Genomic DNA, 95,030 nt, shown 5'->3' with positions numbered 1-95,030 from the left:
ACTACCTGAAGCAACACCGCTTATATACCCGCACACTTGGAATTATTTGAGTCTCTAAAAATGAGGGGATCTCTGAGGGATCAAACAGGTTGCGGCCATCCACGATCAGCGGTTGCTTCAATGCCTGCTTGATGGTGGCAAAATTGGGTGCTTTGAAATGGTTCCACTCGGTGCAGATCACCAGGGCATCTGCCCCAAACACGGCGGCCTCCTTGGTCCCCATCAGCCTCAGGTTGTCACAATAGCCATAGAGCTGCTGGGTCTCCTGCATGGCTTCCGGATCATAGGCTTGCACTGTGGCGCCAGCACGCCAGAGGGCCTCCATCAGGGCACGACTCGGGGCCTCGCGCATGTCGTCGGTATTGGGTTTGAATGCCAGCCCCCACAGAGCGATCGTCTTGCCTGCCAGGGATTCCCCCTGGGCGCTGAAGAAGTCTGACAGTATCTCGTAGAGTCGCGATTTTTGCTGCTCGTTGATGCGCTCCACCGCCCGGATCAGCGGCGTGTCATATTGCAGTTCCTGGGCTGTTGCCAGCAAGGCTTTGACATCCTTGGGGAAACAGGAGCCGCCATAGCCACAGCCAGGGTAGATGAACTGATAACCGATGCGCTGATCCGACCCTATCCCCTGACGCACCATCTCGATGTCGGCCCCGACCCGCTCGGCCAGGCCAGCCATCTCGTTGATGAAACTTATCTTGGTGGCCAGCATGCAGTTGGCGGCGTACTTGGTCAGCTCGGCACTGCGCACATCCATGAACAGGATGCGGTCATGGTTGCGATTGAACGGCTCGTAAAGCTCGCGCATCAGCTGGCGGGACGCCTCGTTGCGAGTGCCGACCACGATGCGATCCGGCCGCAGACAGTCCTGGATGGCGGAGCCCTCCTTCAGAAATTCGGGGTTGGAAACCACATCGAAGGCAAATGACTTGTCCAGTTGCTGCTGAACCAGCTGCACCCTGGCTGTCACCTTGTCGGCTGTGCCCACCGGCACGGTCGACTTGTTGACTATGATGACGGGCTCATCACGATGACGAGCTATGGTGTCAGCCACCTCCAGCACGTGGCAAAGATCGGCAGAGCCATCTTCTCCCGGTGGGGTGCCCACCGCCAAAAACTGCACCTCACCGTGTTTGACGGCCAGGATTGCATCCGTGGTACACACCAGGGCACCACTCTTGATATTGCGCTGGAGCAGCGCCTCCAATCCGGGTTCATAGATGGGAACCTGACCAGCCATCAAGTCAGCCACCTTCTGTTCATCGACATCGACACAGATAACCTGATGACCAATATCGGCCAGTACAGTAGCCAACACCAGCCCCACGTAACCACTTCCAAATACAGTAATGTTCATATTGATACAACCAGAATGTCAGAGATGATGCAGTGTTGAAAAATGAGCATTTTTCGGATTTTAAATATTTACCACACCCCTATAAATGGTCGCAGCGTTTAATTGTTACCAGCTGTTTCTGCCCCCTTGCCACCCCGCTTTCATATGGATTTTGACAGTGAATTGTTACCAGCTGTTGCTGAGCCATTGCGGGGCCAATTTTATATACGCTATGTTGAAATTAATGTTTAAGGCCGCCTGTTCTGATGGGCACTGATTAATATTCATTGTTGGATCTCTTATGCAAGACTTTCTGCCATTTTCGAAGCCAGCCATCGGCGACGCCGAAATAAGTGCTGTCTGTGAGGTGCTGAAATCGGGATGGATCACCACGGGCCCGAAGAGTCACGAACTGGAACAGCAATTCTGTGACACATACGGCTGCCAGCATGCGGTCGCGCTCAACTCTGCCACCGCTGGCATGCACGTCACCCTGATGGCGCTGGGCATAGGCCCGGGGGATGAGGTGATTACCCCGTCACAGACCTGGGTGTCCACCATCAACCTCATCACACTGCTCGGCGCCGAACCCGTTTTCGTCGACGTGGACAGAGACACACTGATGACCAGCGCAGAGCTGGTCGCGCCGCTCATCACAGTCAACACCAAGGCCATCATTCCGGTTCACTACGCCGGCGCCCCCGTCGATCTGGACCCTATTCTCAAGCTGGCCAGACAATACGACATCCCCGTCATCGAAGACGCCGCCCATGCCATTGGCACCCGCTATCGGGATCGCTGGATTGGCGCCACCGGCACCGCCATCTTCTCCTTCCATGCAATCAAGAACCTGACCTGCGCCGAAGGGGGCATGCTGGTGACCGATGACAAGGCGCTGGCGGACAAGGTACGCATGCTCAAGTTTCATGGTCTCGGGGTGGATGCCTTCGATCGCATGACGCTGGGCCGCAAACCGCAGGCGGAGGTAATAACGCCGGGCTTCAAGTACAACCTGACCGACATCAACGCCGCCATCGCCCTGGTCCAGCTGGCACGCCTGCCCGAACTCAATGCCAGGCGCGCCGGGCTGGTCGCCCGTTATCAGGAAAAACTGGCAGGGCTGCCGCTGGCGCCACTCGCCATCCCAACCTATCCCCATCTGCACGCCTGGCACCTCTTCATAGTGCGGGTCGACCCCGAGCGCTGCGGTCTCGACAGGGATCAACTGATGCAGGCGCTGCAGGAGCGCGGCATCGGCACCGGCCTGCACTTTCGTGCCGCCCATACCCAGAAATATTACCGCGAGCGCTACCCCGCCCTCAGCCTGCCTCATACCGAGTGGAACTCATCGCGCCTGTGCACACTGCCACTCTTCCCGGACATGACGCTGGCCGACGTTGACCGTGTGGTCGCGGCACTCACCGACATATTGGAGTAACGACACGTGAACAACACAGACATCAAGCTGGTTTCGGTGATCATCCCCGTTTACAACGAGGAGGCCAGTCTGCCCGTGCTGCTGAGCCGGGTCACCGCCGCCTGTGAGCTCCTGCCTCAGGATTACGAGGTGATCCTGATCGACGACGGCAGCCACGACGGCTCCACCGAGATCATCAGCGAGGCCGCCGCCAACAGTGACGGCAAGCTGGTCGGCGTGTTGCTCAATCGCAACTATGGCCAGCATGCCGCCATCATGGCCGGCTTCGAAACCGCCAAGGGAGATCTGGTGATCACCCTGGATGCGGACCTGCAGAACCCGCCGGAGGAGATCCCCCGTCTGGTGGAGGCCGCCATGCAGGGCTATGACGTGGTGGGCACAGTGCGCCGCAACCGCCAGGATTCCTGGTTTCGCAAGACGGCCTCCCGCCTCATCAACAAGTCGGTGCAAAAGGCGACCGGCGTCCACATGAGCGACTACGGCTGCATGCTGCGGGCCTACCGACGCCACATCATAGACGCCATGCTCTGCTGCCAGGAACGCAGTACCTTCATCCCCATCCTGGCCAATAGCTTCGCCCGGCGCACCATAGAGCTGGAAGTCGGCCATGCCGAGCGGGCCCACGGTGAATCCAAATACGGCCTGATGCACCTCATCAACCTGATGTATGACCTGGTCACCTGCATGACCACCACACCGCTGCGCCTGCTCAGCATCGTCGGCAGCCTGGTGGCGGGGCTCGGCTTCACCTTCTCCATACTGCTGGTCCTGATGCGCCTCGTCATGGGTGCCGACTGGGCCGCCGATGGCGTCTTCACCCTCTTTGCCATTCTCTTCACCTTCGTCGGCGTGCAACTGCTGGGCATGGGGCTGCTGGGGGAATACATAGGCCGCATGTACACAGATGTGCGCGCCCGCCCCCGTTACTTCATCCATCAGATAGTGCGCACCGCCACCCCTTCGCAACAGGAAACTGAACAATGAAAGCTGTCGTCTTTGCTTATCATGATATCGGCTGCACCGGTATCGAGGCCCTGCTCGAGGCAGGTTACGAGATCCAGGCCGTCTTCACCCATACCGACGACCCGGGCGAGAACCGCTTCTTCGGCTCCGTGGCCCAGCTCTGTGCCGAACACGGTCTGCCGGTCTACTCCCCCGAAGATGTCAACCATCCGCTCTGGGTAGAGCACATCAAGGGGTTGGCACCCCAGGCTCTCTTCTCTTTTTATTACCGCCACATGCTCAAGCAGGAGATCCTGGATATCCCCTCCGCTGGCGCCTTCAACCTCCATGGCTCCCTGTTGCCTGCCTATCGCGGCCGTGCCCCCATCAACTGGTGTCTGGTCAATGGTGAACAGCTGACCGGTATCACACTGCACCAGATGACGATGCGGCCCGATGCCGGCGCCATCGTCGCCCAGCAGGCCGTCGCCATCAAGGAGGCCGACACTGCGCTGACCCTGCATGGCAAAGTGCGCCTCGCCGCCAAAGCCTTGCTGGACGCCGAATTGCCCAAGTTGCGGACGGGCGACATCAGCCTCACCCCGCAGGATGAGTCCAGAGCCAGCTACTATGGTCGCCGCACCCCGGCCGATGGCGAGCTGCACTGGGATAAATCCGCCAGGGATCTCTACAACCTGGTGCGCGCCGTCACCCAGCCCTATCCGGGCGCCTTCAGCTTCGCCGGAGATCGCAAGCTGACGGTGTGGAAGGCAACCCACATAGCCCAGGATAGCGACATGCTGCCCGGCACCATCCTCAGCCAGGATCCGCTGCGCATTGCCTGCGGTGAAGGGGTACTGGAAATCGTGGCCGGTCAGGCGGAAGGGGGACTCTATGTGCGCGGTGCCCAGCTCGCCCGTGAACTGGGCCTGGTGGCAGGCATGCGCCTCGGCGCCAAAGCCAGCAGTACCCTGTGCAAGGAGCGATTGACCAGGGTACTGATCCTCGGGGTCAACGGCTTCATCGGCAACCACCTGACCGAGCGTCTGCTCAAGGATGGCCGTTACGAGGTCTATGGGCTGGATATCAGCGCCAGCGCGCTCGGACGCTTCATCGACCACCCCCATTTCCATTTCGTTGAAGGGGACATCAGTATCCACACAGAGTGGATCGAGTATCACATCAAGAAGTGCGACGTGATCCTGCCGCTGGTGGCCATCGCCACCCCCATCGAATACACCCGCAACCCGCTGCGCGTGTTCGAGCTCGATTTTGAAGAGAACCTCAAGATCGTCCGCTACTGCGTGAAGTACAACAAGCGCATCATATTTCCCTCCACCTCCGAGGTGTACGGGATGTGCGACGATCACAGCTTCGATGAAGACGAGTCCCGCCTCATCGTCGGCCCCATCCACAAGCAGCGCTGGATCTACTCCGTCTCCAAGCAGCTGCTGGATCGGGTGATCTGGGCCTATGGCAAGAAAGAGGGGCTCAATTTCACACTGTTCCGCCCCTTCAACTGGATGGGCCCGCGGCTGGACAGCCTGGACTCAGCCCGCATCGGCAGCTCCCGCGCCATCACCCAGCTGACCCTGAATCTGGTGGACGGCACCCCGATCCAGCTGGTGGATGGCGGCGCCCAGAAGCGCTGCTTCACCGACATAGAGGACGGCATCGAGGCCCTGTTCCGCATCATAGAGAACAAGGGCAACCGCTGTGATGGCCAGATCATCAACATCGGCAGCCCGGACAACGAGGCCAGCATCCTCCAGATGGCCGAAGTGCTGCTCGGCAAGTTCGAGGCTCACCCGCTGCGCCACCACTTCCCGCCGTTTGCCGGTTTCAAGCGAGTGGAGAGCAAGTCCTTCTACGGTGACGGCTATCAGGATGTCTCCCACCGCCGTCCCAGCATCAAGAATGCCCGCCGCCTGCTCGACTGGGAACCGACCATCGAAATGGAAGAGACCATCGGCAAGACCCTGGACTTCTTCCTGCAAGGGGCGGTCAGCACGGGAGTCGAGCATGATTGATGTGGGTCTGCGGATCGACGTTGATACCTTCAGGGGGACCCGTGACGGGGTTCCCCGCTTGCTGCAAACCCTCGACCGGCATCAGATCAAGGCCAGCTTCTTCTTCTCCGTGGGCCCCGACAACATGGGGCGCCACCTGTGGCGCCTGCTCAAACCCCGCTTCCTGCTCAAGATGCTGCGCTCCAACGCGGCATCCCTCTATGGGCTGGATATTCTGCTGGCCGGCACCGCCTGGCCCGGCAAGTCCATCGGCAAGCAGCTGGGCTCCCTGATGCGCGATACCGACAGCGCCCGCCACGAGGTGGGCTTGCACGCCTGGGATCACCACGGCTGGCAGGCCAATACGGGCCGCTGGGATGAAGCGACGCTTATTCACCAGACAAGGCTGGGGGTGGATGCCCTCAACCAGATCCTGGGGCGGGAGGTGGATTGCTCCGCCGCCGCTGGCTGGCGGGCAGACCCGCTCACCACCCAGGCCAAGGAGGCGTTCGGCTTTCGCTACAACAGCGATTGCCGTGGCAGCGGCCTGTTTCGACCCCTGCTGCAGGATGGCCGACCGGGTACGCCGCAGATCCCAGTCAACCTGCCCACCTTCGACGAGGTGGTCGGCACAGAGGTGACGACGGCGCAGTTCAACGCCTTCATGTTGGACCGGCTCAGCACGCCGCCGCAGGTGGCGCCTCACGTCTACACCATTCACGCCGAGGTGGAAGGGATCGTCATGGCGGATCAGTTCGATGCGCTGCTGGCCGAGGCTCGCGCTCGCGGCATCCGCTTTGTCCCGCTGGGGAGTCTGTTACCCCCGGATCCCGCTCAATTGGATGCCGGACGGCTGGTGCGCGGCACCCTGCCGGGGCGAGAGGGATGGCTTGGCTGCAAGGCCGATGTCTAGACTCTTACTCACATCGCGGACGTCATGATGCGCCATTGCGCTCACCATACAATGCTACAGAGGATGTCATGAAGTTGACCAAGTGGGCCCTGCCCCTGTTCTTTCTCTTGTTTTACCTGCTGCCCCTCGACCAGCGGCCGCTTTGGAGCCCCGACGAGAACCGTTACGCCGAGATAAGCCGGGAGATGGTGAGCACGGGGGATTGGGTCGTGCCCCACTTCCTGGGCTTGCGCTATTTCGAGAAGCCCATCGCCGGTTACTGGTTCAACAGCATCAGCCAGCAGCTGTTTGGTGACACCAACTTCGCCGTGCGCTTCGCCTCGGCCGCCGCCACAGGCCTGAGCGCCCTACTGATCGTCTGGTTCGCGCTGCAGCTTTGGCAGTGCCGGCGCAAGGCCTTCCTTGCCGGGCTCATCTACCTGTCGCTGTTGATCGTCTATGGCATAGGCACCTACAGCGTGCTCGATGCCATGGTCACCCTCTGGCTCAACGCGGCCATGGTCAGCTTCTATCTCATCCGGCAGGAGAGCCCGCTGCGAACCCGGGTCGCCGGCTACCTGCTGTTTGGCCTGGCCTGCGGCATGGGCTTTCTCACCAAGGGCTTCATCGCCCTGGCGGTGCCTGTCATCGTCATAGTGCCCTACGTCATTTATCAGCGCCGCCTGCTCGAACTGCTGCGCTTCGGCCCATTGGCAATGGTGAGTGCCGCCCTGCTGGCCGCCCCCTGGGCCATCGCCGTGCACCTGCGGGAGCCCGATTACTGGCACTACTTCTTCTGGGTCGAACACATACAGCGCTTCGCGGCGGATAACGCCCAGCACAAGGCGCCGTTCTGGTACTACCTGCCCATGGGGCTGCTCGGCACCCTGCCCTGGCTGGGCCTGCTACCCGGCGCACTTCGCAAGGGCTGGCAGGATCGCAAGATAAGTCCGGAGACCCTCTATCTGCTGGCCTGGGTGGTACTGCCATTGCTGTTCTTCAGCGTTGCCAAGGGCAAGCTGCTCACCTATATCCTGCCCTGCTTCGCTCCCCTGGCCATGCTGCTGGCCGCCAGCGCCATGGACAAACTCAAGGAGAGGAAAGCACAGCCATTCAGGCTCAACGCCTGGTTGAACGGCCTGTTCGGCCTGCTATGCATGGGTATCCTCGCCGTGCTGGCCTTCTCTCCCAGCCACGCCGTCTATGGCACCGAAGATAATGGCGCCCTGGCGGTGGCCATGGTCATCTTCGCCGGCTGGGCCCTGCTCGGTTTCATCCAGTTGAAGGATGCCAACCGCCGCTGGACCCTGAGCGCGCTCTGCCCCATGGTGCTGGCGGTGGGTCTGCCCTGGGCATTGCCGCAATCCTTGATCGATTCCAAGCTGCCGGAGCACTTCATCGAGGCCAACCAGACAGTACTGATGGACTCCAGCGCCCTGCTGGCCAACGATGTGGGGCTGGCCTCCTCCCTCGCCTGGGGCACCCGGCGCAGCGAAATAACGCTATTCGACAGCAAGGGGGAAGTGCATTACGGCTTGAGTTACCCGGATGCCAAGGAGCGCTACGTGACCCGGGCCGACTTCCCGGTCTGGCTGGCCGAGGCGCGTAAAAACGGCCAGGTTGCCCTGTTGCTGAAGACGGATAAAGACGGCAGCACGGGATCTATGCCACCGGCCGACGAGACGATAGTGAGCCACCGGCTGACCCTGCTTGTCTACCACGGGGCCCGCTGATGAACATGTTGCTGCTTCTGCTGGTGTGCCTGCTGACCTGCGGCGGCCAGATGCTGCAAAAACAGGCGGTCATCAACTGGCAGCGCCAGCCATGCAGCCACTGGCAGAAGCTGTTTTCACCCTGGCTCATCGCCAGCGTGGCGGCCCTCGGCAGCGGCATGCTGCTCTGGATCTACCTGCTGCAACGACTGCCGCTGAGCATGGCTTACCCCATGCTCAGTATCAATCTGATGCTGGTGCTGATTGGCTCGCGGCTGTTTTTTCACGAGCAGATCAGCTACCACAACTGGCTGGGGGCCGGCGCCATCATCGTTGGCGCCCTCTTGCTGGGAGGCTTGCTATGAAAGGTGACAATACCGGGGTTGGCAAAGAATCTGCGGTGACGGGGAGGCCCGCGATCAAGGGCTATCTCTATGTACTCGGCAGCATACTGCTGGTGACCCTGGCCCAGCTCGCCATGAAATGGGGAGTCATGCAGTTGCCAGCCTGGCAGGCCAGCCTCGATATCATGCTGGCTCACCCGGTGCCGCTGCTGGTCATCACAGCCGGAGTGGGCTGCTATGCCCTGTCGCTGCTCTGCTGGTTGGCGGCGCTGCACTTCACCCCGCTCAATATCGCCTACCCCCTGCTCAGCACCAGCTATGCGCTGGTCTACCTGCTGGCGGTCACCATACCGAGCTTTGCCGAACCGCTGGAGCCGGGCAAGGCGGTGGGAGTGATCTTCATCCTGCTGGGGGCCGTGCTGGTGGGGGTAAAACCGGTGGGCAGGAAGCGCAACGCCCATTAACCCATCACGGTTTGGCTCGCTATCCTCCCTGTGCAAGGGCTGCTTCGGCAGCCCTTTTCTTATGATGCGGATCCCTCTGCTCACCCGGCTCACCTCCCTTCGTCGCTGCGCGCCAGGGAACAAGTGTCACGCCAGTGAACCAGTCGGGCGGCGGTACTGACAAGCGGCGTACTTGACCGCACTCGGAACATGCCTTTATAACGGAACTCCCAAGGAAGAGAGAATTCTATGTCGGCCAAGCATCCCATCATTGCAGTCACCGGTTCGTCCGGTGCCGGCACCTCCACCTCCACCAACGCCTTTCGCTCCATGTTTCATCAGCTTGGTTACAAAGCGGCCGTGGTGGAAGGGGACAGTTTTCATCGCTACACCCGACCGGAAATGGACGTGGCGATCCGCAAGGCGCGCGAGCAGGGGCGCCACATCAGCTATTTCGGCCCCGAGGCCAACGACTTCGCGCTGCTGGAATCCTTCTTCCAGGAGTACGGCCAGAACGGCAGCGGCCAGTATCGGCGCTATCTGCACAGCTTTGACGAGGCGGTCCCCTTCAATCAGATGCCGGGTACCTTCACCCCCTGGCAAAATCTGCCGAGCGAGACAGATCTGCTGTTTTACGAGGGACTGCACGGCGGCGTGGTCACAGATGACCACAATGTGGCGCGTCACGTGGACTTTCTCATCGGCGTGGTGCCCATCGTCAACCTGGAGTGGATCCAGAAGCTCATCCGCGATACCTCGGAGCGCGGGCATTCGCGCGAGGCGGTCACCGACTCCATAGTCCGCTCCATGGATGACTACATCAACTTCATCACACCGCAGTTTTCCCGCACCCATATCAACTTCCAGCGGGTGCCGACCGTGGATACCTCCAACCCCTTCAGTGCCAAGGTGATCCCGAGTCTGGACGAGAGTATGCTGGTGATCCGGTTTCGTGGCATCAAGCAGGTGGACTTCCCTTACCTGTTGTCGATGATCGATGGCTCCTTCATCTCACGGATGAACACTATCGTGGTTCCGGGTGGCAAGATGGGCTTCGCGATGGAGCTGATCCTGCGCCCGCTGATCCAGCAACTGCTCGAAACTGGCAAGATCACTTAAGCCAAGGAGCTTATGATGCGGTTAGCGTTTATCTCTGTGGTATTGGCCGCCCTGCTGGGCGGTTGCAGCAGCGGTCCGGCCGCTCCGACCCTGGAGTCGGGCACCATGGTGGTGCGACCGGCTGCGAGCTGGCCGTTTGGTGCGACGCCGCGCTACGCGCTGGCCGAGCAGTTCCAGTATGCGGGTGAGAGTGCCGAGGGCTGGCTGGTGCCGGTTCAGCAGGCGGTCAATCAGGAGCTCGGCAGCAAGGGCTGGCAGAGCGTGCCCCTCGATGAAGCGGATCTCTGGGTTGCCATCGGTGTCGCAGGCAGCAAGGACTTGAGCGATGGCGAGATCTTCGCCCGCCTCGGCATGACCCCGGGGCTGCAAGCCAAAGTGGGGGCACGCAAGGGTACCCTGGCCATAGTGCTGCTCGACCGGCGTACCCAGCAGGCGGTGTGGAGCAGTGCCATCCAGCTCGCCAGTGACGTCGCCATCCCCGACGAGTCACGCCGCCAGCTGAGCCAGCAACTGGCCGGCCAGATGCTGGACTCCCTGCCCGCCCGCTAGCACGGGTCTTTTCCCCTTGAAACAAAACGGCCTGCGAGAGCAGGCCGTTGTGATCACACCATGACGATTACTTGCGCTGACAGGTCAGCAGGGTCACATCTTTCTGACTGAGGATGGCCTGTTTCTCCTGATTCCAGAAGGTGGTGACACCATCGGAATACTTGGCGCCAGACTCCGCTTCTACCCGGCCCAGCTTGTGATACACGCCGGCGTACGGGAACTGCACCATGTCGGCCTGAGCATCATAGGTAATGGCCAACAGCTCTTCCCCGCACTGGTACTGGCTGTACTGGTACTGGGTCGGCTGGGGCATGCTGCAGGCCGCCAGCCCCAGCAGGGGAAGTAACACTATCAAGTTTTTCATTGCACTTTCCTTATGTCATGGCGTTATCGACGGGACAAATCACAGCTATCAGGCTTCAAGAATTTGATAACTATGGGTAATTTCTACCGCTTTTTCCAACATCAGGGAGACGGAACAATACTTTTCCATCGACAGGTCCACCGCACGGGCCACCTGCTTCTCGGCCAGCCCCTTGCCGGTGACCACAAAGTTGAGGTGGATCTTCTCGAACACCCGCGGCACCGACTCCACCCGCTGCCCTTCCAGTTCCACATGGCAGGCGGTCACGGATTGACGTGCCTTCTCCAAAATGGAGACAACGTCGATCGAGCTGCAGCCGCCCACCGCCAGCAGGATCATCTCCATCGGGCTGGCACCTTCGCCGGGGTTGGCGCCGTCCAGGGTCACCTGATGACCGGACTCACTCTCGCCGACAAACTTCATGCCTTCCACCCAGCTGACCTTGGCTTTCATCTCACATTTCCTCTTAATGACGACATATCTGACTGACATAGCATACCCCAGACGGCGCCCAATCGGCATATGTGAGCCATTTTCGCGAACTTCGGTGCTAACTAGATCAAAATCAACATCTGATGCCCCCAAGTTCCCTAAAATGGCGCAGATAGCGCAGCAGGCATCAAGGGGATCTGGCAAAAGCCCTCAAAGCCTTGTCAGCACAGACAAAGGCTCTTATCCTACTGCGACTAATACAAGGAATGGCAAGGTTGGCAGCTTGCCCGGACGCACGAGTCCATAAAAAGACACTACAGAGGAATTCTCATGGTCATTGGCAAACCGCAAAGCGATCCCACCCTGGAATGGTTCTTGTCGCACTGCCACATTCATAAGTATCCCGCCAAGAGCACCCTGATCCATGCGGGTGAGAAAGCGGAGACCCTCTACTACATCGTCAAGGGCACTGTGGCCGTCTTGATCAAGGACGATGAAGGCAAGGAGATGATCCTCTCCTATCTGAACCAGGGCGACTTCCTGGGCGAGATGGGCATGTTCGAGGAGAGCGAGAATCCAGAGCGTTCCGCCTGGGTGCGCGCCAAAGGCTCCTGTGAAGTAGCCGAGATCTCTTACAAGAAGTTCCGTCAGCTGATCCAGGTCAACCCGGACATACTGATGCGTCTCTCCGGCCAGATGGCGACCCGACTGCAGCACACCAGTCAGAAAGTCGGCAACCTGGCCTTCCTGGACGTGACAGGTCGGATCGCCCAGACCCTGCTCAATCTGGCCAAACAGCCGGACGCCATGACCCACCCGGATGGCATGCAGATCAAGATCACCCGTCAGGAGATTGGCCAGATCGTCGGCTGCTCCCGTGAAACCGTTGGCCGGATCCTCAAGATGCTCGAAGAGCAGGAGCTGATCTCAGCCCACGGCAAGACCATAGTGGTGTTTGGTACCCGCTGACAGGGTTCCCTGACGGCTCAGCACAGAGCCGTTGGATAAAAAAGGCTGCCACGGCAGCCTTTTCTGATCGTCTCCCCTATAATCGCGAACGCCCTTCCCCAGCCTCAATCAAGCGAGTGTGTATGCATCTTCAATGTCCCGTTTGCCGCAGCCCCCTGCATCTTCACGAAGCATCCCGCGGGGTCTATTGCGACAACAAGCACCATTTCGATCCGGCCCCGGAAGGGTATCTGGATCTCATTCCCGGCAAGAAGAATCCCAAGGACAGCGACAGCCGCGCCCTGATGCGCGCCAAGCGCCACTTCCTTGAACAGGGCCATCAGGCGCCGCTGGTAGACGCCATGGCGGCGTTGCTCGCCCCCCTCGGTGCCCATGAACTGATCCACCTCGGCTGCGGCGAAGGTTACTACTGCCGAGCCCTGGCCGAGCGCCTGCCCGAATGGCAATTTGGCGGATTCGATCTGGCCAAGAACGCCATCTTCGCCGCCAACAAGGTACAGCCTGAAGCTCAGTTCATCATCGCCGATCCGGCTCGTGCCCCGCTGCAACCGGGCACGGCCCAGGTGCTGCTGGTCAATGATCTCAAGGTCAAGACAGAGCTGCTGGTCAGCTGGCTGGCACCGGGTGGTTACCTGCTTTACCTGCAGCCAGGCCCGCGCCACCAGTGGCAGCTGAGGGTCAGCCTCAATCCTGTCAGCATGGAGCACCCCCTCAGCTGGCCAGCCCTCGGCGGCCTCAACCCCGTGGGTCAGGAGCGTTGCCAGTTCACCATGACCATGGATCAGAGTCTGCGCAGCTTCATTCTGGAAACCAGCCGACTCGGCTGGCGGGCCAGCGCGGAGCAGCGTCACGCCTTTACCCAGCAGGGACCGGATGAGCTGGAGCAGGATCTGCTGCTGAGCCTGTGGCAAAAGCCGCTCTGATTGCGCTCATTCCCATGAAAAAAGGCCCTGACGGGCCTTTTTTATTGAACGAATACAGACGTCACAGCTTGATCCAGGCATCCCCCCAGGCCGTGCCCTTGCCAGGCTCATAGGCCCAGGCCGCGCCCGCACACCAGCCGGTATAGGGGTGGGGCTTGCACTGGTAGTTGCCTCCCAGATTGCTTACCTTGTCCCCCGCCTTGTAGGCCGTCCCTGCTTGGTAAGGAGGGTTGCCATCCGGCGGCGTAGTACCGCCACTGCCCTTGATCAGGATCTCGTGGGTCGCACTGCGACTGAGCCCCTTCTCGTCGGTCACCTTGAGCACGAAACCATAGCGAGTGTCGCTGAGCGGGGTAGCCGGCAGGGTAGCGCTCAGGGTGGACTGGGTCAGATCCGAGGCGCTGGCCCCGGCGGGCAGGGTCCAGGCATAGCCGAGTGGCTTGCCTTCCGGATCGCTCGAACCCTGGCCGGAGAGCAGCACTGTCGCACCGCCCAGCGCCTCGCTCGGGCCGCTGATGTTGGCCACCGGCGGCAGGTTGGTGCCGCCGTTGTCCTCGATCACCACCTCGGGGAAGAAGTGCTGCACGCACTGGCTGTAGTCCCGCGCCTTGAACGCGCTGAAGCGGGTCTGGTAACCCACCAGCTTGCAGGCGTAGCTCTTGCCGCCATTGGGATTGCCCGGCACATAGCTCCAGTCATTCTCCCAATAGATGGGCAGGGCGCCGGCGCCCGCCTCGTCAAAGTACTTCATGTTCTTGCAACCAAGCACCTCGTCTGCCGGCACAGGCACCCCCAGATACTGGGCCTGGGCCTGGTAGTAGGTGATGCGGTTCTGGGACTGGGCGTGCTCGGCCGTGCCACCGCACTCCACCCCGCCGTTGATGATCTGGGTGGTCACCCCGAAGCCCGGTACCAGACCATTCTGCCGGTCGTGGGCATTGGGCTGCCAGGTGCCGTCGATCACGTGCAGCATGGAGGGCTTGGGCGGCTGTGGATAGACGAAGAAGAAGACGGCGCTGGCAAGGTTGAGCCAGGTGTCCGCCACTTTCTCCGGATTGTCCAGCAGGGTACGCACTGTGCCGAACATGGCCTCGGAGAAGGGGCCGTAGTTGTAGTTGTAAGAGAGCTGCTTGGCGCCACGACCGAAGTAGCTCTTGAACTCGCCGTTCTCGAACTTGCCGCATGGCCACTGCTGACCCTGCCACACATCCGGCCGACATTCGGCGTTGTAGCCGCCGCGCATCTGCTCGGTCCAGCCCATCTCCCGCACCCAGACCAGGCCCTGACGCCACTCGGGCTCGGGTCGCCAGCTCTCGTGACCGCCGGTCTCCTGGGCGAAGTGGGCAAACATGGTGGCCAGCGACTTGCGGCAGATGGCCTCGGCATTGCGCCCGTCGCTGTAATCACCGCAAAAAGCCGGGAACTTGGCCACCGCCTGCAAAAAACCGCGATAGGTGTATTCCGGGGCCCGCAGCGGGAACAGGAAGTTGAACTGGGACTCGCTGAGCAATCCCTCGACCCGCTTGACGTTGGCAGGGTTGAGCGCAAGCCCGGGGGCCACCGCCTCGACCACGGCATTGTCGCGGGTCGCGATGGAGGCCTTGACTGCCGCCATGGCCGGGAAGTCGGTGAGCGCCTGCTCCCTGGCGTCCAGCTCGCTCTGGCTCAGGTAGACGGGCGTGCCTTCGGTGGCGCCGCTGCCACCCTCCACCGGAGGCGTGATGCCAGCGCCGCCATCGGGCGGGGTCGCTTCCCCATCCCCCATCAGGGCCCACGGAGAGTCCCATTCATTGGCCACTTGTACCCCCGGGCTCTGGCCCGGATTAGCGTACCATTTGGCTTCATAGATCTTGCCGTTGAAACTGACCTGGCTGCCGCCACTGTAACCCTGATTGATGTCATACAGGGCGGCGGCCCACAGCTGACCGCTCAGACAGAGTCCGGCCAGCAGGCTGGCCACAGAGGACTTTCTCATCATCATCGTTACCTCTTGCTAGATAAAAGGCGGGGCTTGGCCCCCGCCTGTGGTACCTCGCATTGCGCGAGGAAAAAGCGTCTCAGCGCGTCAACGGCATGCCGTTGACCGTGTAGCCGAGACCGGCCGGTGCCGGCGTGAGCAGAGCGTCACTCTGCACCTGATTGCGGCACAGCACACTGGCGCTGCGCGGCTCGCTGGCAGTGGGCACGTTGACATGGAACTTGTTCATCACGCTGGCACTCAGGCGATGGTTGGCCAATCTGAAACGCAGCAGCCCATCACGGGTCTCCACCTGCAATTGGCAATCCCCCGTCCCGAGCCGCTCGCTGTCATCGCCATAGGTAAAGCCATAAGCACCGTGCAAGGCCGGATAGAGGTAACCGGGCAGCTGCCTCTGCGGATCGTAGTAACCGACCAGGGTCGTCACCGGCACCCCGAAAGCGTCAGGTTTGCGCTCCACCGCCAGGTCCGCCAGCGGCCCCTCGTTCCAGCGTGCACCGTCCGAGGTGTAACTCTTCTTGAAGCCACGGGAGACGGTGATCTGCTGGCCGTTGATGAAGAGGGTACTGTTGTAGCCAGCGTCGTGATCGACAGTGACGATGCGGCCACGATTGACCGCCGAGGCCAACGGCAGCTGGATGTTGCGGGTCCAGTTGCCATCCCACATGGCCACCTTGACCAGGTCGTACTCGGCCAGCAGGGCGGCCAGTTTCACTTCCCCCAGATCACTCACGGGTGCCGTGATCTGCTCGGAAAGGTCGACCTTGTGACGGTAGGGCTCCATTTTGGCGCGGCTCTCGTTCCACTTGCTGAAACCCGTGGCGGAACTGGCATCAAACACCGCCTTGCTCTCGAGGAAGCGCTGGATGATGGCCGCCGAGTTGGGGGTGTAGAGCGTAAAACGGTTGAAACCGGATAGCGGCGCACCGCCAGCCATGGCATCGAGACCAAAGGTGCGGCTGTGGAACGGCGCCTGACACTGGCCATCCAGACAGGTGCTCTGGCCGCTGCGGGTTGCGAAGAAGTTGGGAATGAAGCGGTTCTTGTCGCCATCCCAGCCCCAGGTGGCATTGATCTGGTCGGCGCTGCGATGCACAGAGCCGGCAAAGCCCCCCACGTAGTGACCAAGGCCGTAGTTGTGACCCACCTCGTGGCTGAACTCGTTGCCAAGGGACGCGTCCAGGGTGACTATGCCGCCCCCGCCGGAGCCGCCATGTACCTTCACCCCGTTGGCGTACTTGCCGCGACTGTTGTGGGCTGCCAGCTGGGCCACCACATAGGGGTGGCTGCTCTCCCCCTCACCCGCCGTGCTGTTGATACCGTAGTTGGCATTGTCGATGCCGTGGGAGATGAGCTCCTTGCCGATGCGCTGGCGCATGGTGCCGTCGTGCCAGCCTCCTTCGCTCGGATCAAAGTCGGTGAGCAGGGTGCCATCCGGCAGCATCACCTCGGGCAGCGACAGGGGGGCATATTGACTCACAATGAGACGGCTGGCAGGTATGGTCTGGAAGTACTCCCGATGCGCCTCGGGATCCTTGGCAAAGGCAAACTGGTTGCGCGGTGTAGTCAGCATGCCGATGTCGATGGTGTGGATCAGCAGCTCCCCCGGTGCCCCCACCTTGAGGCCCGTCAGCTCGCCGTGGAGCTGGTTATGACTGAACCACAAGCTGAGTCCAGGTACTATCCATTTGGAGGGCAATACCCCGCTCCAGGCATCGCTGGCGTAGGTGATGCCGTTATTTTCCAGCTCACCGTCACGGATCCACTGACCGCGCACAAATTTGAATTGCTGGCTCTGACCGCGGGAGAGGGTCACCTGACGGCCACTGAAAGTGACAGTCGAGTCGTAGCCGGCATTGGAAGCGAGGCGCACCATCTTGCCTTCCAGCGTCGCATCCGTCGGCAAATAAACGTTGCGCACCCAGCGCCCGTCTGCGGTCTGGATGGACACAAGCGCATGGACTCGCAACTTGCTCAGCAGGAAGGCGCCGGCCGGATCACCCAGCTTTGCCAGTTCGCTGCTGCTGTTGATGACGCCTGTGGTACCGGGGCCCGGGGTGAAATCGACCCCCTCTTCGGGGGAACCCTCCAGGTAGTAAGCGGTTTTGGGTAGTTTAGAGGGTGGGTTGAGTCCCATTGAGCCGAGCAACTTACCCGTCCCATCATAGGCCATCACCACCATGGGAGCTGTGCTGTCGGCTTGCATCGGCCTGACCAGCAACAGGCTCTTGCGCAGGGCGGTGAGACGGGGCTGATTGTCCCCCTCACGAGGATGGGCGGGCAGGATCTGGCTCTGGGCAAACTGCACCCTGGCCGCCAAGGATCCTTGCAAGTCATTCTGTGGGGTTGTGCCGTCGAATACCAGGGCAGGGACAGCCTGAGTAGCGGCCAGCAGAGAACCGCTTGCCAGCACTGCGGTGATCAGGCTGGCAATACGGGTAGTGTGTATGGTCATCATGACGCTCGCTGTTGTTGTGGGAAAAAGAAGGGGCATGCCAAGCATGCCCCGGTTGGTTCACAGAAAGGCTAGTTGACAAAAAAGTTAATTACAGGTGACGGCGCCCAGGTCTTGCCAGACGTCGTGCTTGCCGGGCTCATTGCCCTTGGTCCAGTACTGGGCCTTCCACTTGCGGCCGTTATGGGTGGTCAGGTCACCTGCGTTGTAGGCCACACCGGCATCCCAGCCCAGCTGTACCTGGCTTGTCAGCTTCCACTGATCGGCGCTGCGGCTCGGCTCATTGCCCTGGGTCCAGTACTTGGCCTGCCACACCAGCTGGTTGTGGCTCACCTTCTCGCCACCGTTGTAGGTGGTCGCGGCTTTCCAGGCCGGCCAGTTGGCCGCATCCGGATCGGTCGCCCCGCACTCGCCTCCCCCGCTGACCGGCGTCACGGTGAGACGGGTCTTGCCCTGGGCATCCAGCACACCGTCGGTCACTGTGACAGTGAGGTCGTAGCCGGTCGACTCGGTCACGTTGGGACCGGTCACCACCAAAGTGCTGCTGTTCTGACCGCTGGCCGTCAGGCCTGCCGGGACGCTCCACTGATAGCTGAGGGTGTCACCGTTGGGATCGGTGGCATTGGCAGTGATGCTCACCTGCTTGCCTGCCTGTACCGAGACCTTGTCCTGCACTGTCACCACAGGTGGCAGGTTGGGTTGCGGCGCCTTGTTGGTCACCACTACCTGATCCTTGGCACTGAGGTTGTGGTCGTCGGTCACCGTCAGCTCGAACACCAGATTCACGTCCTGGCTGACCGCATCGACGCTCACCTTGGCCTTGGCCTGGTTGGCATCGCTCAGGGTCGCCTTGGGACCCGAGACCTGAGTCCAGCTGTAGCCGAGCACGGCCCCTTCCGGATCGCGGGAAGAAGAACCATCCAGCACCAGCTCTGCCGGGCCGGTCACGGCAAGATCATTGCCAGCGTTGGCAACGGGCGGCTTGTTGGTGGGCGGCGTTGTGCCTTCCCCGTTGCCCAGCCCCTCGTGCATGGCGTTGAGAATGTCGCCGTTGTCGGCGTCGATTTCCCAGGCAAATAGCCCGCCGAGCTGGTTGGCCAGCACGTACTGTCCCTTGGCCTTGACCGAACGGTCGTCATCGAAGGTGATGAGCTCACCGGTGGATGCCTTGAACACATAGGGTGCCTCGGCCACTTCGTCATAGCTGTACTGCCAGTCACCGGCCATCTTGCCCTTGGCGATGCCACGGTAGTCGATGACCCCCTTCTCCCAGATCCCTTCCGCTTCGGTGCCCGCTATGGGGCCGGTGGCGGTGCCGGTGAAGGGGTTGTTGCCCTGATAACCACTGACGCCGGTCCAGCCACGGCCATACATGGCCGCGCCAACCACTACTTTGCCCGGTTCGACGCCCTGACCCAGCAGTGCCTTCACCCCCTTGTCCGTGGTGTAGCGGGTATCGGGATCCCAGCTAGCGTCATACAAGGCGGTCTGGTGACCCAGCTCAGTGTTGGTCCAGGCGCCGTTGAAGTCGTAGCTCATCAGGAAGATGTGATTCATGTATTGCTGGGCGGCGCGATAATCCACCTTGGCAATCTTGTCATCGCCAGCACTGATGGCGGAGGTGAGCTCGTAGGTGCGGCCCGTCTCTGCGCTCAGCTCGTCGAGCATGGCGCGCAGCTCCTTCATCAAGAGCACATAGGTCTCGCCATCGGAGGCATTGCCAAGATCCGGGTTGGCTCCCTGGCCACCCGGGAACTCCCAGTCGATGTCCACCCCGTCGAAGAATTTCCAGGTTTGCAGGTACTCTTTCACCGAGGCGACGAAGGTGTCGCGCTTGGTCTTGTCACCAAAGAAGAAGAAGGGGTCGGAGAGGGTCCAGCCGCCGATGGAGGGGAGAATCTTCAGGTCAGGATAGGCCTGTTTGAGCGCCATCAGGTTGCCGAAGTTGCCCTTGTACGGCTCGTCATAGGCGGTGAGATTGCCCTGCCCCATCTGGATGGCAGCCCAGGGATCGTGGATGGAGACCTTGAAGTCCTCCCGCCCTGCGCAGGAGCGTTGCAGCGCCTCGAAACTGCCGGAGATGGACTTGAGACTGTCGTTGATGCCATTGCCGCCACAGATGGGGGTAAAGCCGTAGAGGATGTGGGTCAGGTTCTGGGCCGGGACCTTGTCCACGGTGAACTTGCGGCCATAGACACCCCACTCCACATAGTAGGCCCCCACCACCTTGCCGGATTTGTTGGCGTAAGGTTTGTTGTTCTCCTGCAGCGGCGCCTTGAGCGGCACCAGATGGCTGCCATCTGTGTCGGCCACCAGAATTTCTTTCTTGTCGGAGAGAGTGCAACCATCGGCATTGCACAGGGCCACCTGCATCTGGTAGCGGCCCCCCTTGGTCACCTTGAAGTTGGCGGTGCCGGAGGCTGACGCGGCGCCGGACCACACCTCCTGGCCATCGAGCAGCACCTTGGCCGTCTGGCCGACATCACCGGACCAGAGGTTCCAGCTCACGCTGACCGGCGCGCCATCGGCATGTACCTTGACCAGTTTGTTGTAGGAGGTGGCGGCTTGATCGACTTCGACGATGGCGAACTTGGTTTCGCCCCAGCCGATGGTGGGTTTGCCGGGGGCGGCAGCGAAGGCGGAGGAGGCACACAGACCCCCGACCAACAACGCCAGTACTGAGGGTTTTGGACTTAACATAGTTGAATATCCTTATTTCGTTCTTGGAATTAACAACGAAAAAGGCAACGCCAACCAGACAGGTAACGCAGACAACATCGCGCCATGGCTTGGCCCATGGACGAAACAACCTGTGGTGGCCCCGCTATCTTAGGTACTGCTGACCCTTAGACCGGAAGCTTTGCGTCCCGGACTTTCGTCCGGTTTGCCTTTTGCACAACTTGATTTGCGACAAAAAATAATCGCCGGTTGAATATAAGGAGTTAAACGAGGAAGGGCAAACCCCTGACAGGTTATTAATAAGCCACTTTTTATCGGAAAATAGCCCCAAACGAGAAGAAAAGACGCTTTGCTGTGTAAGAAAGCGCCGATCTTGACGTCTCGGGGCTGAGATTAAAAATCAGACGAATTACTTGTTTCGTGATCATCATCAAGTTTGGCCGGCCGCAATATGCTGTTCATCAGCGCACGCAACTTGAGCGGTTTGACCGGTTTGCTGATGTAGCCGTAGCCGTGTTCACGGATCTGCGCCTGCAACTCGCTCTTGCGATCCGCACTGATGATGATGCCGCCAATGTCGTTGCCATGGGCGAGGCGCAGCATGTGCAGGGCCTGCAACCCTGTCTTGCCGTCATCCAGGTGGTAATCGGAGAGCACCAGCTGCGGCAGGAAACCGCCGGCGATGAGATCCTCCGCCTGAGCCTGGCTCTGGGCACACACCACCTCGCAGCCCCAGCGACCCAGCAGAGAGTGCATGGCGATGAGAATATCGCCCTCGTTGTCGATGCAGAGCACCCGAACGCCTTCCAGTTGGCTGTCCCGCAGTGCGGGCGCCGCCACTTGCGTCGTTGCGACAGGGCGGGTCGCCAGATTGAGGGTGATGGCAAATACGGATCCCGCCCCCGGCCAACTGCGCAGGGTCAGGTTGTGGCCCAGCACCAGGGCGATGCCGCGGGCGATGGCGAGCCCCAGCCCCAACCCCTGCTCCTTGGCGGTGCGGGAGTGATCGAGGCGGGAGAACTCGTCGAAGATGGCCTCCTGCTTGTCGAGCGGTATGCCAGGACCGTTGTCCCACACCTCGATGCGCACCTTGTCCCCCAGACGGCGACAACCGAGCAGCACACGGCCGCCCGGGTTGTAGCGAAACGCATTGGTGAGGAAGTTTTGCAGCACCCGTCGCAACAGACGCACGTCGCTGTACACGGCCAGCTTGCTCTCCACCACCGAGAACTGAATGCCCCCCGCCTGGGCCAGCACCCCGAATTCCGCCTTGAGGTTGTCGAACACGTCGTGCAGGGCGAAATCGAGCTTTTTGGCCTTGAACTTGCCCGCCTCGAGCCGCGAGATGTCGAGCAGATCCGTGATGAGATCCTCGGTCGCCCCCAGCGCATCGTCGATGTGACGGGCGATGCGGGCCGTCTCATCCCGGGGCGGCAGCATCTCCAGCAGGGAAGAGGTAAACAGCTTGGCGGCGTTGAGGGGCTGGGTCAGATCGTGGCTCACCGCCGCCAGGAAGCGGCTCTTGGAGTGGTTGGCCCGCTCCACCTGCTGGTTCACCAGCAGCAGTTGGCGGTTGAGCTCAGACAGCTCGTGGGTGCGTTCGGCCACCCGCGCCTCCAGATGTTCGTTGGCTTCCCGCAGCACCCGCTCGGCGTCGCGAAACGGGGTGATGTCGGTAAAGGTCATGACGAAACCGCCGGCCGGCATGGGGTTGCCCTGCATCTCTATCACTCGGCCATCGGGTCGCTCCCGTGCCGAAATATGGGGGCTGCCACGCTGCATGAAGGCCACCCGCCGCGCCACCTGGGCCTCGATATCTCCCGGGCCGCACAACCCCTGCTCGGCGTTGTAGCGGATGATCTCCTCGATGGATCGCCCCATCTGGATGAGGCCGGGCGGGTAGTGGAACAGCTCTATGTAGCGCCGGTTCCAGGCCACCAGCTTGAGCTCTCTGTCCACCACGGAAATCCCCTGCCCCATGTGCTCTATGGCCCCCTGCAGCAGGCCGCGGTTGAAGCGAAACACGTCGGAGGCCTCGTCCACTATGGTGGCGATCTCCTCGAGCTGCATGTTGCGCCCTTGCAGGGCCGAGGCCAGCACCAGCCGGGCGGACGAGGTGCCGAATACCCCGGCCAACAGCCGCTCCGTATGGGCGATCAGCTCAGCCGAAGCCTGCATCTGGGGCGCCAGGGTGCCGCCCCGCTCGCCGGCGAAACGACCGAAGGCCCGCTTGACCCGGCTCGAACCGACGAAGCGGGCCGCCAGCATCTCCAGCTCCTTGACCGAGACCCGCGCTTGATAAAGGGCCGCCGTATCCCGGCTCGGCTTGCCAACAAAGTTGGCCGCCTGCAGCCGCTCGCTCACCGCCGCCCGCGACAGCAGGGATCCCGCCACATAGCCGAGCAGGTTGAGCAAGAGGCTCAGGAAGATGCACCAGGCTCCCAGACTCAGATCGCGAAACGCGGGCCAGTCCGGCGGTGCCAGCAACGCCTCCAGCGGCGAGCCGGCCAGCAGGCCGCTCTCCGCCAGCAGGGTGACAAACCAGAGGCTGACCCCGAGGGCGAGGCCGAGATAGACCCCCTTGCGGTTGCCGTGCCGCCAGTAGAGGCCGAGCAGCAGAGCCGGCGCGAACTGGGCAACGGCGCCGAACGACAGATAGCCGATGCGCGACAGACTGGTGAGATCCCCAAGCCAGAGATAGAGCCCCCAGGCCGCCAGCAGGATCAACAGGATGGCGCCCCGGCGTACCTGCAGCAGCAGTCGCACCAGCCGCTCGTCCCGCCCCTGCTGCCAGAAGCGGCGCAGCAGCACAGGCAGCACCAGATCGTTGCTGACCATGATGGCCAGGGCGATGGTGGAGACGATCACCATACCGGTGGCAGCCGAAGTACCGCCGAGAAACGCCAGCATCGCCATGCCGTCGAAGCCGAGCGACATGGGCAGGCTGATCACATAGGTATCGGAGGCCATGCCGGCCCCCACCCACTGCTTGCCCGCCAGCGCCAGCGGCCAGATGAAGAGTCCCATCAGGAACAGGTAGAGCGGAAACAGCCAGCGCGCCCAGTGCAGATCCTGGCCCTGGTTGTTCTCCACCACTGTCACGTGAAACTGGCGCGGCAGGCAGATGACAGCGCACATGGCGACCAGGGTGTAGATGGCAAGCTCCAGCAGGCTGCCCGGCGTCACCGCCACCACGGCATCGAGAAAGTCGCTGGCCACCAGAGTGCGGGCCTGACTCGGCTTGCTGAGGATAAGCCAGAGCGCAAAGCCCCCCACCGCCATGAAGGCGAGCAGCTTGACCACGGATTCGAAGGCGATGGCCACCACCATGCCTCTGTGGTGCTCGGTGGCGTCCAGGTGGCGGGTACCGAACAGTATGCTGAACAGTGCCAGCAGTAGGGTGACCCCCAGTGCCAGCTCCGCCGTGTTGCCAGTCGGTCCCGCTGGCACCGAGTTGGCCATCAGCAGATCCAGCCCGGTGACGATCGCTTTGAGCTGCAATACCAGATAGGGCAGCACCCCTATGATGGCAACCAGACTTATCAACATGGCCAGACGCTGGGACTTGCCATAGCGGGCAGCGATGAAGTCGGCGATGGAGGTGATGTGCTCGCGCTTGGCCACCAGTATGAGGCGGGCCAGCAGGCGCCAGCCGAACAGGAACACCAGCATGGGGCCCAGATAGATGGGCACCGGCGACCAGGGGGATTCGCTGGCCTGACCGACGGTGCCGAAGAAGGTCCAGGAGGTGCAGTAGACCGCCAGCGACAGGCTGTAGAGCAGGGGTTGCCCCTTGAGACGGCGCCGCTTGCTCTTGTCAGCCACATAGGCGATAAGAAACAGCAGCCCCAGATAGGCGAGCGACAACCCGATCAGCAGCCATCCCTGGTGCATCTGTAACCTCTTGTCCATGTTGAATATTTAAGCGCGGCAGCTGCCAGTCTAGAGAGGTGCCCGGAAAATGTCATCTCCTTCTTGCCAGTCAATCCTTATCGTTTTTCAATAAAAAACCCTTGACGAAATATCGAAAAACGATAAACATTGGCGTCAGGTTATCGATAAACAATAAGCAAATGCCGCCTTGTGCGGCCCATGGCGTCTATCACGAGGTATAGGATGAAATACAACAAGCTCGAACACATGAGCAGCCTGATCGAATGGATCCTGCTGTTCGCCCTGCTGGCCACCCCGATAATGACGGTGACGGATACCTGGTCTCATCTGCTTGGCGGCAATGACAGCCTGCACGATGAACTGGTAAAGGCGCTCGGCCACAACGGTGACAAGGTGTTCAACGGCGTGCCACTAAAGACTCAGGAAGATCAGGCCCTAGGCACCTTGCTAACCCCGCCGGCACCTGTGCTTAGCGACTATCCGCTCACCTTCGGCACTCGCCTGCTGGCCACCCTTATCATGCTGCTCCCCGATCTGGTGTTCATGCTGATCCTTTGGCAACTGCACCAGCTGTTTCGCGGCTATCGGCACGCCATGCTGTTCACCTTCGGCCAGATCCGCCGCTATCGCTGGCTCGGCTTGCTGCTGTGTGCCAGCTTCGTCGCCGAAATCATCACAATGCCGCTCGTCGACATAGCCCTCACCATGCAGGGGCCTGAATTGCATGGCACCATCAGCATAGGCTCATCAGATTTCAGGCTGCTGCTGGCCGGCTTGATTGTCTCGGCACTGGCCCTGGTGATGCGCGAGGCCAAACAACTGGCCGACGAACAACAACTGACGGTGTGAGGATCCCATGCCCATCATAATCCGGCTCGACGCCCTGTTGGCCGAGCGCAAGATGACAGCCCGTGAACTGGCCCAGCGGGTCGACATCACAGAGGCCAACCTCTCCATCCTCAAGAACGGTCATGCCAAAGCGGTCCGCTTCTCCACCCTGGAAGCCATCTGCCGCGAGCTGGGCTGCCAGCCGGGCGACCTGCTGGGCTATGAGCAAGCGCGCTAACCCGCAGGAACGATGCCATGACCCTTCCACCCGTCATCCAGAGCCTGTTGCTGCTCCCCTTCTGGGGAGCAGCCGTTGAGGCCCCGCCCGGCCCAAGCTATCAGCTCATGGCCAGCGCCAAACCCGACACCCTGCAGATCCGCTTCACCCCGGAAGGGGCACAACCTTTCACTCTTCTGCCCGCCCGTACCTTGCGCGGCACACCGCAACAGGGGTTGCCTGCTCTTACCTGTCTGGAGAGCGGCGCCAGGGTCAAGCCGGGCCAGCCTATCCGGTGCCGCGAGCTGAGCTGGCAGGTGACGCTCAAACCAGTGCCGGCAACCGGGGCCGATGCCTCTGCCCAGCAGAACCTCTACTTTCCACAAGGCGGCTGGCTGGTCACCGAATGGGGGAATTTCCCGCGCCAGCAGGGTGCACAACCGGGCCGGGTCTGCCTGCCGGATGGCCAGTGCCACCCCATGCCCCGCATGGACGAGCCGCCACTGATCCTGCCCTTCGCCCTGCCAGCGACAACCCAGTCTCAGCAGGGAGCACGTCTGCAGATCCATTACGATGGGGTGGCCGGGGCGCTGAATATCGCCAGCCTGCAAAAGAAGCTGGAGGCCATCATCGATTACCTCGTCTTTCAGCTCGATGCCCCGCCCCCACGCCAGCCCTGGCAACTGGTGTGGCTGGCGCGCGACATCAGTACCCACTCGCTGGGAGGCGCCGCCGGGGTCGGAGCCTTTGTCGCCAACTATCCGGTCAGCGACAACCAGCACACTGCCGATGCCCCACTGCGCCTGCTGCGCACCAGTGCCCACGAAGCGGTGCACATGCTCGACACCCGGGCCAGACCGACCTGGGTCGCCGAGAGCCTGGCAGAGTACCTTGCCATCAAGTCGCTGCACCGCTTCCGTCTGGACACCACCACGGCCGCCGACGAGCTGGCGCAGCGCGGAGACCACCTGCCCCATGCCAAGACAGGCCTCTATCGGGCCAGTGATGCGGTCAAGGCGGGAGATCTCTCCTACTATCCCCTTTTCTACGTGAAAGGGAGCGCCTTCTGGGAGGCACTGGACCTGGCCCTGCAACGCCATCACCGTACCCTGTCGGCACTCTTGCCTCATCTATCCTGGCAAGAGGATGGTCGCTTCGATGCGGCCTCCAGCACCTTGCTGGCGGGCACCCTGGGTGCCGAGGTCTGGCATTCCCTGATCGGCCGCTATCTGAGCGAGCAAGCGTGAGGCGAGCGCCATGCAAAAAGGGGAGCACATGCTCCCCTTCACTTTGTCTGGCACCTTCATTTTCGGCCAGGACATTTTTGGCCAAGACATTGTCGGCCAAGATCAGGCAGAGGTCGCCTCGCCAGGGCGCAGCCGCAGGAAGAAAACGGGCAACACCACCAGCACCATGATGAAGAAGATGCCGCCACCGAGAGGCTCGAACAGCAGGCCAGAGAGTGTCATCAGGGCGGCCACCGTCATGCCGAGACCGAGCGCCGCGTAGAGTGCCTGGGTGGGGATCAGCTGCTCCGTTGGCAACTGACGGGTCATGAAGCGCACAGCACCGAGATGACTGACGCAGAAGGTGACCGCATGAAGCAACTGGCCCGCCACCAGCACCACCATATCGGTGGAAGCGCCGAGCAGACTCCAGCGCACCACGCACCCGATCGCTCCCACCAGAAACAGCGTCTGGGCACCGAAGCGGTTGAGAAAGCGCTTGTCGGCGGCGAACATGCCTATCTCCGCCACCACCCCCAGCGCCCACAGATAGCCTATGGTGGTACCGCTGTAACCTGCCGCCTTCCAGTGCATGGCACTGAAGCCGTAGTAGGCGGCATGGCTGCCCTGCAGCAGGGCCGAGATCAACAGAAAGCGGCGCACCGAAGGGGACTTGAGGGTATCGAGCAGGGAGGCTTTCGCCCGCTCTCCCTGAATGTCGCGGGGCGCCGGATGCAGCGGCAACCAGCTGAGCAACAGCATGAGCAGCAATCCCGCCACCATGGTATGCAGCACCCAGTCGCTGCCAAAATTCCCCACCAGCGATCCCACCAGAGTAGATGCAACGATGAAAGCGAACGAGCCACACAGCCGCACCTTGCCGTAGTCGAGATGGGCCTGCACCACCATGCGGGTAGCCAGTGCCTCCCCCACCGGCATCAGGGTCGGGTAGATGAAGTTCGCCACCAGGGTCAAGCCCACCAGCCACCAGAGGTTATGGCTCAGATAAAAGCCGAGGAAAGCCAGCAGACTCAGCAGACAGAGCAGCCGGGTGATGGGCAGCAGGTGCCCCGCCCCCTTGATCTGCCCCATCACCATCAGGTTGCCGGCGAAGCGGATCGCCATCCCGGCTCCCAGCAACAGGCCTATCATCTCGGCGCTCACGCCGATCCCCTCCAGCCAGAGCGACCAGAACGGCAGATAGGCACCATAGACGAAGTAGAAGGCGCCAAAGAACAGGGCTAACCAGGAGAAGGCGGGCATAGATCCTCGACAGCGGGAAGAAGGGGCACAAATGATAACCGATTTGCAAGGGAGGATCCTGCGATCCCGAGGGGAAGCAAAAATGAAAAACATCAATAAAATTGAACTATTGCCACAAGAGCGGAGTCTATTGAGTAACACCACCTCCTGGTTAGTGTTGCAATCTTTCCACCCGCTTCTGGCGGGTTTCTTTTTTTAGTGGTCATGGGCAGGTTTCAGCCCACAGAAAAGGGGCCTTGCGGCCCCTGAGTCATAAGATGTGCGTGCTGCTCACCGGCATTAGAAGACGTACTTGACCCGTGCGCTCAGGTTGCGGCCCGGCTCTGTCTTGTTGCTGGTGTTGGCGGTAGCGCTCTGCCCCGTGATGTTCTCGTAGCTGACATACTCCTTGTCAAACAGGTTGAAGACACCGACGTTGAGCTGCACATCCTGTATGGGCTTGAACTGGGCGTAGAGATCCACCACACCCCAGCCGGCGCTCTTGATGTTGTCGTTGCCCCTGGCATCCTTGCCCACCTTGTCCATGTCATCGGCAAAGCGCAGCGCCGTGTTGATGTTCCAGTTCGCCTGTTCCAGACGCACACCCACACTGCCGTTGAGCGGGCTCAGGCTGTTGATGTAGTTGCCATCCCCATCCTTGCCTTCGATGTAAGCCAGGTTGCCCCAGACGTTGACCAGGTCATTCAACCAGTAGTCAGCCTTGGCCTCGACCCCCTTGGTGGTCGCCTTGTCCAGGTTCTGGTACTGATAAAGCGCAGTGCGACCCTCGGTGCCGACCTGGGCCAACTCGATGAAATCGTCAAACTTGTTGTAGAAAGTCGCCACTTCGTAGCTGAAGCCGCCCGCATCGCCGCGTACCCCCAGATCGATGCCATCGCTGCTCTCGGGCTTGAGGTTGGCATTCGGCTCGATGCGATAGCCATACGCCTGGTGGTTCAGGGTCGAGAAGGCGTTGTCATACATGGGAGTCTTGTAGCCATGGCTGTACTGGGCGAACAGATTGGCCGCCTCGTGTGCCTTGAACACCAGCCCCAGCTTGGGTGAGAACTCCCCTTCGGAGAACTTCTTGAGGTTTTCGCCCGTGTAGGCGGGATCCTGATCCGGGTTCATACGGTAGTAGTCGTAGCGAACACCCGGCGTCAGTACCCAGCGCTCGCCAAACTTCAGCTCGTCGAAGGCCCACAGGGCACCGTGTTCCGTGGTAGTGGACGGGAAGCTCAGCTCGCTGTAGCCAACAAAGTCACCCGGCGTGGTCGGCGCCTTGAAACGGGTGCGCTCGTTGTCGGTATGCTCATACTCCAGGCCCCAGGCAAGGCGCTGACTGGCCAGTGCCTTGCTGAATTTCACCTGGGCCCCCAGGCTCTCTTGCTCGAAGCCATTGCTGTCCAGCGAGTTCTTGGTCACATAGGGGTTGCCCGGTCTGACCGGATACTTGGAAGAGGCGTACTGATCCAAGGTCTGCTTGGTGCGGGCATAGTAGACCTTGCTGTCGATGCGATCGACCCAGGGCGCGTTCAGGGCGATGCCGTGATCCAGCATCAGGGAGAGGTTGTCCGTGTCCTTGTCGGTGATCGGCTGATTGAAGACGGAGCCTGCCTTGGTGAGATCGACGGCATCCGGATCCTGCCCTTCGTTGAAGTAGTCGACGGTCAGTTTCAGGAACTGATCGTCGCTCAGGTTCCACTGGCTCTTGAACAGCACGGCCTGGCTGACGATGTCGAACTCCTTCTTGTCGCCATCGTAGTTCTGGGTCACGCCACCGTCACGCCAGGTGTAGCGCAGCAGGTTTTCGAACTCGCCGCTGCGCAGGGCCCCGGTAAAACCGGCCATGTTCTGATGGCTGCTGGAGGCGTAACCACTGGTCACGTCCAGATAGCTGTCGCGGCCCCGGAGGAAATCGCTGGCATCCTTGGTGGTGATGGCGATGACGCCGCCCAGGGCATCGGAGCCGTAGGCCGCCGACGCAGGCCCCTTGACCACTTCTATCTGCTTGATCATGTCGGTGTCGAAGTAGCTCTGGCCGACCCCGCCGTTCTTGTAAGCATCGTTCTGGCGCACACCGTCACGCACCATCTTGACCCGGTTTTCACCCATGCCACGGATGACGAAGGTCTGGGCATCACCAGCACCGCCTATCGCAGTCACGCCCGGCTCGTAACGGAACAGGTCGGCAACGTTGCTCACCGCCTGCTCTTCAATCTGCCTGGCCGTGATCACAGTGATGGGACCGGAAACATCTTCCAGTTTTTGCTCCATCCGTGAGCCGCTGACGACCATGACTTCATCTGCTTTCTTGTCCGCCGCAAAAACCGGGGAAGCGAGGCCAGCCGCCACGGCAAGGGCAACCAGCGAGAGGGTGTTGTTGTGCGCCACTGTGAATCCTTATTGAGAACTGTTATCAAACAGCTTGCATATTACTTAGCTCGCAACAAAGATCAACAATAAAAGGAATCATTCTCATTTTCTTTTGTCATACTTAGGTTCTACACTATTCCCCTCTGTTTTCCAGCTCGCCATGCTGTCATCGTATGGCCTCGGCTCTTCTTCGTTGTGAGATACCATGACCCGACTACTGCACCTGCTCACCCTTCCCCTGCTGCTGGCCGCCTGCGCCACACCGCCAAGTGACGATGCCGGCACCCTCTACCACTATCAGCTCAGCGCAGGCCAGTCCGATGCAGGCCAAGGTGAGCTGACGCTGACACAGGCGGTGGATCGGGTGGCGGACGCCGACATAGTGCTGGTGGGCGAGCTGCATACCCATACTGCCGTACACCTGCTGCAGGCCCGTCTGCTGGCGGGGCTGGAAGAAGCATCCCGGGCCGATGGTCGTGCCCTTGTGCTCTCCATGGAGCAGTTCAGCCGTGCCGATCAAGCCGTGGTGGATGCCTATCTGGCCGGGCGCATAGGTGAGGCAGCCCTCATTCGCGATGGCAACGCCTGGCCCAACTACCAGAGCGACTATCGCCCGCTGGTGGAGTTTGCCAAACAGCACCATCTGCCGGTCATCGCAGCCAACGCCCCCAAGCCGCTGGTGAGCTGTGTCGGTCAGGAGGGGCCACAGTGGCTCGACAAGCTCCCCGCCAACCGCCGCAGCCAGCTTGCCCGCGAGCTGACGCTCACCGACGATGGCTATCGCCAGAAATTCATGGCCTCGCTCCACCACGGTGATGCCGACGGCAATGCCCGCCGCTTCGCCGCCCAGACCAGCTGGGATGACACCATGGCCGAAAGCATGGTCGATTATCTCAAGCAGCATCCCGGCCGGCGCATCATGCACATCGCAGGCAACTTCCACGTCGAGGGGGGCCTGGGGCTCGCCAGCCGCATCGCCAGTCGCAACCCGGCACTCAAAGTCGCGTTGGTGGTGCCAGAGACTCTATCGCAGACGAATGCACAGATCCCAGCCGGGCAAGTTGCCGATATACGGGCCCGGATCACACCTCTGCCAGAACGCTGGCTAAATGCAGATGAAATGAAGCAAGATATGGGCGCACTGCATCAATCCCGAAGCCGTGACTGCAGCCAATGGCTGCAACCCTGAAAATCGCCTAAGGATTCCATATGGATGTGTTACTGGTCATCGACATGCAACAAGGGCTGTTTGCTCATCCCCGCCATCAGGACGCGCAGGTCATTGCCAATATCAATCGTCTGGCAGACAGCGTGCGGGCCAATCAGGGCCGTGTCATCTATGTGCAGCACGACGCACCGGGTTCTGAACTGGAACCCGGCAGTGCAGCCTGGCAGCTCCACGCCGATTTGATCCCGGCGCGCAGCGACAGCAGGGTGAGCAAGACCTCCTGCGACAGCTTCCTCGATACAGAGCTCGGCTTTCTGCTGGCGGAACAGGCAGTGGATCGCCTGCTGATCTGCGGTTGTGCCACCGATTTTTGTGTCGACACCACGCTGCGCAGCGCCGCCGCCCGGGGATTTGACGTATTCGCAGTGACGGATGCCCACACCACGGCGGATCGTCCTCACCTGAGTGCAGAAAAAATCATCGAGCATCACCACTGGATGTGGGAGCACCTGAGCCTGCCAAAGGGCAGAACCGTGACCCTGCTCACGACGGATGCGTTGCTCGAAGCCACCCAGCCCGAGCTGGCGTGTTAATCTGCCAGCCTTGAAGTGATCACCGGATTGGAGTCTTGTGTGCGTCTACTGTCTGCCGTTGCATTCATGCTGTTGTTACCGGCAATTTCTGCCTGCTCCGGTTTGCCGGGGCGTCAGCCGGATGGCCCGGCCCCCCTGTTTAGAACCCAGATCAACGAAGAGGGGAGCAAGCGTTTCACGTTTGAAGCCGCACCGTTCGACACCCTGCCTACCCAGCTGGAGGAGAACGACGGCAATCGCCTGAGTCGCAGCAAGAGTCTGCTGGAACGGCGTGAAGCTCTGCAGGATGCACAGTTGACCCAGACCCTGGCCGAACGGAAGTATTGCCACAATGGCTATATCATCCTCAGCCAGACTTCCTGGAAGATCCGGGGCGAGTGCAACGAGACGGCCAGCCAGGCCGATCGCGATGCCTTCCCCAACAAGGCTTCCTGGCAGGACTAGCTCTCTGGTGTGACACGCAATAAAAAACGGGCAGCCTGGGCTGCCCGTTTTTTATTGCAAAGGCCTGTCGTCAGACTGGCGCATCGGCCGGGCTGGTCAGTTCGGCACCGTTATCGACCCGTTTGTGCCCTTCCACCAGATGCACGAAATCCACCAGCTCGTCACCTGAGACGCGAAATGCCTGGCCGAAGCCTTTGACGAACAAACCCTGCTCGGGTTTGAGGCGAAACAGCACGAAATCCTTGAGATTGGACAGCCCTTTGACTATCTCGCCAAAACGCCCTTCCAGCGCGGCAATCGCCTGACTCCAGCGCACGTCGTCACGGGCCACGACTTCGGCCAGTGCATCAAAGGTGAGACGCTTGCGGGCGAACATCTCACGGGCACCTGTCTCGTCCTCGATCAGCATCAGCGATACCTTGGGTACCTGTTGCAGGTTGCGGGCGTGACGGGCGATTTCAGAGATGAGCACATAGTAGCCATCTTCCTGCAGCACGAAGGGGGCATAGCTGGCGTTGGGGTTACCTTCGCTGTCCACCGTCGCCAGTTGCAGGGTGCGGCAACCGTCGCGAAACTCGCGGATCTCCGGTTGCAGACGATTCTGCAGACGCTCCTGACGTTCACTCATGCTTTTACTTCCTCTTGGTACTGGTGGCGCAAGGCCATGAAACGCTCCACCTGGGCAGGCAACAGCTTGCGCTGCTCATCACGTCCCAGATAGACCTTGAAAATACAGCGGCCGCTGTGGCCGAAGAACTGGAAAGAGTGGCCTTCTTTACCCATAAACAGCTTGCTGACCAGGGCAATGCCGACCACGTTGTCGAGCTTGAGATGGCCGTGCATCTCGCCGTCACGCTCCATCAGGTTGTAGTAGCCGCGGGCGTTCTTGCCCCTGGGGAAGGGTGCCTTCACCTCAAAAATGGAACCATCGGATTCGACGATGGTGGTCACCTGACCCCAGTCGGCCAGGTCCGCCAACAGGGCTTCGGCCTGCTCGGCGGGGACCAGGGTCACCAGCTCGTCGGGCAGGTGGCGCACCACCTCCCACTCGCTGACCGCCAGCTGAGTGGCAATGCTGGAAGGATGGGCGCTGGGATCTTGCTCCAGCAGCTCATGAATGCGTTGTGCAATGCTCATCGGTTCTCCCTGGGGATGCGTTCTGCATCCCTCTTTTGTCATGGCGAATACTGTAATAAAGCGCCCAAACCAATGCAATTGATAATCGCTTTCATTCTCAGTGCATTTTTTTCACCGACTTGATATTCTCGGCGCAAACCCAACTTCATTCACCCTTCGGAGGTTAGCATGGGCCGTCGTTTTGCCCTCGCACTCACCCTGCTGAGCTGCTCAGCTCTTTCCCTGCCAGCAAGCGCGCAGGAACGTATCGTCAGCATAGGTCCTGCCACTACAGAGCTCATTCTGGCGCTGGGCGGTGAACAGAGCCTCGTCGCCACCGACATAAGCAGCGTTGAACCGAAAAATCTGCCCAGGGTTGGTTATCACCGTGCCCTCTCCGCCGAGGGGATCCTCAGTCTGGCGCCGACTCGCCTGATCGGCAGCGACGAGATGGGGCCGGCACCGGCGCTGGATCAACTGCGCCGTGCAGGCGTAGCAGTGAGTGTGCTGGAGACGGCACCGACCCTGGCCAACCTCAACCAGCGTATCGATACCCTGGCCAAGCTGCTCAATGACCCGGCCGCCGGGGCGACACTCAAGGCCGAGATCCAGACCCAGACCGATCAGCTGGCCGCGCAGGCTAAACAGAACAAGCCGCTCAAAGTCGCCTTCCTGCTGCTGCACAAGGGGCAACCCACCAGCATAGCCGGCGGCAACACCACCGCCAGCGCCCTGCTCACCCTGGCGGGCGGCATCAATCCGGTAGACCAATTAAGCGACTACAAACCCGTCTCTGCCGAAGCCCTGATCAAGCTGCAGCCGGACCTGGTGCTGGTGAGCGGCCGCGACTGGCAGCAATATCAGGATCCACAAACCGTGCTGGCACAGGTGCCCGCGCTCGCAGCGACGCCGGCAGGTAAGAATCGAGCCATCCACGCCATCGACGGCCACGCCCTGCAAGGGGGTCTCAGTCTCACCTCGCTGCAACAGGCGAACCAGATCGCCAAGTGGATCAAGCTGGGCTCATGATGCGCCTGCCACTGCCCTGGTTGCTTTGCCTCACCAGCGCCGCGCTGGCACTGCTGCTGGTCGGATCCCTGGCGACCGGCCCCATGGCGCTCTCCCTCGGCGAGAGTCTGCGCGCCCTGTTTGCCGGTCAGGAAAGCGGCATTGAAGCCCACAAGCTGCTGATCGTGCAGGAGATCCGCCTGCCCCGTACCCTGCTCTGCATCGCAGTGGGCGGCATTCTCGGCCTCTGTGGCGCCGTCATGCAGGGGCTGTTTCGCAATCCGCTGGCCGATCCCGGCATCATTGGCGTCTCCGGCGGGGCCGCCCTCGGTGCCGCGCTGGCCATAGTGCTGCTGGCCCCTCTCGGCCAGCAGTGGCAGAGTCTGCTCGGCATCGGCCTGCTGCCGTTGCTCGCCTTCCTCGGCGGGGCGCTCACCACCACGCTGGTATATTTGCTCGGCACCCGGGAAGGTGGCACCTCCGTCACCGTCATGTTGCTGGCCGGTGTGGCCATCACGGCGCTTTCCGGCGCCGTGATCGGCCTGCTCACCTATCTGGCCGACGATCAGATGCTGCGCAACCTGAGTCTGTGGCAGATGGGCACACTGGCGGCAGGCAAACCGGTGGACGTGGCACTGGCCCTTGCTACCCTGATCGCCCTGCTGCTGCTGTTCATGCGCGATGCCAATCCCCTCAACGCCCTGTTGCTGGGGGAAGGGGAAGCCCGTCATCTGGGAGTGAATGTGCAATCCCTCAAGCGGCGCCTCATCTTGCTCACCGCCGCTGGGGTCGGTGTCGCCGTCGCCGTGGCGGGCATGATCGGCTTCGTCGGTCTGGTGGTGCCCCATCTGGTGCGACTGCTGGCCGGGCCCAACCATGTCAGACTGTTGCCGCTTTCAGCTTTGCTCGGCGCCGCCCTGCTGCTGGGCGCCGACATGCTGGCTCGCACCCTGATGGCGCCGGCCGAGTTGCCGGTGGGCATCATTACTGCCCTGCTGGGCGCCCCCTTCTTTATCTGGCTGCTGGTCAAGGGCCGCCGGACGCTTTAACCGGAGGTCTCACCTTGTCAATATCATCCCCTCTGCTGCGCTGCCACCAGCTCAGCCTCACCCGTGGTGGCCGCCCCATCCTGGACAGACTCGACCTCACACTGCAAGGCGGCACGCTCACCGCTCTGCTGGGGCCAAACGGCGCAGGCAAGAGCTCACTGCTCAAATGCCTGACCGGCGAGCTGGAGTACGAAGGGGAAATCAATCTGTTTGACCGGGAGCGGCAAGCCTGGGCCAGCAGAGAGCTGGCCCACCGCGTCGGCGTGCTGCCGCAGAGCTCGTCTCTCAACTTTCCGTTTCTGTGCGAAGAGGTGGTCGCCATGGGGCGCCTGCCCCACACTGAGCCCGGCAGCCGACGGGACGAGATAGTGCGGGCCGCCATGACCCACGCCGGGGTCGAGCACCTGGCCAGACGTCTCTATCCCGGCCTCTCCGGGGGGGAGCGACAGCGGGTGCAATTTGCCAGAGTGCTGGCCCAGATCTGGCAGGCGCCGGATGATCCCCAGCAGGCGCGCCTGTTGTTGCTGGACGAACCCACCTCGGCGCTCGACCTCAAATATCAGCACCAACTGCTCACCATGGCTCGTGCCCTGGCCGCCCGCAACACGGCCGTGCTGGTGGTGCTGCACGACCTCAATCTGGCGGCGCGCTACGCCGATCGACTGGTGATGCTGGATCAGGGCAAACTGATGGCCGATGGCACCCCGGCCGAGGTACTGACCCCGGCCTTGATCGACCGCCTCTATGATTATCCCGCTCAGGTGATTCATCACCCTGAGACAGGCCTGCCCATGGTGGTGTGAGAGGGGTCGGGATCCTGGATAGCAAAAGAGCGCCATCAGGCGCTCTTTTGCTAGTGAGAGAAGTCCTGGCTCACGCTATCTGATAACGGCCCGGCTTGTGTCGTTGAACGTCAACACCCGATACGGATATCGGATGAACGTAATATCGGGTTCTCACGCTATCTGATAGCGGCCCGGCTTGTGTCGTTGAACGTCAACACCCGATACGGATATCGGATGAGTGCAATATCGGGTTCTCACGCTATCTGATAGCGGCCCGGCTTGTGATTGAGTGTCAACACCAGGTTACAGATGATGGCCGCCACTACCGAGAGGGCCAGGATCCAGGGCTGCACCACGAAGCAGGAGGCAACGACTATGGTGCAGTCCAGCCCCATTTGCAGCTTTCCGGCGCGGATGCCAAAGCGGTCCTGAATAAACAGCGCCAGTATGTTGAAGCCACCCAGGCTGGATTTGTGGCGGAACATGATGAGCAGCCCCATGCCAATCAGGGTGCCACCGATCAGGGCAGCATAGACGGGCTCAATCTTGCCGATCTGCAGCACGGCGTTGAGGTGATCCGTCATGAAGGAGACAGCCGCCACCGAGACGAAGGTATTGAGGGTGAAGCGGGGCCCCATCCTCAGCCAGGCCAGGGCGTAGAATGGCAGATTGATGCCGAAGAACAGCAGGCCGAAGCTCAGGCCCGTCACCTGTTGCAGCAAGAGCGCCAGCCCGGCGGTACCGCCGGTGAGCAGGCCAACCTGATGAAACAGGAAGATACCGAGAGAAACGAAACCGGCTGCCGTCAGCAGGGCGAGTACATCTTCATAAAGCGGGTGCACAGAAGCGTGCGGGTCCGCAGAGCCCGGGGTGTTGTCCATAACCTGTATCCAATAGCGAAGTGAAAAGAGTGTTTTTGCCGCCGTGGCGGACGCGAGCCCTGTCCGCAGGGCTTCGTTATGGGGTCCAGTCTATTTTTTGCGACCATGATCACAATAGCCTCGGGAAACGCCCCGTTTTGGTGCCTGTCATTCTCCATTGACAGGCCGTGCACCAAGATGCAGCATGCCGCGCCTGACGAGCTCTGCCATCGCCCGCCATGTCGCCGGAACGACGTGGCGCCGGCGTCCGCGCTCTGGACAAAGCCCACAGCCATTTTCCAGTCCCCGTTCAGGACCAGAGACCCCCAATGATCAGCACAGGACAACACTCATGAAGTATCTGGTGACAGGCGCCGCCGGCTTTATCGGCTTTCACGTGGCCAAACGGCTATGCGAGGCAGGCCATCAGGTGGTAGGGCTGGATAATCTGAATGACTACTACGAGGTAAGTCTGAAGCAGGCGCGACTGGCCCGGCTGCTCCCCTTCCCCCACTTCCACTTCGAACAGCGGGAGCTGGCAGATCGGGACGCCATGACAAACCTGTTCACCAGCAGCCAGTTCGAGCGGGTGATCCACCTGGGCGCCCAGGCGGGGGTACGTCACTCACTGGAAAATCCGTTCGCCTATGCCGACAGCAATCTCACCGGCATGCTGACTGTACTGGAAGGGTGCCGCCAGCACGGCATAAACCATCTGATCTACGCCTCCTCCAGCTCTGTCTATGGCCTGAGCGATCTGATGCCCTTCTGTGCCGAACAGCGGGTAGATCACCCCGTCTCTCTCTATGCCGCCACCAAGAAGAGTGGCGAACTGATGGCCCACTCCTACTCTGCGATCTATGGTCTGCCTACCACAGGCCTGCGCTTTTTCACCGTCTATGGCCCCTGGGGTCGCCCCGACATGGCCATCGCCAAGTTCACCCGCGCCATCCTGGCGGGCGAGCCCATCGATGTGTACAACCACGGGGATCTCAGCCGCGACTTTACCTACATAGATGACATAGTGGACGGCATACTCGCCATCGCCGAGCTGCCGCCCCGCGCCAATCCGCACTGGCATGCCAGTCAGGACAGCCAGGCCGAGAGCGCTGCGCCCTATCGCATCCTCAACATAGGCAACGGCCAGCCGGTGCGGCTGCTCGATTTTATCGAGGCGCTGGAACAGGCGCTGGACAAACCCGCCATCAAGCGGATGCTGCCCATGCAGGCAGGCGACATGCACGTCACCTGGGCCGACAGCGAGCCCCTTCACACCCTCACGGGCACCTGCCCCGCCACCCCGCTCAGGCAGGGAGTCGCCGAGTTCGTGCGCTGGTATCTCGACTATTACCGGCCGGGGTGAGCCACGGTGACATGAATGTACAATCCTGACTAAGTAGCGCGGCGTGAAACATGAGTCATCACAGGCTTCCCCCATCGCAAGCCGCTTTTGCTACCCCTTGTGATGGGACTGTCCCTTCCAATGCCCACCGGCATCCCACACGGGCCTGTATTTGCCATTGGTTCCATACCATTTTGATCTCTGGGCAGGTGGCGTCATAACAACAGGATCCACTGGATTAATGGCAGAACGGGCCATGTTCCCCTATATCTTCTGTACCCCAACAGGAGAGAATCCATGGCGAGTCTCAGCGAAAACAGGCTGTTTTTGCTGCTTTTTTTATCGCTGTTGCTGGCCGGTACTGTGCAGGCTGCAGCGCAAAGCAGGGATTTCAGACAAGCCCCCAAGGCGCTCACTGCCCTGAAAAAGGGTCAGGTGGCGCAGAGCCAGGGCAACTTGACCCAAGCCATTCACTTCTATTGTGCCGCCGCCACGACGGGCAACCCGGAAGGCTATTTTCGCATCGGTCGCCTGCTTGCCACCGGCCCGGGCTCGGTGCGCAACCCCAAGATGGCCAACGCCTACCTCGCCATGGCAATACGCCTTGGCAATCAGCAAGCCGCCCGCTACTACAATGCCCGCATCGGCAACGCCATCATGGGGGATCAGTGTGGCGCCGGCGTCGGCGGGGGAGCAGGCAGTTACTTTGCCGAGATCCCCAATACCCCTTTCAATCTGGATGCCTATCTGGCCCGCCAGTCACCAACCAAACAGAAACTGGCCGCCATGTTGCGCCACGCCGCCAAGCACCACAGCCTCGATGAGCGGCTGGTGCTGGCCATCGCCATTGCCGAATCCAACCTCAACAGCCGCGCCGTCTCCCCCAAGAATGCCCAGGGGCTGATGCAGCTCATACCGGAAACCCAACAGCGCTTCGGTGTGACTCGCCCCTTCGATCCGGCACAGAACATCAAGGGGGGCGTGACCTATCTCAAGTGGCTGGATCGCCGGTTTGATGGCAACTGGATACTGATGTCGGCAGCCTACAACGCAGGAGAGAGAGCGGTGGAACAGTACGGCGGCATCCCCCCCTATCAGGAGACCCAACAATATGTACGGCGAGTGCTCTACTTCGCCGGTCACAAGGGGAAGTAGTCCTCACCCGTTCATGCCCGATCTGGAAATAGACGTCGGTCCCCTTCTCAACCCACGACTGGCAATCAGGGCCAGGTACAACCCAATGTCTCGCTCGCGGCCAGCGATAATGTTGGCCAGCAAGGCTGGTCAGCGACGAACAGCCAAATATGGCGGCTTTGGCACAAAAAAAGTCCTCATCATGCCAGGCGTGCCTCCAGCGCACAGCCGGATGTGACCGCTGCGGCAAAGAGGGCTACAAGCCGGGCCCTGCCTTTGCCCCCCTTCCCCCATTGGTTTACAATCGGAGCGTTTTTTGGAACCGGGTTAACGGCGTGTCGACCTGGCCCCACCACGACATCAGTCTGTTAGTGCCAAGACATTAACCTGCTGAATAGGAAGAGAATTAGCCAATGGCTCAATTTATTTACACGATGAACCATTGAGGTAGAACGAAAGCTAGATAGAGCTACCAAGAGCTAAATAAAGCTGGATAATTCATAATCTTACGCTCACTTCTCATCAGCTAACCTCGGCTTTTTATAGCTCTTTCTGTGGCCCCATTTTGGCCCCAACTACATCGTTCCTGCATTTTTGGCCCCAAGATGGCCCCAAGCTGGAGCGTTATTTATGGGGATTATCATTGCCATTTCTGTGGTCACCCATAGTTCCAAATCGCGATGCGTGCCTCAGAGCCCCGGCACGGGGCCGGGGCGGATAACACCATCAGGGTCACGCTGCTGGCTGCGGCGGCCTGTCTTCGTTCCAGATAGCGGTCCGTGATGCCGTGGAGAGGCGCAGGGCCTGCTTGAGCTGACGCACGGTCACGACCACCACTCTGTTGTCGGCCAGCGTCCACTCGGTGGTATCGGCCAGGTCATCGGCGCCGGCGATCATGTCGGCCATGCGTCGCGTGCTGATTTCGTTGCCATCGAACGCCAGGCCATCTACCTCGACCACCAGGGCATCGACCCGGCCCTGCCGGTCAACCTTCCACGCCTCATAATCGGCCATGGCCTGCTCGGCGGCCAGGGCGGCGGCGGTCTTCATCTTGCTCCAGTCTATGCTCACGGCGTCACCTCCAGCTCTGGCTCTGGCAACTGCTCATCATCTGCTGGAGGGGCATCATAGGGCGGCAGCGGAACCTGGCCATCAACCACCGTCATCGGCACATCATAGGCGGCCGGGAAACGGGTTTCTTCAGGAGCGTTGGCACCATGCGGCAGGCAGAGGGTGATATTGACGACGCCGCCAATGCGAGATACCTCACCCAAAATCCACGGTGTTGAAATTGCCATGGCTGGCAAGCTTGCGCCCTCCTGCAATGGGGAAAAATCGAATGCAACACCATTCAAAGTAATTACATCACCACTAACTGATGCAGTCAGATTCTCATTCTTTCTTACTGGCGATAGATTTATTTTCATTGTGAACCCTTAATACCAATACCCTATGGCAACCGCATAAAGATCATAGCCAGACAGCCGGCTGCTCAAAGCGTACTGCTGAATTTTCGCGATAGTTGTACCAGAACTTATAGTCGAAGCAATGATACCAAAGGACGCCGAAATATATGTTTGCGATGGCGACACCTTTGGGGGCGCAATAAATGGGGCTGGATATGTCCACTGCGGGGTACTGGCGAGTCCGTAGAAGCCACCATAGCTTGATGAAAGCTGCTCCGTATTAGACGCCAGAAGATTACTTACACATATCATCAAACCATCTGCAAACTTGGTGTAAGTGCCATTCGCATTGCTACCACGTTCGATAATCGCACCGGTAGGTATCCCGCCAGACTGAGAAACAGAGCCAAGAATATTCCTCGAGTCAAACACCTTACGCCATGGAGACCATGTCGATGTGTTTTGGGAATAGTTTCGGAATAACAACGCACCATTGCCGCCATATGGCCACGCCACCTGGAGCAAGGTCCCTGTGCTGTAAATGCTTTTGGTCTCGACATAGCAATATTGAGTGCCCGCCGGTGGCGCGTTCTGCGCCTGCAGCGTATCGATCAGCCGGAAGTCACCGGCTTTCATCGCATTGCAATCCCCCGTGAACACACTGATCGCTCCGCCCGAGTTATTCAGCGAATCGGCCCGTGGCTTGTACGATGAGGACGCCAGGGCGCCCAGAGTCCCCAGCGCCGCGCTGGCAGAATCATCATCGAGCAGGGTACGGATAAACGCCGTAAGCGCTATCAGTTCCGCGCCGGCGGCCCCATTAAAGACTGGGATCTTGTCCTTGGCCGGGACCAGAGCCTGTATCGCCTTGAGTGAGGCCGAGGCGGGTTGCATCGCTGATAAGGCGGGCACCTGGATCTGTTGACCATCTGGCGCGGTCAGCGTCACCGTGCCAGTGCCGGTGAGCACTTGCTGCCAGCTGTCATACTGCCCTTGGGCGTAAGCCGTGAAGGCTGCCAGATCCCGACTGAACGCGGGAATCGTGTCAGACCGGGTGATGTCGATAGCATATGCCTGCCCCGTGGCTGTGACGCCAGCATAGGCCGTGACGAGATACATCACGGTGTCGCTTTCGACGTAATCCAGCTCGTATTGCCGCCCATCCGGGGCGTGAACGGTGTGCCCCTTCTTGGGCTTGATCACCGATGTGGCCCACTGGGTACCAAAGCCGGTGACCTTCTTACTGCCATTCGTCACACTGACCGAGCCAGCGCGATACCAGATACCTGCCATTTATGCGGCCCCTTAAAAAGAAAAACCGGCGCGAGGCCGGTTTATGTTGTGGCTTATTATGTTATTTAAATAACATTAATCGATGTCTTTATTTTAATTTCTATCATGACTGAGCATCTATCATTAACACCCCAACCGCGCCTGGCATGTTATATGATTCTGAATTGCCAGCCGACTTAACGAATTTAATTGCGACAGTAGCGCCAGCGGGGACGCTAACCGAGTGCGTTTCCATTGCCGTATAAGTGGAAATAGATGCACCACCCGCCGTAGCTACCACGTTCGCCTTTACGGTCTTAACAATACTGCTTCCAACATATATATCGCACTGAGTCCATGAGGTTCCTGAACACACCGTAATTGCGAAAACAACTAGACGAGAACGGCCAGAGGCCGAAATGTTAATGGGCTGGCCATTCTGCATGGCATAGACGCGGACAATATCTCCCTCAATCTGGTTTGCATTGAGCTTCCCTAGAATCTGACAGTTTTCTTTGATGGTCACATTATTCATGGTGCCGGAGTTAGCCAGCACATTGCCTTGGAAAGTGCCATTGGTGAAATAAACATCGCTTCCGTAGATGCGGCCGTTGGAGTCGATGCCGGCATTCCAGCGCTTGCCATAAGCACTGAACGCGCCACTGGCATTTTCACCCAGCCAGATATCACCTCCCCGAAACGAGCCCCCCTCAATCAGCGAGCCGATCAGGTGCTGGACGTCGATATACTTGGCGATCACGTTGCCGATCTCTGCCGTGTCCATCATGGCGTGGTTCATATAAACCGTGCCGTTTTTGATGATGAACGGGTTTCGCTTCGTCGTGATGCCGCCAGCCCGAGAGAGCACGGCGAACACATCGGCATCGATCACGAAACTGGTGAGGGTCGAGCCATCGGCTGCCAGTGTGACGGCCAGGCCAAAACCACCGCCGGCCCCGTTGATCTGCGCCTTGGTATACCAGCCTGCCTCTAGCTTGCCAGCCGTGGTGGCCTGCGCCTCCGCCACCGTTTGCACGGCGGTGGTGTTGCTATTCGCCTTGGCCTGCACCGTGTCCACCCGCTGACTCAGGGCGGCGTCAGCACTGGCCCGGGCGGTCGCTTCGCTCTGGATAGCCGCAGCGTTGTCATCCGCCTTGGCCTGCACCGTGTCCACCCGCTGACTCAGGGCGGCGTCAGCACTGGCCCGGGCGGTCGCTTCGCTCTGGATAGCGGCGCTATTAGCCTGGTCGCCTGCCGCATACTCGACGCGCATCACCTGCTGTTGCTGGGCCAGCGCCTCATCGGCGGTCGCCATCGCCGTCTTGGTCTCCAGTATCTGGGCCGAGAGACTGGCATCCGCCGCCTGGTACTCGACCTGGATCAGCTCCACGGTCTGGGCCGTGGCCTGCTGCTGGTCGGCCAGCACCTTCTGATCCCGGCGGATCTGGCCCGACGCCTGCCGCTGCCGGGTTGCCTCGGCGGCGGCCCCCAACGTCCCAAGGATATCTGCCTCGGCGGCGATATCCACGGTGGCGTTGATCCCCTCGAACTTGCTGGCCAGGGATGAACCGTCGCCGGTCACCACCTGCTGCAGCTCGGTAATGGAGGCCGAATGGCCAGCGGTCAGTGCCTCCAGGGAGGTGAGGCGCTGGGCCTGCGCACCGCTTTCGGTTGCCACCGCCTGAGACAGCTCGGTGATGGAGGCCGAGATCGTCGCGTCCGCCTGCTGCAGTTCGGCCTTGACCTGCTCGATGCGCTGAGCATTGGCTTCGGTTGCCGAGGTGTTGGCGCCGATCTGCTGCTCTGCGGCGGCCAGGCGCTGGCCCTGGGCGTCCACCTCACTCTTGGCGGCTTTCTGGGTCAGGGTGGCATTGGTGGCGTCCAGGTTCTGGCTGACTTGCGTCACCCGATTACCAAGCTCATCCATCTCCGACTTGGTGGCCGTCTGGCTCAGGGTGCCGTTGATACCGTCTATCTGCTGCTCGACCAGGGTCAGCCGCTCGAACTCTTCGCCGATCTCGGCACGGGTCACGCAGGTATTGACGATCCCCTCCACTGCATTGAGGTGCTGGCTTACCGCCGTGATCTCGGCCCCCAGTTCGGAGCGCACCGCGTTGACCGCGTCCATGGTGATTTCACCGGTGGTCGGGTCCACGCTGAACACCGCATCCCGGAAATCCTTGAAATCCAGGTTGTAGCGGTCGATGCGCTGGCGCAGCTGCTCTTGCACCAGGGAGACGTTGACGTAGTTCTCCCCGAGCTGGTTCTGGGCGTTTTCAAGCAGGGATTTCACGTCCTGCTCGCGCTGGTCCAGCGCGGTCAGCGCACTGCCCAACTCGGAGAGCGAATCGCTGATCCCCGGAATGTCGGCGATCGGCTTGCGCAGCTCCTCGCGCAGGTGCTCGGCGCCGATCTCCCCGTCCAGCACATCGAGGATGGAGGCAGGGTCAAAGGTAGTGCGCGCCCGGGTGGCGAGCAGGCCCGACTTGCCGTAGGCGTTGACGGCCCGCAGCCAGACAAAATACTCGGTATCCGGGCGCAGGCCCTGCAGGGTCATGTAGCTGGCGATCCCCGCAGGGATGGCTTTCTCCATCGCCTCGCCGAGGGGGTGATCGATATGGCTCCACCACCATTCGCACAGCACGCTGAAATCATGGCCGCCGGCGAACAGGGGGCGCAGGGCCAGCGCCCAGTTGCCCGCCTCCACCTCCACCCCAACCGGGGTCGCCGGCACGGTGATGGTGAAGTTGACAGCGGCCACCGGCGAATGAGCACCGGTCAGCGCCACGGCGCGCACCAGGGCGACATAGTTGCCGGCAGCCAGGCCGTTGATACGGCAAGACTGGCCAGGCACCTGAGCGGTCTGCACGGTGACCGGGGCGACGCCCTGGGCCAGGCGCTGCACGATCACCTGGTTGTAAGCCACGGTGCCGGTGTTGCGCCACGACAGTACCCCCTGCAGGATTTCCCCCATCTGCTCCAGCTCGTAGCGCAGCAGATCGGGCATGGCCGCACCGCCCGTGGGCAGGCCAGTGATCTCCGGGCGGGGCATGGGCTTGCCAATGGCGTCCGCCCAGAACAGCGGGGAGTCCTCCCGCAGGGTCAGATCCACCCCGCCGTTGAGGCTGAAAGACCAGTCCGTGACCCGAAACTCAACGCCGTTGATGTCCAGTGCCGGGACATAGAGCTTGATGGTCTGTCCGGGGCGGTAGCGCCAGCCAGACAGGTTGACGCTGCATGTGACGGTGCGAGCATTGCGGCGCTGGCGAAGGATGATATTGGCCAGGCGCTGGGCCTGGTGCTCGCTTGTGACACAGCGCAGATCGAGATCTTCGACCAGCGGCTGGCCGCCGTCCTCTTCGACCCACTCCGGCACGATCACGGCGGGGAAGTCGGTCTTCTTGAAGGAGACCGGATCGACGAAGGTGCCCGCCACCTGGTTGATCTTGTCGCTGCTGGGGAGTTCCGGCAGCAGCTCCATATCGCCGACAAGCTGGTGAGCTCGCAGCTCGTCGCTGGCGGGGCCGTAGTAAGCCCCGGCGATGATGCCGTGCTTGCCGCCCACATAGGTCGGCTGAGCGGCGCAGGCCATGTGCATGGCCTCCAGCACCTTGACGCGCGCCTCCCCCAGATCGAACTCGACATCGAGGCTGTAGCGCGGCTCGGTGCCGCCGCCGGGGATGGCCACCAGTTCGTCACAGATGTTCGCGGCTTGGATAAACTCATCGAGCCGCAGCTCATCGTCCGGCACGCTGAGCCAGGTGCGATAGTAATCCAGGATCACCAGGGCGGCGTTGCGGCTGTACTTCCACTGGCCATCGCGGGGATCCCACACCTCTTTGCCGAACTTCTCGATCTTGATGTTGGGCAGGCCAGCCGGGAACTTCTCGGCGTCGAACTTGAACGAGATCCGCAACCAGGTGATGCCCTGGCCGATCATGTCCTCCTGCCAGTCGGCGCAGTTCGCCAGCATGAAGGGATCGCAGGTCTGCCGATCGACGTGCAGCTCGTAACTGACCAGATCCCCGAAGGTGCCGACCAGGTCATCGCCCAGCCAGATATCCCCGATCCGGCTGAGCTTGTGGCCGGAGATCACCAGGGCGACGTGCAACCACTCCCCATCCTCCTGCTCGCCCTTCTGCTCGGCGGCAAAGCTCATCAGGCCGGAGGAAACCACCCGGCCATAGATACAGCTCTTGTCGCTGGCGGCGGCCCGCAAGATCTGGCTGCGCTCGCTGGCGCTGCGGTAATCCCCCAGGCTCGGCTTCTTGGCGGTGATCATCATGGTGGCGCTGGCCACCGCCGTACCGATGGCGATGGCGGTCGCGGTGGTGACCACCAGGGCCGAGCCCGCACCTGCGGCGACACCGGCAATGATAGGTATGGCAACAGCGGGCATTACTCGACTCTCCAGGCTGACAGGGGAACGACATCGGGGATGGGACGGGCTCCCTGTTCGGTCATGGCCCATACCTGCCCCGCCCACATCACGGCAGCGGTCTGGCCTTGTGGCCCCTCGAACACCAGGGCGTCGCCACGCTGAGCCATGGTCACCGGCACCCGCTCAAACAGCGCATCGAGGGCGGCGGCGATGCTGCCGTGGGTCTTGGCCAGCACCCGCTTGGCGCCTAGCTCCGTGCTGTAGCGGCCGCGATAGGCGGCGGCGGGGTCCTTGTCACAGGCGGCCAGACAGACATCCGCCACGAACAAACAGCAGTCGTTTTCACCCCAACAAAAAGGCCGCTCGGAGGCGGCCTGAATGCACTGGATGATGCGGAGTTGCCAGTCTGGATGGCGCATGGTCAGTCCTTATAAACGAAGCCGGGGGCGTCCTTCTTCGAGCCCCAGAAAATAGACTTGTCGGCCATCTCGTTCTGGTAGCGGAAGAAGCGATCATTGGGGTAAAGGCGGCGGTGACTCTCGTCGGTGCAACGCAGGTTCAGCCCCTTCTGCCAATCCTCGAAGATATTGGAGATGGTGAGCTGAATGGTGTTGGTCTTGCCGGCCTTGATGGGGGTCTGGGCGATCCGCCCATTGAACTGTAGGCTGGCATTTAGTGGCACCCCATCGGGGCCGATCACCACCAGGAACAGCCAGGCCATTCGATCCACGATGCGCTCGCGCATCACCTCGGCCAGCATGCTGTCGTCCAGGCCGCCCAGGGCCACCGTCAGCTTGGTCGGCGAGGTGGAAAGCTGCTCTTTCTGGGGGCCGACCGACCCCATGGAGCCCACGCCGTAGTAGGTTTCCCCGCCGATCACCAATGGTCCAAGGCCGGAGTGAACGCGGCTGACGCCGCTTACAAGATCCAGCTTGAGCGCATAGAGCGCCGAGACGTGGGGCTGGTTCAGCGCGGCGATCACATCGGGATCAAGGCCAACGATCATGGGTAGAAGCTCTCCACGAAGGACAGGGACACATCGGTAAACACACCGGGGGAACGCTGAAAGGTCACCGCCTTGTCGTCCCGCAACATGAACACCCCGCTAGGACGGCTCACCAAAAGAGGGGTGCCGGAGGGGTAGTCGCCACGCAGCATGGGGGCGACCCGGATCAATGCGCCACCGGTCAGGTCGGAGGTGACATCGGCCAGCACCCGCTTCAGCTCATCACCGATCTGGATCCAGTCGCCGACCTGTAAAACTTTGGTGCCCGGCGTCCAGCCGCGACTGGTAAACATCTTGCGCATCGCCAGCGCTTCCGTCACGACCGGGACGCCGCGCACCGGCTGGGGACTACCGACCAGCCGAGCCCCGAAGTCCCAGAGGCGCACCCTGCCAGCCTGCCCATCCAGGGAGAAGACCAACGCCTCCAGCCGCCGGGCCTTGTCCACGGGCAACCCCTTGAAGCTGACCTGCATCACGACTTTCGAACCAGGGGTTTCGACCGTCTGCACCGAGCCCGTCCAGGGGGACTCAAAGGATCGGGTCATGCTCTCCAGCCCCAAGCTCATCTCACCGGGGATCAAGTCCACCGGCCAATCAATCACCTCAGCCATACGTCCTTACCCTATCAGTTTGCGGATCTGGCCGTAGCTAGACACATCCTCAACCACCATCTGATAACCCTGCCTGGCGCCCGCTTCTGCGCCTTGCCGCGCGGCCTGCTCGCAGGCGAGGGCCAGGGCCGCATCGCCGGCACCAGACACCGCCAGATGTTGGATGATCGTCACCCCACCATCGCCCCCGCCCTGACCTGCCGCCCGCTCCAGAATGGCGGCGCTGTCGCGGCGACTGGTCACGTTGGCCGGGCCGCGCACCAGGGTGCCGTTGACGAACTCATCGCCGAGCTCAGACACGATGCCGAACTGGTTGGCCGGGATGTACCCGCCCTTGTCGAACATGCCGGCGATGGCCTGCCCCGCCACCATCCCCGCCGAGGCATATCCCATCGCCTTGACGCTGGCGGCGAGGCCGAGGCTGTACGGCGGGGGGAATGCCGCCAGTGCCTTGGCCGAGGCCTCTTCGGTCGACACGATGATCGACGGAATGGCGGCGGCCTTCTGCATGGCAAACAGCGCCTTGTAGACGCCAGTGTGCTCCATGCCTGCCTGCTGCATCGCCGAGGTGGTGATGCTCATCTGCTGCTGGGTGAAACTCAGCAGTTCGGCCGCAACCGTGGCCTGGTACTCGCGCTGCTTGTTGACCCGGTCGTTCTCGATCTGCAACAGGCGGGCCTGGTGATCCTGCTCCAGCTGCTCACGGGCACCGTATTGCTCCATTTGCAGCTGCATCTGCAGTTCGTGATTGCCGGCAGCCGCATCATAGGCGCTGGCATACTGCTGCTGCAGGCGGGCCTGGGCATCCTGCCAACGGCTTGACTCTTCGATAATCGAGGCGCCATAGGCCTCCTGGGCCTGCGCCGCGCGGGCGTCATACCACTGCTGATCAACTCCCGCCAGGGCGGCATTGCTGTTTTCCAGCAGCGCCTGGCGCTTGGCCAGCTCGCGGGAGATCTGGGCGGTTTCCTCCCGGAAAGAATCGACCGCGGCATAGTTGGGAGCCTTGGCTTTCTTCGGTGCCTTGGGGGCATCCGGGATCGCCACCACCCCGACCGGGCGGCCAGCGCCAGGCGCAGGCAAAGGCGCCTCGCCATCACCGGCAGTCGTCACCGAGTGCAATATTTTTTGGGTCAGTAAGTCAAGATTTTCATAGATGGGATTGAAGTTCGCTAATGACCCAGCATTGAGAAATGCTTCCATGTCAGACTTAGCTAACTGCATCGACGTGCCCAGTTTGTCCAGCGTTGGCAGCATAGAATCTGGACTCCCCATAGTCTCATACTCACGCACAGAAGCGTCGTACTCCATTTTTGCGTTACTGTAAGCTATCGCTGCCTTCATGTACTGGTTTCGGGTTGCATCATCTACCCCAATCCCTGTCAGCATTGACGCCTTGGATAACATCAGCTCAGTCGTATGCATCAGTTGCTCAAGAGCAATAGTCGCGCTTTTCACTCCATCTATCACATAGAGCGCAATACTTTTGCCAAGCTCGGCAAACCCACCCTTGGCCTCGGCACTGTCGGTGATCCACGTCCTGATCAGACGGGAACCCTCGGCCACGGCCGGAGCCATACTGGCCTTGACCTGCTGCCAGAGCGCCCCCATTACCGACACCAGTCGATCCAGTTCGAGACGGGCATCGCGCACGGCGGCGAACTGGCCACCAGTCAGCGCCATCCCCATCGCCTCGATGCTGTCAGCAAAAGTCAGCAGCTCCCCGTTGCGGGTGTAGAGGGTATCGAACAGCTCGGCGGCGGCATCGTTCAGCTCATCGAGCCAGAATCGCGCATCGCTGGCGCTCATCTTCTGCAGCTCGGCGGTGAAGCGGCGCAGTTGCTCGTCCGGCGAGAGGGCCGCCCAAGACTGCGCCGACTGGCCGATCTGCTTGAAGAAGTCCGCCATGGGGCCGCCACCGGTCTTTGCGGCGTCGGCGATCTTGACGTTAAGATCTTTGATCACATCCGCCAGCCGCTCACTACTGGAGCCCGCCCACTCTGCGGCTTGGGCGTAGGCATGCCACTGCTGCGCGGCAATGCCCACGTTGCGGCCGAGCTGGGCAGTCTGGTCCAGCGAACTGTACGCGGCCTTGATGCCCGCGAGGGCAGCCCCCGAGCCGAGGGCAATCAGCGCACTGCGCAGGCTGAATATCTGCGCGATCGTGGCCTGAACGCCACCGGCCACCGCCTTGGCACCGGTGACGATGCTGCCGCCAAAGCTGGTGAAGTCGTCTCGGGAACGTTTCAGCTCGCTGCGAAACTGTGCAGCATTGAGCCCCAGGGTGGTGACCAGGGAACGAAGTACGGCCATGGGGGCTCCTTACCCAAGCAGCGCCTTGACGGCAAGCCGGGACTCTTCTGGTGTGATGGTGTCGGGGTCTTTCGGGGTGGGGTGCAGACGTTCGTGCTCAAGCCAATACCACGCCAGCCAGGTATTCAATTCGGAGACCGGCAAGGCCATGATCTCCGTGATGCTCTTGTGTAGATCCAGCGCCAGGCGGATCACCAGCTTCATGGTGTCGCTGGCGCTTATTCGTTTTTTTCCTGCTCCAGTGCCTTCTCGCCCATGTGGTTGAGGCGCTTGGCCACCGGCAGCAGCCGGTCAACCAGGGATATGGGCATGGCGTCCATCAGCTGCGGCACATCGTCTTGGGTCGCCAACGGATCTCCGTCCTCGTTGACCATACAGGCCACGAGCAGGGAGACCATCCACTGGAACGGGTTGTCGATCAGGGGGTGGCCGCTGAGTGGGTCAAAGTTGCGCTGCTGGTAATCCTGCAGGCCGGCGACGGACATCTCACGCACGATGATCTCCATGCCATCCCCAAACTCGGGAGCCGGGACGCGCTCATGGCGATAGGCCAACTTGTTGAGCAGGGCCAGCGCCGTGACGGTGGTACCCTTGGGTTTCTTCGCTGTCATGTTCGATTACGCCCCCACCTTCTTGCCCCAGGTCACTTGGCCGTTTTGCTTGCACGGCACCACCCAATCGATAGTCTTGTCACCCCCAGTCTCATCGCGCATATAACCCAGCAGCACCACCTCATACTCGGCGGTCACCTTGTCAGGCCACTCGTGCTGGATGATGACGATCTTTCGCGCCCGTGCGGCAGCAAAGAACGCTTGCTGACCTACGTCGGCGTCATAGGCTTTACCCTTGAACTCCTTGTCCGGGCCATCGAACAGGCCGGCGATATAGCGTTTGGAAGTGTCCTCCAGGGTGGTTTGCTCCAGAGTCGGGGTCTTCTCGCCGACCTGACCGATGGAGATAGTGCCAGGCACCTGCTGGAATTCCGTGGCGGCGCCCTTCTCCTTGAAGTAGGTCAGGGTGCCGGCGCCTAGAACGGCGTCTTGCGGGGATGCTGGAGGGGTCATGCTCTGTTTCTCCTGTTGGTGGTTTGGATCTCAACGATGGCGTGCAGCTCGCTGCCGCCCTCGCTCTTAGCGTCCCGCGCATCGAGCACGGTCACCCGTTGAAACTGATCGGTGGTGGTGCCGTCCAGGGCGGCAAGCCGGTTGGCCAGCTCATCCAGCTGGGTGCGGCGGGTGGAATACAGGTCGATCTGCCAGTTGTGACTCTGCAGGGTGATCCCACCCTCCAGGGTGCGGGCAGCTTGCACCGGTGAGGTGAGGAAGTAGCCCGCCGCCGGCAGCGCGGCCTCTTGAGGCACGGTGTCGGGGTATGGCTCAATGCCCAGAGCGCCGCTGATGAGCTGGTGAAACGCTTCTCTGAAAATCATCGCAATGCCTTGTCGATGGCCGCTGACAGCGTGGTGCGCTGGATCTCGAGCGCATCCTCGATATGGCGGTCAAATGCCGGACGGATAAAGGGGCGCGCTTCGATGCCGGGGTGAATAAGCATCTCTTGCCCTGGGCGGTCGCGGCGCAGGTGAGCGCGCTTCTGCGCCTTGGCCGAATCGCTGTGCTTCTTGAGGCTGGCCCCCGAGGCGAGGCTGTGCTCGCGAGTACCGTGTTCCAGCCAATAGGCATACACCGGGGCGTCAATGGCTTTGCCTGCCGCCACCTGCACCTTGTAGTTCTTGAACACCCCGACCGAGGCCACCACATCGGCCCAGGTGGGATTGCGCGGAATGCTGACCCGCAGTTTGATGCTCTCGCCAAGCTGGCCGGTGTCGTGGTCCCAGTTCTGTTCGTACAGCGACCGGGTATCGGCCAGCACCGGTTGCGCCGAGGTGCGGGCCACTTCCCGCAGCACCTTCTTCTGCACGGCCAAATCCAGGTTGGCGAGTTGGCTTTCCAGCTCATCGAAGCCGGACACATCGAACGAAGTGGTCATGGGTCGACCCTCTCGGCGGTGATGGTCAGCCAGGCGCGGCGCTGGTCTGGCTGAGCCAGCTTGATGTCCAGAACTTCACCCGATACCGCCAGCCGGATGCGCTGCGTGGTGGTCACGCCGGGACGGTGGCGAATGCGGATGCTGTACTGCCCCTCACTCACCTCTCGACCGGCACGGAGCTGCTCGCGCCCGCCAATCATCTGCACATCCGCCCAGATGGGGCTGGATTCATCCCAGCCATTGAGAGGCTGGCCAACGGCATCACGACCAGACTGGCGAGTAAGCAGGGTGATACGGTCTCGCAAGCGGCCTGCAGGCATGTTTCCTCCGGCAATAAAAAACCCGCCATGATGGCGGGTTTATGTTGCTGATTAAGTTACCAGTCTGAACGACTGGCGGTGAAGCTACTCTTCATTTCATCACCAAACTCAAGAAGCTTAGGTTTCACAGCATCCAGATCCCCTCGAGTTTGAATCGGTAGTTCCATGGCGGGATACGACCCAAATTCACTGACAGTTGCAGGCATGTCGAGAAGAAGGTTTTTAAAGTCTGTTTTAAACTTGCCGTCTTTAGTCTCAACCTTCATCGTGAACTTAACTCTCCAGGATGCCTTACCAATACATTCGAAGCCGGCACATGGATAATTGATCATGCCATTGCCAATCAAGACTCCATCAGCAGCATTTTGATACTCGATGACCGACTTGGCTGATTTAAAGTTTTCAGCGATCCACTTCAGAGAGCCCTCATAAATCTGTCCCTTTGACATGTTAGGAACATCATAGATTTGAGAGAACTCTCTATCTGATGGGTTAATAGGCATATCCGCAGGGGAGGTAACACATCCACTTAAGCCAACAGCCACTGCCACCGAAAGACACTTTTTCATCCTATCCTCCTCTAGAACAAAGGTAAGTAGGATATCGTTTGAAACCAATCGCATTCAATGTAAATGCACCATGGAACAGTGATCAATCCCTCACAACTCAGGATACAGAATTCGGTACGGGCCCAGCAAATGGGCATAGGCCAGCGGAACCTCGCTGACGATGGTGCCGGTGATGATGGTTTCCCGGTTCTCATACAGCTGGCCAGCGTGCATCAGGATGGCCGCGACAACCGCTTGGTTATCTAGGGTCAGGCCGTAGCTGTCGGTGTCGGGCACCGTATCACCGGAGGCATAGAGCTGGCGGCCCATGTAGTTGGCGGCGGCTTGTTCTGCCGCCCCCAGGTACACCCCCAACAGCACATCTTCGGCGCTGTCGTCGGCGTCCAGGCGAAGCTGCTTTTTCAGCAGCACCACATCAAGCAGCGGCACGGCTGCCTCCCTTACCCTTGCTTGTCGGTTTCTTGCTGGGCTCGGCATCGCCATCGGTGGCGTATCTGGCGATCCCGGCTTGTACCAGCTCGTCCGCCTCCGCCTGGTTGGCAACGGTCAGGGGATCCCCGGCGTTGCCGCTCCGTTCGCCAAACAGCGAGGTCGTAAGAATCACGTGCATAACGCACTCCTATACATCGACTCAAACAAGCCGGGGCCATGCCCCGGCATTGGTTATGCCTTGATGGCCAGCGCCTTGACGGCGGCGGTATCTTCGAGCAGGGCGTCGAAGCGATGGAACATCAGGAAACCGACCAGACCGAATTCGGCATACTTCTCGGCCAGGCGGCGCAGAGCCATGCCCTTGACGCGGCGGATCTGGAAGTAGCTGAAATCGCCGTAAGCCACGGCCTTGGCCCCTGCTGCCACGCTAGGCATCCCCTGGTCGATCTGGTACTGGTCGCCGTCGATGGTAGCAGGGGCTACACCGGCCACGTCCGGCAGCCAGAGCGGGCGGCCATCGCCATCCTTCATCTTTTTGAGACCGAGCAGGGTGTTATCGTTGAACAGCCAGCGAGCGGTGGCGAGACGATAAGCCGGATCCACCGCGTGCTTGAGATCGAGCAAATCGGCATGGGAGAGTGAACCGGATGCCGCCGAAGTCACACCGCCAGTGACCTGATTGAGCAGACCCTTGATGTTGTTGCCAGCACCACTGCCACTGATCAGCTGCTTGGCCTCGCCACGCCCCAGGCGGGAACCGAGGCGGCGGGCAACCAACCCGGTGATATCGACACCGCTGTCCTGCAGCAGCTCGTCGGAGATCTTGACGATGTTGGAGGTCATCTTCTTGGCCCCGATGCTTACCTGGCCGAACTCCGCGTCATCTTCGGTAGACTCCTGATTCTCACCGACCATCACCCCCTCTTCGAGGGTGCCGTCGGTGGTAACCCAGGTGATGGGGTTGCCGCTGTCGGTTTCGAACACAGTGGCGATATTGGCGAGGCCGCCGAACGCCTTCATGGTTTCGACCACCCGGTTGCGGAACTCGGTCGGCACGGTGAAGCCACCCTTGGCATCATCATTGGTCACCTGGGCGCGCATCTCTTTGAACAGCTGACGCTGCTCGCCGTCGAGCGCATCAAACCCGCCACGCAGCACAGTATCGAGTACCTTCAGCTGGCGAGCCTCGGCAACACTGGTGTTGGTGTCGATCAGAGAGCGGCGCTCTGGGTTGTCGTTGAGGTCGTCAGAATCCAGCTTGAGCAGGCGCTCCTCTCTGGCGATGGACGCATCCAGATCGTCCAGCTCCTTACTCATATCCCCCCACTGCTTGGTCAGGGAGTCATCCCAGCGCTTCTCGCTGTTCTCGTCGTTGAGTTTGCGCATCTGACCGGCGATGGTGGCGCGCTTCTGCTTCATTTCATTCAATTTCATGGGGCATCTGCTCCGTTAGGACAACAAAAAACCCGCCGAAGCGGGTCAGGGTTTACAGCGCGGTCAGGCGCCGATCAGCTTCAATTCTCGCTCCCGTCGCAGGCGATCCTGCTCTATCTGGGCGCGGCTCTCGGTGGCCAGGTAATCCTGCATGGAGCGGGAGGCAGCGGCAGAATCCGGGTAAGCCGGGAAGGCTACCGGGCCGACATCGTAGAGGCGGGCAAACTTGGTGATCTCGCGGATCAGCAGGCCGTCATCGTCGTAGTACCAACGTTCGCCATCGTGGGCCACCCTGAAGTTGAACGAGCTACCGTCGATGTCTCCCCGTTGCAGCGGGGCCAGCACCAGATCCCGCACCGTCTGGGTGTCAGGGGCGTCGATCTCGTAGCGCAGCCCGGTGTCATCCAGGGTCAGACGCAGAGTGCCGCTCTTGGTACGGCCCAGCACAAAGTTGGGGTCGTGGTTGAACAGCCCGCGCACATCGTCCTGCATCACGCTGTCGAAGGCACCGGGCTTGATGATCTCGCGAAAGCCGCCGAGGTTTTCGCTCAGGCTGTTGAAGGTGGCGCCATAGCCGATGATCTTGGCCCCCTGCCCCTCTACACCGGGATCGGCGCGCACCTCGCAGCGGAAGAAGCGTCGCTCCCGATCACTGGTCGCTGTTGCTTGGGTCATCTTTAACCTCGTCGTTGGTGTTTTTGTCTTTATCGCCGATCAGCTTGCTCGCGTTGACAGAGACCAGCATCTCGTCCAGCCCATCCCTCGGGTTCTTATCTTCGAGCAGACGGACCTCGTTGCGGGACATCCAGCCATCGGTGATGGCGTAGTGATAGAACTCGGCCCGCTCTTTGGCAGTACCGCGCAGCAGACCGGCCAGGTTGAACTTGACGTAGTAGCCCGCCCGCCGCTCCATGTCCGTGAACAGCTTGCGGTTGAGCTCCATTTCCCAGCGCACCACCCAGGGCATGATGCTGTGCCGCACGAAGTGGATGGCCTGCTCGCTGATGTTGGAGAAGGTCGCCTTCTCCAGGTCGTTGATCATGTGGCTGGGGACGTTGAACAGCCCGGCGATCTCGCTGCGGTTCATCTTCTGGGTGTCGAGGAATTGCGCCTCTTCCGGCGAGATGGTGATCGCCTTGTAGTCCAGATCTCCCGAGAGCAGGGCTGTGCGGCCGCTACCCTTGCCGATACCGCCCTCTTTCCAAGCAGATTTCAGGTTGGCGCGGTGTTGCTTGCCGAGATCGCCAACAGCGTTGGGGGTTTTGTCGATCAGAATGCCGGAGGGGCGACCACCGCCACCGAAGAACTGCGAGCCATATTTCTTGGCCGCGAGGCCCAGGCCAATGGTCTCGGCGTGGTAGCGGATCGGGCTCATTCCCCAGTAGCGGCTGCCGCCAAATCCCTTGATGTGGGCGGCGTCATAGATCGGCAGTGCAAACCAGCGCTGCTCCTGGGCGTCGTAAGCGGGGTAATACCAACCGGAGGCACCCCTGACAGGCTCGCCGATGTGCTCCGGCTCGAACAAATCCAGTTCGATCAGCTGACCACGCCGGTCACGGCGCAACCGGGTGATGGCGTTGCCATTGGTCAGCACCACCTGCTGGGCCTGCTCGCGCCAGTCGTAGCTGGATTGCCACTGGTTGGGCGAGGTGGAGAGCAGGGCGTGGGCAGGATGATCGTTGCCGTCCACCACGTTGCTACCGTCCCGGCGCATTACATGAAGCGGGAGCTGGGCCATGTTGCTCGATAGCCGATGGACACAGGCATAGACCGCCGCCAGGCGCATGGCAGTTTTGGCGGTAACGGCGATGCCGCTGTCAGTCATCGGGGCCAGGCCAAACCATTCGGCCAGCGCCGGATCTGACGAGGACAGCACCTCTGCGCGCGATTCACTCCCGAGCAACATCCCGAGCATGGCGGTCTCCCCATCGTTTCAAAATTACCAGGACGACCAGCAGGGCCAGCCCTATCAGCAAGCCACCGACCAGCAACAGGGCGGGGCCGAGGCCATAGGTGAAGTAGGCCCCTGCGCCAATCAGGCAGAGGCCGAGCAGCAGCGCTGCGTCAATCAAGACGCGCATCAGTCGGGTCATAGTCATCATCTGCATAGGGGCTCATAAACTCGCCCTTGTTGAGCATGGCGCGGCCCACGGCCATGATGGCCGCGACGGCGCCGTCGATCTTGGCGTCGCGATTCCCCTTGCGAGGGAACACGTTTTCGTTGGCATCCTCCTTCGCCATGACGTTGGAGATCATCCAGTTGAGCACCGGATTGCCGTCATGGTGCAGGCGCCCGGAGGCGATCGCCGATTCGATCTCCTTCATCGGCGCGCTGAGGTGTGCCGTGGTCTGCGGGATCGCCACCGGCAGCCAGCCGGCCGCCGCGATTTGCTGGGCGAGCTGCGCCGAGTTCCATGGGTCGTGCGGCACCTCGCGGGGCGAGTAGACATTCGCCAGGCCGATCACCTCTCCCCCGATCTCGCCGAAATCTATCTCGGCGCCATCGGTGGCATTGAGGGCCACCCCTCCGCTGTTGTGCCAAGGGGTAGCGATCCACTCCTGATAGCGCGCCATGTTGCGGTTGTCCGGGTCGTTGACCGTCTCCTCCGGCAGCCAGTGGCGGCTGAACAGGTAGTAATGGAGCTGGCCGTCCGACTCGTAGCGGGCGAATACGATCACCATGGAGCAGACGTCGAGCTTGCTGGCCAGGTCGAGCGAGAACCAGCAGGGGCAACCGATGAAGTCCTCTATCCTCAGCGTCGTGTCACCGGCGGCTTGCCAGTGGCCGAAGTTGAAGAAGGTGACGGCGGCGGTCGTCCAGACGTTGCAGTGCTTGATCAGGTACTTGGTCTGATTGCGGGCGCTACGCTTGGCGCGCAGCAGCTGGGCCGCCAGGTAATCTTCGAACACCGACACGCCAAAATTGGGGTTGGCCTTGCGCAGGGCCTCGATGCTGTAGGGATCATCCCCATCATCCAGGGTGTAGATGAGTGCAAATAGCTCGTCATCGGGTTCGACCTCCGCGAGCATCTTGACGCACTCGTCCCAGAACTGTTTGCAGGGACCGGTCGGGTCAAAGCCCGCCGTACTGATGACCAGCATCAGCGGCTGTTCACGGGCCCCCATACCGGTGTCCATGGTGTCGAACAGCTCGGCGGTGTCGTGCTCGTGGTACTCATCGACAATCGCCAGGTGGGGACTGGAGCCATCGCCGGGGTTACCAATGATGGGTTCAAACACAGAGCCATCCTGGCGCATCATCTTCTTGGCGGCGACCATGACACCGAAATGACGACGCAGGTTGGGTAACTGGTGCGTCATCTGCAGGGCTGGCTTGAACACCTCCCACGCCTGTTTCTCGGTCGTCGCCCCGCAATACACCTCGGCGCCCGGCTCGTTATCGGCGGCGAACATGTAGAGCCCGTTCCCGGCCGCGACGATGGACTTACCATTCTTGCGCGGCACGAACAGGGCCGCCCGCCGAAACCGGCGCAGGCCGTCCTTCTTGCGCTTCCAGCCGTAGACGCAGGCATGAAAGAACAGCTGCCACGGCTCCAGGGTGATACGGCGCTGGGCCAGCGGCAGGCGCCGCCATTTCCCCTTGGTGTGGGGAAGCAGTTGTATGAACTTGCAGGCCCGCTCGCCGGCGGCGATGTCGAACCTGTACGGATAGGCTTTATCCTTGGCCTTCTCCAGATCGTCCAGGTGGCGCTGGCAGGCCTGCCGAACATAGAGCCCGGCGGTGATTCGACCCGAGACAACGTCGCGGGCGTACTTGTTCGCGGCGTTGACATTCGGATTGGCGGCCATGATCAGAAGGTCCTAAATTCATTGTCCCCCTCGGGGTCGCCGCCTCCGCCACCGCCCATCAGCCGGCGGTAACTGGTCGGGTCCAGACCAAGCAGACTACCGACCCGCACCAGGGTAGACAGCGCATCCTGACGCACAGCGACCGCCGGGTGCTTCTTGATGCCGCTCTCGGTCGGCGTGGTGATCCCGTCCTCCTTGATCATCTTCTTGGCGGTGAGATACAGATCGAACGAGTCGCAATAGGCCAGCACCAGCGGCAGGTGATCTCCGGTGAGCTGTTTGCGGTTGATCAGGATCTTGATGGTCTGCTTCCACAAAGCAGCGGCGGGGGCGGAGTCTTGCAAATCTTCGGGAACAGGGGGCGCCCTGGTGATCAGTTGGTCGGAGGCAACCGCCGGCAGATCTCCGCCAGTCGGGCGGCCTCCCCCTGCGGCTCTTGTCATAAACGCACCTCGTGTGACATCACGCCACCACCTCAATCGGTGGCCGTGACATCACGCTGGAAAATTTTTCTTATTTCCCGCCCGTGTAAAAATCCCTGGGCGGCGGTACTAAGGGGCGAAAAGCTGTAGGGATTTGACCACCCCCTCCCCGCCTAGTCCGCGCCCGGCCTGGATTCAATGGGTCAGGTTGGATCCCGAAAAGGATCTCAAAGGGGTGGCATCAAAAGGGCATGTTTTCCGGTCAGCACCTCAAACTCAGGCCATTTCACCGGCTTTTCAGTCGCTCGCGGGCGGTCTTGGCACCATGACAAGGAGCACAAAGACTCTCAAGGTTCGCATGGTCGTCCGTTCCGCCGTGGGTCTTGGCCTTGATGTGGTCAACCGTGGTGGCCTGGGTATAGACCCCTGTCCTGATGCAGGCTTGGCACAGGTAGTTGTCCCGCACCAAGATGATGCGGCGGAGCTTGTCCCACTCCTTGCCATACCCTCGTTGGTGCCGCGATTTTCCCGCCTGGTGCGCCACCCAGCCCGAAACGCGATGCGCATCGCACAGGCCGGAACGGTCAGCAGTTAGGGCTGGGCAGCCACCGGGGTGACGGCATGGCTTCATCCGTTTCGGTGGCATCCTATTCCTTAACCAGAGACTGGTAAGCCCGTTCGCAGGCTAATCCTGATGCTCGAGCTCGGTCATAAGCTGCTGCCAGCTCACCCGCTCTTTGGTCAGCCCTGCCGAGCACGTCGGCGAGCACCACGCTGGGCTGGGCTGCTGCCTCGCCTCGCTGGGTAGCGTGGGGATTGCTGGCGCACTGACTTGCTCGGGCTGCCAGTCGCTTGGCTTGCTCGCGCAGGCTGTCAGCAGCAGCATCGGCAGCAGCAGCGTCAGCTTCAGCCCGGGCAATCTGTTGTTCTGCATGTTGTCTCACTCCGTCAATGGCGGCTTGTCTGCGCTGCTCTTCCTCGCGCACCAGCTCGATGGCCTTGGCCTTAGCCTCGGCCAGCTTCAGGGCCTGCTTGTCCCACTTCGACTGCCAGGCGGTGTCGGTCACGTTGACGCCATGACGATAAGCGCCCCACAGGGCGCACAGGGCGATGGCAAGGGCCACCAGGTAGGGCAGGGCACGGCGGAACAGGTCGGCGGGCATCATTCAGCGTCCTCTAGTGGAGGAATGGCCACAGTCTGCCCGGCCAGGTGATGGGTGCAGTCATCCATAAACTGGATGCGCCCATCAGTGACGAAAGAGTGGCAAACGATCTGCTCACGCTCGCCACTCTCCAGCAGACGCCACGGATACTGCACCAGGACCGATGGGGAAAACGTGGGATGCAAGGCGCTTCCATTCCAAGTCCAGCGCGGACGGCCATCACGCTCGATGTTCACGCCGTGCAGGATCTTGCAGCCAGGGCACGCGAAAAACAGCATACCGTCTGCCTTCTCCAGGACCGGGGAAATTCTAATGAACTCGCTCATGATGCGCCTCCCTTGCACTTCGCATTGAGGCGCAGCCGGTCTTTCCAGAGCCCGGGGCATACCCGGTTCCCCGGTACCGAGCAGTCCTGGTTGCCGGAACGCTTGAATAGCAGGATCGCCTCGCAGGCCCCGGGGTAGTCGCCAGCGTTCAGGCGCTTCACGATGGTGGATCGGCAGAAGGCGCCGGGACCGATGTTGTGGGAGAGCTCGACATAGGCGTCGAACTCATACTGGTGGAGTGGCACCTTGATGCAGGCCTTAAGGGCATTCTCGAACACCCGCACCTCCCGAAGGCTCCTGTTCACCGCGGCGACGGGCGTGATGGTGTCACCCATCTTGACCCCTTCGGTGCTCCCAAAGCCGATAGTGGGGAGCTTGGTACCGTGTACGGGGTCGGGGTAAGCCGTCGGCTCAAACCCCTCCCGATTCAGGATCCCCACAAAGCCGGCAGCACTGAGAGTGAGCGCCGCTATGGCAATTCGTACTTTTGTCATGCCTACCCCACCTGCTTGGCGCGTGGCTTGATGATGTTCGACCAGATAAACCAGCCGATCTGAACCGAAAGCCACACAAGCGTCGCGATCAGCACCCAGTCATTCAAAGAGACACCAGCCCACGACATACTCACCACCGCTACAGGAGGGGCAGATTTCGCAGCTTCACCGACCACAGTGGTAGCGATCTGCTCATGTCCTTGATTCATGAATCCACCCCAGAAACGAAAAAACCCCGGCTAAGCCGAGGTTTGAGAGCAAGAAACAAAAAAGACCGCAACCTTTCGGGTGCAGTCTTCCATCGTTGGCAATCAGCCTACACAAAATTGCAGGTGGCCGTCAAGCCACCCTCACCTGCACAAGCAACAACCCCGCCGAAGCGGGGTTCTAGGGGCAAGTGACTTACCGCGTCGTATACCAATAGCGCGCCTGCGCCGCTGACTCCTGCTGGTGGCACCAATCCAGCACGGCCAGATAGAGCGGATACCAGCCCAGCTCCCATTGCCCACGGGTCAGTCCACCAGCCAACGGTTCAATGGCGCGTCTGATCTGAGTACCCGGGATGGGGCGTAGCCCGGTACCACCACAGCGTGGGCACACCTTATCAATCGCCTTGCCGTGCAGGCGGCTCAGTTCCAGGTCGCGGATCACTCCCCGCCCCCGGCAGAACTGCGGGTGACAGGAAGCCCCAGGAGTGTCAGCAGTGCGGCAGTAGTGTTCCAGGGCCAGCTCGGCCACCCGGCGCAAGGCCATGCCATGGCCACGTTCCTTGTTGGCCCCCACATAGCGGGGGGCAATCTTGGTGCACTCGGCTTGCACAGCTAGCAGGGCCTTCTTGGCATCCCCTAGGTCTTTGCAGTAACGCGCCATCACCAGCGCCATGCCGGCACCATTGTGCTTCTGAACCATTCCCAATGCCGTCATCACATCACTCTTTGTCAGATGAGAACGCCCCGTTGACTGGGCCTGATAGGCCTGCAGCATCACAGAACGCGGATCCCCTACGGTAATTGCATATTCAAAGCGCACTCATCACCTCCACCGTTACCGACACCATTCCCCCTCTCACTACTGGCCCGCGCTCCACCAGCAACCGGTCGATCTGGCTATCGTCCAGCCACACCCCGGCGTGGGTTAGGGCGTCTTGCACCGCCTTCACCGTGTTATCCAGATCCCGGGCTCGCCGGTCAGGGGCCTGCACCACCAGCCGCAGGGCCAGCCGATCGGGAATCTGCTTGCCGGCTAACTTGGCAGCCAGACAGGCATCGGCCGCAGCTTTGCGATAAACCCTCCCCTCCTGGCTCAGCAGGGTTCTGGGCTTACCGCTCACGGCCACATTGCGCCAGATCCGGTTGGTTGAAGGGGGCCATGGCAGGGTCACTGTCCATGAATCAGCTTTTGGCATTGAACACTCCCAGGGAGCATGCCAGCTCCAATGTGTTGATCACGTGCTCCAACTGCGAACCGTGCTGGGCCTCCCAGGCCTTCCACCCGATCCGGTGCAACTCCATGTGTGGCTGGTGGGCGAGTGGGAACACCATCAGATCATGCGCCTTGCTGCCCATCACGCTCATACCGTGACCTACGACATGGTGCGCCTCGATGCCCTCGCGCTGGCCAGTCACCACACAGGGCAACTGCCGGACAAAGGCCAGGTAGGCTGCACACTCCCAGCGCTGGCGCTTGGGCCTGCCCAGGTGGAGGGCCGCGGGTTCTGGGTCGATCTGACGAATAGCTGGTTTGGCATTGATGCGAGCCCGCAGATCAGCCAGCGGATCGCGCTCTGCCACCTCAAGGCGATGATCACGATAGCGGGCATCGGTCTCCCGGTTACCGCGGGGCGACCACTTCCGATCCGGTTCGATGGGTGCCAGGCGACAGGCAGAGCGCAGCAGCGGATCCGGTAATGAAGGCAGCACCTTGTAGACGGTCGCCCACCAGCACAGATCCCGGGCAGTCAGGTCAGCAGCGGCCACCCCACACCAGCCAGCGACCCGCTGCAGCACAAGCTGCGCCAGCCACCCGGCCACATCGGCGAGGCGGATCGGTAACTGCCCATTGCGGTGCTCGTTGTCGTGATGCCAGCACAAAGGCAGATGGACCCCCTCCACCTCTGCAGTGACGGTTTCCCCAATGCAGCCATCGGCTATCACGCAAGCCGTGGCATTGGCGGTCAGCAGCTCCCCACCGGCGGCATTGACCACTGCGGCGCAGGCCAGGGCCGACACCAGCTCAGGGAACTGGGCCAGCAGGTCAGCCCCCTGATCGCGCACCAGGCGCACCGGCTTGCCAGCCAGTTGACGCCTCACCGCCGGCAGGCTGTCGCCCAGCGGTACCAGGGCCAGCCCCAGTGCTTCGACAAACACGGCGCTTCCTGCGCTCACGCTTGCCCCCTGATCGCATTCAACTGTTGGCGAAACCACTCACGGTGCTCTTCATCCACCTCATCGATGGCGGCCACCACGACCTCACGCCCGATCTCATTGCGCCGCCGGCGCCAGACCAGCAGGTGCGCCTGCTTGATCAACTCAATGCGTTGCCGATCGGCCGATGGCAACATCGCCAAGTTGTGGCTCATGCCGCCACCCCGCGCAGGATGCCGTCACGGATCAACCGCTCCACCAGCCACTGCTGACCCTTGCCGGTGATCAAGGGCGTGAAGCTGATGCGGCGCTCGCCGTTGCTGTCAAAGGAGCTTTCCCGGGTCGCGAACAGCCCACGGTCCACGTACTCCTGCATCGGCAGATTCCAACGCTCCCCGCGGCAACTCATCAGGATCTTGCGCTCCCGCAGCAGGGCGAACAGGGTGTTGGGGCCCAGGCCCACCGTCTTGGCGAACGCCGACAAGGTGATCCCCTTCTCCACACTGGCGATCTGCTTGGCGAACTCCACCGCCGGGGCATCCATCGCCACCTTCTGTTCCAGCGCCATCTTCTGCTCGGCCAGCTCGGCAGCAAGGCGCAGTGCCTCCGGCAGGGTCTGGGGGATCATCATCGCGGGCTGGTGGGCTTGCTGCTCCAGCTCCTGCCAGCGGCGAATAATCCGGATCCGCAACTGGGCGCTGTAACCGGCCACCAGACAAAGGCTCTCGTCCTTGTCCAGCAACAGGCACGGTTGAGCACGACCAAGGCTGTCCTGATAGTCGGCTGACTTTTCAGCCGATTGAATCTCCACCAGCATCCGGCGAATATCGGCCAGCACATTCTTGTGCTCCTTACCGGTCAGCTCGGCGATCTCCACGCTGGTCATCGTCAACGGGGCTGCCCCCTGCATCATCAATTCCATCTTTCTCCCCCCATCGACACATTCGCGGCCAGGTACAACGCCAAGCCGGCCAGTAACAGCACCGCCAGCATCGGCATCACGAGATCGCGCATGGAATCATCTCCAGCGTGACGGGCCGCTGCTGCTGGCCGCGCAGGGTATTAACCGCCTTCACCACCTCCGCCAGCTCGGCCCCCTGCACCAGGTAATGCCCGGCACGGTGAGCCTGCGAGGTAAACCCCAAGTGCGCCGGGCAATCCGACACCTCAAGGCGCACCTGCACCGGCAGCCAATCCTTCACCTCCGGGTACACAGCCACCCGCACATACCGGGCGCGGCGAATGTCCCGCTCACAAGCCTCACTGAACGTCACAGCCATCACCCCATCCTCCCGGTAATCGTCACACCCTCGCGGCGCAGTTCGGCCTGCACCTGCAGCAATTCGACCTGAACCGCCTCATCGGTCACCTCGCGATCACGCACATAGACACGGGCCTCCGCCTGCATCTCGCAGGCTCGCAAAGAGACCTGGCGGCCCACAGGGGCAGACTTCGGTACCGGATTGCGCTGCAGGATGGTGGCCTTGACCTCGGCCGGGCGCGGGGCGAACTGGCGGCCAGCGTCATCGGCCAGCTCTAACACTGCCTCGCGGATCTGCTGGGCGGTGAACCCGCGCAGTTGAACACCCCAGGCCATGGCCACGCCGCGGGCATTGGCATCCAACTGGCTGGCACTGGCGGGCCAGCATCCGGCCATCAACGGCAACAGCTCATCGGCCAGGAACATCGACATGCCGGTGCTCACCTGCAAAGTGGCCTGATTCACGGGCAGGCTGGTCACGTTAGAGGGGAGTGTTGTCGTCATAATCGACCCCCGCGGCTCGCAGGGCCTGGGCCTGCTGTTGGGCTTGCGCCAGATTGGACAGGGTGCGCTGGTGGCCGCCAGATGGATTACCGCGCTTGGCCTGCAGCTGGTCCCACTTCTGGCGCAGCTTCTGCGGCGACAGCACGTTGGCACACCAGAACGCATCCCGGCTCACCCAGTCATACAGCTCGCAGATATCGCGGTGGCTACGCTGGTCCAGCTCGCGCATCAGCCGGATCACGTTCGCCCACTGCGCCCAGTTCGGCTCAATGGCGGTCGGGGTGATCAACTGCACCCGCCGGAACATCCACTGCGCGGTCATCAGGTCATCACCGGTTCCCCACGCCTTGCCGCTCGGGGTTTGGATGGCAGCCTCGGGAATCACCCGGGCCTTGGGTTCGGGAGCGGCAACCCCCTCGATGGCAGTTCCCTCCCCCTGCTGGTCGAAAGTCGCGTCAGCGAGTTGCGACGAAGAGTCTTTAAGATCTTTGTTTGTTTTATTGTTTATCTTGTTTAGATCTTCGGCGTGATACTCCGCGCCTAACTCCGCGCCATCAGATTGCGATACCACCTCCGTCCCCTGCTTTGATGCGGGTTGCAACTCCGCGCGAAACTCCGCGCCAATGTGTTCTGAAACTCCGCGCTGGTAAGGGTCGTAATTGAGCAGGGTGACCAGGGTATAACCACGGGTACCCTGCTTGCTGGAGCGGCTGATCATCCCCTCCTGCTCGAAAGCATCCAGGGATCGGCGGGCACTGTCTTCGGAGATGCCACAGGCCTCCCCAAGGGAACGGGCAGAGCCTACGACCTGGCCACGCTGGATCAACAGGCGATTGCCGTTGAAGCTCACCTCGCAGCGCTCGTGCGCCGCCTCCAGCAGCAGGTGCAGCCACAGCGCCTTGCGCACCGGATCGCGGTAAAACGGCACCTCCTTCAGGCTCTTGTACAGCAGGACAAACCCACTGCGACGGTTGTCGGCCACGTTGCATCCTCGCGAAACAGGGGCGGCCACCGGGGCCGCCAGTCTGACTACCTCACCCATGGCTCACCTTCTTCACTCGCGTCGGTTTGGCCGCCTTCTTGGCGTCCTTCTCCTGCTGGCGCAGCTTGCGTTGCAGCAACTTGGCCATCTTCTTTCCCTCCGCCAGACACTTGGCAAAGGCCTGCCCCTTGGCAAAGCACGGCGTGGTGCGAAAATGCCGCAGAGCCTCCTGGGTTGCGGGGTGCACCACATCCGGGGTGTATCCCCCCGCCGTCAGGATCTGCGCCACGTTGCGCTCGATAAACAGCTCAGGATGCATGGGCCACCTCCTGCAGGTGTTGCTGCAAACAGGCCAGATGGCGTTGCACCTGCTCGGCCGTGGCCGGGATGCGCAACCCGCTGTAGACCAGAAAGGCCCCCCGGGTGCCCACCACCAGCTTCGGCAACATGGGCGGGATGCACGCGCGGCGACTGCCTTGCGCCCTCGGCGATTGTTGGGTACGCTTGTTCACGTTGTTTTCTCCGCGAAAACCAACCTCGGGTCGGGCTGTTACAGCAGCGCCGGCCCACTCTTTTTGTGCTTCCTTCATCACTTCTCTCCTTGTGCATGTGGCCCCGGGAACGGGCGCACCTGACTGGCTACCGACTCTTCCAGGCTCAACAGCTCCTTGATGGCCCGGTGCACTGCCGCCGTGATGGCCTGCCGTTCCACGGGGTCGATCACCCCGTCTTGCCGCGCCTCCCGCAGCTCGCCAAACACTGCCGCCACCACCTCGCCCACCAGCATCACCTGGTCGGCCAGCTCTTCTTCGGTCACCGTGCTATCAGGCAGGGCCACCAGCGTATGGCCGCGGGCCAGCGCCCAGGCCTGCAGGATGGCGTTGTCACCGGTTAGCTCGGTCACCGCCATTGCCTCGGACAGGGTCAGGTGGTGGTCTTCGCAAGCAGGGTTGAACTTGTTGTTCAGGGTGGTCGGGCGCTTGGAGCCCATCAGGCGGGCCAGATCGGTGATGTTGTACCGGCGGCTCAGCTGATAAGCGGCGTCAATAGGGTCAGATGCGTGGGAGTGATCCCGCTTGACTCTCGTGGTTGTTTTTTTGGCTTCTGTCATGATGGCCTCAAGCAGATTGGTTAAGGCGCTCAGCGCCGACAGGTAACAGGCCTTCACGCTCTAACTTCTCAATCTGATAGGCCCGCAGCTCAGGGATTTCGTTACCCCACTGGTAGATTGCTTCGCGCTTGATGTTGAGCATTTCGGCCATTCGCTGGACCTGCTCAGCTCGCTTTTCGCCGAACTTGCTTAAGGCTTCGTTCTTGGTCATACAGCCCCCTGAATAAAAGTATGCTTATAGTATATTGAAAGAATGCTTCTATCAAGGCGGTATAAGATGACTTATATTTATTTTTTCAGGGGATGCGTGTGGAATCGGTAGGAGATCGGATCAGGCGGCTTCGAAAAAGCCTCGGTCTAACCCAAGTGAAGCTGGCGCAAATGCTCGGCATCAAAGCGCCAAGCGTGGTGCAGTGGGAAAGCGATAAAACAAACCTGAGCGGTGAGAACCTGCTGAATGCAGCAAAGCTGTTCGGGGTGACGCCTGACTACATCCTCTACGGCGGAGAGATTGAGCAATCAGCCGCGCCAAACATGGAGATGGCCCAGCCAGACATTCACCGGATCCCGGTGATCAGCTATGTGCAGGCAGGGGTATGGACAGCGCCGAACGAGATCCGCGAGTGCGATGGCAATATGGCCTATATCACTACCGATCTTGACTTGGGACAGCGCGCCTTTGCCATCGTGATCCGGGGCAACTCCATGGAACCGGAATTTACCGAAGGGGACCTGGTGCTGATCGACCCGGACGAACCGCTCCACCCTGGTGACTTCGTGGTTGCCAAGAACGGCGAAGAAGAGGCCACCTTCAAGAAGTACCGCCCCCGCGGCTACAGCGAAGACGGCAAAGAGATCTTCGAGCTGGCCCCGCTTAATGACGATTACGCCACCATGCGTTCGGATCGCCAGCCCATTCAAATCATCGGCACTATGGTTGAACATCGCCGAAGAAGAAAGCGCAGATAACAATTCCAATGTATCACCTAGCTGGAATAGTTTGGAGTGATTGAAAACTGTTATAAGTGAAAGGACTGAACAATTCAGCTCTAAATAGACAGCCAATTAAACAACCATAAATTCAACAATGGTGTCTTATGCATTTATTTTCTATAAGCTAAGTAAAACTTGTAAAAATAACATTGGATCTAAAAATAAAATCAAAGGATTAATATGAAAACAGTTCAATCATTATTAATAACAACCTTAGCTATTAGTGTTCTCAGTGGTTGTGCAGTGACACTGCCATTCAACAACCGCCTCTCATATCCAACATATCAAGAACTCCAAAAAGAAGCTGTAGATAAAGATTTGCCAGCGGTCATGATCACATGGGCCCCATCAAGCTTCCCAACCAGGATCGATGTTCAAGGTGCTTCTGGCTATGTGGGCAGCGCATCCCAAACCCGGATTCCGACCGGTGTCGCCATGGCAGCTAGGATCAGTGAAGCCATTAGCGCTTTCACTCAGGTTTCTCCAAATGGTCTTCCTTTACTGATTGATGTTATTGAAGCAAAGTCAAAATTCGAGTATTCAGCTGGCGTATTTAATGTAACCCCCTCTCTAGACGTAGGTGAGATAACATTCAAAGCCAAGCTTACCTTGGGCAAAAGTCAGTGGGTGAAAACCTATTTCTCACGTAAAAATGATCCATCCATAGGTGGTATGAGCGCTACAGGTATCTTGGAAGCAGCTTGGGACGATGTCGCATCCCAAGTGGCTAGAGATGTTGCAAAACAACTTCAGGCCGTGAAATAGAAACTACTGCACTCAAGCCCACCAGCACGGTGGGCTTTTTTACACCACAAAATATAAGAGCTCTTACTTTTTGCTTGCGCCAACAATGTAAGCCTACTTATACTTCATCCCAGATACACCAGTAAACGGGATGAACCATGTCGAACCAACAACGCAAAATCGTCTACATCGCAGGGCCAATGTCGGGCCTGCCTGACTGCAACCGCCCCGCCTTCCATGCCGAGGCCAACCACCAGCGTGAGCGTGGCCATATCCCGCTCAACCCTGCCATCCTCCCCGAGGGCCTGACCCAAGCCGAGTACATGGCCTGTTGCCTGCCCATGGTCATGCTCGCCGACGAGCTGGTCATGCTCCCGGGCTGGCGCGATAGCCTGGGCGCCACCGCCGAGTTCCACCTCGCCATGAAGTGCGGCAAAGTCATCCGCCAAGCCGAAGACGGCTTTGCCTGGTACCCCACCAGCCCGGAGGTGGCGGCATGAACCACTACGCCCAAGCGCTGGCCGAGCTGCAGGCCCAGCCTGACCACGAGCTCAAGCAGATAGGCGACCAATGGCAAACCCCAAAGGCGCTGGCCTGGGGCCTGTTCCACCAGTTCGCCCCCACCCTGGGGCCGGTGGTGCTCGACATGTTTGCCGACGACTGCAACCACCTGGTGCCGCACTACTACGATGCCGAAGACAACGCCCTCACCCAGGAGCTGGCCGCCGACCTGCGCCGGCTGGGGGGCGCGGCCTACGCCAACCCGCCCTACTCGCGCCCCTGCACGGATAGCGAAGGGAACCCCATCACCGGGATGGAGGCCATCCTCAACTACTGCCGCGAGCAACGGGCGCTGGGTGCCAAGATCATGTTGCTCATCAAGGCCGCCACCAGCGAAACCTGGTGGCCGGAAGATGCCGACTTCATCCAGTTCATCAGCGGCCGTATCGGCTTTGAGGTACCGAGCTGGTACGTGCCTCGCGACCCCAAGAAGGACAAGCCCAGCTCTAGCGGCTTCGCCTCAGCCGTAGTGATCTTCGACGCCAGCTGGCAGGGCGAGCGCCGCCCCGAGGCACGCCTGCGCCGTGACGACCTCATCACCACCGGCACCATCATCCTCGACATGATCCACCGCCAAGCGGTAGAGCTCACCCTGGCCGCCGATCACGTTATCCGTAACGCCACGCCCAAGCTGACCCCCGTGGTCACCCAGGAGCAACCCGCCGAAACAGAACCGGCCGCGGGGGAACCACCAGCAGCCGACGATAACGAGGCCAGCACCGCGTCGGCGGCCGAACTGGGCTATGCCGATGCCAGCAGCATCATGTCCAAACAGATTGAGTGTGTTGATCTCGGCGAAGAGCAGCAGGATACGGTCAGGGGTTATGTGCAAGGCTGGCTGGACGAGCCTTATCCACTCTCCGAGATCTTCTATCGGCTCGATCTGGCCGTCGCCAACCTGCTGGCCGGCAAGCCTATCCATCAGGGCTTTGTCATGGAAGATAACCGCGCCCCCACCCTGCCCCGCTGGCAGCGTCACCCAGCAGTGAAGGCGATCATCTACCAGATCGACGATGCCGACATCCTGACCCCAGCCAAGACTGCAGAGCTGGCCGCCTGGATCATCGACAACCTGACGGCCCCCGGCGATCTGCTGACGCTGGCCACCGCCAAGGCCGCCGAGCTGCTGGCCCAAAGCGCCGAGCCCACCAGCCCCGAGCCAGACCATGCCGAGCAGCAGCTCGATATGGTCGATGTTCCGGGACAAGAACCGGATGCCCACCAGGTGGCCGAGGAGTTCAGCACCAAGCCGCTCGAGGATTGGGCCTTCGACTACCAGAACGACGAGCTCAATCTGGGCGGCGCTGAGTGGTCGTGCTTTGTCGCCGTGCTGACAGTGCTCTATGGCATCAAGGAGCACTACACCGCCCGCGAGGTGGCCATCGCCATCTCGGTCAGCGACGAGCAGCTGATGGACGAATACACCACTCTGGACGAGGAAACCAAGGAGCAGCTGCGTCAGTGCGTCGCCATACTGGCACTCGTCGAGCGGCAGGCCCCTGCTATCACCGACTCGCAGCGTCAGGCTGGCGTGGCCGCCCTGCTGCAGGCCATCGAGGACAACCCCAAGATCCGCCGCCTCGACCGACAACGCATCCTGATAAACGCCATCACCCAGCAAGACGAGGTCGCAGCATGATCAAACGCACTGGTTTAACAGAGGAACAAAGCGCCAATAGTTTCAGCGATGAAGATCTGGTGGGAATGGTGTGCGGCAACAACCCACAGGCAAACGCATACCGTGAGCTGTTGGCATCAAGGCAAAGCCTGCTCGACTGCAAGCAACGGATCCAGCAGCTCCTTGCAGAGCGCAACAGCACCGGCCTTGCCATCGACAAGGCCATCCTCTCCGGCATCGTGCCAGAACAGCACCCTCTACGATCACGCCTTGAGCTGCTGGCCAACCACCACAAGCGCGAGCAGGCGCTGGCGGAGTTGTTGCGGCGTGCGCGCAGGTACGTTTCTCCGCTATCGCGCCCTGAGTCTGAAATACAGATCGTGCAGTCGATAGTGTCCAGCATCGACTCCGTGCTGGCTGGCCAGTTGCCGGATCCTGCTGTGACCGTAACCGAAACCATCCACACTGCACCTGAGCGGATCTGGTTGCAGGTTGGCGATCAGCTCCACTACCACAGCGAGCCGTTCCCATCAGATACCAGCGAAGTGAGCTGGTGCGCTAATTCGGTGATGGCCTGCGAGGTGCCCTATGTGCGGGCGGATCTGCTCACCCTCAGAGGCCATCCCGAGCAGTTTCTCGAAATGGTGAAGAAGATGAAAAAATGACCAAGCAGAAAACGGCCGGAATCACCATCCTGGCACTCAACACACTGGCCGCGCTCGTTGCGCTGGCACTGTTATAGGAGTGGGCGCATGAGCATCATTCAGGAGGTTGCCGAGTGGGTTCATGCCCGAACCGGCGGCGCCATCAGCGCAGAGGTGGCAGCGGCCTTCTCCCTCACGGTCAGCAAGGCCAGCATCGTGATGGGCCAGATACACAGGGAGGCCCGCTTCACCACCCGGGTTGAACACTTTTGCATGGTCGGGGAGAACGGCAGAGGGCGGCACACTCGCCGCCTCTTCGTGGACCAGGTGCGGGATCCGCAATGGCACAAGACGCCGGTGATTGGCATCAATGGGGATCAGGTCGTCCGGTTCGACAGCGTCACGGATGCCGAGACCAAGGGAGGCTTTGTCAGGGTCGGCATCACCCGCTGTCTTGCCGGCCAGCAGAAACAACACGGCGGCTACCGCTGGCAGATCGACACAACCAAAGGAGCAGGCCAATGCACCGTTACAGCTACACCCTGAATGCGGCCACAGAGTTGGGAGCCGCACCGGATCGCCTGACCGGAACTGTCGAGGCGCACCACCCGATGACCCACCAGCAGATCCGGCTGGCCGCCATCGACAAGGCCCCGGCCCAGTATCTGAATTTCAACGAACTGGAGTACCAGGAGATTGAATCCCCCCTGAATTGAATGCCCGGCCATGCTGCCTGGGTGTAACGAACCACGACTGTCCTGGAGGACACGATGCATATCAAACTTTACCAGCGCAATTACCGGGATGATCTCAAGCAGGCCATCCAGCAGGAGCATGCCGGCAACCATCAGGATGCGGCCCTCTCCTACAAGAAAGCCCAGCACCACGCCACCAGCGCCAACATGCTGGAGAAGGCCAAGCTCGCGATGGCCCGTCGTATCCACTGCCTCAAGCAGGCAAAGGATCCCGAATGGAAGCAGGTCAACGCCAAGTTCCAGCAACTCCATCAAGCCCTGGAGCATCGCTGATGGCCAGCCGCGGTATCAACAAAGTCATCCTGATCGGCAACCTGGGCCAGGATCCGGAAGTGCGCTACATGTCCGGCGGGAAAGCTGTCACCAGCATCACCCTGGCTACCTCAGAAACATGGCGTGACAAGCAGACCGGCGAGGCCAAGGAGCGCACCGAGTGGCATCGTGTCGTGTTCATGGGAATGCTGGCTGAGGTGGCAGGGAAGCACCTGAAGAAGGGCTCCCAGGTCTATGCGGAGGGCAAACTGCGGACTCGCAAATGGCAGGATCAGAGCGGCCAGGAGCGCTACACCACCGAGGTGCTGGTCGACAGCTTCACCGGTGTGATGCAGATGTTGGGAGGGAATGGAGGAGGGAAACAGCAGGGAGCAAGCGGTCAGCCAAGGCCAACCCAACAACCGGCGCAGTCGCCGGCCTACACCGAACCACCCATCGATTATGACGACGATCTGCCGTTCTAGGCCAACGAAAGACAGTGGCCCCATGGGGCCGATCTTCTAGCCGTGAGGCGTAAAGGAGACATGAATATGCATCAGAAAGTGGTTGTGATGGAACGCCCCAGTTGGGTTCTGCCTCGAGTTTTGGGGGAGATGTTCGGGTACACTGAGAAGGCCATCAGCGAGAAGCGGAAGAAGGGCCAGCTTATAGAGGGGGTCCACTACAAGTTGGCCCCGGATGGGAAGTATGTCTATCACTGGCGGAGATATGAGGATTGGCTGACCGGAACCAAGAACTGATCGACATCGTTGCGGTAACACCAGGTGTCGAACTACACGGCAAGAGCCTTCGCATCGACTTCCGCTTCCACGGAAAGCGATGCCGGGAAACGCTCAACATGCCGGCCACCAAAGCCAACATCAAGCATGCCTCCCGAAAACGGGAGGCCATCCTGCACGAGATTGCCATCGGGGTGTTCGACTACGCCAAGCACTTCCCAGACAGCAAGAATGCCCACCGGTTCGCTGGCACGACTGCAAGCCGTGACATTTCGCTAGGTGACCTAGTGGAGCACTACCTGAAGATCAAGGATGTGGACATCGGCGATAACGCCCGTGGTCGCTATCGCTCCATTCTGGGGATGATGGCCGCCGACCTGGACAACACCCGGATCGTCAGCACCTTCCGGACCGAAGACCTGCAACAATGGCGCCGGTACCTGATGACCGAGCCGCGGAACAGAACCAGCAAGCCCTTGGCTCCGAGATCGGTCAACTACTACATGATGGTCGCCGCTGGGCTGTTCAACTTCGCCAAGCAGAACGGCTACACCCACCAGGACCTTTCTTCAGTGCTGACCAAGGTGGAAGTGATCCGGGATAAACCAGACCCTTTTGATCAAGATGAGTTCCGGCGCCTGCAGGAAGCAGCTCGGCACGATATGGATGCGATGTGGATCCAGCTCGCATGCTGGACAGGCATGCGTACTGGGGAGCTCTGCTCCCTAGCATGGGAGGATGTTGACCTGGAGCGCGGGGAGCTCCAAATCCGCCGCAACATCACCCAGGCCCGCAACTTCAAGGTACCGAAGACCGGACATGAGCGAACCATTGTACTCCTGCCCCCTGCAATCGAGGCGCTGAAGCGCATGCGGCCAATGACAGCCATGCGCCAGTCCCATTACATCAAGAAGACGTTGAGGGACCGCCGGCAGGTCGACGAGAAGGTCACGTTTGTATTTAGTCCAGACGTCACCAGCAAGACGCCCGGGCTCAGTATCTGCTACACAGCCTTCACCTTGGGCGACAAATGGGACAGGTTGATAAAGAGGGCTGGCATTCGCCGCCGAACCCAATACCATATGCGCCATACATTTGCTTGCTGGATGCTAACCGCGGGCGCCAACCCTGAATGGGTTGCGTCATACCTGGGGCACGAGGACAGCACCATGGTGCGAACAGTCTATGGCAAATGGATCCCCGAGCAAGACCGCGACGAAGCGGACAGGGTTTGGGGCAGGCTTGGGGCCAGCTTTTCTGATTTGGCCCCAATACAGCCCCAAGATTTCACAGCAACACAATAACAACCTGTAAATTAAAGAGAATTAGCCAATGGCTCAATTTATTTACACCATGAACCGGGTCGGCAAGGTAGTGCCGCCCAAGCGTCATATCCTCAAGAACATCTCCTTGAGCTTCTTCCCGGGCGCCAAGATAGGCGTACTGGGCCTGAACGGTGCCGGTAAGTCCACCCTGCTGCGCATCATGGCCGGCATAGATACCGAGATCGAAGGGGAAGCCCGTCCGCAGCCCGGCATCAAGATCGGCTACCTGCCCCAGGAGCCCAAGCTGGATCCGGAGCAGACAGTCCGTGAAGCGGTGGAAGAGGCGGTAGGCGACGTCAAGCGCGCCATGGCTCGCCTCGACGAGGTCTATGCGGCCTACGCCGATCCCGATGCGGATTTTGACAAGCTGGCCCGCGAACAGGGCGAGCTGGAAGCCATCATCCAGGCCCAGGGTGGCCACAACATGGAAAACCAGCTGGAGCGCGCGGCCGATGCCCTGCGTCTGCCGGCCTGGGACGCCAAGATCCAGCACCTCTCGGGTGGTGAGCGCCGCCGCGTGGCGCTGTGCCGTCTGCTGCTGGAAAAACCGGACATGCTGCTGCTGGACGAGCCGACCAACCACCTGGATGCGGAATCCGTGGCCTGGCTGGAGCGCTTCCTGCACGACTACGAAGGCACAGTCGTGGCCATCACCCACGACCGCTACTTCCTCGACAACGTGGCAGGCTGGATCCTGGAACTGGACCGCGGCGAAGGTATCCCGTGGGAAGGCAACTACTCCTCCTGGCTGGAGCAGAAAGATGCCCGCCTGGCCCAGGAGGCCAGCTCCGAAGCGGCTCGTCGCAAGTCCATCGAGAAAGAGCTGGAGTGGGTTCGTCAAAACCCGAAAGGTCGTCAGGCCAAGTCCAAGGCCCGTATGGCTCGCTTCGAAGAGCTCAACACCAACGACTACCAGAAACGCAACGAGACCAACGAGCTGTTCATTCCGCCCGGACCCCGCCTCGGCGACAAGGTGCTGGAAGTGGCGAACCTGCGCAAATCCTACGGTGATCGGGTGCTGATCGACGATCTGTCGTTTGCCATTCCGAAGGGAGCCATCGTCGGCATTATAGGCCCGAACGGTGCCGGTAAGTCGACCCTGTTCCGCATGATGTCGGGTCAGGAGCAGCCGGACTCCGGCACCATCACCCTGGGCGAAACCGTGGTGCTGGCCTCTGTGGATCAGTTCCGCGACAGCATGGATGACAAGAAGACGGTATTCGAAGAGGTCGCCGACGGTCAGGACATACTGCGCATCGGCAACTACGAGTTCCCGAGCCGCGCCTATATCGGCCGTTTCAACTTCAAGGGCGCCGATCAGCAGAAGCGGGTCGGCGAGCTCTCCGGTGGTGAACGTGGCCGTCTGCATCTGGCCAAGCTGCTGCAGACCGGTGGCAACGTGCTGCTGCTGGATGAACCGACCAACGATCTGGACATCGAAACCCTGCGCGCCCTCGAGAACGCCCTGCTGGAGTTCCCGGGTTGTGCCATGGTCATCTCCCACGATCGCTGGTTCCTCGACCGCATCGCCACTCACATCCTGGACTATCAGGACGAGGGTAATATTGCCTTCTTCGAAGGCAACTTTACCGAATACGAAGAGTGGAAGAAGAAGACCTACGGCGCCGAGGCGATCCAGCCCCATCGCGCAAAATACAAACGCATCACCAAATAAGGGTGACGGCGTCACAAGGGGAGCTTCGGCTCCCCTTTCTATTGCCTTTTGGCATACAATCCAAGACGGATGCCTTTGCATGGATGTATCGAAATGACGACCCAGACCCCCACAGAGAAGAAACTCACCATCCAGATCCGGGTCGAACCCGGCTGCCTCGGACCGGATGGCAAGGAGCACATCGAGACCTTCTGTGTCGCCGCCGCCAAGATCTTCGCCGCCATCTATCCCGAGCTGGTGAGCTGGGTGCTGATCCCGCGCTATGACAAGCAGTTGCCGGAGCAGGAGTTCTTCATCGAGGGGCGCAAGTTGACCGAGGAGCAGGCCAGTCTGTTCCTGCGTCGTGTCGGTAGGGAGCTGGGGGAAGTACAGGACAGACTCGACTCCGTGCTGGCCCAGCTGGTGGAGCGTTACTTCAAGACCCTCTGACGCGGCCTCTGTCAGCCATAAAAGGTTCTCTATCGAGGACCTTTTAAATTGCTCAAAAAGAAAACGTTTGAATTTATGCTCTATTCATTGATCCGCTTCGCAGATCCGGGGTTTGTAAACGCCGCCGCCTGTGTAAAAATGCGCGCGCTGTCACGGTATCAGGACGAGTCTGGTCACTTAGTCACCAGAAAAACAGCCCCCTTGCCCACGCATGGATGGGGTGCCGACTCTCCTGCTGCTTATTTCACGTCACCTATTGGAATCCAACATGAACCAACAACACCAAGCTGCCAATCAGGCCGCCGGGCAAGGATTGCTTGAGCGCCTGTTTGCCCTGCAAGGCCATGGCACTACCGCCCGCACCGAGGTCATCGCCGGGATCACCACCTTCCTGACCATGGTCTATATCGTGTTCGTCAACCCGCAAATCCTCTCTGCGGCGGGCATGGACACCCAGGCCGTGTTCGTCACTACCTGCCTTATCGCTGGCATCGGCAGCATACTGATGGGCCTGTTGGCCAATCTGCCCATCGCCCTGGCCCCAGCCATGGGACTGAACGCCTTCTTCGCCTTCGTGGTGGTGGCCGGCATGGGCTACTCCTGGCAAGTCGGCATGGGCACCATCTTCTGGGGTGCCATGGGTCTGCTGATCCTCACCCTGCTGCGGGTTCGTTACTGGCTGATCGCCAATATCCCGCTCACCCTGCGGGTCGGCATCACAGCCGGTATCGGTCTGCTCATCGCCCTGCTCGGCCTGCACAACGCAGGTATCGTAGTGGCGAGCCCGGCCACCATGGTGACGGTGGGCGATCTCACCTCCCTGCCCTGCCTGCTGGGGCTGCTCGGTTTCTTCCTGATCTGCATCTTCTCAGCCCGCGGCGTTCACTCCGCCGTGCTGATCGCCATCGTGGTGACCACCACCCTGGGCTGGCTGTTTGGTGATGTGACCTTCAAGGGCTTCGTCTCCATGCCACCGAGCATAGAGCCGGTATTCGGCCAGCTGGATTTGATGGGGTCGCTCGACATCAGCCTCGCCGGGATCATCTTCTCCTTTATGCTGGTCAACCTGTTCGACTCTTCCGGTACCCTGATAGGCGTCACCAACCGCGCCAAGCTGGCGGACGACAAGGGGCACTTCCCGCGCATGAAGCAGGCGCTTCTGGTGGATAGCGTGAGCTCGGTCGGCGGCGCCTTCATGGGCACCTCCTCTGTCACCGCCTTTATCGAGAGCAGCTCCGGCGTCGCCGTCGGTGGCCGCACCGGCCTGACCGCCATCGTGGTCGGCCTGCTGTTCCTGCTGGCGATCTTCTTCTCCCCCGTCGCGGCCATGGTGCCTGCTTATGCTGCAGCAGGGGCCCTTATCTATGTGGGTGTGCTGATGTGCTCCGAGCTGACCCGGGTGAAGTGGGAAGACCTGACCGAAGCTGTGCCCGCCTTCATGACAGCTGTCATGATGCCGTTCAGTTTCTCCATCACGGAGGGGATCGCCATCGGCTTTATCTCCTACTGCGTGATGAAGGCAGGCACAGGCCGCTGGCGCGAGATCAACCCCTGCGTACTGGTGGTCGCCCTGCTGTTCGTGCTCAAGTTTGTCTGGGTCGACAGCCACTAAACCTGACTTTCGCAAACAAAAATGCCCGTCATCGACGGGCATTTTTTATGGCGGACAGATAGCGGCACTCAACGGATGCCGCGGGCCTCGCGGATCCACTCCCAGGCTTGCTGGATCTCCTGGGTCTTCTCCTTCGCCATCTCCATCATCTCAGGTGGCAACCCCTTGGCGGCCAGCTTGTCGGGGTGATGCTTGCTCATCTCCTTGCGGTAGGCGCGCTTGATGTCCTGATCGCTGTCGCTCTCGCTCACCCCGAGCAACTGGTAGGCATCCTTGAGGCGATCCGCTGACGGCGCCTCCTGCCGATACTGCTGCCCGCCGTGCTCACCGCCCTGATACTGGCCGCCATGCGCCCGGTTGAAAAAGTTCATCTGCGCTTCGGCCATCGCCAGGATGCGGGCCAGCTCGATGCGGCTGAAGCCCAGCTCATCGGCGATGGTATGCAAAATGGCGCGCTCGTCGGCCTCGACCTTGCCATCGGCAAAGGCTGCCTGCAGTTGCACCTCCAGGAAGAAGCGCAGTATGTCCCGCTGCCCCAGGCTGGCACGACGGAACTCGGCCAGGGTTTCCCGCAACGGGAACTCGGCCTCCTTGCCCAGACGGAACGACTCCTGGGCGCGCGCTCGCTGATCCCCCACCAGTCGCATCCGATCCATCAGGTTGGAGGCAACCCGGATCTCCTGCTCTGTAACCTGGCCATTCGCCTTGGCGATATGACCCATGACGGCGAAAGTGGCATGGAAAAAGACCGCTTGTTGTTGCTGGCTGGGGCCACGTTGAAACACGCCCCGAATACCCATGCCCCGATCGAAACGATGGCCGATCCAGAGGCCAAGCAGGGCACCAAAGATGTTGCCGAGCAGAAAACCGAAGAAGGCGCCCAGCACCTTACCCCAAATACGCATGGTTCAAGACCTCGTGATGTTAATGAGTGCGTCGTTGCAGCTGATCATCCAGCTCGCGCAGCCGCTCAGTGGTGCCAATGTCGCGCCACTCGCCGGCCAGCATGGCGCCACCGACCCGGCCTTGCGCCATCCAGTCGCGCAGCAGGGGGGCCAGCTTGCGCGCCCCCGACGGCAAACCGGCAAAGGCGGCGGGGTCATAGAGCCCGACACCACTGAAGGTGAAGGCTGGCGCATCCAGCACCCGACCTGCGTGAAGCGAGAAATCCCCATGAGGATGCTGGGGCGGGTTGGGTACCAGCCAGAGATGGGCCAGATCCGTACCCAGTGGCTGGTTGACCAGGGTGCGATAGTCCAGATTGAGCCAGGTATCGCCATTGATCACCAGAAACGGATCGGCGCCAAACAGGGGCAGCGCCTGCACTATGCCACCGGCGGTTTCCAGCGCACTCGCCTCTGCCGACCAGTGAATGCTGACCCCGAACGCACTGCCATCACCGAGCGCTTCCACCAGCTTGTGGCCGAGCCAGGCGTGGTTGATTACCAGTTCAGTCACTCCGGCAGCCTTGAGCTTTTCGATATGGTGCACTATGAGCGGCTTGCCCCCTGCCGCCAGCAACGGCTTGGGCAAGGTGTCCGTGAGCGGTCGCATCCGCTCGCCACGGCCGGCAGCCAGGATCATCGCCTTCATGCCGTGGCTCCGGCCACTCGGGCCAGCCCGGGCAGCACCACTTGCTGCAACCAGGCACCGAAGCGGGCCAGCTCCGGATAGCTGGCACCATGTTGCTGGCACACATCCACCACATAGCCCAGGGTGCGGGGAATGTCCTTGAGGTAACCGGACTTGCCATCCCTGTGATAGAGGCGAGTGAAGAGACCCGCCGCCTTCAGGTGACGCTGCATGCCTGTCAGGTCGGCATAACGACGGAAACTGGCATAGTCGAGCCCGCCAAGCAGACCCGCCTGCTGCAGCGTATCGAAGCCGTGGCGCATGCCCTGCTCGATCACATCGTCGGGCCAGCGCACGTAACAGTCTTTCAGCAGGGAGACGAGGTCATAGCTGAGGGGACCTATCACCATGTCTTGAAAATCGATGATGGCCAATTCGCTGCCGTTTGGAGTATCACCACCACAGACCATCAGGTTGCGGCTGTGAAAGTCACGGTGCATCACCCCCTGGGGTTGAGCCAGATTGCTGGCAGTGAGGCAGGCAAACATATCATCCAGCAGCTGTTGTTCCGACTCGCTCAGGGCCAGCTGCAGATGATGGCCCAGCAGCCACTCGGGGAAAATACTGTTTTCACGGGCCATGAAGGCAGCGTCGAAGGGCTCCAGCGCCAGTGCTACCGCCCCCAGTCTGGGTAGCAAGGCGATGGCTTTGCCATACCAGGCCAGCACATTTTGTGCATCTAGACAGCTGATAAGTTGGGTATCCCCCAGATCTGTCACAGCCAGCAGACCATCATCATAGTCCACCCCCTTTACCTCGGGCGCCAGCAGCCCCATTGCATGCAAAGCAGAGGCATTGCGGACAAATTCATGATTTTTTTCGGTTTTTGGATTGGCATCCACCCACACCAGGCCACCGCCACGGTAGTAGCGGCGAAAACTGGCGTCACCGGAAATCAGGGTCAACTCAAGGTTGGCATCACCGGAAATCCGGCGGGCCCATTGCAATAGCAGGGAATCGCGATCGTACATAAGTCGGGGACCGAATTGGAAAGCAGCACTTGGCTGTTAGCCCTGGCCGCAATAATGCTTTATCATTGCCGGCTAACATAAAGCAATGACATGCAATGTCAACTCGATGAATCCTGTCGTAAAATGCATGTCTTGAATCAGCCGTATCTACCACGGATTGCGCGAGTCTTTCACATGACAAAATGGACACTGGGGTACTCATATCCCATCGCCCTGACCATCAGCCTTATCCCAGCCCTGACCCCGGCCATAGTGCAGGCGGCTCCGCTGACGCCGCCGCCCGCCACCGGGATCCTGGACGGGCTCTGCTATGACTATGTACCCAAGGTAGAGAAACTGGCCCCTGGAAAGGATGCCAACGCCCAACCTGTCGAAGTAGATGCCGATCGGCTGGAGGCCAAGCAGGGCGGTACCGCCGTCTATCAGGGCGATGTCAAAGTTCGCCAGGGTGTGCGCAAATTTGACTCGGATTATGCCGAGCTCGATCAGAAGAGCCGGGATGTCATCGCCATCGGCAACATCTATTACAACGATGGCCAGATCACTGTCACCAGTGACAAGACCCTGAAATCCAACCTGGATACCAAAAACTCCGAGCTGGAAGAGGGCAAATACCAGGTTCATGGCTCACCGGTACGCGGCTCTGCCGACCGGGTCACCATGACCAACAACAACCAGAACATCACCCTGGAAGGGGCTCAGTACACCACCTGCCCACCTGGCCAGGAAGTGTGGACCCTGAAAGCGGGCAGCATCGACATCGATCAGACAGAGGTGTTCGGGGAAGCCTGGAACGCCAGTCTCTGGCTCTATGACTATCCGGTGTTCTATTTCCCGTATATCAACTTCCCCATCAAGGATGAGCGCAAAACCGGCCTGCTCTACCCGGGTTATACCCAGAGCTCCAAGAACGGCATGGACATCACCCAGCCGTTCTACTGGAACATAGCGCCCAACTACGATGCCACCATCACTTCCCGTTTCATGGACAGACGGGGCCTGATGGAGCAGGTCGAGTTCCGCTATATGCCGGATCCGGCCCATGTCGGCAGCCTCTATTTCGAAAATCTGGCAGACGACAAACAGTATGATGAAACCCCCAGCCTGAACGAAAAGCTGTCTGACGGGCATCGCTATCTGCTCAATGCGCGCCACACCTCGCGGTTTGCCGACAATGCCATGCGGGTATCGGTCGACTACACCAAGGTCCGGGATCGGGATTACAACTACTTCAACGACTTCTCCCCCAAGGTGGGAACCCAGGTCGAGAACCAGTTGCAGCAATCCCTGATGGCCGGCTACTTCCAGCAAAACTGGAACCTCAACACAGAGGTGCGGACCTACCAGATACTGCTGGCAAGTGCCCAGCAGCCTCACGAACTGATGCCACGGATCAACCACAACTACTACCATCAGGGCAACTGGTACGATCTGGCCTGGAATACCGAAGTCACCCGGTTCGGTTACAACAATACCCAGGCCTCAGCGCAAAACCTGGGGGATGCCTATACCGGCACCCGGGTCTACACGGCGCCGACCCTGACCATGCCGCTCATCGACGAGGCGGGTTACTACCTCGACAGCCAGTACAAGCTGATGTACACCCGTTACGATCAGGAAGTGCCGGACAACATGAGCTCCACCTTCACCAAGCGGTTCACTCCTGAAGGTGCGAGCGGCGTCACTCTGGATGAGGGCATCATCACCCGGACCCTGCCTTCCTTCCGCCTAAAGGGCGGCATGACCTTCGAACGCAACCAGGACTGGTTTGGTGGCAACGCCAATCAAACCCTGGAGCCCGAGTTCCAGTACCTCTATGTGCCCTACAAGGATCAGGACAACATAGGTGTCTACGACTCCACCACCATGCGTCAGGACTACTACAGCCTGTTCAGCGACCGCCGTTATGCCGGTCTGGATCGCATCAGCGACTCAAATCGCGTGTCGGTGGGCGTCACCAGCCGGGTCTATGATGATGCTGGCGATGAACGAATTCGACTGGCCGTTGCCCAAGCCTTCGACTTTGTTGCCCCCAGGGTCAAGCTCTACCCCAGCGAGTCACTGGCGACCAACACCCGCTCCCCGCTCTCGTTTGAGGGGGATGCCAAGATCAACGAGCAGTGGTTTGCCCATGCCGGTGCGCAATATGATATGGATCAGAGTGAGATCAGCTCTGCCAACAGCGCACTCGAGTATCGCCGCGAGAAGCTGATCAGCCAGCTGAACTACCGCTTCGTGCGCAATGCCAACTACGACCTGTCGAACACCAACCAGGTCGCCGACATCAATCAGGTCGGCATGCTGTTGACCACACCGCTCAATGATCAGTGGCACCTCTACGGTGGCTACTATCGCGACCTCGATCAGGGGGTGAATGTGGATCGCAAGGTGGGCCTGAAATATGACTCCTGCTGCTGGAGCATCAACTTCAACCTGGAGTGGGTCAATACACCGGATAACGTGACCATGCGTCCGACTTCGGAGCGCAGCCTGGGCATTCAGTTTGAAATGAAAGGATTGGGTAGCGTGGGTACCGGCTCCAAGGGCACCTCCCTGGATACCGAAGCACTGCCTTACATTCGTCCGTTTAACCTGCGAGACCAATAACCGGTCTGGCAAACGCCTTGAGAGATGGATATGAAGAAGACGTTGATTTCCCTGCTGACTGCAGGCCTGTTCGGAGCCATGAGTCAGGGTGCCTTCGCCGCCCCCGAGCTGATGGACAAGGTGCTTGCCGTGGTCAACAAGGACGTGGTGCTGGCCAGCCAGCAGGAAGCCCTGGTACAGAAAGTCAAAAGCTCTGCCCAGGAGAGCGGCCAGTCCCTGCCCGATGATGCCACCCTGCGCAAGCAGGCGCTGGATCGCCTGATCCAGGAGAGCCTGCAACTGCAACTGGCGGATCGCCAGGGCCTCAAGATCAGCGACACCCAGCTGGAGCAAGCCATCCAGAGCATAGCCGCCGACAACAAGATGACCCTGGATCAGCTGCGAGCCCAACTGGCCCGCGAAGGCCTGACCTATGCCCAGTATCGGGAAGAGGTGCGCCGCGAGATCCTGATGAACGAAGTGCGCCGCAACCAGGTGCGCCGTCGCATCAACATCTCCGATCAGGAGGTCAAGCAGGTGGTGGATATCCTCGCCAAGCAGGGCCAGCAGCAACAGCAGTACCATGTCGGCCATATCCAGATTGCCCTGCCGGACAACCCGAGTGCCGAGCAGCTCAACGCCGCCAAGAGCAAGATAGAGCGCATCCTGGCTGCCCTGAAACAGGGCGCCGACTTCCGCAAGCTGGCCATTGCCGAGAGTAATGGTCCCAAGGCACTGGAAGGGGGCGACTGGGGCTGGATGAGCCCGCAAGAGATGCCGACCCTGATGGCAGAAGCGGTACAAGGCGCAGCCAAGGGTGACATAGTCGGCCCGCTGCGCTCTGGCGCCGGTCTGCACATCGTCAAGGTGTTCGATGCCAAGGGTCAGCAGCAGGTGCTGCAGACCGAGGTGAAAGCACGCCACATACTGATCAAGCCTTCCATCATCCTCAGCGAAGAGAAAGCCAAGGGCATGCTGGATGGCATACTCCACGACATCAAGAGCGGCAAGGCGACCTTCGCCAGTCTGGCGGAAAAATACTCCGAAGATCCGGGCTCTGCGGTGCAGGGCGGCGAGCTGGGCTGGTCTGATCCCAACGTCTATGTGCCGGAGTTCCGCGACATGGTCAACCGCCTCAAGCCGGGTGAGCTGAGCGCCCCCTTCCGTACTACCCACGGCTGGCACATAGTGCAGCTGGAAGATCGTCGCAGCCAGGATGCCACCAGCAAGGCCCAGGAGCAGCGTGCCTATCAGCTCATCTTCAACCGCCGCTTCACCGAAGAGTCCCAGGCTTGGCTGGATGAGCTGCGTGACGAGGCCTACATCCAGATCGAAGGCGCCGGCAGCTGATGAGCTGTCGTCGTCTCGCCATTACCCCGGGTGAGCCCGCCGGAATAGGCCCGGATCTGGTGTTGCAGATAGCCCAGCAGGATTGGCCCCACCAGCTGGTGGTGATCGCCGATCCCGCCCTGCTGCTCGAACGGGCCGCCCTGCTGGGGCTGCCCATCGAGCTGCAACCCTATGATGCCGAGGCCCCTGCCGAACCGCAGCGGGCGGGTACCCTGAGCATCTGCCCAGTCAGCCTCGGCGCCCCCGTGGTGCCGGGTGAGCTGAACGAAGGCAATGGCGCCTATGTGCTGGCCACCCTGCAGCGTGCCTGTGACGGCAACCTCAGTGGCGAATTTTCCGCTGTGGTGACCGGGCCGGTGCACAAGGGAATCATCAATCAGGCGGGCGTGTCATTCAGTGGTCATACCGAGTTCTTCGCCCAGCAGTCAGGTACCGCCGACGTGGTGATGCTGCTGGCGACCGAAGGCTTGCGGGTGGCGCTGGCCACCACCCATATACCGCTCGCCTACGTGGCCATGGCCATCACAGAGGATCGCCTCGGCAAGGTGATCCGCATTCTGGATGCGGATCTCAAAACCAAGTTTGGCATCGCCAAGCCCCGGATTTACGTCTGCGGCCTCAATCCCCACGCCGGGGAAGGGGGCCATCTCGGCCGTGAAGAGATTGACGTGATCGAACCCGCCCTGGCCAGCTTGCGCCAGGAGGGGATCGATCTGGTCGGCCCGCTGCCGGCCGATACCCTGTTCCAGGACAAATACCTCAAGGATGCGGATGCGGTACTCGCCATGTACCACGACCAGGGGCTGCCCGTGCTCAAATACAAGGGGTTCGGCAGTTCGGTCAATATCACCCTTGGACTTCCTTTCATCCGCACTTCGGTGGATCACGGCACTGCGCTGGATCTGGCAGGCAAGAGCCTGGCGGATCCGGGCAGTCTGATCACCGCGATTAACCACGCCATCAAGATGGTAGAGAAAAAAAGATATGAGCAGTAAGGTGCAGAGCAACAAGGTGCACATGGGTCACACGGCCCGTAAGCGTTTCGGTCAGAACTTCTTGCATGACCGCTATGTTATTGATCAGATAGTGGCCGCCATCAATCCGCAGCCGGGTCAGAATCTGGTGGAGATAGGCCCGGGCCTCGCCGCCCTGACCGAACCGGTCGCCTCCCAGATGGACAAGATGACAGTGGTCGAGCTGGACCGGGACTTGGCCGCGCGCCTGCGCGAGCACCCGACCCTCAAGGACAAGCTGACCGTGATCGAGGCCGATGCCATGCGCTTCGACTTCGGCACTCTGATGGGGGAAGGCAAGGGGCCGCTGCGCATCTTCGGCAACCTGCCCTACAACATCTCCACCCCGCTCATCTTCCACCTGTGCGATTTCGCCGACCGGGTAGAAGACATGCACTTCATGCTGCAAAAAGAAGTGGTATTGCGGATGTCTGCCGGCCCGGGCAGCAAGGCCTATGGCCGCCTGAGCGTCATGGTGCAGTACTACTGCCAGGTGATCCCCGTGCTGGAAGTGGGCCCTGGCGCCTTCAAACCGGCACCGAAAGTGGATTCAGCCGTGGTCCGTCTGGTGCCGCACAAGAACCCGACCATAGTCGCCAAAGACATCCGCTGCCTGAGCCGCGTCTGTACCGAAGGCTTTGGCCAGCGCCGCAAGACCATCCGCAACAGCTTCGCCAACTTCATCACGGACGCTCAGCTGACCGAGCTTGGTATCGATGGCAACCTGCGCCCGGAGAATCTCTCCCTGGAGCAGTTCGTCATGATCGCCAACTGGCTGGCGGATCAACAACAGGCCTGATCCCGTGGCATACCCGCATATCGTTATCTGCCCATACCCCCGTTATGTGGCGGATACCCAGGACCCTTACCAGTTCCACTATCTGATCGAGATCGAGAATCTGGGGCCGGGGCCGGCGCAGCTGCTGCACCGGCGCTGGCTCATCACGGATGCCAACGGCAAGATGCTGGAAGTCGAAGGCCCCGGCGTGGTCGGGGAGCTGCCCGTGATTGCCGAAGGGGAGACCTTTCGCTATCAGAGCGGCGTGCCACTCGACACCCCCTTTGGGGTAATGGAAGGGAGCTATACCCTGCAAGATGAGTCAGGGCAGCCGTTCGAGGCGCCCATAGCGCCTTTTACCCTGGCCGTCCCAAACATTATTAACTGAGGTTTCATGGCGAACTGTTTTGTTGGCGATATCCAGGGCTGTTATGACGACTTGCGTCGTCTGCTGGATCTCGCAAAGTTCGATCCAGCCAAGGACGTGCTCTGGCTCTGCGGCGACCTGGTCGCCCGCGGCCCGGACTCCCTGAAGACACTGCGCTACGTCAGGTCGCTGGGCCAGCGGGCCGTCACAGTGCTCGGCAACCACGACCTTCACCTGCTGGCGGTCGCCGATGGCGTTGCGCCGCTCAAGAAAAAAGACAAGCTGCAAGCCCTGATGGAAGCGCCGGATCGGGACGAGCTGCTGACGTGGTTGCGCCATCGCCCCCTGCTGGCGGAGCACCCGGATCTGCCCATCATGATGGTGCATGCCGGTATCTCCCCCGCCTGGGACGCCCGAACGGCACGCAATTGTGCCCGCGAAGTGGAGAGTCAGCTGCGCGGCGATCAGTACAGCTGGTTGTTGCACAACATGTATGGCGATCTGCCCGATGGCTGGAGTGAAGATCTGGCAGGTATCGAACGTTACCGCTACATCATCAACACCTTCACCCGGATGCGCTTCTGCTATTTCGATGGCCGACTCGAGTTCAAGTGCAAGAAAGGCCCCACGGAATCAACTCCCGGCCTGCGCCCCTGGTTCGAGCAGCGCGAGCACCATATGGATGATCCCATACTGGTGTTCGGCCACTGGGCGGCCCTGATGGGCAACACAGGCAGGAACGACATCAAGGCGCTCGACACCGGCTGCGTGTGGGGCAACAGCCTCACCCTGTGGCGTTATGAAGACGATGCCCTGATAGCGACGCCCTGCCCCACTCACGCCAAGTGATGGTTAAGGGCTGCGCCTGAGCGACGAGAGCTTCACTCTGTCGCGTTACACAAGAACAAAGCCCGGCAAGTTGCCGGGCTTTCTATTTCCTAGATAGATAACGGATAAGTGTCACCAATTAAATAAAGACTTCTCATTTGTACAATCAAAAAACTTCGACATATTGAATACTAAATAACTGATCCTAATAGTGCTACACCTTCGCTGTGCCATAGCCATTCCCGGGGAAAGGAGACACGGTATCCATGAAGTGTTTTACTCGAACCAGCAGGTTGGCCATCCCTCTGCATTGATGATTGCGCGTGATGGTTTCATGCAACTTGTGCCACAGCCGCTCTATGTGATTAACCCAAGGACTGTAAACTGGCTGGAATACCAGGCAGAACTTGGGGTTCTTCTTCAACCATCGCTCGGTCTGTTTGCTTTTGTGAATGATGTAGTTATCGAGGATCAGCGTGATGGTTTTGGCTCGTCGGTAGTGGTGGCGCAGCTTTTCCAGCATGGCGATAAACAGCGATGAGTTTTTCTTAATCCCGCTGACGTAAAGCACTCTTCCGTTGCCTGCATGAAGAACGCCTGCTAGGTAATGCTTGGCATTCTGCCCCGGAGTGACAACACGCTTTTGCTGTGCTCTGAACATCCAGTCGGCCCCTAATTTGGGATTGAGGTCTATATCGACTTCATCCTCATAAAACACTGGATTATCGACATCACAACGGGCCAGCGCGGCGTCGATATTCGCCATTTTCTCCTGATAGGCTGGGTCTTTTATCCGCAAGGTCGGCACGGGCCTGCGCCAGACAATACCCATACGAGGTAACCATCGACGAAGTGTAGAGGCGGCCACATTGAGCCCTGTTAACCGATTGATTTTGATAGCCAATAGTTCGGTACACCAACGGCTGCGCTGATAACCAAAATCTTGCGGAGAAAACTGCATGAGCAGCACCAGTAAGGTGACTATCTTGGCAACAGGCAAGACCGGTTCACGACCAGCCGGTAAGGCTTCTAGCGCATCTATGCCTTCATCTCGATACCACCGAAGCCAACGGCCGATGGTCGAGCGAGCAGCGCCGGTAAGGTGATGAACATCAGTGACCGTGCGTCCTTCATGTAACAGCAAGATGGCCATCAAGCGACGAGCATGCCCTTTATCACGCGTGGCATGGATAATTTTGTGAATGCGGCGCCGTTGTGGTCGTGGCAGGGGTAGTAGGATAGGCATCAACTCAGTCCTTTGGGTGTGGCTTGTTCTGTTTGGCGACTAATCAGATCGCACAAACTGGACTGAGTTCCCTTCCTCCAGTGATCTACTATTCGGAACAGCTATTTAGCCGATATACGATGGTGAGATTATTACATCAAGATATTTAACTGCTTAAATATAAATCCTTCCTGAGTAGGAACTAATGGTTTTAAGGAAATTATTAATTACATTTTTTAATTTTTCGACATGTGAAATACAAATTTAAAGTATGCCCCCAAAGCACACCGCTAATTAAACCATTTAAAACACCAAATAGAAGATTAAAGGACAATGAAAAACTTAAATCTGGCTCTATGTTTAAAAATAAAATTAATATGTACTTGATAATAAAAGTAATTACCACAAACACGATAAGCCACGGTGTACCAGGCAAGATGATTAAATTAGTTCCATCTTTACTTTTCAACTGAGGTTCACCTCTCCAGAGCCACCAGCCAGTCGCGTAGCCTGCCATCAACCCTACTAACATGGCAGCCAACCCCCTGTACGGGAAAGCTAGGTCATAGATCACATTGATTCCGCCCCAAATGAGAAAGAATAATGGCATTATAAACAGGTAGTTAACATTCATTTCTCTATCGCTCAATCCATTTATTCCCGTAGTTACGAGAAACACAAACAAAATCCAGACCCATATAGGGGTCTCAGTTATAATATTTAAAAGCAACATATGATTACCATTAACATTGAACATGATGAAGTTATCTACCGATATCTATCACAGATTACTATCTAATCTTAAAACAAGCCGCTGCAAGCTAGAGTTAACTTGTAGCGACTCATGTTAAAAATCCATACATTGGAAACCACTCATATTTCGAGAGCTTAGCCTTGACGTTGTAATACAAGCAGGTATGTAATTTTTTTATATTACAGCTTGCGTCCCAGTCGTTTCTCGATCTGGCGTCTCTCCCACTCGGGCCCAAACAGCTTGAAGGGCTGGAACAGGTTGATGGCATGGGAGATCAGCCCCAGACCCCACCCCAGCGCCGGCCACCTGGCCCAGATATAGTCCGGGTTGCTGAGATAGTTGATGACAAACAGCCCGCAGATCACCAGTACATAGCTGAAAATGTGGTAGTAGAAGCCTTTGAGCCCCTCCACATACCCCATGGCGGCCCGCTCCTCTGCCGACACCTGCACCCTGTCCTGACCCATAGTTTCATTCCCTCTCATCTCGCGCTCCTGTTGTTGTGTCCCATCCAGTTGAGCCACATCAAGTTCAAAGACGGAGGCCAGGGCCTTGAGAGATTCCAGTCCGGGCTGCTGACCCTGTTCGATCCGCTGTATGGTGCGAACACTCAAGCCAGTCAGGGTCGCCAACTGATCCTGTGACCAACCCCGTTGCAATCTCAACTTCCTGACGATCATCATGAGCTCCTTGTGGTGGTAGACAGGGCCAGCATAGGGCCAGCGCGGAGAAAGGTGACACGACAGATGGCCGACACCAACCTGACTATTGTTTAAAATCAATGAATTAGATGTAAGTCTGGATCAGGAAACCGGTCGTTCGCCCAGATGCTGGACGAACCGCAACAGATAACCGTCGGGGTCCTGTACCAGAAACTCCCGCTGACCCGAGCTCATATTTCCCACCGGATACCAGGATTCACGCAGTGGTCGATAGAGCGCCACCCCGGCCAGCGCCAGCCGAGCGAACAGGGGCTGGATGTCGGTCAGCTCCATCTGCAAATTTATGCCGCGTCCCAACGGAGGCTCCAGCACACCGGTCAGCCATCCTGCCGGATGGATCTGTTCCAGCATCAACTGTACCTGTTGCTGCTCCAGATAGGCGAAGGGGGGATAGTCGCGCTGATAGCGCACAGCAAACCCCAATAGCCCGGTATAGAAAGGCAAGGAAGCTGCCAGGCTGGCCACCGACAGCTCGGGCACCATGGGGTTCCAGTAGACCTCATCCATGGATCACAGGCTCTGCATCAGCTCGGCCGCGATCTCGAACGAGCGCAGCCGCGCCCCCTGATCGACGATGGGGCCGTTGAACATCAGCTCATCGGCCCCCGTCTCGGCCAGCAGCGCCTTGAGTCCGTGACGCACCTGATCGCGATCTCCCACCAGTGAGCGGGCCAGGGTCTGCTCCATCGCCATCAGCTCACGGGGTGACCACTCTTCCCCCAGCCCGGCCACAGGTGCGGGCAGCTTGCCAGCGTCACCCCGGTAGAGACGCAGGAACTGTTGCTGCACAGTAGTGAACTGGAAACGGGCCTCCCGCTCGCTGTCGGCAGCGATCATGTTGATGCAGACCACCGCATAGGGCTTGGGCCAGCGCACCGAGGGGCGGTACTGGGCGCGGTAGATCTCCAGCGCCTGCAACAACAGACCGGGAGCAAAGTGAGAGGCAAAACCAAACGGAAGCCCCATAGAAGCGGCAAGCTGGGCACTGTAAAGGCTGGAACCCAGCAGCCAGATGGGCAGATGCAGCCCCTGACCCGGCACGGCCTGTACCGCCCCTGTCTCGTCACCGAAATAACTCATCAACTCGCGCACATCCGCCGGAAACTCATCCACGTCGCCGCTGCGCTGACGTCGCAGTGCCTGCATGGTGCGCTGATCCGTGCCCGGGGCACGACCCAGCCCAAGATCGATGCGATCAGGGTAAAGCGAAGCCAAGGTGCCAAACTGCTCGGCAATCACCAGCGGTGCATGGTTCGGCAGCATGATGCCGCCGGCACCCAGTCGCAGGGTCTTGGTGCCCCCCGCCAGATGACCGATCAGCACAGCGGTGGCGGCACTGGCGATGCCCGGCATGTTGTGATGCTCCGCCAGCCAGTAACGCTGATACCCCCAGCGCTCGGCATGCTGAGCCAGGTCCAGCGAACGGCGAAACGATTCGGCCGGGTGGGAGCCTTCGGGCACGGGGACCAGATCGAGCACTGAATAGGGGATGGCAGACATGGGTCACTCCATTGGTTTACAGACCAGTAACAAGGGAGGCAATGTAGCACGGGATACCTGAACGAATCACGCGCCAGTCCAACGAATTGACCCTGGCTCTTTGCTGGCAACCGATAATCGAAATCACCGCACCGCCTGAGTTCCCTGAGCCTCCTGCCTTGCCAGAGGCAGATGGCGCCATGCCAGCCCGGGCTGAGCGTCAAGTGACAATATCCACAGTTACCCGCTCTGACCGCAAGCGCTAGCATGCTGTGGCTCGTTGTCTGGTTGTGAGCTCAACCTACCCAGGCATGAATGCAATCACAGACACCAAAACCGGCCTCTTCCTCGCCTCTTTCGAGATCGGCAAAGCCATGCCGGGAGCACAACTGCTGCACTTGAACCTGGCAGTCTATACGCCAGGGGAGACAGTCAATGGCGTCGCCCATCTGACCCAGGCAACCAATCCACCGCTCGACATGGCCTCCGAACTGAAAGGCCAATACACCTATATGTGCGTCATGCCCAAGCAGTGCCATATCCTGGTGACTGCGCAGGGCTACTCCATTATCAAATGGCCCCAGAGCGGCGGGATCGGGCCGGTGATCCAGCCCAACTTCGAGCTGCGCATGGTACTCGGGGAAGACTGGAAATCAGGCACGGCCAACTACAAATATCAGGACAATCATCAGGTGTGGTATGAAGTGAAAGACGCCCCCGTCACCCTGGTGCCCGCCGCAGTACTGGCTTGACCCTTCAAGACGGCCCCGATGGGGCCGTCACGTTTATGCCATATCCTGATATATCTGAACGGGTTATTGTGTTTTCTGTCATCCTGTTGGCACACTGATAGTAGATCGTCTCTGCAATCGCCCGTGTGACAAGGATGTGTCCATGACAAGTGCCAGGCCAGGTCGTAAACCCTTCTATGTGCATATCGCCACCCTCTTCATCTTGCTGTTTACCCTGCTGGGCAGCGCCCTTATCGCGTTGCAATTCCAGCAAGCGGCACAACAGGGGCTGGAGCATGAGCGGCAAAATTTCCTGCAATACCGGGAGCAGCTCGCCCTCGCCCTTCAATTGAACGAGCGGCCGGCCCGCATGTCCCTCAGTCTGCTGCGCAGCGGTCAGCTGGCGGCCATGAACAGTCTGGATGCCCGGCTCGGCTACCTGCCACAACTGGCAGAGGTGCTGGCCAACAGCCCAAGTTATGGCGCCGTCTATGCCGGCTACGCGGATGGTGACTTCTTCCTGGTGCGCAAGTTGACCGAGCGGGCCCGAGCCCAACTGGACAGGGTCCCAGCGGCCAGCACCTTGCTGGTGCAGAGCCTGCACCAGGGCAAGGGGGAGTTTCTCTACTTCGACCAGCGGCTGACCCTGCTCGAGCGCCGGGCCATGCCTCAATACCAGTTTGATCCCCGCAGCCGCGACTGGTACAAGCAGGCACGCTGGCGTTCAGGCATCGCCACCACCCATCCCTATCTCTTCTTTACCACCAAGGAGCCAGGCATGACGCTGGCGGTGGAAAGCGACAACAGAAGGGCAGTGATCGGGCTGGATACCAGCGTCGAGGGACTGTCGGCCCTGATCGGTGAACTGCGGTTGCCAGAGCAGAGTCAGGTGGTTCTGTTCGACGAATACGCCACCCTGCTTGCCACGGATCCCAAACAGCTTCCCAGCTTCGAGCAACTGAGCCAGCTGCCCCTGCTGTCGGCGCTGTCTCATCCCGTGCTGACCCAGCTGCAGCAACAGGTCACCAGCCAACCCGCCTTGCTGAGCAGCCCGGTGGAGCTGAATCTGACCGCCGCCGATCAGAGTGACTGGCTGGTCAATCTCTCTCCCCTCGGCGAGGGATCCCCCTTTTATATGGCTCTGTCCCAATTGTGTGTTGAAAGGCTAAGCTTGAAGTAGGCCATCACCTTGAGGTCTACCATCATGGATACCC

103 protein-coding genes, 1 pseudogene and 1 riboswitch are annotated in these 95,030 nt (G+C 60.3%); of the genes and pseudogenes, 44 read left to right on the top strand and 60 right to left on the bottom strand.

Annotated features, from left to right (window positions below; translation table 11 throughout):
- Position 1: 1 nt before the first annotated feature.
- Positions 2–1,357, bottom strand: coding sequence for a UDP-glucose dehydrogenase family protein (locus OKC28_RS12040; protein ID WP_270689364.1), 1,356 nt, complete (start codon positions 1,355–1,357; stop codon positions 2–4).
- Between the two features lie 280 nt (positions 1,358–1,637).
- Here OKC28_RS12040 and arnB point away from each other — a divergent pair, with 280 nt between their 5' ends.
- The 9 genes from arnB (at position 1,638) to OKC28_RS11995 (ending at position 10,784) form a co-directional block, all read left to right on the top strand.
- Complete coding sequence (arnB, locus tag OKC28_RS12035; RefSeq protein WP_270689362.1) at positions 1,638–2,774, top strand: UDP-4-amino-4-deoxy-L-arabinose aminotransferase; 1,137 nt, start codon at positions 1,638–1,640, stop codon at positions 2,772–2,774.
- A gap of 6 nt (positions 2,775–2,780) precedes the next feature.
- Entirely contained in the window at positions 2,781–3,758 is a 978-nt protein-coding gene (arnC, locus tag OKC28_RS12030) for an undecaprenyl-phosphate 4-deoxy-4-formamido-L-arabinose transferase (protein WP_059168506.1), read from the top strand.
- A complete protein-coding gene (arnA, locus tag OKC28_RS12025; protein ID WP_270689360.1) occupies positions 3,755–5,746 on the top strand; it encodes a bifunctional UDP-4-amino-4-deoxy-L-arabinose formyltransferase/UDP-glucuronic acid oxidase ArnA in 1,992 nt (663 codons plus the stop codon). The genes arnC and arnA overlap by 4 nt, the downstream gene beginning before the upstream one ends.
- The gene (gene arnD / locus OKC28_RS12020) at positions 5,739–6,638 is read left to right on the top strand and encodes a 4-deoxy-4-formamido-L-arabinose-phosphoundecaprenol deformylase (RefSeq protein WP_270689359.1); all 900 of its coding nucleotides are present in this window, start codon (positions 5,739–5,741) and stop codon (positions 6,636–6,638) included. Before arnA ends, arnD begins: the two co-directional genes overlap by 8 nt.
- A 68-nt stretch (positions 6,639–6,706) precedes the next feature.
- A complete protein-coding gene (arnT, locus tag OKC28_RS12015) occupies positions 6,707–8,350 on the top strand; it encodes a lipid IV(A) 4-amino-4-deoxy-L-arabinosyltransferase (RefSeq protein WP_270689358.1) in 1,644 nt (547 codons plus the stop codon).
- Positions 8,350–8,694, top strand: coding sequence for an EamA family transporter (locus OKC28_RS12010; protein WP_270689357.1), 345 nt, complete (start codon positions 8,350–8,352; stop codon positions 8,692–8,694). The genes arnT and OKC28_RS12010 overlap by 1 nt, the downstream gene beginning before the upstream one ends.
- Positions 8,691–9,137, top strand: coding sequence for a 4-amino-4-deoxy-L-arabinose-phosphoundecaprenol flippase subunit ArnF (gene arnF, locus OKC28_RS12005; RefSeq protein ID WP_270689356.1), 447 nt, complete (start codon positions 8,691–8,693; stop codon positions 9,135–9,137). The genes OKC28_RS12010 and arnF overlap by 4 nt, the downstream gene beginning before the upstream one ends.
- A 228-nt stretch (positions 9,138–9,365) precedes the next feature.
- On the top strand, positions 9,366–10,235 hold the full coding sequence (locus OKC28_RS12000) for a phosphoribulokinase (protein ID WP_005311770.1): 870 nt from the start codon (positions 9,366–9,368) through the stop codon (positions 10,233–10,235).
- 15 nt (positions 10,236–10,250) lie between these two features.
- Entirely contained in the window at positions 10,251–10,784 is a 534-nt protein-coding gene (locus OKC28_RS11995) for a DUF4136 domain-containing protein (RefSeq protein ID WP_021138329.1), read from the top strand.
- A 67-nt stretch (positions 10,785–10,851) separates the two neighbouring features.
- Here the strand turns inward: OKC28_RS11995 and OKC28_RS11990 are convergent, their stop codons facing one another.
- Positions 10,852–11,148 (bottom strand): MliC family protein, encoded by a 297-nt coding sequence (locus tag OKC28_RS11990; protein ID WP_021138330.1) that lies wholly within the window; start codon positions 11,146–11,148, stop codon positions 10,852–10,854.
- Between the two features lie 48 nt (positions 11,149–11,196).
- Positions 11,197–11,601, bottom strand: coding sequence for an OsmC family protein (locus tag OKC28_RS11985; protein ID WP_005311765.1), 405 nt, complete (start codon positions 11,599–11,601; stop codon positions 11,197–11,199).
- Positions 11,602–11,910: 309 nt separating this feature from the next.
- Between OKC28_RS11985 and crp the strand changes: the two genes are divergently transcribed.
- Both crp and OKC28_RS11975 read left to right on the top strand, forming a co-directional pair.
- On the top strand, positions 11,911–12,549 hold the full coding sequence (crp, locus tag OKC28_RS11980) for a cAMP-activated global transcriptional regulator CRP (protein WP_005311762.1): 639 nt from the start codon (positions 11,911–11,913) through the stop codon (positions 12,547–12,549).
- Positions 12,550–12,671: 122 nt separating this feature from the next.
- Complete coding sequence (locus tag OKC28_RS11975) at positions 12,672–13,472, top strand: putative RNA methyltransferase (RefSeq protein WP_021138331.1); 801 nt, start codon at positions 12,672–12,674, stop codon at positions 13,470–13,472.
- Positions 13,473–13,533: 61 nt separating this feature from the next.
- On the opposite strand, the gene OKC28_RS11970 is transcribed toward OKC28_RS11975, so the two are convergent.
- The 4 genes from OKC28_RS11970 to OKC28_RS11955 form a co-directional block, all read right to left on the bottom strand.
- Positions 13,534–15,447 (bottom strand): glycoside hydrolase family 19 protein, encoded by a 1,914-nt coding sequence (locus OKC28_RS11970; RefSeq protein WP_333562738.1) that lies wholly within the window; start codon positions 15,445–15,447, stop codon positions 13,534–13,536.
- 82 nt (positions 15,448–15,529) lie between these two features.
- Positions 15,530–17,905, bottom strand: a complete 2,376-nt coding sequence (locus tag OKC28_RS11965) for a M66 family metalloprotease (protein WP_270689368.1) — start codon at positions 17,903–17,905, stop codon at positions 15,530–15,532.
- 87 nt (positions 17,906–17,992) lie between these two features.
- Positions 17,993–20,605, bottom strand: coding sequence for a glycosyl hydrolase family 18 protein (locus tag OKC28_RS11960; protein ID WP_270689355.1), 2,613 nt, complete (start codon positions 20,603–20,605; stop codon positions 17,993–17,995).
- A gap of 111 nt (positions 20,606–20,716) precedes the next feature.
- Positions 20,717–20,804: riboswitch (cyclic di-GMP riboswitch) on the bottom strand.
- A gap of 173 nt (positions 20,805–20,977) precedes the next feature.
- Positions 20,978–24,478: a hybrid sensor histidine kinase/response regulator gene (locus OKC28_RS11955; RefSeq protein WP_169046688.1), complete on the bottom strand. Its 3,501-nt coding sequence runs from the start codon at positions 24,476–24,478 to the stop codon at positions 20,978–20,980.
- Positions 24,479–24,700: 222 nt separating this feature from the next.
- On the opposite strand from OKC28_RS11955, the gene OKC28_RS11950 reads away from it, so the two are divergent.
- Genes OKC28_RS11950 through OKC28_RS11940 form a run of 3 tightly spaced genes read left to right on the top strand, consistent with a single transcriptional unit; the run spans position 24,701 to position 26,770 of the window.
- The gene (locus OKC28_RS11950; RefSeq protein WP_270689354.1) at positions 24,701–25,327 is read left to right on the top strand and encodes a DUF2975 domain-containing protein; all 627 of its coding nucleotides are present in this window, start codon (positions 24,701–24,703) and stop codon (positions 25,325–25,327) included.
- A gap of 7 nt (positions 25,328–25,334) precedes the next feature.
- The gene (locus OKC28_RS11945) at positions 25,335–25,544 is read left to right on the top strand and encodes a helix-turn-helix domain-containing protein (RefSeq protein WP_042035054.1); all 210 of its coding nucleotides are present in this window, start codon (positions 25,335–25,337) and stop codon (positions 25,542–25,544) included.
- A gap of 17 nt (positions 25,545–25,561) precedes the next feature.
- Positions 25,562–26,770 carry a hypothetical protein gene (locus tag OKC28_RS11940; protein ID WP_270689353.1) on the top strand — a complete coding sequence of 403 codons (1,209 nt, stop codon included), beginning with the start codon at positions 25,562–25,564 and terminating at the stop codon, positions 26,768–26,770.
- Positions 26,771–26,872: 102 nt separating this feature from the next.
- Here the strand turns inward: OKC28_RS11940 and OKC28_RS11935 are convergent, their stop codons facing one another.
- Positions 26,873–28,012, bottom strand: coding sequence for a 3-phenylpropionate MFS transporter (locus tag OKC28_RS11935; RefSeq protein WP_021138338.1), 1,140 nt, complete (start codon positions 28,010–28,012; stop codon positions 26,873–26,875).
- A 279-nt stretch (positions 28,013–28,291) separates the two neighbouring features.
- Complete coding sequence (locus OKC28_RS11930; RefSeq protein ID WP_270689352.1) at positions 28,292–30,385, bottom strand: TonB-dependent hemoglobin/transferrin/lactoferrin family receptor; 2,094 nt, start codon at positions 30,383–30,385, stop codon at positions 28,292–28,294.
- Between the two features lie 187 nt (positions 30,386–30,572).
- On the opposite strand from OKC28_RS11930, the gene OKC28_RS11925 reads away from it, so the two are divergent.
- Genes OKC28_RS11925 through OKC28_RS11915 form a run of 3 tightly spaced genes read left to right on the top strand, consistent with a single transcriptional unit; the run spans position 30,573 to position 32,572 of the window.
- On the top strand, positions 30,573–31,556 hold the full coding sequence (locus OKC28_RS11925) for a ChaN family lipoprotein (RefSeq protein WP_270689351.1): 984 nt from the start codon (positions 30,573–30,575) through the stop codon (positions 31,554–31,556).
- A gap of 20 nt (positions 31,557–31,576) precedes the next feature.
- The gene (locus tag OKC28_RS11920) at positions 31,577–32,128 is read left to right on the top strand and encodes a cysteine hydrolase family protein (protein WP_270689350.1); all 552 of its coding nucleotides are present in this window, start codon (positions 31,577–31,579) and stop codon (positions 32,126–32,128) included.
- A gap of 39 nt (positions 32,129–32,167) precedes the next feature.
- The gene (locus tag OKC28_RS11915) at positions 32,168–32,572 is read left to right on the top strand and encodes a hypothetical protein (protein ID WP_270689349.1); all 405 of its coding nucleotides are present in this window, start codon (positions 32,168–32,170) and stop codon (positions 32,570–32,572) included.
- A gap of 70 nt (positions 32,573–32,642) precedes the next feature.
- Here OKC28_RS11915 and hutZ read toward each other — a convergent pair whose 3' ends face one another.
- Both hutZ and hutX read right to left on the bottom strand, forming a co-directional pair.
- Entirely contained in the window at positions 32,643–33,200 is a 558-nt protein-coding gene (gene hutZ, locus OKC28_RS11910; RefSeq protein ID WP_270689348.1) for a heme utilization protein HutZ, read from the bottom strand.
- A complete protein-coding gene (gene hutX / locus OKC28_RS11905; RefSeq protein WP_270689347.1) occupies positions 33,197–33,709 on the bottom strand; it encodes a heme utilization cystosolic carrier protein HutX in 513 nt (170 codons plus the stop codon). The genes hutZ and hutX overlap by 4 nt, the downstream gene beginning before the upstream one ends.
- Positions 33,710–33,877: 168 nt before the next feature.
- On the opposite strand from hutX, the gene OKC28_RS11900 reads away from it, so the two are divergent.
- Genes OKC28_RS11900 through OKC28_RS11890 form a run of 3 tightly spaced genes read left to right on the top strand, consistent with a single transcriptional unit; the run spans position 33,878 to position 36,548 of the window.
- A complete protein-coding gene (locus tag OKC28_RS11900; RefSeq protein WP_265433090.1) occupies positions 33,878–34,717 on the top strand; it encodes a heme/hemin ABC transporter substrate-binding protein in 840 nt (279 codons plus the stop codon).
- Positions 34,714–35,745: a FecCD family ABC transporter permease gene (locus tag OKC28_RS11895; protein WP_169046694.1), complete on the top strand. Its 1,032-nt coding sequence runs from the start codon at positions 34,714–34,716 to the stop codon at positions 35,743–35,745. The genes OKC28_RS11900 and OKC28_RS11895 overlap by 4 nt, the downstream gene beginning before the upstream one ends.
- A gap of 14 nt (positions 35,746–35,759) precedes the next feature.
- Complete coding sequence (locus OKC28_RS11890; protein ID WP_265430419.1) at positions 35,760–36,548, top strand: heme ABC transporter ATP-binding protein; 789 nt, start codon at positions 35,760–35,762, stop codon at positions 36,546–36,548.
- Positions 36,549–36,784: 236 nt separating this feature from the next.
- Here OKC28_RS11890 and OKC28_RS11885 read toward each other — a convergent pair whose 3' ends face one another.
- A complete protein-coding gene (locus tag OKC28_RS11885; RefSeq protein ID WP_021138347.1) occupies positions 36,785–37,411 on the bottom strand; it encodes a YitT family protein in 627 nt (208 codons plus the stop codon).
- A 331-nt stretch (positions 37,412–37,742) separates the two neighbouring features.
- Here OKC28_RS11885 and OKC28_RS11880 point away from each other — a divergent pair, with 331 nt between their 5' ends.
- Entirely contained in the window at positions 37,743–38,753 is a 1,011-nt protein-coding gene (locus tag OKC28_RS11880) for an NAD-dependent epimerase (protein WP_021138348.1), read from the top strand.
- Between the two features lie 276 nt (positions 38,754–39,029).
- Positions 39,030–39,887, top strand: coding sequence for a lytic transglycosylase domain-containing protein (locus tag OKC28_RS11875; RefSeq protein WP_270689341.1), 858 nt, complete (start codon positions 39,030–39,032; stop codon positions 39,885–39,887).
- Positions 39,888–40,598: 711 nt separating this feature from the next.
- On the opposite strand, the gene OKC28_RS11870 is transcribed toward OKC28_RS11875, so the two are convergent.
- The 40 genes from OKC28_RS11870 to OKC28_RS11675 all read right to left on the bottom strand — a co-directional run bounded on the left by OKC28_RS11870 (position 40,599) and on the right by OKC28_RS11675 (position 68,243).
- Positions 40,599–40,937 (bottom strand): DUF4376 domain-containing protein, encoded by a 339-nt coding sequence (locus OKC28_RS11870; protein WP_270689339.1) that lies wholly within the window; start codon positions 40,935–40,937, stop codon positions 40,599–40,601.
- Complete coding sequence (locus OKC28_RS11865; RefSeq protein ID WP_270689337.1) at positions 40,934–41,293, bottom strand: hypothetical protein; 360 nt, start codon at positions 41,291–41,293, stop codon at positions 40,934–40,936. Before OKC28_RS11865 ends, OKC28_RS11870 begins: the two co-directional genes overlap by 4 nt.
- A gap of 9 nt (positions 41,294–41,302) precedes the next feature.
- Complete coding sequence (locus OKC28_RS11860) at positions 41,303–42,565, bottom strand: pyocin knob domain-containing protein (RefSeq protein WP_270689335.1); 1,263 nt, start codon at positions 42,563–42,565, stop codon at positions 41,303–41,305.
- 103 nt (positions 42,566–42,668) lie between these two features.
- Positions 42,669–46,943 (bottom strand): phage tail tip protein J-related protein, encoded by a 4,275-nt coding sequence (locus tag OKC28_RS11855; RefSeq protein ID WP_270689333.1) that lies wholly within the window; start codon positions 46,941–46,943, stop codon positions 42,669–42,671.
- The gene (locus tag OKC28_RS11850) at positions 46,943–47,344 is read right to left on the bottom strand and encodes a DUF6950 family protein (RefSeq protein ID WP_180911654.1); all 402 of its coding nucleotides are present in this window, start codon (positions 47,342–47,344) and stop codon (positions 46,943–46,945) included. Before OKC28_RS11850 ends, OKC28_RS11855 begins: the two co-directional genes overlap by 1 nt.
- A gap of 2 nt (positions 47,345–47,346) precedes the next feature.
- The gene (locus OKC28_RS11845; RefSeq protein ID WP_270689331.1) at positions 47,347–47,931 is read right to left on the bottom strand and encodes a hypothetical protein; all 585 of its coding nucleotides are present in this window, start codon (positions 47,929–47,931) and stop codon (positions 47,347–47,349) included.
- Positions 47,928–48,542, bottom strand: coding sequence for a hypothetical protein (locus OKC28_RS11840; RefSeq protein ID WP_270689329.1), 615 nt, complete (start codon positions 48,540–48,542; stop codon positions 47,928–47,930). Before OKC28_RS11840 ends, OKC28_RS11845 begins: the two co-directional genes overlap by 4 nt.
- A gap of 6 nt (positions 48,543–48,548) precedes the next feature.
- Positions 48,549–50,855: a hypothetical protein gene (locus tag OKC28_RS11835; RefSeq protein ID WP_270689327.1), complete on the bottom strand. Its 2,307-nt coding sequence runs from the start codon at positions 50,853–50,855 to the stop codon at positions 48,549–48,551.
- A gap of 9 nt (positions 50,856–50,864) precedes the next feature.
- Positions 50,865–51,059 carry a hypothetical protein gene (locus tag OKC28_RS11830; RefSeq protein WP_270689325.1) on the bottom strand — a complete coding sequence of 65 codons (195 nt, stop codon included), beginning with the start codon at positions 51,057–51,059 and terminating at the stop codon, positions 50,865–50,867.
- Between the two features lie 14 nt (positions 51,060–51,073).
- Positions 51,074–51,466 carry a hypothetical protein gene (locus tag OKC28_RS11825; protein ID WP_064336368.1) on the bottom strand — a complete coding sequence of 131 codons (393 nt, stop codon included), beginning with the start codon at positions 51,464–51,466 and terminating at the stop codon, positions 51,074–51,076.
- 6 nt (positions 51,467–51,472) lie between these two features.
- Complete coding sequence (locus tag OKC28_RS11820; RefSeq protein WP_270689322.1) at positions 51,473–51,919, bottom strand: hypothetical protein; 447 nt, start codon at positions 51,917–51,919, stop codon at positions 51,473–51,475.
- Positions 51,916–52,284 carry a tail completion protein gp17 gene (gene gp17 / locus OKC28_RS11815; RefSeq protein WP_270689320.1) on the bottom strand — a complete coding sequence of 123 codons (369 nt, stop codon included), beginning with the start codon at positions 52,282–52,284 and terminating at the stop codon, positions 51,916–51,918. The genes OKC28_RS11820 and gp17 overlap by 4 nt, the downstream gene beginning before the upstream one ends.
- Positions 52,281–52,841, bottom strand: coding sequence for an HK97-gp10 family putative phage morphogenesis protein (locus OKC28_RS11810; protein WP_128341903.1), 561 nt, complete (start codon positions 52,839–52,841; stop codon positions 52,281–52,283). The genes gp17 and OKC28_RS11810 overlap by 4 nt, the downstream gene beginning before the upstream one ends.
- Positions 52,838–53,161: a phage head closure protein gene (locus OKC28_RS11805; RefSeq protein WP_128341905.1), complete on the bottom strand. Its 324-nt coding sequence runs from the start codon at positions 53,159–53,161 to the stop codon at positions 52,838–52,840. Before OKC28_RS11805 ends, OKC28_RS11810 begins: the two co-directional genes overlap by 4 nt.
- Positions 53,162–53,217: 56 nt before the next feature.
- Complete coding sequence (locus tag OKC28_RS11800) at positions 53,218–53,730, bottom strand: DUF4468 domain-containing protein (RefSeq protein WP_164884650.1); 513 nt, start codon at positions 53,728–53,730, stop codon at positions 53,218–53,220.
- 90 nt (positions 53,731–53,820) lie between these two features.
- Positions 53,821–54,159, bottom strand: a complete 339-nt coding sequence (locus OKC28_RS11795) for a head-tail connector protein (protein WP_270689317.1) — start codon at positions 54,157–54,159, stop codon at positions 53,821–53,823.
- Positions 54,146–54,340: a hypothetical protein gene (locus tag OKC28_RS11790; protein ID WP_270689315.1), complete on the bottom strand. Its 195-nt coding sequence runs from the start codon at positions 54,338–54,340 to the stop codon at positions 54,146–54,148. Before OKC28_RS11790 ends, OKC28_RS11795 begins: the two co-directional genes overlap by 14 nt.
- Positions 54,341–54,393: 53 nt before the next feature.
- Positions 54,394–55,596, bottom strand: a complete 1,203-nt coding sequence (locus OKC28_RS11785; RefSeq protein WP_270689313.1) for a phage major capsid protein — start codon at positions 55,594–55,596, stop codon at positions 54,394–54,396.
- Between the two features lie 63 nt (positions 55,597–55,659).
- Positions 55,660–56,271 carry an HK97 family phage prohead protease gene (locus OKC28_RS11780; RefSeq protein ID WP_270689312.1) on the bottom strand — a complete coding sequence of 204 codons (612 nt, stop codon included), beginning with the start codon at positions 56,269–56,271 and terminating at the stop codon, positions 55,660–55,662.
- Positions 56,246–57,511, bottom strand: coding sequence for a phage portal protein (locus OKC28_RS11775; RefSeq protein WP_263719520.1), 1,266 nt, complete (start codon positions 57,509–57,511; stop codon positions 56,246–56,248). Before OKC28_RS11775 ends, OKC28_RS11780 begins: the two co-directional genes overlap by 26 nt.
- Entirely contained in the window at positions 57,486–57,677 is a 192-nt protein-coding gene (locus OKC28_RS11770) for a hypothetical protein (protein ID WP_128341918.1), read from the bottom strand. Before OKC28_RS11770 ends, OKC28_RS11775 begins: the two co-directional genes overlap by 26 nt.
- Positions 57,661–59,406, bottom strand: a complete 1,746-nt coding sequence (locus OKC28_RS11765) for a terminase large subunit (RefSeq protein ID WP_270689308.1) — start codon at positions 59,404–59,406, stop codon at positions 57,661–57,663. Before OKC28_RS11765 ends, OKC28_RS11770 begins: the two co-directional genes overlap by 17 nt.
- 2 nt (positions 59,407–59,408) lie before the next feature.
- Positions 59,409–59,849 carry a phage terminase small subunit P27 family gene (locus tag OKC28_RS11760; RefSeq protein WP_223940217.1) on the bottom strand — a complete coding sequence of 147 codons (441 nt, stop codon included), beginning with the start codon at positions 59,847–59,849 and terminating at the stop codon, positions 59,409–59,411.
- Positions 59,850–60,114: 265 nt separating this feature from the next.
- Positions 60,115–60,459, bottom strand: coding sequence for an HNH endonuclease (locus OKC28_RS11755; protein WP_234887970.1), 345 nt, complete (start codon positions 60,457–60,459; stop codon positions 60,115–60,117).
- 16 nt (positions 60,460–60,475) lie between these two features.
- Positions 60,476–60,994, bottom strand: a complete 519-nt coding sequence (locus OKC28_RS11750; protein WP_270689305.1) for a DUF2514 domain-containing protein — start codon at positions 60,992–60,994, stop codon at positions 60,476–60,478.
- Positions 60,991–61,317, bottom strand: a complete 327-nt coding sequence (locus OKC28_RS11745; RefSeq protein ID WP_270689303.1) for a DUF6527 family protein — start codon at positions 61,315–61,317, stop codon at positions 60,991–60,993. Before OKC28_RS11745 ends, OKC28_RS11750 begins: the two co-directional genes overlap by 4 nt.
- Positions 61,314–61,811 (bottom strand): lysozyme, encoded by a 498-nt coding sequence (locus OKC28_RS11740; protein WP_270689301.1) that lies wholly within the window; start codon positions 61,809–61,811, stop codon positions 61,314–61,316. The genes OKC28_RS11745 and OKC28_RS11740 overlap by 4 nt, the downstream gene beginning before the upstream one ends.
- A gap of 2 nt (positions 61,812–61,813) precedes the next feature.
- Positions 61,814–62,020, bottom strand: coding sequence for a hypothetical protein (locus tag OKC28_RS11735; protein ID WP_073349951.1), 207 nt, complete (start codon positions 62,018–62,020; stop codon positions 61,814–61,816).
- A gap of 193 nt (positions 62,021–62,213) precedes the next feature.
- Positions 62,214–62,735 (bottom strand): antitermination protein Q, encoded by a 522-nt coding sequence (locus tag OKC28_RS11730; protein WP_232300634.1) that lies wholly within the window; start codon positions 62,733–62,735, stop codon positions 62,214–62,216.
- 94 nt (positions 62,736–62,829) lie between these two features.
- Complete coding sequence (locus tag OKC28_RS11725) at positions 62,830–63,216, bottom strand: RusA family crossover junction endodeoxyribonuclease (RefSeq protein WP_270689299.1); 387 nt, start codon at positions 63,214–63,216, stop codon at positions 62,830–62,832.
- Positions 63,203–64,195 (bottom strand): DUF968 domain-containing protein, encoded by a 993-nt coding sequence (locus OKC28_RS11720; RefSeq protein ID WP_270689297.1) that lies wholly within the window; start codon positions 64,193–64,195, stop codon positions 63,203–63,205. The genes OKC28_RS11725 and OKC28_RS11720 overlap by 14 nt, the downstream gene beginning before the upstream one ends.
- Positions 64,192–64,389: a DUF3283 family protein gene (locus tag OKC28_RS11715; protein WP_270689295.1), complete on the bottom strand. Its 198-nt coding sequence runs from the start codon at positions 64,387–64,389 to the stop codon at positions 64,192–64,194. The genes OKC28_RS11720 and OKC28_RS11715 overlap by 4 nt, the downstream gene beginning before the upstream one ends.
- Positions 64,386–65,096, bottom strand: a complete 711-nt coding sequence (locus OKC28_RS11710; protein ID WP_270689293.1) for a phage regulatory protein/antirepressor Ant — start codon at positions 65,094–65,096, stop codon at positions 64,386–64,388. Before OKC28_RS11710 ends, OKC28_RS11715 begins: the two co-directional genes overlap by 4 nt.
- Positions 65,097–65,172: 76 nt before the next feature.
- The gene (locus tag OKC28_RS11705) at positions 65,173–65,454 is read right to left on the bottom strand and encodes a hypothetical protein (RefSeq protein ID WP_050498211.1); all 282 of its coding nucleotides are present in this window, start codon (positions 65,452–65,454) and stop codon (positions 65,173–65,175) included.
- Complete coding sequence (locus OKC28_RS11700; protein ID WP_210558236.1) at positions 65,454–65,939, bottom strand: hypothetical protein; 486 nt, start codon at positions 65,937–65,939, stop codon at positions 65,454–65,456. Before OKC28_RS11700 ends, OKC28_RS11705 begins: the two co-directional genes overlap by 1 nt.
- Positions 65,917–66,981, bottom strand: coding sequence for a hypothetical protein (locus OKC28_RS11695; RefSeq protein WP_270689291.1), 1,065 nt, complete (start codon positions 66,979–66,981; stop codon positions 65,917–65,919). The genes OKC28_RS11700 and OKC28_RS11695 overlap by 23 nt, the downstream gene beginning before the upstream one ends.
- Complete coding sequence (locus tag OKC28_RS11690) at positions 66,974–67,240, bottom strand: hypothetical protein (protein WP_270689289.1); 267 nt, start codon at positions 67,238–67,240, stop codon at positions 66,974–66,976. The genes OKC28_RS11695 and OKC28_RS11690 overlap by 8 nt, the downstream gene beginning before the upstream one ends.
- The gene (locus OKC28_RS11685) at positions 67,230–67,511 is read right to left on the bottom strand and encodes a hypothetical protein (RefSeq protein WP_202605895.1); all 282 of its coding nucleotides are present in this window, start codon (positions 67,509–67,511) and stop codon (positions 67,230–67,232) included. The genes OKC28_RS11690 and OKC28_RS11685 overlap by 11 nt, the downstream gene beginning before the upstream one ends.
- On the bottom strand, positions 67,511–68,032 hold the full coding sequence (locus tag OKC28_RS11680) for a phage regulatory CII family protein (RefSeq protein ID WP_270689287.1): 522 nt from the start codon (positions 68,030–68,032) through the stop codon (positions 67,511–67,513). The genes OKC28_RS11685 and OKC28_RS11680 overlap by 1 nt, the downstream gene beginning before the upstream one ends.
- Positions 68,033–68,039: 7 nt before the next feature.
- Positions 68,040–68,243, bottom strand: a complete 204-nt coding sequence (locus tag OKC28_RS11675; RefSeq protein ID WP_103857825.1) for a Cro/CI family transcriptional regulator — start codon at positions 68,241–68,243, stop codon at positions 68,040–68,042.
- A 92-nt stretch (positions 68,244–68,335) separates the two neighbouring features.
- Between OKC28_RS11675 and OKC28_RS11670 the strand changes: the two genes are divergently transcribed.
- The 14 genes from OKC28_RS11670 to OKC28_RS11605 all read left to right on the top strand — a co-directional run bounded on the left by OKC28_RS11670 (position 68,336) and on the right by OKC28_RS11605 (position 79,380).
- On the top strand, positions 68,336–69,001 hold the full coding sequence (locus OKC28_RS11670) for a LexA family protein (protein ID WP_270689285.1): 666 nt from the start codon (positions 68,336–68,338) through the stop codon (positions 68,999–69,001).
- Positions 69,002–69,205: 204 nt separating this feature from the next.
- Positions 69,206–69,790 (top strand): hypothetical protein, encoded by a 585-nt coding sequence (locus OKC28_RS11665; protein ID WP_270689283.1) that lies wholly within the window; start codon positions 69,206–69,208, stop codon positions 69,788–69,790.
- Between the two features lie 137 nt (positions 69,791–69,927).
- Positions 69,928–70,269 (top strand): DUF4406 domain-containing protein, encoded by a 342-nt coding sequence (locus tag OKC28_RS11660; RefSeq protein ID WP_270689281.1) that lies wholly within the window; start codon positions 69,928–69,930, stop codon positions 70,267–70,269.
- A complete protein-coding gene (locus tag OKC28_RS11655) occupies positions 70,266–71,969 on the top strand; it encodes a phage N-6-adenine-methyltransferase (RefSeq protein ID WP_270689280.1) in 1,704 nt (567 codons plus the stop codon). The genes OKC28_RS11660 and OKC28_RS11655 overlap by 4 nt, the downstream gene beginning before the upstream one ends.
- On the top strand, positions 71,966–72,613 hold the full coding sequence (locus OKC28_RS11650) for a hypothetical protein (protein ID WP_270689279.1): 648 nt from the start codon (positions 71,966–71,968) through the stop codon (positions 72,611–72,613). The genes OKC28_RS11655 and OKC28_RS11650 overlap by 4 nt, the downstream gene beginning before the upstream one ends.
- A gap of 87 nt (positions 72,614–72,700) precedes the next feature.
- Positions 72,701–73,138 (top strand): hypothetical protein, encoded by a 438-nt coding sequence (locus tag OKC28_RS11645; protein WP_128341960.1) that lies wholly within the window; start codon positions 72,701–72,703, stop codon positions 73,136–73,138.
- Entirely contained in the window at positions 73,114–73,308 is a 195-nt protein-coding gene (locus OKC28_RS11640; protein WP_041211145.1) for a hypothetical protein, read from the top strand. Before OKC28_RS11645 ends, OKC28_RS11640 begins: the two co-directional genes overlap by 25 nt.
- 54 nt (positions 73,309–73,362) lie before the next feature.
- The gene (locus OKC28_RS11635) at positions 73,363–73,620 is read left to right on the top strand and encodes a hypothetical protein (protein WP_270659359.1); all 258 of its coding nucleotides are present in this window, start codon (positions 73,363–73,365) and stop codon (positions 73,618–73,620) included.
- Complete coding sequence (gene ssb, locus OKC28_RS11630) at positions 73,620–74,084, top strand: single-stranded DNA-binding protein (protein WP_210558408.1); 465 nt, start codon at positions 73,620–73,622, stop codon at positions 74,082–74,084. The genes OKC28_RS11635 and ssb overlap by 1 nt, the downstream gene beginning before the upstream one ends.
- Before the next feature lie 66 nt (positions 74,085–74,150).
- Positions 74,151–74,360 carry an excisionase family protein gene (xisR, locus tag OKC28_RS11625; protein WP_033130544.1) on the top strand — a complete coding sequence of 70 codons (210 nt, stop codon included), beginning with the start codon at positions 74,151–74,153 and terminating at the stop codon, positions 74,358–74,360.
- Positions 74,336–75,643 (top strand): site-specific integrase, encoded by a 1,308-nt coding sequence (locus OKC28_RS11620; protein ID WP_257707159.1) that lies wholly within the window; start codon positions 74,336–74,338, stop codon positions 75,641–75,643. The genes xisR and OKC28_RS11620 overlap by 25 nt, the downstream gene beginning before the upstream one ends.
- Positions 75,644–75,671: 28 nt before the next feature.
- Positions 75,672–77,339, top strand: coding sequence for an energy-dependent translational throttle protein EttA (gene ettA, locus OKC28_RS11615; protein WP_017412471.1), 1,668 nt, complete (start codon positions 75,672–75,674; stop codon positions 77,337–77,339).
- A 93-nt stretch (positions 77,340–77,432) separates the two neighbouring features.
- Positions 77,433–77,768, top strand: coding sequence for a hypothetical protein (locus tag OKC28_RS11610; protein ID WP_021138350.1), 336 nt, complete (start codon positions 77,433–77,435; stop codon positions 77,766–77,768).
- Positions 77,769–78,036: 268 nt separating this feature from the next.
- On the top strand, positions 78,037–79,380 hold the full coding sequence (locus OKC28_RS11605) for an NCS2 family permease (protein ID WP_042467256.1): 1,344 nt from the start codon (positions 78,037–78,039) through the stop codon (positions 79,378–79,380).
- A 68-nt stretch (positions 79,381–79,448) separates the two neighbouring features.
- On the opposite strand, the gene djlA is transcribed toward OKC28_RS11605, so the two are convergent.
- From djlA to OKC28_RS11590, 3 genes are read right to left on the bottom strand one after another with little or no spacing between them, the layout of a single operon-like run.
- Positions 79,449–80,285: a co-chaperone DjlA gene (gene djlA, locus OKC28_RS11600; protein ID WP_256687528.1), complete on the bottom strand. Its 837-nt coding sequence runs from the start codon at positions 80,283–80,285 to the stop codon at positions 79,449–79,451.
- A 19-nt stretch (positions 80,286–80,304) separates the two neighbouring features.
- The gene (gene murU, locus OKC28_RS11595; RefSeq protein WP_219615198.1) at positions 80,305–80,973 is read right to left on the bottom strand and encodes an N-acetylmuramate alpha-1-phosphate uridylyltransferase MurU; all 669 of its coding nucleotides are present in this window, start codon (positions 80,971–80,973) and stop codon (positions 80,305–80,307) included.
- Positions 80,970–81,983 carry an aminoglycoside phosphotransferase family protein gene (locus OKC28_RS11590; RefSeq protein ID WP_256687525.1) on the bottom strand — a complete coding sequence of 338 codons (1,014 nt, stop codon included), beginning with the start codon at positions 81,981–81,983 and terminating at the stop codon, positions 80,970–80,972. The genes murU and OKC28_RS11590 overlap by 4 nt, the downstream gene beginning before the upstream one ends.
- A gap of 174 nt (positions 81,984–82,157) precedes the next feature.
- On the opposite strand from OKC28_RS11590, the gene lptD reads away from it, so the two are divergent.
- The 6 genes from lptD to OKC28_RS11560 are packed head-to-tail and all read left to right on the top strand — an operon-like array spanning position 82,158 to position 88,926.
- The gene (lptD, locus tag OKC28_RS11585) at positions 82,158–84,590 is read left to right on the top strand and encodes an LPS assembly protein LptD (protein WP_099991691.1); all 2,433 of its coding nucleotides are present in this window, start codon (positions 82,158–82,160) and stop codon (positions 84,588–84,590) included.
- Between the two features lie 30 nt (positions 84,591–84,620).
- Complete coding sequence (gene surA, locus OKC28_RS11580) at positions 84,621–85,919, top strand: peptidylprolyl isomerase SurA (protein WP_125596052.1); 1,299 nt, start codon at positions 84,621–84,623, stop codon at positions 85,917–85,919.
- Positions 85,919–86,914, top strand: a complete 996-nt coding sequence (gene pdxA, locus OKC28_RS11575; RefSeq protein ID WP_256687520.1) for a 4-hydroxythreonine-4-phosphate dehydrogenase PdxA — start codon at positions 85,919–85,921, stop codon at positions 86,912–86,914. Before surA ends, pdxA begins: the two co-directional genes overlap by 1 nt.
- The gene (rsmA, locus tag OKC28_RS11570; protein ID WP_011899041.1) at positions 86,904–87,731 is read left to right on the top strand and encodes a 16S rRNA (adenine(1518)-N(6)/adenine(1519)-N(6))-dimethyltransferase RsmA; all 828 of its coding nucleotides are present in this window, start codon (positions 86,904–86,906) and stop codon (positions 87,729–87,731) included. Before pdxA ends, rsmA begins: the two co-directional genes overlap by 11 nt.
- A gap of 4 nt (positions 87,732–87,735) precedes the next feature.
- A complete protein-coding gene (gene apaG / locus OKC28_RS11565; RefSeq protein WP_256687518.1) occupies positions 87,736–88,098 on the top strand; it encodes a Co2+/Mg2+ efflux protein ApaG in 363 nt (120 codons plus the stop codon).
- 6 nt (positions 88,099–88,104) lie between these two features.
- Complete coding sequence (locus tag OKC28_RS11560) at positions 88,105–88,926, top strand: symmetrical bis(5'-nucleosyl)-tetraphosphatase (RefSeq protein WP_059113526.1); 822 nt, start codon at positions 88,105–88,107, stop codon at positions 88,924–88,926.
- Positions 88,927–89,119: 193 nt separating this feature from the next.
- Here OKC28_RS11560 and OKC28_RS11555 read toward each other — a convergent pair whose 3' ends face one another.
- From OKC28_RS11555 to OKC28_RS11535, 5 genes are all read right to left on the bottom strand, one after another.
- Positions 89,120–90,151: an IS630 family transposase gene (locus OKC28_RS11555; RefSeq protein WP_270689272.1), complete on the bottom strand. Its 1,032-nt coding sequence runs from the start codon at positions 90,149–90,151 to the stop codon at positions 89,120–89,122.
- A gap of 202 nt (positions 90,152–90,353) precedes the next feature.
- On the bottom strand, positions 90,354–90,863 hold the full coding sequence (locus tag OKC28_RS11550) for a DUF6622 family protein (RefSeq protein ID WP_333562737.1): 510 nt from the start codon (positions 90,861–90,863) through the stop codon (positions 90,354–90,356).
- Between the two features lie 200 nt (positions 90,864–91,063).
- The gene (locus tag OKC28_RS11545; protein ID WP_096120088.1) at positions 91,064–91,564 is read right to left on the bottom strand and encodes a 2TM domain-containing protein; all 501 of its coding nucleotides are present in this window, start codon (positions 91,562–91,564) and stop codon (positions 91,064–91,066) included.
- A 123-nt stretch (positions 91,565–91,687) separates the two neighbouring features.
- Complete coding sequence (locus OKC28_RS11540) at positions 91,688–92,113, bottom strand: bleomycin resistance protein (RefSeq protein WP_096120089.1); 426 nt, start codon at positions 92,111–92,113, stop codon at positions 91,688–91,690.
- 3 nt (positions 92,114–92,116) lie between these two features.
- Positions 92,117–93,106 carry a luciferase-like monooxygenase gene (locus OKC28_RS11535; protein WP_059168476.1) on the bottom strand — a complete coding sequence of 330 codons (990 nt, stop codon included), beginning with the start codon at positions 93,104–93,106 and terminating at the stop codon, positions 92,117–92,119.
- A gap of 290 nt (positions 93,107–93,396) precedes the next feature.
- Here OKC28_RS11535 and OKC28_RS11530 point away from each other — a divergent pair, with 290 nt between their 5' ends.
- Together OKC28_RS11530 and OKC28_RS11525 are read left to right on the top strand one after the other, a co-directional pair.
- Positions 93,397–93,837 carry a DUF1842 domain-containing protein gene (locus tag OKC28_RS11530; protein WP_096120090.1) on the top strand — a complete coding sequence of 147 codons (441 nt, stop codon included), beginning with the start codon at positions 93,397–93,399 and terminating at the stop codon, positions 93,835–93,837.
- Between the two features lie 142 nt (positions 93,838–93,979).
- Positions 93,980–94,960: pseudogene (locus OKC28_RS11525) on the top strand (HD domain-containing phosphohydrolase); the annotation flags it as partial.
- Positions 94,961–95,030 lie beyond the last annotated feature (70 nt).

Origin of the sequence: Aeromonas sp. D3 (genome assembly GCF_027705025.1) — a bacterium.
Classification (GTDB): Bacteria; Pseudomonadota; Gammaproteobacteria; order Enterobacterales; family Aeromonadaceae; genus Aeromonas; species Aeromonas salmonicida.
This window is presented reverse-complemented; position numbering and strand designations above follow the sequence as displayed.

Bases quoted from the DNA above. Each gene is read 5' to 3' on its own strand.
- OKC28_RS11805 (WP_128341905.1), bottom strand. From the start codon at position 53,161: ATGCCTGCAGGCCGCTTGCGAGACCGTATCACCCTGCTTACTCGCCAG.
- OKC28_RS12010 (WP_270689357.1), top strand. From the start codon at position 8,350: ATGAACATGTTGCTGCTTCTGCTGGTGTGCCTGCTGACCTGCGGCGGC.
- pdxA (WP_256687520.1), top strand. From the start codon at position 85,919: ATGAGCTGTCGTCGTCTCGCCATTACCCCGGGTGAGCCCGCCGGAATA.
- OKC28_RS11740 (WP_270689301.1), bottom strand. From the start codon at position 61,811: ATGACAAAAGTACGAATTGCCATAGCGGCGCTCACTCTCAGTGCTGCC.
- OKC28_RS11560 (WP_059113526.1), top strand. From the start codon at position 88,105: ATGGCGAACTGTTTTGTTGGCGATATCCAGGGCTGTTATGACGACTTG.
- OKC28_RS11960 (WP_270689355.1), bottom strand. From the start codon at position 20,605: ATGTTAAGTCCAAAACCCTCAGTACTGGCGTTGTTGGTCGGGGGTCTG.
- ssb (WP_210558408.1), top strand. From the start codon at position 73,620: ATGGCCAGCCGCGGTATCAACAAAGTCATCCTGATCGGCAACCTGGGC.
- djlA (WP_256687528.1), bottom strand. From the start codon at position 80,285: ATGCGTATTTGGGGTAAGGTGCTGGGCGCCTTCTTCGGTTTTCTGCTC.
- OKC28_RS12000 (WP_005311770.1), top strand. From the start codon at position 9,366: ATGTCGGCCAAGCATCCCATCATTGCAGTCACCGGTTCGTCCGGTGCC.
- crp (WP_005311762.1), top strand. From the start codon at position 11,911: ATGGTCATTGGCAAACCGCAAAGCGATCCCACCCTGGAATGGTTCTTG.
- arnA (WP_270689360.1), top strand. From the start codon at position 3,755: ATGAAAGCTGTCGTCTTTGCTTATCATGATATCGGCTGCACCGGTATC.
- OKC28_RS11950 (WP_270689354.1), top strand. From the start codon at position 24,701: ATGAAATACAACAAGCTCGAACACATGAGCAGCCTGATCGAATGGATC.
- arnF (WP_270689356.1), top strand. From the start codon at position 8,691: ATGAAAGGTGACAATACCGGGGTTGGCAAAGAATCTGCGGTGACGGGG.
- hutX (WP_270689347.1), bottom strand. From the start codon at position 33,709: ATGAGCATTGCACAACGCATTCATGAGCTGCTGGAGCAAGATCCCAGC.
- OKC28_RS11745 (WP_270689303.1), bottom strand. From the start codon at position 61,317: ATGAGCGAGTTCATTAGAATTTCCCCGGTCCTGGAGAAGGCAGACGGT.
- OKC28_RS11925 (WP_270689351.1), top strand. From the start codon at position 30,573: ATGACCCGACTACTGCACCTGCTCACCCTTCCCCTGCTGCTGGCCGCC.
- OKC28_RS11825 (WP_064336368.1), bottom strand. From the start codon at position 51,466: ATGACAGCGAAGAAACCCAAGGGTACCACCGTCACGGCGCTGGCCCTG.
- OKC28_RS11830 (WP_270689325.1), bottom strand. From the start codon at position 51,059: ATGAAGCTGGTGATCCGCCTGGCGCTGGATCTACACAAGAGCATCACG.
- OKC28_RS11650 (WP_270689279.1), top strand. From the start codon at position 71,966: ATGATCAAACGCACTGGTTTAACAGAGGAACAAAGCGCCAATAGTTTC.
- rsmA (WP_011899041.1), top strand. From the start codon at position 86,904: ATGAGCAGTAAGGTGCAGAGCAACAAGGTGCACATGGGTCACACGGCC.
- OKC28_RS11790 (WP_270689315.1), bottom strand. From the start codon at position 54,340: ATGCACGTGATTCTTACGACCTCGCTGTTTGGCGAACGGAGCGGCAAC.
- OKC28_RS12040 (WP_270689364.1), bottom strand. From the start codon at position 1,357: ATGAACATTACTGTATTTGGAAGTGGTTACGTGGGGCTGGTGTTGGCT.
- OKC28_RS11705 (WP_050498211.1), bottom strand. From the start codon at position 65,454: ATGGCTGTGACGTTCAGTGAGGCTTGTGAGCGGGACATTCGCCGCGCC.
- OKC28_RS11820 (WP_270689322.1), bottom strand. From the start codon at position 51,919: ATGACCCCTCCAGCATCCCCGCAAGACGCCGTTCTAGGCGCCGGCACC.
- OKC28_RS11685 (WP_202605895.1), bottom strand. From the start codon at position 67,511: ATGAAGGAAGCACAAAAAGAGTGGGCCGGCGCTGCTGTAACAGCCCGA.
- OKC28_RS11545 (WP_096120088.1), bottom strand. From the start codon at position 91,564: ATGATCGTCAGGAAGTTGAGATTGCAACGGGGTTGGTCACAGGATCAG.
- OKC28_RS11590 (WP_256687525.1), bottom strand. From the start codon at position 81,983: ATGTACGATCGCGATTCCCTGCTATTGCAATGGGCCCGCCGGATTTCC.
- OKC28_RS11835 (WP_270689327.1), bottom strand. From the start codon at position 50,855: ATGGCCGTACTTCGTTCCCTGGTCACCACCCTGGGGCTCAATGCTGCA.
- OKC28_RS11935 (WP_021138338.1), bottom strand. From the start codon at position 28,012: ATGCCCGCCTTCTCCTGGTTAGCCCTGTTCTTTGGCGCCTTCTACTTC.
- arnT (WP_270689358.1), top strand. From the start codon at position 6,707: ATGAAGTTGACCAAGTGGGCCCTGCCCCTGTTCTTTCTCTTGTTTTAC.
- OKC28_RS11540 (WP_096120089.1), bottom strand. From the start codon at position 92,113: ATGGATGAGGTCTACTGGAACCCCATGGTGCCCGAGCTGTCGGTGGCC.
- OKC28_RS11655 (WP_270689280.1), top strand. From the start codon at position 70,266: ATGAACCACTACGCCCAAGCGCTGGCCGAGCTGCAGGCCCAGCCTGAC.
- OKC28_RS11840 (WP_270689329.1), bottom strand. From the start codon at position 48,542: ATGGCTGAGGTGATTGATTGGCCGGTGGACTTGATCCCCGGTGAGATG.
- OKC28_RS11610 (WP_021138350.1), top strand. From the start codon at position 77,433: ATGACGACCCAGACCCCCACAGAGAAGAAACTCACCATCCAGATCCGG.
- OKC28_RS11985 (WP_005311765.1), bottom strand. From the start codon at position 11,601: ATGAAAGCCAAGGTCAGCTGGGTGGAAGGCATGAAGTTTGTCGGCGAG.
- OKC28_RS11700 (WP_210558236.1), bottom strand. From the start codon at position 65,939: ATGACGACAACACTCCCCTCTAACGTGACCAGCCTGCCCGTGAATCAG.
- OKC28_RS11895 (WP_169046694.1), top strand. From the start codon at position 34,714: ATGATGCGCCTGCCACTGCCCTGGTTGCTTTGCCTCACCAGCGCCGCG.
- arnD (WP_270689359.1), top strand. From the start codon at position 5,739: ATGATTGATGTGGGTCTGCGGATCGACGTTGATACCTTCAGGGGGACC.
- gp17 (WP_270689320.1), bottom strand. From the start codon at position 52,284: ATGATTTTCAGAGAAGCGTTTCACCAGCTCATCAGCGGCGCTCTGGGC.
- OKC28_RS11530 (WP_096120090.1), top strand. From the start codon at position 93,397: ATGAATGCAATCACAGACACCAAAACCGGCCTCTTCCTCGCCTCTTTC.
- OKC28_RS11875 (WP_270689341.1), top strand. From the start codon at position 39,030: ATGGCGAGTCTCAGCGAAAACAGGCTGTTTTTGCTGCTTTTTTTATCG.
- OKC28_RS11695 (WP_270689291.1), bottom strand. From the start codon at position 66,981: ATGGGTGAGGTAGTCAGACTGGCGGCCCCGGTGGCCGCCCCTGTTTCG.
- OKC28_RS11550 (WP_333562737.1), bottom strand. From the start codon at position 90,863: ATGTTGCTTTTAAATATTATAACTGAGACCCCTATATGGGTCTGGATT.
- OKC28_RS11750 (WP_270689305.1), bottom strand. From the start codon at position 60,994: ATGATGCCCGCCGACCTGTTCCGCCGTGCCCTGCCCTACCTGGTGGCC.
- OKC28_RS11680 (WP_270689287.1), bottom strand. From the start codon at position 68,032: ATGACAGAAGCCAAAAAAACAACCACGAGAGTCAAGCGGGATCACTCC.
- ettA (WP_017412471.1), top strand. From the start codon at position 75,672: ATGGCTCAATTTATTTACACCATGAACCGGGTCGGCAAGGTAGTGCCG.
- OKC28_RS11730 (WP_232300634.1), bottom strand. From the start codon at position 62,735: ATGACGGCATTGGGAATGGTTCAGAAGCACAATGGTGCCGGCATGGCG.
- OKC28_RS11715 (WP_270689295.1), bottom strand. From the start codon at position 64,389: ATGAGCCACAACTTGGCGATGTTGCCATCGGCCGATCGGCAACGCATT.
- OKC28_RS11850 (WP_180911654.1), bottom strand. From the start codon at position 47,344: ATGCGCCATCCAGACTGGCAACTCCGCATCATCCAGTGCATTCAGGCC.
- OKC28_RS11535 (WP_059168476.1), bottom strand. From the start codon at position 93,106: ATGTCTGCCATCCCCTATTCAGTGCTCGATCTGGTCCCCGTGCCCGAA.
- OKC28_RS11785 (WP_270689313.1), bottom strand. From the start codon at position 55,596: ATGAAATTGAATGAAATGAAGCAGAAGCGCGCCACCATCGCCGGTCAG.
- lptD (WP_099991691.1), top strand. From the start codon at position 82,158: ATGACAAAATGGACACTGGGGTACTCATATCCCATCGCCCTGACCATC.
- OKC28_RS11670 (WP_270689285.1), top strand. From the start codon at position 68,336: ATGCGTGTGGAATCGGTAGGAGATCGGATCAGGCGGCTTCGAAAAAGC.
- arnB (WP_270689362.1), top strand. From the start codon at position 1,638: ATGCAAGACTTTCTGCCATTTTCGAAGCCAGCCATCGGCGACGCCGAA.
- OKC28_RS11955 (WP_169046688.1), bottom strand. From the start codon at position 24,478: ATGCACCAGGGATGGCTGCTGATCGGGTTGTCGCTCGCCTATCTGGGG.
- OKC28_RS11645 (WP_128341960.1), top strand. From the start codon at position 72,701: ATGAGCATCATTCAGGAGGTTGCCGAGTGGGTTCATGCCCGAACCGGC.
- OKC28_RS11780 (WP_270689312.1), bottom strand. From the start codon at position 56,271: ATGACCCAAGCAACAGCGACCAGTGATCGGGAGCGACGCTTCTTCCGC.
- OKC28_RS11710 (WP_270689293.1), bottom strand. From the start codon at position 65,096: ATGGAATTGATGATGCAGGGGGCAGCCCCGTTGACGATGACCAGCGTG.
- OKC28_RS11760 (WP_223940217.1), bottom strand. From the start codon at position 59,849: ATGACAAGAGCCGCAGGGGGAGGCCGCCCGACTGGCGGAGATCTGCCG.
- OKC28_RS11800 (WP_164884650.1), bottom strand. From the start codon at position 53,730: ATGAAAAAGTGTCTTTCGGTGGCAGTGGCTGTTGGCTTAAGTGGATGT.
- OKC28_RS11865 (WP_270689337.1), bottom strand. From the start codon at position 41,293: ATGAAAATAAATCTATCGCCAGTAAGAAAGAATGAGAATCTGACTGCA.
- OKC28_RS11770 (WP_128341918.1), bottom strand. From the start codon at position 57,677: ATGCGCGTCTTGATTGACGCAGCGCTGCTGCTCGGCCTCTGCCTGATT.
- OKC28_RS11940 (WP_270689353.1), top strand. From the start codon at position 25,562: ATGACCCTTCCACCCGTCATCCAGAGCCTGTTGCTGCTCCCCTTCTGG.
- xisR (WP_033130544.1), top strand. From the start codon at position 74,151: ATGCATCAGAAAGTGGTTGTGATGGAACGCCCCAGTTGGGTTCTGCCT.
- OKC28_RS11975 (WP_021138331.1), top strand. From the start codon at position 12,672: ATGCATCTTCAATGTCCCGTTTGCCGCAGCCCCCTGCATCTTCACGAA.
- OKC28_RS11555 (WP_270689272.1), bottom strand. From the start codon at position 90,151: ATGCCTATCCTACTACCCCTGCCACGACCACAACGGCGCCGCATTCAC.
- OKC28_RS11755 (WP_234887970.1), bottom strand. From the start codon at position 60,459: ATGAAGCCATGCCGTCACCCCGGTGGCTGCCCAGCCCTAACTGCTGAC.
- OKC28_RS11845 (WP_270689331.1), bottom strand. From the start codon at position 47,931: ATGATCGTTGGCCTTGATCCCGATGTGATCGCCGCGCTGAACCAGCCC.
- surA (WP_125596052.1), top strand. From the start codon at position 84,621: ATGAAGAAGACGTTGATTTCCCTGCTGACTGCAGGCCTGTTCGGAGCC.
- OKC28_RS11665 (WP_270689283.1), top strand. From the start codon at position 69,206: ATGAAAACAGTTCAATCATTATTAATAACAACCTTAGCTATTAGTGTT.
- OKC28_RS11990 (WP_021138330.1), bottom strand. From the start codon at position 11,148: ATGAAAAACTTGATAGTGTTACTTCCCCTGCTGGGGCTGGCGGCCTGC.
- OKC28_RS11880 (WP_021138348.1), top strand. From the start codon at position 37,743: ATGAAGTATCTGGTGACAGGCGCCGCCGGCTTTATCGGCTTTCACGTG.
- OKC28_RS11900 (WP_265433090.1), top strand. From the start codon at position 33,878: ATGGGCCGTCGTTTTGCCCTCGCACTCACCCTGCTGAGCTGCTCAGCT.
- murU (WP_219615198.1), bottom strand. From the start codon at position 80,973: ATGAAGGCGATGATCCTGGCTGCCGGCCGTGGCGAGCGGATGCGACCG.
- hutZ (WP_270689348.1), bottom strand. From the start codon at position 33,200: ATGAGTGAACGTCAGGAGCGTCTGCAGAATCGTCTGCAACCGGAGATC.
- OKC28_RS11725 (WP_270689299.1), bottom strand. From the start codon at position 63,216: ATGCCAAAAGCTGATTCATGGACAGTGACCCTGCCATGGCCCCCTTCA.
- OKC28_RS11775 (WP_263719520.1), bottom strand. From the start codon at position 57,511: ATGCTCGGGATGTTGCTCGGGAGTGAATCGCGCGCAGAGGTGCTGTCC.
- OKC28_RS11965 (WP_270689368.1), bottom strand. From the start codon at position 17,905: ATGACCATACACACTACCCGTATTGCCAGCCTGATCACCGCAGTGCTG.
- OKC28_RS11660 (WP_270689281.1), top strand. From the start codon at position 69,928: ATGTCGAACCAACAACGCAAAATCGTCTACATCGCAGGGCCAATGTCG.
- OKC28_RS11675 (WP_103857825.1), bottom strand. From the start codon at position 68,243: ATGACCAAGAACGAAGCCTTAAGCAAGTTCGGCGAAAAGCGAGCTGAG.
- OKC28_RS11860 (WP_270689335.1), bottom strand. From the start codon at position 42,565: ATGGCAGGTATCTGGTATCGCGCTGGCTCGGTCAGTGTGACGAATGGC.
- OKC28_RS11885 (WP_021138347.1), bottom strand. From the start codon at position 37,411: ATGGACAACACCCCGGGCTCTGCGGACCCGCACGCTTCTGTGCACCCG.
- OKC28_RS11945 (WP_042035054.1), top strand. From the start codon at position 25,335: ATGCCCATCATAATCCGGCTCGACGCCCTGTTGGCCGAGCGCAAGATG.
- OKC28_RS11640 (WP_041211145.1), top strand. From the start codon at position 73,114: ATGCACCGTTACAGCTACACCCTGAATGCGGCCACAGAGTTGGGAGCC.
- OKC28_RS11970 (WP_333562738.1), bottom strand. From the start codon at position 15,447: ATGAGAAAGTCCTCTGTGGCCAGCCTGCTGGCCGGACTCTGTCTGAGC.
- OKC28_RS11635 (WP_270659359.1), top strand. From the start codon at position 73,363: ATGCATATCAAACTTTACCAGCGCAATTACCGGGATGATCTCAAGCAG.
- OKC28_RS11810 (WP_128341903.1), bottom strand. From the start codon at position 52,841: ATGACCACTTCGTTCGATGTGTCCGGCTTCGATGAGCTGGAAAGCCAA.
- OKC28_RS11765 (WP_270689308.1), bottom strand. From the start codon at position 59,406: ATGGCCGCCAATCCGAATGTCAACGCCGCGAACAAGTACGCCCGCGAC.
- OKC28_RS11605 (WP_042467256.1), top strand. From the start codon at position 78,037: ATGAACCAACAACACCAAGCTGCCAATCAGGCCGCCGGGCAAGGATTG.
- OKC28_RS11855 (WP_270689333.1), bottom strand. From the start codon at position 46,943: ATGCCCGCTGTTGCCATACCTATCATTGCCGGTGTCGCCGCAGGTGCG.
- OKC28_RS11735 (WP_073349951.1), bottom strand. From the start codon at position 62,020: ATGAATCAAGGACATGAGCAGATCGCTACCACTGTGGTCGGTGAAGCT.
- OKC28_RS11920 (WP_270689350.1), top strand. From the start codon at position 31,577: ATGGATGTGTTACTGGTCATCGACATGCAACAAGGGCTGTTTGCTCAT.
- OKC28_RS11995 (WP_021138329.1), top strand. From the start codon at position 10,251: ATGCGGTTAGCGTTTATCTCTGTGGTATTGGCCGCCCTGCTGGGCGGT.
- OKC28_RS11690 (WP_270689289.1), bottom strand. From the start codon at position 67,240: ATGCATCCTGAGCTGTTTATCGAGCGCAACGTGGCGCAGATCCTGACG.